The organism is Roseateles toxinivorans (assembly GCF_004362525.1).
Classification (GTDB): Bacteria; Pseudomonadota; Gammaproteobacteria; order Burkholderiales; family Burkholderiaceae_C; genus Paucibacter; species Paucibacter toxinivorans.
This window is the reverse complement of sequence record NZ_SNXS01000003.1, coordinates 681030-794527: the sequence shown is the minus strand read 5'-3', so window position 1 is coordinate 794527 and position 113498 is coordinate 681030. Positions and strand designations below refer to the sequence as shown.

Here is a 113498-nt window from a genome sequence, read left to right as displayed (position 1 = left end):
CCGGCTTTTAATCGCTGTCGGCAGAAAAGCCCGCGACGCCGGTGTCACTCTTGATTTACATTTAGCTATGTACTTCAGCATAGACACTTGATCGCGGTGCGTCAATGAGCCTGTCCACAACAAGTTTGAGAAGCCCGCGCGTGGTCGTGATCGGCGCGGGTGTCGGGGGCCTGGCGGCCGCCGCCCTGCTGGCCCGGCAGGGCCTGGACGTGCGCGTGATCGAGCGCGGTCAGCAGCCGGGCGGCAAGCTGAGCCAGTTGGCCGTTGGCCCGAGCCTGCTTGACGCCGGGCCGACGGTGCTGACGATGCGCTGGGTGTTCGACGCGCTGTTCGAGCGCCTGGGCCAATCGCTGGACGAGCAGCTGAGCCTGCGGCCCTGCGCCGTGCTCGCACGCCATGCCTGGGGCCCCGAGGAGCGGCTGGACCTGCTGGCGGACTTGGAGGCCAGCGTCACCGCGATGGCCGACTTCGCCGGCCCGGCTCAAGGCCAGCGCTACCTCGCCTTCTGCGAGCGGGCGAAAGAGATCTACGACACGCTTGAGCAGCCCTTTCTGCGCAGCCAGCGGCCCACGCCCTGGTCGCTGGCCTGGCGCGTGGGCATGAGCCGGCTGCCGCAGCTGGCCCGCATCTCGCCGTTTCGCACCCTGTGGCAGGAGCTGGGCCGCTATTTCCCTGATCCGCGGCTGCGCCAGCTGTTCGGCCGCTATGCCACCTACTGCGGTTCTTCACCATTCGACGCCCCGGCCACCTTGATGCTGGTGGCCCATGTGGAGCGCGAGGCGGTGTGGCAAATCGAGGGCGGCATGCACCGGCTGGCCCAGTCGCTGGCGGCGCTGTGCCAGCGGCAAGGGGTACAGATCAGCTATGGCCGGGAGGCGCGGGAGATCCTGCTGCGCCAGGGCCGCGTCTGTGGCGTGGCGCTGGACCAGGACGCGCCGCTGCAGGCCGATGCGGTACTGTTCAACGGCGATGTCGATGCCCTGCGGCAGGGCCTGCTGGGCCAGCCGTTGCGACAGGCAATGGGGGGCCGGCCGCTGACGTCGGCACGGCGCTCGCTGTCCGCCGTGACCTGGCATCTGCAGGCCGAGGTGGGCGGCTTCCCGCTGTCGCACCACAACGTGTTCTTCAGCGACCCGGCCGACGAGGGCTACCGCCGGGAGTTCGCCGACATCGCTGCGGGCCGGCTGCCGGCCGCGCCCAGCGTCTATGTCTGCGCCCAGGACCGCACGGGTGACCCCATGCCACGCCACAGCGGCCAGGCCGAACGGCTGATGTGCCTGGTCAACGCCCCCGCCACCGCCGACGCCCGCCCGCTGACCGAAGAGGAGCTGTTGCTATGCCAAGCGCAGATGTTTGCCCGCCTGACGCAAGCCGGGCTGAAGATCAGCCCCAGCGTGCACCCGCTACAGCGAACCTCGCCGCAGGACTTCGCCCGGCGCTTCCCGGCCACCGGCGGGGCGCTGTACGGCCAGGCGAGCCGGGGCTGGCGCGCGAGCTTCCAGCGCCCGGCCAGCACGACGCGGGTGCCGGGCCTGTATCTGGCTGGGGGCTCGGTGCACCCGGGGCCGGGCCTGCCGATGGCGGCCTTGTCGGGCCAGTTGGCGGCCGAGCAGATCTGCGCGGCACTGCGTTCGACACGCCGCTGGCAGCCGGTGGCTATGCCTGGTGGTATGTCGATGCGCTGAGCGATGCGCAGGCCGATGGCAGCGCCTACGCGCTGACCGCCATTGCCTTCGTCGGCAGCGTGTTCTCCCCCTACTATGCGATGGCGCGGCGCCGCCATGGCGGCGCCAAGGTGCCGGCCGAGCAGCACTGCGCGCTGAACCTGTCGCTGTACCGCCGCGCACCGGGCGCCGCGAGCTACCAACGCCTGTGGGCGATGACCGAGCGCGGCGCCGGCCAGTTGCAGCGCAGCGCGACCCGGCTGGCGATAGGCCCCAGCCAGCTGCGATGGGCGGCGGACGGCCTGCACATCGACGTCGACGAATGGACGGTGCCCTGGCCGCAGCGCCTGCGCGGCCACATCCATCTGCAGCCCGGTGCCCGGCCCGGTCCGGCCTTCAAGCTGGATGGCGCCGGCCGCCACATCTGGCAGGCGATCAGCCCCCTGGCCCGCGTGTCGGTGAGCTTCCAGGCCCCGGCCCTGCGCTGGGAGGGCGAGGCCTATCTGGACTGCAACCAGGGCAGCCGCCCGCTGGAGCGCGACTTCGACCACTGGCACTGGTCGCGCGAGCGCCAGCCCGATGGCCGGTGTCGCGTGCTGTACGACCTGTGCACGCTCGACGGGCAACACTCTGCCATGGATCTGCAACTGCAGAAAGACGGGCAATGCCGCGCGTTAGCGCCCGATCCGCCATGCCCGCTGCCCTCCACCGCCTGGGGCATCCAGCGAAGCAGCCGCGCCCCAGCCGATGCCACCCCCCGCGTCACGGCCACCCTGGAGAGCGGGCCCTTCTATGCCCGCTCGCTGCTGGTCAACGGGAACGGCGGGCTGGCGGTGCACGAAAGCCTGTCGCTGCGCCGCTTCGCCAGCCCCTTGGTGCAGGCAATGCTGCCGTTTCGTATGCCCCGCCGGGCAGGTGCTCGCTGATGGCACGCGTGTTCATGCTCGGTGCCACCGGCACCATCGGACAGGCCACCTTGCGCGCGCTGCTGCGGCGCGGCTACGAGGTCGTGTGCTGGGTGCGCCCGCGTGCCGGCGTCGGCGGCCGGCTGAAGCAGGCCGAGATCGAGCGGCTGCTGGCCGGCGCCACGCTGCGCTTCGGTGCGGTGACCGACGCCGAGGCGCTGCGGCGCGACGGCTTTCGCGGCGAGCACTTCGATGCCCTCGTCTCCTGCCTGGCCTCGCGCACCGGCGCGCCTCGCGATGCCTGGGCCATCGACCACGACGCACATGTCCATGCGCTGGCCGCGGCCCGAGAGGCGGGCGTCACGCAGATGGTGCTGCTCTCGGCGATCTGCGTGCAAAAGCCCCGCCTGGCCTTCCAGCAGGCCAAGCAGGCCTTCGAACAGAAGTTGGTGGCGTCCGGCCTGGACTATTCCATAGTGCGGCCCACCGCCTTCTTCAAGTCGCTGTCGGGCCAGATCGAGCGGGTGGCCCGCGGCAACAAGCCCTTTATGCTGTTCGGCGATGGCGGCCTGACCGCCTGCAAGCCGATCAGCGACGACGACCTGGGCGACTATCTGGCCGACTGCCTGCACCTGCCCGAGCGCCGCAACCGCATCCTGCCCATCGGCGGGCCCGGCGAGGCGATCACGCCGCGCCAGCAGGGCGAGCTGCTGTTTGCCGTGCTTGGACGCGAGCCGCGTTTCCGCCAGGTGCCGGTGGCCCTGCTCGATCTGATCATCGCGGTGCTGGCCACCCTGGGGCGGCTGGTGCCTTCACTGGCCGACAAGGCCGAGCTGGCCCGCATCGGTCGCTACTACGCGACCGAGTCGATGCTGGTGCTCGATACCGCGACCGGCCGCTACGACGCCGCGGCCACGCCGTCCACCGGCACACAGACCTTGACGGCCTTCTACGCCGGGCTGGCTGCCGGTTCAGCAGCAGCGCCGGAGCGCGGGGACCATGCGGTGTTTTGAATCAGCGCTCACGGTCGTCCTGGTCGCACTTGCTGCGTTTGCTGCGCCAGCGCCGCCACTCCAGCCACTGCCAGATCGCCCAGACCATGATCACGCCAAAGACCAGCAGCAACTCGATCAGGCCGTAGAGGTTGCGGTCAGACATCAATGCCGGCGATGCGAGTCGGGCCGCAGGAACATGCGCTGCACCGAGTCCATCCAGTGCTGGTGCGCCTCGCCGGCACTGCTGTGCAGCTCGGCCAAGGCGCCGTGCAGCAGCTTGCGGGTCAGCGCATTGGACAGCGCCTCCATCACCGCATCGACATCCTGGCCGCGGGCCAGCGCGCGGCGGGCCTTGGCGAGTTCGGCCTCGCGCCAGTCATCGGTGCGGCGCTGCAATGCTTGTATCAGCGGCACGCTGGCCCGTTGTTCCAGCCAGTGGGAGAAGCCGTGCACACCGGCGGCGACGATCTGCTCGGCCTGCAGCACGGCGGCCTGGCGGCGCTCGCCATTGACTTGCACCTGCAGCGCCAGGTCATCGACGGTGTAGAGATAGATGTCGTCCAGCTCGCCCACCTCGGGCTCGATGTCGCGCGGCACGGCCAGATCCAGCATCAGCATCGGGCGGCGGCGGCGGGCCTTCAAGGCGCGCTCGACCGCACCCAGGCCAATCAGCGGCAGGCTGCTGGCGGTGCAGCTGACGACCACATCGAAGTCCTGCAGCCGCGTGCCCAGCTCGGCCAGGGCCAGCGGCTGCGCGCCCAGGCGCTCGCACAAGACCTGACCCCGCTCCCGGCCGCGGTTGGCGATGGTCAGCGACATCGGCTCGTGAGCGGCAAAGTGCGTGGCCACCAGTTCAATCATCTCGCCCGCGCCGACGAACAGCACCCGCGTCTGCGACAGCTCGCCGAACAGCTGGGTGGCCAGGCGCACCGCCGCTGCGGCCATGCTGACCGCGTGGGCGCCGATCTCGGTGCTGCTGCGCACCTCCTTGGCAACGGCAAAGCTGCGCTGGAACAACTGATGCAAGGTGGTGCCCAGCGCACCGGCCCCCTCGGCCTCGCGCACCGCCTGCTTCATCTGGCCGAGGATCTGCGGCTCGCCCAGCACCATCGAGTCCAGGCCCGAGGCGACGCGAAAGGCATGCCGGGCCGCCTCGGCTCCGTGCAGAAAGTAGCTGTGGCCGCGCAGGCTGTCGGCACTGGTGCCGCCCTGCCGCGCCAGCCACTCGATGCTGGGCTCGACCAGCTCGATCGCATGCCGCGGGCAGGCGCTGGGCGGCAGGCCCACGTACAGCTCGGTGCGGTTGCAGGTGGACAGGATCGCCACCTCCGGTGCCGCGCGCGCCAGATGGTTGCGCAGGCCCTGCACGCTGCGGCCCAGGGCCTCCAGCGGAATGGCGAAGCGGCCGCGCAGATCGAGCGGCGCGCTGCCGTGGTTCAGGCCCAATGCCAAAACACTCATGCTGCGCTCCCGCCCCAGCGATCCTGGCGCTCCAGCCGATCGAACAGGTCGATGACGAAATCGATCCGCCGAGTCGCGCCAGCCGGTGCCGGCGTGGCCGCGACCGCCGCCAGCAGCGGCAGATTGGCCGCCAGCGGCGGCTCCTGCAGCCGCGCAGGGTCCGGCCACAGGCTCAGACCGGCCTGCAGCAGCAGATAGCTCTTGCGCCGGCCGGGCACGACGGCGCGGCGAGTGACCGAATCCCCGCCCGCCCGGGCCACCTGATGGCCGATCTCGGCATACAGCAGCCGCGCGGCATTGATGCCGGGCCGGCAGGCCAGCGGCAGCCGTGCCACGCCGGCACCGGCCCTTGCGTACAGGTCATCGGCGGCGGCCAGCAGCAGCCGCATCACGCTCGCCAATGCGGCGTCATGGCGCGGTGCGGCCAGCCAGGCGGCAGGATTGATGCCGGCTTCGCGCAGCCACTGCCGGGGCAGATAGAGCCGGCCCATGCACGCGTCCTCGCCCACATCGCGGGCGATATTGGACAGCTGCATCGCCACGCCCAGATCGCAGGCCCGGGCCAGCGCGTCGCTGTCGCGCACGCCCATCAGCAGGCACATCATCGCGCCCACCGTGCCGGCCACGCGGGCGGCGTAGTCCTGCAGGTCCGCCAGCGTCTCGTAGTCGCGGCCCTCGACATCCCAGGCCAGGCCCTCGACCAGCAGCTCGGGCAGCGCCCGCGGAATCGCGTAGCGCGCCACCACGGCCGCCAGCGCGCGGTCGGCGGCCTGCGGCTGCGGCCGGCCGGCATAGACGCGCTCCAGGCGCTCGCGCAGCCGCGCAATCGCTTCCAGCCGGCCGCCCTCGACATCGACCGCGTCGTCGGCCAGCCGGCAAAAGCCGTAGAGCACGGTGGCCGGGGCGCGCACGCCGGGCGGCAGCAGCAACGAGGCGGCGTGGAAGGTCTTGGAATTGGCCGCCAGACTGGCGCGGCACTGGGCCAGATCGGCGGCCAGCAGCGGCGGGCAGGCCGGTTCAGGCAATGAGGCCGGGCGTGGGTCTGACATGGTGGGGTCCTTCTTCATCAGGGGCCGGATGAGCGCGGCGGGGCAGTTCGCGCCCGTGCGGCACGATCGCATCGAGCACGCGGGCGGACGACAGCACGCCGGGCAGGCCGGCGCCGGGGTGGGTGCCGGCGCCAACGAGGTAGAGCCGCTCGACCTCCTCGCTGCGGTTGTGGGGCCGGAACCAGGCGCTTTGCGTCAGCACCGGCTCCAGCGCAAAGGCCGCGCCCTTGTAGGAGCTGAGCCGGTCCTGGAAGTCCTGCGGCGTGAGCAGCAGCGAGCTGACGATCTCCTGCTCCAGCCCCGGCAGCAGGGTCTCGGACAGCCGCCTGGCCAGCGCCGCGCGATAGGGCTCGGCCCGCTCGCGCCAGTCCACGCCAGCGTCCAGATGCGGCACCGGCGCGAGCACGTAGAAGGTGTCGCAGCCGGCAGGCGCCAGACTCGGATCGGTGGCGGTCGGCCGGTGCAGGTAGAGGCTGAAGTCGTCGGCCAGATGCTTGTGCGTGAAGATGTCGTCCAGCAGGCCCCGATAGCGCGGGCCCAGCGCAATCGTGTGATGGGCCACATCGGGGTACTGGCGGCGGGTGCCGAAGTACCAGACGAACAGGCTCATCGAATAGCGCGCCTTGGCAATGCGCTTGTCGGTCCAGCGGCGGCGGTAGCGGGCCGGCAGCAGGTGCTTGTAGGTCCAGGCCGAGTCGGCGTTGGAGACCACCACATCGGCCGCCAGCCGTTCGCCGGTGGCCAGGCGCACGCCACAGGCCGCACCGTCCTCGACCAGGATCTCCTCAACGCCCCGGCCGCACAGCACCCGCCCGCCCTGCCCCTCGATCAGCCCGACCAGGCCACGCACCAGGCTGCCGGTGCCGCCCATCGCGAAGTGCACGCCGAAGCGCCGCTCCAGGAAGGCGATCAGGCAGTAGACCGAGGTGGTGCTGAACGGGTTGCCGCCGACCAGCAGCGATTGAAAGGTCAGCACCACGCGCAGTTTTTCATCGCGCACATGCTTGCAGGCGAGGCCGTAGACGGTGCGGTAGCCCTCCAGCTTCAGCAGGTCGGGCAGCACGCGGGCCATATCGGTCCAGCGTTCGAACGACACATGGCCCAGCTGCTCGAAGCCGACCTTGTAGATCGCCTCGCTGGCAGCCAGAAAACGCTCGTAGCCGGCCACATCATCGGGCGCCAGCTTGGCCACCTCGGCACGCATCGCGGCGGCATCGCCGCTGTAGTCGAACACCGTGCCGTCGTCGAAGCGCACGCGGTAGAACGGCGCCACCGGGCGCAGGTCCACATCATCGGCCAGGCGCCGGCCGCACAGGGCCCACAGCTCCTCGAACAGGAACGGCGCAGTGATGACGGTCGGGCCGGCGTCGAAGGTGAAGCCGTCCTGCCGGTGCACATAGGCCCGGCCGCCGGGCGCGTCGAGCTTCTCAAGTACGGTGACGCGGTAGCCTCGGGCGCCGAGGCGCACCGCAGCGGCCAGGCCGCCGAAACCGCTGCCTATGACCAGCGCATGAGGGCTGGTGGGCGCAAGGTCTGCCGTTGCTGTCAACATGGGTTGATAATATGCATGTCTAGTTTAGTTGACAACAGGGTTTGCAATGAAAGATGACACGCCGGGCCTCGTCGAGCTGCGGGCAGGCGGCCTGCGCTGGCGGCTGCGGCGTGCCGGCCAGGGGCCCAAGGTGCTGCTGCTGCACGGCACCGGCTCATCGCTGCAGTCCTGGGACGCCTGCCTGCCGGGCTTGACGCCCCACTTCAGCCTGCTGATACCGGACCTGCCCGGCCATGGCGGCACCGAGGCCTTCGACGACCGCCGTGCCAGCCTGCCCCGCATGGCCGGCGCGCTGGCCGACTTGCTCGCCGCGCTCGGTTGGCAGCCCGAGCTGGTGGCCGGGCATTCCGCCGGCGCGGCGGTGATGTTGCAGCTGGCGCTGGACGGCCACCTGCCGCAGACGCGTGGGCTGCTGGCCGTCAACGGCGCGCTGCAGCCGCTGCCCGGCTTGATGCGCGTGGTGGCGCCGGCCGTCGCCAGGCTCGCCGCCCGCAGCGCCTGGCTGCCGGCCTGGGTGACGCGCCACGCGGCTCAGCCCCGGGCCCTGAAGAACCTGATCGCCTCCACCGGCTCACGCCTGGACGAGGCCGGCCTGCAGCACTACCGCGCCCTGCTGACGCAGCCCGCGCATGTGCGCGGCGTGCTGGACATGCTGGCCAGCTGGCGGTTGGACGAACTGCAGGCCCGCCTGCCCGCGCTGCGCACCCCCCTGTGGCTGGCTGCCGGTCTGGCGGACCGCACGGTCGCGCCGGCGCAGGCGCTGGAACTCGCGCGCCGGCTGCCCTGTGCCCGCTTTCACCCGCTGGAAGGCTTGGGGCATCTGGCGCATGAGGAGGCGCCGGAGAGTATCAATGAGCTGCTGCTGGCGCTGCGGGATGAGGCACGGGACCGGGCGACGAACCCGCCCTGCACTGCGAAGTCTTGACCGGCGCGGCGCAGGAATTGCCTCGCCGAAGAAGGCGCGCTCTAGGACGCCGAAGCGACGGGGGACTGGGGCTCAGCCACGCTCGTCATCCTGGAACAAGCTCATCACCTTGGTGGTGATGATGTCCACCGCCGGACCGTTGGCACCGTGCGGCAGGATCACGTCGGCGTTGCGCTTTGTCGGCTCAATGAACTGCTTGTGCATCGGGCGCACGGTTTCCAGGTACTGGTGCACCACCGACTCGGTGCTGCGGCCACGCTCCGAAATATCGCGCTGCAGCCGCCGGATGAACCGCACGTCCGAGGCCGTGTCCACATAAATCTTCAGCGACATCATGTTGCGCAGCTTGGTGTCGTACAAGGCGAACAGGCCCTCGACCACGATCACCGGTGCGGGCTTCACGGTAATGGTTTCGCTGGAGCGGTTGTCGGCCGAGAAGTCATACACCGGCATCGCTATCGCCTCGCCCTTGCGCAGCGCGGCCAGATGCTGCGTCATCAGCGGCCAGTCAAAGGCATCGGGATGGTCGTAGTTCTGCTTGCGCCGGTCCTCCGGCGGCATGTGGGACTGATCCCGGTAGTAGTCATCCTGCATCACCACCGCCACCTTCTCCGGCCCGATGGCGGCCAACACCTGGCGCGTCACCGTCGATTTGCCGCTGCCGCTGCCCCCTGCGACACCGATGACGAAAGGCTTTTGAGGGTTTTTTGGCATGAGGAAGTGGTGCGTGCTTGGGCGATGCCTGGAAATGTACAAGCTGGCGAGCAGATGCTGAGCGGCCTCGGGGTCCGCTTCAGGCTGGACCTTGACCTTCGCCAACGTCGTCAAGCAAATGGGAGTCCGCGACAGCGGACGTTCACGCGCGAAAAGCCAAAATCTGGATTGGTGTGCCGGATATCGTCGACGCGCAACATGCGCTGCAGCGCCGACCGCGGCCAAGCGCCGTGGCGAGTGGCCGTCCCATCACTGGCCGCCCCGCGCCGGATCGCCGCTGGCGCCCCTACCCCCGTTGAATGCAGGTGCTATGAATCCCCTACCCGCACTGCGAATGCGCCGCACTTCATCAAGGGCGTCGTCAATCTGCGCGGCGTGATCGTGCCCATCGTCGACCAGCGTCTGACGCCTGCCTGCGAGAGTGCCGCGTATACCGATTTCAAGGTGGTAATCGTGTTGAACGTTGAAAAGCGAGCAATCGGTGTGGTGGTCGACTCCGTATCTGGCGTACTGGCGCTGGACACGGACAGCATCAAACCAGCCATGAATACATCCTCGCGGAGGGCGTGACGCTTGTCTCGACCCCCGATCTGAAGAGACGCATCACCTATGCAATCCTTCGTTCGTCGAGGTCAGCGACTATGGCCGCGAAGAATTGCTCGGCCAGCAGCTTGATCTCGCTCGCGTTGAGCGCGACCACGTGAGCGGCGATCCAGCAGGGGTCGAGCAAGAGCCCCCATCGGCGCGCACGACACGCCGCACTGCGGTCACGCCTGGATGCACTTCGGCACGAGGCCGCCGTGCTACTGCAGGTGATGTGCACGGGCTAGTGGAACTGCCTGCCAACTCGACCCCGTTTCCCCACATCGCCGCACCTGGGCGCCCCATAGAATGCACATACTCCATTTGGCTTCCGAGGGTTTTCGTGTCCCCATCGTCCCTATCGGCCTCGCCAGACGCACACGGGTTGGCGTTCAGAGAGGTGTGGCTGGCACGCTATGGGTCGACAAGCACGGCTGCAGCCTTGATACAGCAGCACCTTACCGATGCGGCGGGCAATGAGCGCCTGACTCTGCGGATGCTGCTCGTGCAACAGCGACTGGGTTCGCTAACCCCGGGCGCTGCCCAGCCTTACAAAGCGCTGGCGGAGCGTATGTCGGCATTGGGCGATGTCCCCGGCAGCCTGATCGCGAAGAGCATGGCCCTGGGGGCAGAGAACTTCGGAGGCGACGTGGCTTCAGCCCTCACCGCCTACGAGCAGCTCAGCGCCGACATCAATAGCATGCAAGACCGGCTGGAGCAGCACGCGGCGATCGGCCCGTCGCTTCTGCTTTACCAAGCTGCAGGCAATCTGGTGGGCTATATGCAACAGGCCTGTCGGATGCTCCAGCTGGCGCAAGAGATCGACCACAGCGGTATGCTGTCGGCAGCGCGCAGCAACCTCGGCATTGCGTTCTTCCTGGCGGGCGATGAATTTCAAGCCCGCCACCACCTGGAGCAAGCCGTCGCCAGCAATGAGTTGGGCGGTTGGGTTCGCTTCAGTGCGGTGGCCCTCCTCGCCGAAATCTATGCCTCGGCCGGTGATGTCGACAAGGCGATCCCGCTGCTGCGCATCTGGTCCTTTCCTGAAAAGGCCGCGGAACTGGACGGGCAGACCCTGGTGCATTTCCACGTGCTGGGCGCGGAGATCTTTGCCCAGCTGGGGCAGCTTGAAGAAGCCCGCGCGTATCTGGACTTTCTTGAGGCCAGGCCCTCAGATCAACTCAGCCATGACATCCGGTGCCTGCTCGCGATGGCGCACGCTTTGTACCACCAAGCCGAAGGCCGCAGTGCCGAGGCCGCGGCCATGGCGGCTGAAGCCATGGCTCTCGTGCAAGCCATGCCCAGGAGCGAGCGGACTCTGGCGCCGCGTTTCTGGTGTCGTGCCGCCGATCTGGCGAGCGCACAGGGTCAATGGGAGCAGGCATACCGGCTGCTGGAGCGTTATCGAGGGCTGGAGCAGGAGAAGAAGCGAGACATTGTGGCCGTACGTCGGGTCGCTGCGCAATTCCAGACCGATGCCAGCGCACGCGCGATCGAGGCCGCGCAACGCGACCGTCTGACCGGGCTGGGCAATCGCGAGCGCCTGATCGCCGCGGGCGACGGCTGGATTGCACGGGGGCTATCGCCGAGAGTCGCCATGCTGAATGTGCGCCGATTCAACGCAATCAACGAGGCGCTCGGGCAGGAAGTTGGTGACGCCGTGCTGCAGGCCGTCGCCGACCGCCTCAGCCAGGCCTGCATCCGTTTCGACCACGCACTGGCTGGCCGCGTTTACGCGGATCGATTCGTCCTCGTGCTGGCCGGAGGCCAAGGCGACGATGTCAGTCTGATCGAGGCTCTTGCTGCGGAGATGTTCGCTACACCGCTGGATGTGGCTGGGCAGTGGGTGGACATCAGCGCGGCCTGGGGCCTGTCCCACTGCCCCGCGCATGGCACTTCGATGCACCGGCTCATGAGCCATGCCGAGATCGCACTGCACGAGGGCCAGCGCAACGATGCCGGATGGACGATCTACGAGGCCGGCCTCGTCCGAGCGGATCCTCTGCAGCTCTCGCTGATCTCCGAGCTCAAGCGTGCGGCCCAGGACGACGAGTTTACGCTGCTGGTGCAACCCAAATTCCGGCTGTCCGACAACGCAGTCGCCAGCTTCGAATCCTTGATCCGCTGGAACCACCCCAGCCGCGGCCTGGTGCCGCCGGCAGCCTTCATTCCTTTCGCCGAGAACACCGGCAACATCCGTGGCATCACCGAGTGGGTCTTGCGCCGGTCGATGCGGCTGTCCGCCCAGCTTCGCAGCACCGGGCTGGTGTCGCAGATCGCCGTGAATGTGTCCGTGCATGATGTCGGCTCCGCCGCTTTCCCGGGCCTCCTGGCCAGTCTCCTGCAGGCGACGGGCGCACGCGCGCAGGACATCCGCCTGGAATTGACCGAAGGCGCCGTGATGAAAGACCCGGCCACCGTGATCGACCGCATGCGGGAGATCAACGCGCAGGGTTTTGAATGGTCGGTCGACGACTTCGGCACGGGGCAGTCATCCCTGGCCTATCTGCACATGCTGCCTGTCTCGGAGCTGAAGATCGACCGCTGCTTTGTCCGGGGCGCCGCGAGCGCCAGAACCACCCTGACCCTGCTCAAGGCCGCCATCGATCTGGGTCGCAACCTCGGGCTGTCCACCGTCGGCGAAGGCGCCGAGACGGAAGAGGAATGGGACTTGCTGCGACAGCTGGGCTGCGACATGGCACAAGGTTGGTTTGGTGCTCGCCCGATGCCCGAACAGGCGCTGATTCCCTGGTTGCGCAACGGTGGGCGGCTGGAACGCAGCTGAACGTTGCGTCGTCGGGGGGCCCCTGCGTATCAACGCAAACCTCGTCATTCAGCGCCCAGTTTCTGGGCCAGCTTGACCAAGGCTGAGCTCGTCCAATGAGTTCCTCGTAAATCGCCGGTTTGCGCTGAAAATATGGTCACTCGATCAGTCTACAGAGAAATGCCGCGCGGCCACATGTCAGGTCAGCCGGTATCCGTTGAGGCCAAGGTCGCTGACCGCTTCAGTCGCGAGAGCGGCTGCTCCAGCCCGTAGACCGGTCACTCACACTCTGTGCCAACTTGCGCCCCTATGACGGAACGAGCCCATCATCGGGCACACGATGAGCGGCGCTGACCGACCGAATCGCTGCTGAGCCGCCATCCTGCCTCCCTCACCGCCGCCCCGCCACCGCCGCATGCACATCGGCCGCCTGACCCTGCGGCAGCGGCACATAGCGTGCCGCCATCGCCTGGGCCAAGGCCATGGCCTGGGGCTGCGGGCGCGGCGAGGTGTCGATCAGCACGCTGCGCAGGCCCTGCGCCCGCAGGCGAGCGGCGGCGGCCAGCGCATCCTGCATCGCCAGCGCGCGGCCGGGGCTGCCGTCGCTGGCGATATTGGCGCGGGCATCTGTCAGGAACACCAGCAGGGCCTGCGCCCCGTCGCGGGCCTGCACGCTTTGGCCCAGTGCGCATGCCGCGTCGATGCCGGCCGCCAGCGGCGTGCCGCCGCCGCCTGGCAGCGCCGACAGCGAGCGCCGCGCGCGCACCAGCGAGCGGGTCGGCGCCAGCAGGGTCTGCGCCGATTCGCCCCGAAAGGCGATCAGCGCCACCCGGTCGCGCCGCACATAGCAATCGGCCAGCAGCAGTTCGACCGCGCCCTTGGCCTCGGCCAGCCGGGTCAGGGCCTGGGAGCCCGAGGCATCGACGGCGAAGATGGTGGTGCTTTCGCGCGGGCGCCGATAGCGCTTGATGTGGAAGTCGTCGCGGCGCAGCAGCAGCTTTGCCGGTGACGGGCCCAGGCCGGCCCGCTCGCGCTCTTGCAGACGCAGACGCTGCCAGGGAATGGCCGCGCGCAGCGTGGCCAGCAGATCCAGCCGCGCGCCGGCCCGCAGGCTGCCGCGCCGCGAGCTCAGCGGCCGGCCGCTGCGCGCGGGCCGCGAGGCGGCGCCGCTGCGGCCCGTGCCGCCGCCCGTCGCACGCTGGGCCGCCGTTTGCCCATCGCTCAGCCAGGCCAGCAGGCCCGGCGGAATGGCCGCCTTCGCCGCTTCAATCACCTGCTCCTGCAGATCGGGGCTGCGTTGTTCGGACTCGCCCGCATCCGACGTTGACGCCTCGGCCTTCGGCGCCTGTGCCGATTCGGGGGGTGAAGCTTGTTCGGCCTCGGCCGGCTCCTCGGTTTCGGGCAGCGCCCGCGCACGGGGCGCCAGCACCAGGCGGGCGGCCAGTTCCGCATCTTCCTGGGCGACCCGCACGCGCCCGCCCAGCGCCGCGGCGGCGCAGGCGGCTCGCCAGGCCTGCCAGGGCGCACGCAGCGAGTGCAGGCCCAGCGCGGCGGCGGTGGCGCAGAAGGCCTGCACACAGTCTTCGTCGTAGGGTATCTGCGCCAGGCGCCGGCGCGCGGCGGCCAGATCGAAGGGCGGCGCCGGATCGGTTTGTTCCACTGCATGCGAGCAGCTGACGATCAGCGCCAGCCGCTCCGTCAAGCTGGCCGGTGGCCGCTCCTGCTCGCCCTGCCCCTCGTCCAGCGCGATGCAGCAAAACCCGCTGCTCTCTCGGTCCAGCGCCAGTGCCAGCCGGCCGGCCAATTCGGTACCGAGTCGCTCGGCCATGGGCAGCATCAGCACGCCGCCGGCCACCTCGGCCAGCAGGCCGGCATGCGCCACCGGCCGGCCTGCCGCGAGGCTCAGCCCGAGGTCAAGTCCGCCGAGCAGACGTTCGTCATCGATCTGCGCCGGCAGGCGCCGCCAGGGGGCGCCTTCCGGCAGGGCGGCGCGCAGTTGCGCCAGCACCGCATCGCGCGCCGGGCCTGGCGGGCCCCTCAGGCACAGGCCGCCCAATCCCTGCGGGTCGATGGCGAGCAGCCAGGCGGCCTGCAGGGCCGGATTGGCAGCGTCCACGCCTCAAGCCCAGAGTTCGGCCACTGCGCGTGCGATGCGTTCGCTGGAGCCGGTGTCGTCGAGCGGATTGCGGCGCAGGCGGTGGCGCAGCGCGGGCGCGGCGATCTGGCGCAGGTGTGCGTCGTCCACCGCCTCGGCGCCTTGCAGCGCGGCCAGCGCCCGGGCGGCGCGCATCAGGGTCAGTTCGCCACGCAGGCCATCGCTGCCGACGGCCATGCACAGTTCGGACGCGCGGTACAGGGCGGCATCGCCCACCGCCACCGTGGTCAGGCGCTCGCGGGCCTGCAGGATCTGGCGCCGCACCTTGGCGTCCGGCTTGGCCCATTGCGCGGCAAAGGCTTCGGGGTCGCGCTCGAAGGCATCGCGTCGGCGCACCACCTCGACGCGCTGCGCGATCTCGGTCGGCGTCCGCACCTCGACCGACAGGCCGAAGCGGTCCAGCAGCTGCGGCCGCAGCTCGCCCTCTTCCGGATTGCCGCTGCCCACCAGCACGAAGCGGGCCGGATGACGCACGCTCAGACCCTCGCGCTCGACCACGTTCTCGCCCGAGGCGGCCACGTCAATCAGCAGGTCGACCAGATGGTCTTCCAGCAGATTGACCTCGTCGATGTACAGAAAGCCGCGGTGCGCACGGGCCAGCAGCCCGGGCTCGAAGACCTTGATGCCCTGGGACAGCGCGCGCTCCAGATCGAGCGCACCGACCACCCGGTCCTCGCTGGCGCCCAGCGGCAGATCGACCACCGGCACCGGCCGGGTCTCGGTCTTGACGCGGCGACCGCTGTGCAAGCGCTGGCAGTCCTCACAGGCGCCGGCCGGGTCGCAGTGGTAGCGGCAGCCCTGCACCGCGCGCATCGGCGGCAGCAGCGCCGCCAGCGCGCGCACGGCAGTGGACTTGCCGGTGCCCCGATCACCCAGCACCAGCACGCCGCCAATGGCCGGCTCGACGGCGGCGATCAGTATTGCCAGCTTCATCTCGTCCTGGCCGACGATGGCGGAGAACGGAAACGGTGCGCCCATGTGCGGCGTTCAGGGCTTCTTGACGAAGGCGCTGCACCAGCCCTTGGCTGTCACCTGCTTGCCCGGGAACAGCGCGCAGGGCCCCGCGGCTGCACCGGCCTTGCCCTGGTACAGCTGGCAAGCGCTGCAGGCCTGGCCCGCCGCGTATTTGGGGTATTTGGCCTTGTCCGCCTTGGCCGCATCGGCCGCATAGCCCAGCGACGCGGCCTGTGCGTCCTTCTCATCGACCATGGCCTGCGACCAGGCCGTGCCACTGGCCAGCAGGCCTGTTCCGGCCACCGGAATCAAGCGGATGAACTCGCGACGTGTACTCATGATGACCTTTCGTGCCCCGTCATGGGGCTGGAGGGAAGAGACAGGGAATTCGCGCCAGCAGCGCACCAGCGCGCCCGCAGATCGAGCAGATGGGCCACGCCGGCCGCAGCCAGACACAGCGCGACCCAGGGCAGCGCGGCGCCGGACAGGCCGAGGCGCAGCCCCAGCATCAACGCCAGGCCGGCCAGCAGGTTGACGAGCAGCGGCCGCCGGGCCAGGTGGGGGGCCGAGCGGCGCAGCATCAACCAGGCCAGTTCCAGCAGGCTGACGGCCAGCACCAGATCGACCAGATGCAGCAGCAGTTCAGACTCGGTCATCAGACTCTCGCCAGGCCGAGCAGGTGGGCCATGTCCTTGAAGAAGATGCGCATATGGGCCATAGGCTTGGCGCGTACCAGGCGCTTGTTCATATAGGCATCGAAGGTCAGCTGCTGCACATCGCGGTCGCGGCAGATGCTGACGAAGCGCTCGCGGCGCTTGTCGCTGCTGTACCAGAAGCGCTGCATCATGCCCAGCACCCAGAACACGCGGCCATGCTCGCGCATGAAGCGCCGTCGCGCCCGCGCCAGGCAGCGCGCATCGCCGGTCTGCAGCATCTCCTGCACCGCCTCGGCGGCCAGCCGGCCGCCGAGCATGGCGTAGTAGATGCCCTCGCCGGAGGCCGGGGCAACCACGCCGGCGGCATCGCCGGCCAGCACGACGTCACGGCCGTTGTCCCAGCGTGGCAGCGGCTTCATCGGTATCGGCGCACCCTCGCGGCGCAGCGTGCGGGCCTGCGTCAGGCCGGCCATCGCACGCAGCTGCTTGACGCCCTGGCGCAGCGAGAAGCCCTTGTCGGCGCTGCCGGTGCCCACGCTGACGCTGGTCCCGTGCGGGAACACCCAGCCATAGAAATCGGGCGACAGCGCACCGCAGTAATGGACCTCGCAGCGGCTGGCCTGAAACTCGGCCGGCGGCTGCTCGGGCACCCAGATCACCTCATGATAGGCGAACACGAAGCGGCCCTTGTCGGCACCTGGCACCGCCTGCTGAGCCACCTTCGAGCGAGCACCATCGGCGCCGATCACCGCGCGTGTTCTCAGTTCAAACCTGACCCCATCGTCGCCCAGGCAATGCACGATGCGGCCGCCTTCGGCATCGAGGCTCAGCCGCTCGAAACTGGCGCTGAGGCGCTGCGCGCCATGCTGGGCCGCCCGATCGCGCAGCCATTCGTCGAAGCGCTCGCGGTCAACCATGCCGACAAAGCCGCCCTCGATCGGGATGTCCACCTTGACGGCCTGCGGCGAGATCATGCGCGCCGAGGTGGCACGCGCGACCAGCAGCTCGTCGGGGATGGCGAAGTCCTGGATCAGCCGCGGCGGGATCGCACCGCCGCAGGGCTTGATGCGGCCGGCGCGGTCCAGCAGCAAGACCCTGTGTCCCTGGCTCGCCAGGTCATCGGCCGCGGTGGCGCCCGCCGGGCCGCCACCGACCACCACCACATCAAAAGACTCGGTCTGATCCATGGTCCTGCCTCATGTTGTGGCGGCGCGCAGCGCAAAGGCGCTGAGCAGCATGCCCAGCACATACAGGGTCACGCCATTGGCGCTGTACCAGGTGGCGCGCTCCCGCGGCAGGGCCAGAAAGCGCTTCATCAGCAGCAGCTGCACCAGCAGCAGGCCGGCCACGCCCAGGCCATGCCAGCCCTGGCCCCAGTGCCACAGCAGCAGGGCCACCACCACCTGCGGGGCGACCATCACGATGCAGGCCACCCAGGCGGCACCGGAGACGCCCAGCATCACCGGCAGCGAGTCGATGCCCATCTGGCGGTCGCCTTCGATGGACTTGAAGTCGTTCAGCGTCATGATGCCGTGGGCACCGAGGCTGTAAGCCAGGGCCAGGGCCACCGAGCGGCCATCGGGCCATTGGCCCATGGCCATCACGGCGGCACCGGTGATCCAGGCCAGACCTTCGTAGCACAGGCCGCAGGCGGCATTGCCCCACCAGCCGTTGCGCTTCAGGCGCAGCGGCGGCGCGCTGTAGGCCCAGGCAAGCAACAGGCCGAACACGGCAGCCAGAAAGCCCGCCCGGCCCAGCTGCCAGGCCAGCAGCAGCGACAGCAGGGTCCAGATCACCGCGATGTAGAGGCCCCACTGGCCCGGCATGCGGCCCGACGGTATTGGCCGCTGCGGCTCGTTGATGGCATCGACATGGCGGTCAAACCAGTCATTGACCGCCTGGCTGGTCGCGCAGACGAAGGGCCCGGCCAACAGCACGCCGGCAATGATCAGTGGCCAGCGCCCCTCGGCCGGCAGGCCCGAGGCCACCACACCGCAGCCAAAGGCCCACATCGGCGGAAACCAGGTGATCGGTTTGAGCAGTTCGGCGACGGCGGAGAAGGCAGGGCGCTGCATGCCTTCATTCTGGCCTGACGATTCAATATGTCAAGACAGATTTACACCCAATCCTGATCGTCTCAGTCGTTGGGCTCGGCGCCCATGTCCTGGATGCCGTAGCGGCGCAGCTTCACGTACAGGCTTTGCCGGGACAGGCCCAGCATCTCGGCGGCCGAGGCGCGGTTGTCGCGGGTCAGCTCCAGCGCTGCCTCGATGCACAGGCGCTCGATCAGGTCGGTGGTCTCGCCGACGATGTCCTTCAGCGGCAGGCGCCCGACCAGGCCAGTCAGTTGGTCGGCCGAGCGTGGCAGCTGGCGGCTGGCGCGGTTGTCGGCGGGCAGGCGGCGCGTCACGTCGCGGATCGAGAAACCCAGGCAGGGGCGCGGACCGTCCGGCACCGACACGGCCGAGATCTCGATCGCGCCCGGCTCACCGTAGCCGCTGCGCAGCGTGGTGGGGAACAGCCGCAGCACGCCATGCTGGCGCAAATTGCTGATCAGCACGTTCAGGTCCACCGACGAGCGGCCCAGCCAGCGGTCCAGCGACTGGCCGACCACCGACTCGTTGCCCGGCAGCTGCAGCATCTCGACGAAGGCCGGGTTGGCGCTGAGGATGCGGCCCTGCATATCGGTCAGCACAAAGGCGTCGGGCATGGCGCTGACGACGCTGAGCAGCGATGGCGCCTCGGCCGCCGCCGTCGCGCCCTGGCTCGTCGCCGGGCCCTGCTGCAACAGGCGCAGCAGCAGCAGCGAGGTGCTGTCCTGCTTGAACAGCGAGGCCGCCAGCTTGAGCTCGGTGCCGCCGTTGATCAGCTGCACCGACAACTCATCGGCGCGGCCGGCGCTGCGGGCCTGCGAGAACATGGCATAGGCACCGGCCTGGCTCTCGACGGTCAGAAACTCGATCACCGAGCGGCCCAGGATGCGTTTGCTGGGCTCACCCAGCAGGCGCGCCGCCGCCGCGTTGTACTCGAACACGGTCAGCGAGACCGCGTCCACGACCAGCAGCGATTCATCCACCGCCTCGAACAGCAGCCGGTACCGCGCCTCGGTGTGGCGCAGGCGCAGGTAGTCGCGCTCCATCGATTGCTGTGCATCGACCAGACGCTGCTGCACCGCCGCCACCGCGCTCAGATTGCGGCCCAGCGCCAGCAAACGCCCCTGGTGGCCCATGGGCACGAGGCTGTAGCTCACCGGCAATTCCTGACCCCCGGCCAGCGGATGGTTGACCTGGCGTTCGACGCGACCTGCCGGCGTCCCACCTTCGGCCGCGGCGCCGGCCAGCATGGAGCTGATCTTGGGACGGGACTCGACCGTCACCGTATCGATCCAGCGACGGCCGACCCAGCTGCGCAGATCGCCCAGCTCATGGGCCTGCCCGCTGCTCAGCGAGAGGTCGCGAATCACGCCCTGACTGTCCAGCACCAGTGCCAGATCGGCCGCAGCCGCCACGACCGAGGCCATGACCTGGGCATCCAGATCAGCAAAGTACAGCTGTGGGGTTTCAAAAAGCTGATCGGTCGATGTACCGAGGTTCTGCATCGAGCGCCCTGAATCGCAAACGGCAGCAGGAGCTGCCGCTCAACACGTTGAAGAATGAGCGTCAAGCATCGTGTTCATTCTTGACGTCAAGCTTGCTTACACGGCGCGCCGATCCAGAGATTTGCAGCTTCTATTGCTGCATTCGCCTCAATGGCCATCGCATCCGCGCCGCAGAGCGCCGACAAATCCGGCAGCAGCGCCGCCAAGGGCCCGCCCACCATCACGAAAATCCTCGGATTGACCGAGGCTTGACGCAGGCTGAGGATAGCAGAGGCCACTTGCGGGATGGACTGTGGCGTGCTGATTGACAGCCCCAACATGTCAAACCATTCGGACGAAAGCGCGGCGCGCATGTCCTGCCAGCTCGGCTTGGGCTCGCACAACACATCCCAGCCGGCGCGGGCAAAGAACTCCGCCACCATCGCCACGCCAAAGGTGTGCTGTGTGCCCGGCACCGCCGCCAGCAGCGCACGATGGCGTGGGCCTTTGCCGCCGCTGCACAGCTTGAAGCGGCTGCCCTGCTCGAACAACACCTGCTGCAGCCGCCACAAACCCATGGTGACCTGGGAGAAGTCGTAGACATCATCGTCCCACTTCGCCCCCAGGCCCTGCGCACAGGGGGCCAGCAGTTCGAGGAACACCTGGTCCAGCGCAGCGCCGGCGTCCAGCAGCGCACGCACAAAGCGCGAGCAACTGTCGGCATCGCCCTCAACGGCCAGCTTGCCCAGGGTCTCGACATGCAGCGGAGTGATCAGAAACGCCTGTACCGGCGCCCGCATCTGCCCGGGTGCCGCGCTGTGCATCAGCATCAGGCGCGGAATGATCTCCAGCTCGACGATGCGCGACAGTTGCAAGTCTGCCGCTTCGTTGACCGAGACCAGGTGCGGTACACCGGGTGGCGGTCTGGCCATCCCATCATCCGCTTGATAGGAATCGCCCTGTCCAATCAGGCGCTTGTGCTGGTCGTTTGCCAGCCGGTTCGTCGTCCATCCAGCCACCACGTGTCTCCTCGTGGGTGGAATCGCAGCAGCTTTCCATCTGCGTGCCGGAGATCATCGGCTCCAGCCATCAGCGCCTTGCGGCCCTAGCAATCACCGCCGTTCATCATTCGCATGCATCTTCAAGAAATTCGTTTGTTCTTTATGTACTGACATGGGCAGTCAACTCGCATTGACATGACCGCCACGCCTAAATGTCGGCTTCGGCTTGAGGCCCGTCAAGCCGTCTGACCTATCGAAAACCCGCGATCGCTGGAATGTCCAAGTAAATTTACGTCAATCTAGATTGACACAACGCTGGCACCGTCCTAGATTCAGGTCCATGGTGACCGCAGCAGCTTCCCTTTCCTCGCAGAAAGCCCACCCGGCCCGACGCGCACCGCTCTACACCCCAGAGGAGCGCCGGCGCCGTGATGCCAGCGCCTGGACCCTGGTGCAGGGCCTGCTGGCCCCGTTGCAGTTCCTGGTATTCCTGGTCAGCCTGGCCCTGGTGCTGCGCTTTCTGCTGACCGGTGCGGGCGAGCAGATCGCCGCGATCTCGGTGCTGATCAAGACGCTGACGCTCTACACCATCATGGTGACCGGCTGCATCTGGGAGAAGGTGGTCTTCGACCGCTGGCTGTTCGCCCCCGCCTTCTTCTGGGAAGACGTGTTCAGCATGCTGGTGCTTGCCCTGCACACGGCCTACGTGCTGGCCTGGTTCCTCGGCTGGCTGACGCCGCGCGAGCAGATGCTGCTGGCGCTCGCCGCCTATGCCAGCTACGCGATCAACGCGACCCAGTTCCTGCTCAAGTTGCGCGCAGCCAGGCTGGACCATGCCGCCAGCCTCGCTGCGGGAGCTTCAGCATGAGCGCGCCGGGCCGCTCCCAAGCGCTCATACCGAAGCGCGCAGCGCGGAGGGTAGTCCAGTGAGCGCGGTGATCCCCATCCACGCCGGCAGCGGCTGCAGCGATGCGCCGGTGCTCAAGGAGCGCGGCCAGCGCGAGGTGTTCTGCGGCCTCACCGGCATCATCTGGCTGCACCGCAAGATGCAGGACGCCTTCTTCCTGGTCGTCGGTTCGCGCACCTGTGCGCACCTGATCCAGTCGGCGGCCGGGGTGATGATTTTTGCCGAGCCGCGTTTCGCCACGGCCATACTCGATGAGCGCGACCTGGCCGGTCTGGCCGACGCACAAGACGAACTCGACCGCGTGGTCAAGCGTCTGCTGGAGCGCCGGCCCGATATCCGCCTGCTGTTCCTGGTCGGCTCCTGCCCGTCGGAGGTGATCAAGCTCGACCTCTCCCGCGCCGCGAGCCGGCTGAGCCAGCAGTTCATGCCCCAGGTGCGGGTGCTGAACTACTCGGGCAGCGGCATCGAAACCACCTTCACCCAGGGCGAGGACGCCTGCTTGGCGGCGCTGGTGCCGGTGCTGCCCGTGTCAATGCAGCAGCAGGCACCCGAGCTGCTGATCGTCGGCGCGCTGGCCGATGTGGTCGAGGACCAGTTCAGCAGGCTGTTCAATGCGATGGGCCTGAAGCAGTTCGCCTTCTTCCCCTCGCGCAGCTCGACCGCCCTGCCCGCCATCGGCCCGCAGACGCGCTTTCTGCTGGCCCAGCCCTTTCTCGGTGACACCGCCAAGGCGCTGGAAGCGCGGGGTGCACGGCGGGTGGCCAGCCCCTTCCCGCTGGGCGCCGAGGGCACGACGGCCTGGATGCAGGCGGCAGGCGCGGCCGTGGGCTTGAGCGCAGCAACGGTCGATCAGGCCATCACCCCGGCCCGCCAGCGCGCAGAGCTGGCGTTGGCCGCCCATCGCGAGCAGCTGCAGGGCAAGAGCATCTTCTTCTTCCCCGACTCGCAGCTGGAGCTGCCGCTGGCGCGCTTTCTGTCGCGTGAACTGGGCATGACGTTGACCGAGGTCGGCACACCCTATCTTCACCGCCAGCACCTGGCCGAGGAGCTGGCCTGGCTGCCGGCCGGCACCCTGCTGTCCGAAGGCCAGGATGTGGAGAAGCAGCTGGACCGTTGCCGCGCCGCGCGACCCGATGTGGTGGTCTGCGGCCTGGGCCTGGCCAACCCGCTTGAAGCCGAAGGCTTCACGACCAAGTGGTCTATCGAGCTGGTGTTCACGCCCATCCAGGGCTTCGAGCAGGCCGGCGATCTGGCCGGGCTGTTCACCCGCCCCTTGACCCGTCGCCAGTTGCTGGCCGCCTGAGCAGGAAACAGCGCCATGCAACTCACCCTCTGGACTTACGAAGGCCCGCCGCACGTCGGCGCGATGCGCATTGCCACCGCGATGCGCGAGGTCCACTACGTGCTGCATGCCCCCCAGGGCGACACCTATGCCGACCTGCTGTTCACGATGATTGAGCGCCAGGCCAAGCGCCCGCCGGTGACCTACACCACCTTCCAGGCCCGCGACCTGGGCGGCGACACCGCCGACCTGTTCAAGAACGCCACCCGCGAGGCCTTCGAGCGCTTCAGACCGCAGGCGATGCTGGTCGGCGCCTCCTGCACGGCCGAGCTGATACAGGACGATCCCGGCGGCCTGGCCCAGGCACTGGCCCTGCCCATCCCGGTCATACCGCTGGAGCTGCCGGCCTACCAGCGCAAGGAGAACTGGGGGGCGGCCGAGACCTTCTATCAGCTGGTGCGCACGCTGGCTGTGAAGCCGACGCAGCCGCGCGAAAAAGGCGGTCAGCCACGCTGCAACATCCTGGGCCCCACGTCGCTGGGCTTCCGCCACCGCGACGATGTGCGCGAGATCCGCCAGCTGCTCGAACAGATCGGCCTGGCCGTCAATGTGGTCGCGCCGCTGGGCGCCTCGCCGCAAGACCTGGCACGGCTGGCCGATGCCGACTTCAATGTTGTGCTCTACCCCGAGACTGCGCACCAGGCCGCCAGCTGGCTGACGCGCAATCTGGGTCAGCCGGCGACGAAGACGATACCGATAGGCGTGGCCGCCACGCGGGCCTTTGTTCGAGAGGTCGCACAGCTGGCGGGGCTGGACCCGGATGCGGCGGCGACCGAAGCGCAGGCCCGCTCGGCCTGGTATGCGAAGTCGGTCGATTCCAACTACCTGACCGGCAAGCGCGTGTTCGTGTTCGGCGACGCCACGCACGCGATTGCTGCCGCCCGCGTGGCCGCCCGCGAGCTGGGCTTCAAGGTCGTCGGCCTGGGCAGCTACAGCCGCGAATTCGCCCGCGATGTGCGCGAGGCAGCGGCGCAGTACGGCGTCGAGGCCCTGATCAGCGATGACTATCTGGAGGTCGAGGCCGCGATCACGGCCGCAGGCCCGGAGTTGGTGCTGGGCACGCAGATGGAGCGCCACATCGCCAAGCGCCTGGGCCTGCCCTGCGCGGTGATCTCGGCGCCGGTCCATGTGCAGGACTTCCCGGCCCGCTACTCGCCGCAGATGGGTTTCGAGGGTGCCAATGTGCTGTTCGACAGCTGGGTCCATCCGCTGATGATGGGACTGGAGGAACATCTGATCGGCATGTTCCGCGGCGACTTCGAGTTCCATGAAGACGCCGCGCCCTCGCACCTCGGCGGCGCCGCCAAGCCAGTCCCCATCGCGCTGCCCGCGCCAGAACCCGACAAGCAAGAAGGTCCAGCCGCCGCGATCCCGGCAGCCTGGGCCCCTGATGCCGAGAAGGAGCTTCGCAAGATCCCCTTCTTCGTGCGCGGCAAGGCCCGCCGCAACACCGAAGCGTATGCCCTGAGCAAAGCCGTACCGGTGATCACCATCGAGACACTCTATGACGCCAAAGCGCACTTTAGCCGCTAGGGAAGATGCAATGAACGTGGTCATCGTGACCATGGACAGCCACCTGGCCAGCGCCACCGAACGCGCGAATGCCACGCTCTCAAGAGCGATGCCCGGCCTGCGCCTCACCGTCCACGCCGCCGCCGAGTGGGGCGACAACCCGGCAGCGCTGGCGCGCTGCAAGGCCGATATCGCGAGGGGCGACATCATCATCGCCTCGATGCTCTTCCTCGAAGACCACTTTCTGCCCATCCTGCCCGACCTGCAGGCGCGGCGCGGGCAATGCGATGCGATGGTCTGCGCCATGTCGGCCGCCGAGGTGACCAAGCTCACCCGCATGGGCAAGTTCGACATGTCGGCACCGGCCACCGGCGCGATGGCCTTTCTGAAGCGCTTGCGCGGCAAGCCGCCGGGCAAGGACGACGGCAATAAAGGAACAGCGGGAGCGCAACAGATGAAGACCCTGCGCATGCTGCCCAAGCTGCTGCGCTTCATCCCCGGCACGGCCCAGGACGTGCGGGCCTACTTCCTGACCCTGCAATACTGGCTGGCCGGCTCGCAGGACAATATCGCGAACATGGTGAGGCTGCTGGTCGAGCGCTATGCCGAGGGCCCGCGCAAGCCCTTGCGCCTCACCGCCAGGCCACAGCAGCCGATCGAGTACCCGGAGATCGGCCTTTACCACCCGCGCATGAGCCACCCGGCCGGCGTCGGCCTGATGGCACGCACGCTGGAGGCGCTCCCCAAGGTGGCGACCACCGGCAGCCGCGGCACGGTGGGCCTGCTGCTGATGCGCTCCTACATCCTGGCCGGCAATGCCGACCACTACAACGGCGTGATCACCGCGCTGGAGGCGCGCGGCCTTCGTGTGATCCCGGCCTTTGCCACCGGCCTGGACCAGCGCCCCGCCATCGACGCCTTCTTCCACACCGAAGACGGTCGCACCCGCATCGACGCGCTGGTCTCGCTGACCGGCTTCTCGCTGGTCGGCGGCCCGGCCTACAACGACGCCAAGGCGGCCGAGGACATCCTGGCCCGGCTGGACGTGCCCTATCTGGCCGTACACCCGATCGAGTTCCAGACCCTGGATCAATGGGGCGGCTCGTCGCGCGGCCTGCTGCCGGTGGAGTCCACCATCATGGTGGCCATTCCCGAACTCGACGGCGCAACGGGCGCGATGGTCTTCGGCGGCCGGGCCAATGCCGCGCACATCGCCTGCACCGGCTGCAGCCATGCCTGCCGCTTCGAGAACGTCGTCGACGCGCACGACATGCACAGCTGCATCGAGCGGGCCGATACGCTGGCCGCGCGGGTCGGCAAGCTGGTCGACCTGCGCCGCTCCGAACGGGCCGAGCGCCGGGTCGCCGCGGTCGTCTTCAACTTCCCGCCGAACGCCGGCGCCACCGGCACGGCCGCCTTTCTGTCGGTGTTCGAGTCGCTCTACAACACGATGGCGGCGCTGCAGCGCGAGGGCTATCAGGTCGAGTTGCCGGACAGCGTCGATGCGCTGCGCGAGCGCATCATCACCGGCAACGCGGCGCGCTTCGGCGCGATGGCCAATGTGCATCACCGCATCCCCGCCAACGAGCATCTGCGGCGCGAGAAGTACCTGGGTGAGATCGAAGCCCAGTGGGGCCCGTCGCCGGGCAAGCAGCAGAGCGACGGCAGCCACATCTTTGTGCTGGGCGAGCGCTTCGGCAATGTCTTCGTCGGCATACAGCCGGCCTTCGGCTACGAGGGCGATCCGATGCGCCTGCTGTTCGAGAAAGGCTTTGCGCCCACCCATGCCTTCTCGGCCTTCTACCGCTGGCTGCGCGAGGACTTCGCCGCCCACGCGGTGCTGCACTTCGGCACCCACGGCGCGCTGGAGTTCATGCCCGGCAAGCAGGCCGGCATGTCGGGCAGCTGCTGGCCCGACCGGCTGATCGGCGACCTGCCGAACCTCTACCTCTACGCCTCGAACAACCCGTCCGAGGGCACGATCGCCAAGCGCCGTGCGGCCGCCACCCTGATCAGCTACCTGACGCCACCGGTCGCCGAGGCCGGACTCTACAAGGGCCTGGTCGATCTGAAGGACGCCCTGGAGCGTTACCGCAGCCTGGAGCCAGAGGCTAAAGGAGAGCGCGACGAGCTGAGCCTGATGATCCAGGCCCAGGCCGCCGAGCTGGACCTGGCACCGGCCGAGCCGCTATGGGCGGCGGATGCCGAGGCGCGCATCGCCAGGCTCAGCGAGCAGGTGCTGGAGCTCGAGTACACCCTGATTCCCCACGGCCTTCATGTCGTCGGCCAGCCGCCCAGCGAGGCCGAGCGGGTGGACCTGCTGCTGTCCTGCGCCGAGGCCTCGCATGGCGTGAAACCCGAGCGCGCGGTGATCGAGGCCCTGGTTGCCAACGGCATGCCGGCCAGCGACACGGACCTGCAAGACCTGGCCCTGCTTCAGAAGCTCAGCGAGATGGACCAGCTGATGGCCGAGGACCACGAGATCAACGGCATCCTGCATGCGCTGGACGGCCGCTTCCTGCGGCCCGCCCCCGGCGGCGACCTGCTGCGCACGCCGGCCATCCTGCCCACCGGCCGCAATCTGCACGGCTTCGACCCCTTCCGCATCCCCAGCGCCTACGCGGTCAAGGACGGTGCGCGCCAGGCCGAGCGCCTGCTGGCCAAGCACATGGGCGTCGGCAACCCGCTGCCCGAGTCCATCGCCATGGTCCTGTGGGGCACCGACAACCTGAAGAGCGAGGGCGGCCCGATCGCCCAGGTGCTGGCCCTGATGGGTGCCAGGCCCCGCTTCGACAGCTATGGCCGGCTGGCCGGCGCCGAGCTGATCGCGCTGGCCGAGCTGGGCCGGCCGCGCATCGACGTGGTGATCACGCTGTCGGGCATCTTCCGCGACCTGCTGCCGCTGCAGATCAAGCTGCTGGCCGAGGCCGCGTTCCTCGCCGCGCAGGCCGACGAGCCGCCGGAGCAGAATTTCATCCGCAAGCATGCGCTGGCCTTCCAGGCCCAGCATGGCGGCGATCTGGAGACCGCAGCGCTGCGCGTGTTCGGCAACGCCGAAGGTGCCTACGGGTCGAACATCAACAGCCTGATCGACAACAGCCGCTGGGAAGACGGTGATGAGCTGGCCGAGACCTACAGCCGTCGCAAGGGCTTTGCCTACGGCCGGGCCGGGCGGCCGGTGCAGCAGGCGGCGCTGCTGCAAAGCGTGCTGGCCGATGTGCAGCTGGCCTACCAGAACCTTGATTCGGTCGAGCTGGGCATCACCACGGTGGACACCTATTTCGACACGCTGGGCGGCGTCAGCCGGGCGATCAAGCGGGCCAAGGTGCGCAAGGACGGCGACGATGCGCAGATGGCCCCGGTCTATATCGGTGACCAGACCCGCGACAGCTTTGGCGGCGGCACGGTGCGCACGCTGTCCGAGCAGGTGGCGCTGGAAACCCGCACCCGCATGCTCAACCCGAAGTGGTTTGAAGCCATGCTCAAGCATGGCTACGAGGGTGTGCGCCAGATCGAGGTGCATGTCACCAACACGATGGGCTGGTCGGCCACCACCGGCCAGGTCCAGCCCTGGGTCTACGAGCAGCTGAGCGCCACCTTCATCCTCGACCCCGAGATGCGTGAGCGCCTGGCCCGGCTGAACCCGACCGCCTCGGCGCGGGTCGCCAACCGCCTGCTCGAAGCGTACGAACGGCAGTACTGGCAGCCCGATGCCAGCATGCTGGAAGCCCTGCGCCAGGCCGGCGACGAACTCGAAGACCGCCTCGAAGGCGTGTTTGAAAAGGCGGCAGCATGAACACCACCCTGGCATTTCCCGTCAGTGACATCAAGCGCCGGCCCGATGGCGTGGGCAGCGTGCAGGTGCAGATGGATCCCGACGTCAGCATAGGCACGGCCAAGTGCTTTGCCATCTACGGCAAGGGCGGCATCGGCAAGAGCACCACGTCAAGCAACCTCTCGGCCGCCTTCTCCAAGCTCGGCAAAAGGGTGCTGCAGATCGGCTGCGACCCCAAGCACGACTCGACCTTCACCTTGACCAAGAAGATGCTGCCCACCGTCATCGACGTGCTGGAAACGGTCAACTTCCATGCCGAGGAGTTGCGCGTCGAGGACTTCGTCTTCGAGGGCTATAACGGCGTGATGTGCGTCGAGGCCGGCGGCCCGCCGGCCGGCACCGGCTGCGGCGGCTATGTGGTCGGCCAGACCGTCAAGCTGCTGAAGGAACACCATCTGCTGGAAGACACCGATGTGGTGATCTTCGATGTGCTCGGTGACGTGGTCTGCGGCGGCTTTGCCGCGCCGCTGCAACATGCCGACCGCGCGCTGATCGTCACCGCCAATGACTTCGACTCGATCTTCGCGATGAACCGCATCGTGCAGGCGATCGGTGCCAAGGCGAAGAACTACAAGGTGCGGCTGGGCGGCGTGATCGCCAACCGCAGCGCCGCCACCGACCAGATCGACAAATACAACGACCGCATCGGCCTGAAGCTGGCGGCCCACTTCCCCGATCTCGACGTGATACGCCGCAGCCGACTGAAGAAATCGACGCTGTTCGAGATGGAGCCCTCGCCCGAGCTGGAGCGGGTGCAAAAGGAATACATGCGCCTGGCCGCCGCGCTGTGGCTGGGCAGCGAGCCCTACAACTGCGTGCCGATGAAGGACCGCGACATCTTTGATCTGCTGGGGTTTGATTGATGGCTGCTGACCACTACCTCCAACGCCGCGACGAGATCGAGACCTATTTCGACCGCACCGCCGTGCAGGCCTGGGCGCGGCTGACCTCGGACGCGCCGGTGGGCCGCATCCGCGCCACCGTGCGCGCCGGCCGCGACCAGATGCGCGGCACCCTGCTGTCCTGGCTGCCCGACGATCTGCGCGGCCTGCGCCTGCTCGATGCCGGCTGCGGCACCGGCGCGCTGGCGGTGGCGGCGGCCCAGCGCGGCGCCTCGGTGCTGGCGATCGATCTGTCGCCAACCCTGGTCGAGCTGGCCCGCGAGCGCCAGCCATCATTCGACAGCGGCGGCGCCATCGACTTCCGCTCGGGCGACATGCTGGCACCGGCACTCGGCGAGTTCGATTATGTGGTCGGCATGGACTCGCTGATCCACTACGACGCCGGCGATGCGGTCGATGTGCTGGCCGGCCTGGCCCAGCGCACGCGCCGCGCGATGCTGTTCACCTTCGCGCCCAGCAACCCGGCGCTGGAGCTGTTCAAGGCGGTGGGCAAGCTGTTTCCGCGCGGTGACCGCTCGCCGTCCATCGTGCCGGTGGCCGAGCGCCATCTGCATCGCAAGCTGGCCGAACACCGCCATCTGCAGGGCTGGGCGCGGGGGCGCACGCAGCGCATTTCCAGCGGCTTCTACACCTCGCAGGCACTGGAGCTGGTGCAGCCATGAGCGCCGTCAAGCCTGTCACCGCCGCCAGGCAGCTGAACGACAGGCTGGCCTTGAAGTGGACGCGCCTGGGCACGCAGTTCCTGCCCTTTGCCGATGTGGCGACCAAGGAATTGCCGCTGCCGCGGCTGATGCGGCTGGCCCTGTTCCAGGTCTCGGTCGGCATGGCCTATGCGCTGCTGGTCGGCACCCTGAACCGGGTGATGATCGTCGAGCTGGGCGTTGCTACCTGGCTCGTGGCACTGATGGTGGCGCTGCCGCTGCTGGCCGCGCCGTTTCGCGCCTTGATCGGCTACCGCTCCGACATCCATCTGTCGGCGCTGGGCTGGCGGCGGGTGCCCTATCTCTGGTTCGGCTCGCTCTTGCAGTTCGGCGGCCTGGCCATCATGCCGTTTGCGCTGATACTGCTGACCCCGGGCGCCGACACCCAGCCGGGCGGCGCCGTCATCGGCCATATCGCGGCGTGCCTGGCCTTTGTGATGGTCGGTGCCGGCATGCAGACCACCCAGACTGCCGGCCTGGCCCTGGCCACTGATCAGGCCACGCCGGAGACCCGGCCGCGCGTCGTCGCACTGATGTATGTGATGCTGCTGGTCGGCATGGCGATGTCCAGCCTGCTGTTCAGCCTGGTGCTGCAAGACTTCAGTGCCACCCGCCTGGCCGGTGTGGTGCAAGGCGCGGCGATGCTGACCATGCTGTTCAACACCATCGCGCTCTGGAAGCAGGAGGCCCGCGGCAGCGTCAGCCGCCGGGCCGACGCGGCACCGCAGCCATCGTTCCGCGAAGTCTGGCGGCGCTTTGCCGGGCAGCGGAAGACGCGCCGCTTCCTGCTCGCCGTAGCACTGGGCACGGCCGCCTTCAATATGCAGGACATCGTGCTGGAGCCCTATGGCGGCGCGATCCTGGGGCTGTCGGTGGGCGCCACAAGTTTGCTGACGGCCGGCATGGCCCTGGGCTCGGTGCTGGCCTTCGCCATCGCCGCCCGGTTGCTGCAGCGCGGCTTCGACGCCCATCGCCTGGCCGCCATCGGTGTGCTGGTCGGCGTCTGCGCCTTCTCGGCGGTGATCTTCGCCGCCCCGCTCGATTCGAGCCTGCTGTTCCGCTTCGGCAATTTCCTGATCGGCCTGGGCGGCGGACTGTTCGCCGTCAGCACCCTGTTCGTGGCCATGAGCCTGGAGCGCGAAGGCCTGGCCGGCCTGGCCCTGGGCGCCTGGGGCGCGATGCAGGCCACGGCCGGCGGCATGGCGGTGGCCCTGGGCGGCGCGCTGCGCGACGGTTTCGAGACGCTGGCTGCTACTGGCTGGCTCGGCACCGCGATGTCGGAGCCGCAGGTCGCCTACAGCGTCGTCTATCACCTGGAGATCGCGCTGCTGTTCGGCACGCTGATCGCCATCGGTCCCCTGGTGCGCCCGGCAGGCGCGCCCCGTCCGTCAGGTCAGCGCTTCGGGCTGGCCGAGTTTCCTGGCTAGGAGCTACACATGCAAACCGGTGCCATCACAGGCTATATCGACGTGGCGCAACTCGCGCTCTACGCCTTCTGGATCTTCTTCGCGGGGCTGATCTACTACCTGCACCGAGAGAACAAGCGCGAGGGCTATCCGCTGGAGTCCGACCGCTCGGAGCACATCACGGTGCAGGGCTGGCCCGCCGTGCCGACACCCAAGACCTACAAGCTGGCCAACGGCGACACCGTGCAGGCGCCCAACAACAAGGCCGCCAACCAGCCGCCGCTGCACGAGGGCGTGTGGCGCGGCGCGCCGCTGCAGCCCAGCGGCAACTTGCTGCTGGCCGGCGTGGGGCCGGGCTCCTGGAACGACCGTGCGGACGTGGCCGACCTGACCTTCGAGGGCCTGCCCAAGATCGTGCCGCTGCGGGTGGCCGGCGGCTTCGGTGTCGCCAAACAGGACATCGATCCGCGCGGCCTGCCGGTGATAGGTGCCGATGGCGAGACCGGCGGTCGGATTGTCGATCTGTGGGTCGACCGTTCGGAGATGCTGTTCCGCTACCTGGAGCTTGAAACCACCGGCGGCCGCCGCGTGCTGCTGCCGATGAACTTCGCCCGCGTGCAGCAGCGCCGCATCGGCGTCAATTCCATCCTCGGTGCGCAGTTCGCCAACGTGCCGTCCACCAGGCACGCCGAGCAGGTGACCCTGCTGGAAGAGGAAAAGATCATGGCCTACTACGGCGCCGGCACCCTGTACGCCACGCCGTCGCGCCAGGAGCCGCTGCTGTGAAGGCCGTCAATCTGCTGACACCCGAACACGAGCACGAGTTCGAGGCCGTCCACGGCCTGCCCGAGACCCTGCCGGCCGGCGAGACCCTGCTCTGGCAGGGCAGTCCGGAGCCGCTGCAGATGGCCCGGCAGGCCCTGCATCTGGACGGGCTGCTGGTCTACTTCGGCCTGCTGCTGGGCTGGCGCGGCGTCAGCAGCTGGTACGACGGCGCAAGCGCCTGGCAGACGCTGACGGCGATGGCCGGCATGCTGCCGCTGATCGCATTGGCGCTGGCGCTGCTGGGCACGATCGCCTGGCTGATCGCCCGCACCAGCGTCTACACCATCACCAACCGCCGCATCGTGATGCGCCTGGGCGTGGTCCTGAGCATCACCTTCAACCTGCCGTTCGCGCAGATCGGCGCGGTGGCCCTGCGCCGACGCGGCAACGGCGGCGGCGGCATCGTGCTGAGCCTGACGGGCAGCGACCGCATCGCCTACCTGCATCTGTGGCCCCATGTGCGGCCCTGGCAGCTCAAGCGCACCCAGCCGATGCTGCGCGCGCTGCCCGATGCCCAGGCCGTCGCCCAGACCCTGGCCCAGGCGCTGCAACGCGACCAAGCCACCCGCGCCGAGCGTACGGTCGCTTTGCCGCTGCGCGCTGTTCCCGAGCAAGAAGCCACACCTCAGCACTCGCTGAGCCCGGCCTGATCAGGAGTTGCCATGAACCCCAGCCTGAATTCCAACCTGCCCAAGCTGCCGCTGGCCGCCATGGCCGCGCTGGTGCTGGTCAGCCTGGTCAGCGTCAGCGCCGTGCGTCTGGGCGGCCTCAGTGCCGTCCAGCAGGCCGATGCCGCGACGGTCAGCACCCTGTCCCTGCGCTTTCAGGACCATGACGATGGCAGCATCGCCGTGCTCGATGCCGCCAGCGGCGCCGTGCTGGACACCGTGGCCCCTGGCACCAACGGCTTTCTGCGCAGCACCATGCGCGGCCTGGTGCGCGAGCGCAAGCGCCAGGGCCTGGGGCCCGAGACCCCGTTCCAGCTGCTCGGCCGGGCCGATGGCCGGCTGACCCTGCAGGACCCCGGCACCGGCCGCCGCATCGATCTCGAATCATTCGGCCCCAGCAACTCGGCGGTGTTCGCCAAGTTGATGCAGCCCCATACGCAAAACCAGGCAGGAGTCAGCCATGAACAGCCCCGCTGAGTTGCAAAGCCCTGAAGACGCTGCCCGCCTGGCCAAGGCCGAGACGGTGCTGACGCCGCGCTTTTACACCACCGACTACGCGGCCATGGACAAGCTGGATGTCAGCTCGATACGCGCCGAATGGGACGCCATGCTGGCCGAGTACGAGGGCGACAACAACCACGACCACTTCCAGCGCACGGCGGAGTTCACGGCCGAGGCGACGGCACTGGCCGCCCAGTGGTCGCCGCAGCTGCGGCGCGACTTCCAGGAGTTCCTGGTCAGCTCGCTGACCAGCGAATACTCCGGCTGCGTGCTCTACAACGAGATCCAGAAGAACGTCAGCAACCCCGACATCAAGCGGCTGATGCGCTATATGACGCGCGACGAATCGCGCCACGCCGGCTTCATCAACCAGTCGCTGAAGGACTTCGGCCTGGGCGTGGACCTGGTCAATCTGAAGCGCACCAAGGCGTATACCTACTTCAAGCCCAAGTACATCTTCTACGCGACCTATCTGTCCGAAAAGATCGGCTATGCCCGCTACATCACCATCTACCGCCAGCTGGAGCGCCACCCGGAGCTGCGCTTCCATCCGATCTTTCGCTGGTTCGAGCGCTGGTGCAATGACGAATTCCGCCACGGTGAATCGTTCGCGCTGATCATGCGCGCCCAGCCCGAGCTGCTGCGCGGGGCCAATGTGCTGTGGATACGCTTCTTCCTGCTCGCCGTGTACGCCACCATGTATGTGCGCGACCACACGCGGCCCTGGCTGTCCGAGGCGCTGGGCATGGATCCGACCGACTACGACTACAAGGTCTTCGACATCACCACCGAGATCTCGCGCCAGGTCTTCCCGATCAGCCTGGACACCGACCATCCGGTGTTCCGCGCCGGCATGGAGCGGCTGTGCCACTGGCAGGCCGCCGCGAACGCCGCCAAGGCACGCGGCGGGCTGATCGGTCGGCTGCAGCAGGCGCGCTGCGCGGTCGGCGCGGCCCTGACCTTCGGCCGCCTCTATCTGCTGCCGGTGCGCCAGCACGCGCTGCCGGCGCAGATGCGCGTGGCGCCGAGCTGGTAGCCAGGCTACGGAGCACGCGATGCGCCACGGCTGGCCCCTTCTCTACACGGTGTTGCTGTGGTGGTTCAGCACCGGCGTGATCATGTACCTCAACGGCATGCCGCGCGCCACCCACAAATGGCAGATGCTGGCCGCCACGGTGCTGCTTGGGGTAGCTCTGTGCGGCGTGGCCGCCAGCGCGGACGACACCCGGGTCAGCGGCGCCTATTTCGCCTTCACCGCCGCGCTGATGGTCTGGGCCTGGCAGGAGCTGGGCTTTCTGCTCGGCTATGTGACCGGCCCCAGGCGCAGCGCCTGCCCGCCCGGCGCGCGCGGCTGGGCCCGCGCCGGCCATGCGGTGATGGCCATCCTGTACCACGAGCTGGCCCTGCTGGTGCTGGCCGCCGCCCTGCTGGCGCTGACCTGGCAGCAGCCGAACCAGGTGGCGCTATGGACATTTGCCGCACTGTGGCTGATGCGCCTGTCGGCCAAGCTGAATGTGTTTCTGGGCGTGCGCAATCTCAACGAACAATTTCTGCCCGAGCACCTGCGTTATATGCACAGCTACTTCCGCCAACGGCCCAGCAATGCGCTGTTCCCGGTGGCGGTGATCGGCTCCACCCTGTTGGCGGCCAGCGTGTGGCAGGCCGCGCTGAACATCGATGCCACCGCCTTCGAGGCCACCGCCGCCAGCCTGGTGGCTGCGATGCTCAGCCTGGCCGTGCTGGAGCACTGGTTCATGGTGCTGCCGCTGCCGTCGGAGCGGCTGTGGAACTGGAGCCTGCGCGCATCGTCGCGGCACTCCAAGCCCTGAGGCTGGGGTCGAAGCGAACACTGAGCCCGAAAGTCCTCCGCAAACGCAAAATGGGTCAGAAGCTTTCACTTCTGACCCATTCACTTTTTGGTGCGGCTGGCAGGAATCGAACCCACGACCCCTTGGTTCGTAGCCAAGTACTCTATCCAGCTGAGCTACAGCCGCGAAGCCTGCGACTATAGCATGACTTTTTGGTGAATCACGAGAATTTCGCGAAATTCAGGCGTTGGCGGCGGCCTCGTAACAGCGGGCGCGGCGTTCCACATCGTCATCACGCTCGGCCATGCGGGCCAGGGTCAGCCAGCTGCGGCGGCGAACGCTGGCGGGCAGATCGCGGTCCTCGCCGGCCTGCTCCAGCATCAGCCGGGCCTTGCCCCAGAGCTGGCGTTCGGCCAGGGCATGGCCCAGGGCAAAGGCGATCGAGGCGTCCCGCGGGAAGGCATGGGCTGCCGCCTCCAGGCGCGGCAGCCACTCCGGCCCCATGCCGGGCACCGCATGGGCGAACGCCTCGCTCAGCGAAGAGCGCTCGTCGGCACCCAGCTCGCCGACCTTCTCCCAGAACGGGCGCAGCCAGCCGCGACCGTCCTCGGGCGCGCCCAGACGCGCCGCGCACTGGGCGGCACGGGCTGCCACGAACACATCACGTCGGTCGGCCGAGTCGAGCTGCTGCCAGATCACCCGCAGCTGGTCCACGTCGCGCGCCGTCTCCAGCGCCTCGAAGGCCAGCGAGCGCAGCAGGCCCTGCGCCGCCACCCGCGAGAAGCCCTGGTGCTTGGCAAGCAGCCGCGCCGTGCGCAGCGCCTCCAGCGGCTGGCTGGACAGGCGGGTGGCCTGCAGCTTCAGGCGCAGGGCCTGGGTGCGGCGGGCCACGCCCGGCGGCAGATCGGCCAGCAGGGCCAGCGCGCGGGTGGCGTCGCGGTCCTCCAGCGCCCATTCCGAGGCCAGCAGGCGGGCACCCTCTTCCGCCGAGCGCGCGGCCGGATAACGCTGGCCCAGATCCAGTGCCATCTGCAGCTGTTCATCGCGGCCCTTGCGGTCCTGCAGGCGGTGGGCGCTGCCGGCGGCCAGCACATGGCCCAGGGCCATGAAGGCCGGATCGGGGGCCAGCTCGGGCGTCTGCGCCTGGATGGCCAGGGCGCGCAGGGCCGATTTCTGCGCACGGCTGTAGCGCGCACCGAAAAACTCCGACAGCGAATCGCGCAAGGCCGCCTGGGCGCTGCGCTCACGCTGGCCCAGGCGCCACTCGCGCGCCCGCCGCGGCAGGCCGGTCAGCCGGTCCATCGCCTGTATCACGGTGACCAGGGCAAAGCAGCTGCCGATCAGCACCAGCAGGAACAGGTTCAGCGACACGTCGAGCCGCCAGCCGCTCCAGTAGATGGTCACCAGACCGTCATTGCTGCCCAGGGTCAGCGCGGCCACCACGGCCACAGCGAACAACAGCACCAACCAGATCACCGCGCGCATGCTGTGGGCTCCGCTCAGCGGCCCGCGGCCGCAGCCGACAGGGCGGCCAGGGTGTCGTCGGGGCGGGTCACATTGACCTGGCGGGCCTGGCCTGCCACCTGGCGCAGCAGCTCATTGGCGGCCAGCACCTTGCGCGAGTTGCGCTCGAAATAGCGCTCAAGTCCGCTTTGCGCATCGCGCAGATCGGCCTGGGCGGTATCAAACTGGCGGCTCAGCAGGGCCAGGCGGGCATTGAGCAGGCGCAGCTTCAGGTTCTCGCGCAGGAAAAAGGCCTGCTCCGGCGCCAGCAGCATGGCCTCGGGGTTGTCGATGCGGGTCACGCGCAGCAAGGTGCGGGCCTCGCCCCAGACCTTGCCGGCCAGCCCCGTCCACTGCGCCTGCAGCTCGGGCCACCAGCCGGTTTCGGCCGCGGCGGGCACCGGGCGCTTCTTGGCCGGCGCGCGGTCACTGGCGATGGCCTCGTCGGTCTCGGCCTTGCCACGCTGCGCCACCGACAGCAGCGGCAACTCGTCAATCAGGCGCACCGCCTCGTCAAGCTTGATCGTCAGCGAAGACACATCGACCACATTGATCGCCTTGACGCGATCCAGATCACGCGCCACGGCACGACGCACACCTTCCAGGCGCGGCTGCTTGTAGCGGGCCAGGCGCTCATCGGCCTGGCGCAGGGTGGCGACCAGGGGCTCGGCGCTGCCGGTGATCGCCGACTGCTGCAGCGCCACGCGAATCGAGGCCTCGATATCCACCAGCACGTTCTCGTCACGCGAGCGGGACAGCGACTGGATCAACTCCTCCAGCTGGCTGCGCTGCAGTGCCACCTCGGACAGCCGCGCCTCGACCAGGGCCAGCTTGGCGGCACTGTCGCGCGACACATCCTGGGCCTGGCGCGCCAGGGCCCGGGCCTCGCTGGACTCAGCCTGGGTGCTTTGCTGACGGCGCACCAGCTCCTGCTCGAGTTGCTGCACGCGCTCATGCGCCTGCCATGACAGGCCCAGTGCCAGCAGGGTCAGCAAGACCAGCAGGCCGATGGCCGCTGGCGGCACCCCGCCGTGGCGCGAGGACTTGACAGCGGGCGCAGCAACGCCACTGGCTGCAGCCTCGGTCTGAGGTCCGGATGTAGCGCCGGCCGCAGGGTCGGCAGAGGGCGTGCTGGAGGGGTTGGAAGAGGTATCGCTCACGGTTCGGCCGATTGTATAGAGCGTTAGCCGAGGGCCCGAGCCGCCGCCGCCACCTCATGCAGCTTGGGTAGCGCCAGCACAACACGGCCAAAACCCTGGGCCCCGGCGGCCTCGGCAATGCGTTCGTGCGTGGCCACCGCCCGCGCCTGCGACCAATCGGCACCGGGCGGCGCCAGGGCCGCAAGATTGCCTATCGCCTCGGCGCTGCTGAGCAACCAGACATGAGCCAGCGGTGCCGCCAGCGCCTCATCGAGCAGTCGCTGCTGCCCGGCGTCCAGCACCGGCAGCACGCGGCTGTAGCTCTGCACCGCCTCGACCACGGCGCCGCGCTCTCGCAGGCGCTCGCCCAGCCACTCGCGGCCACCATCGCCACGCACCAGCAGCACGCGCGCGCCCTGCCAGTCCAGCGGCGACAGTACCTGCCACAGGGCCTCGGAGTCGAAACTGGGCGCATCGGCGGCGGGCTCGCGCACCAGCTCGGCCGGAACCCCGGCCTCGCGTAGCGCACGGGCGCTGCCAGGGCCAACGGTGGCGGCCAGGGTCTGCGCCGGCCAGACCTGGCCCTCGGGGCGATGGGCAAAGAACTGCTGCACCGCATTCGGGCTGACGAAGACCAGCATCCGGCTCAGGGCCAGGTCTCGCCAGGCCTGGTCCAGCGCGGCCTGCTTGCTGCCGGCGCTGATGGCAATCAGCGGCAGGGCCACGGCATCCAGCCCTTCAGCCTTCAAACCCGCCACCCACTCATCGGCCTGCGCGGCCGGCCGCGTCACCAGCAGTCGCGCCAGGCCAGGGTTCAAGCGGCACTCAGATAGTCGGCGGCACCGGCGGCGCGCAGCTGGTCGGCGGCCTGCGTGCCCATGGCACGGGCGGCCTGCTCGTCGGCAATCACGGCGGCGACATTGGCGCGCAGCAAGGGCTTGTCCGTCTGCTCAGGATGACCCAGCGCGGTGCTCAGCATCAGCGTCTGCCCCTGCCAAACGGCATGGGCCGCCAGCGGCACGCTGCAGCTGCCACCCAGCGCTCTTGACACGGCGCGCTCGGCCTGCGTGGCCAGCCAGGTGGGCTTGTCGATTAGCGTCGCCAGCTTGGCGCGCAGATCAGCCGCATCGCTGCGGATCTCGATGCCCAGGGCGCCCTGGCCGGCGCAGGGAATCATCTGCTGCACATCGAAGCGGGCGCGGATGCGCCCGGCCAGGCCCAGGCGCATCAGGCCGGCGGCGGCCAGCACGATGGCGTCGTAGCCGCCCTCGTCGAGCTTGCGCAGGCGGGTGTCCAGATTGCCCCGCAGCGGCTCAATCCGCAGGTCCGGCCTCAGGGCCTTCAGCTGCACCACACGGCGCAGGCTGGAGGTGCCGACCAGGGCGCCCTGCGGCAGCTCGTCCAGCGAGGCGTAGCGGTTCGAGACAAAGGCATCGCGCGGGTCCTCGCGCTCCAGGATGGCCACCAGATCGAAGCCGGGTGGCAGATCCATCGGCACGTCCTTCAGCGAGTGCACGGCGAGATGAGCACGGCCTTCTTCGAGCGCCGTCTCCAGCTCCTTGACGAACAGGCCCTTGCCGCCGACCTTGGACAGGGTGCGGTCCAGGATCTGGTCGCCCCGGGTGGTCATGCCCAGCAAATCGACGTCCAGGCCCATCGCCTGCAGCAGGCTGCGCACATGCTCGGCCTGCCAAAGTGCCAGCCGGCTTTCGCGTGTGGCGATCAGAGTTTTTTCTTGCATGGACGAATGCTAGCAGCCCGCCGAAGACTGGCTTGCTGCAATCCAGAATGCTGCAGGCTCTGTTACTGATACAGTTGAATGTCGGTAACAAAGTTACATTACCAGCAGATCCTGCCTTCGCTTTCTCGCCCTCCGCCACCTTCAAGAGGCCCGCATGCCACGCAAGACCGCCGCTCCCGCCCGTTCCACGCCCGCCGCCAAATCGAGCACGACCCGCAGTCGCAGTGCCCAGGCCGATGCGGCCGAGAAGAACAAACCACTGGTCGACGACATCCGGCTGCTGGGCCGCATCCTCGGCGAGGTGATACGCGAGCAGGAGGGCCGCGAGGCCTATGAGCTGGTCGAGCAGATCCGCCAGCTGTCGGTGGCCTACCGGCTGAAGCAGGACGCCTCGGCCGGCAAGGCCTTGGACCGGCTGTTGAAGAATCTGTCGGGCGACCAGGCGGTGAGCGTGATTCGCGCCTTCAGCTATTTCTCGCACCTGGCCAATCTGGCCGAGGACCGCCACCATGTGCGCCGCCGCGAGCACCACGAGCGCCAGGGCAACCGCCAGGAGGGCTCGCTGGCGATGTGCTTCGAGCGCCTGGAGGCCGCGGGCCATCGCGCCCATGACATCGCCCACACCCTGCAGCATGCCTATATCGCGCCGGTGCTGACCGCCCACCCGACCGAGGTGCAGCGCAAGAGCATCCTCGACGCCGAGCGCGCCATCGCCACGCTGGTGGAGCAGCGCGACAGCCTGCAGACCGCCCGCGAGCTGGCGCTGAACGAGGCGCTGGTGCGTGCCCGCGTCACCCAGCTGTGGCAGACACGGATGCTGCGCAATGCCAAGCTGCGCGTGGCCGACGAGATCGACAACGCGCTGTCCTACTACCCCAGCACCTTTCTGCGCGAGATCCCCAAGCTCTACGAGGAGCTGGAGCAGGCCCTGCCCGGCCAGTCGGTGGCCAGCTTCTTCCGCATGGGCCACTGGATCGGCGGCGACCGCGACGGCAACCCCAATGTCAGCGCCGACACGATGCGCATGGCACTCTCCCGCCAGAGCGAGACCGTGCTGCGCCACTACCTGACCGAGGTGCACGAGCTGGGCGCCGAGCTGTCGATCTCGGCCATGCTGGCCCCGGTCACGCCCGAGATGCAGCTGCTCGCCGAGCGCTCGCCGGACCACAACGAGCACCGCATCGACGAGCCCTACCGCCGTGCGCTGATCGGCATGTATGCCAAGTTGGCCGCGTCACTGCACGCGCTGACCGGCACCGAGGCGCTGCGCCATGCGGTGGCGCCGCAGGACCCGTACGAGAACGCCCAGCAGTTCCTGGCCGATCTGCGCACCATCGAAGCCTCGCTGCGCAGCCACCATGCGCAGGCGCTGATAGGGCCACGTCTGAAGCCGCTGATGCGCGCCGTGCAGGTGTTCGGCTTCCATCTGGCCACGCTCGATCTGCGCCAGAGCTCGGACCAGCACGAGGCCGTGGTCGCCGAGCTGCTGCGCACCGCGCGGGTCGAGGCCGACTACAGCGCGCTGGACGAAACCGCGCGTCGCGCGCTACTGCTGCAGCAGCTGAACGACGCCCGCCCGCTGCGTGTGCATGGCGTGGCTTACAGCGCCCTGGCCCAGGGCGAGCTGGCGATTTTCGAGACGGCGGTGGAGATGCGCCAGCGCTATGGCTTCGATGCACTGCGCCACTACATCATCTCGCACACCGAGGACGTCAGTGACCTGCTGGAGGTGCTGCTGCTGTTCAAGGAAGTGGGCCTGCTGCGCGGCACGCTGGACGCCGAGGCCACCGCCGATCTGATCGTCGTGCCGCTGTTCGAGACGATTGCCGACCTGCGCCTGGCCGCGCCCATCATGCGGGCCTTCTACGCCCTGCCCGGCATCACCGGGATGCTGAAACGCTCCGGCGCCGAGCAGGACATCATGCTGGGCTACAGCGACAGCAACAAGGACGGCGGCGTTTTCACCAGCAACTGGGAGCTCTACCGCGCCGAGACCGAGCTGGTCGAGCTGTTCAGCCAGCTGCGCGCCGAGCACGGCGTCACCCTGCGCCTGTTCCATGGTCGCGGCGGCACGGTCGGCCGCGGCGGCGGCCCCAGCTACCAGGCCATCCTGGCCCAGCCCCCGGGCACCGTCAACGGCCAGATCCGCCTGACCGAGCAGGGCGAGGTGATCGCTTCCAAGTACTCGAACCCCGAAATCGGCCGGCGCAACCTCGAAACCCTGGTGGCGGCCACTTTGGAAGCGACACTGCTGCACCCGACCAAGAGCGCACCGGCAAGCTTTCTGGGCGCGGCGCAGGCACTGTCCGACGCCAGCTTCGGCGCCTACCGCAAGCTGGTCTACGAGACCCCCGGCTTTGCCGAATACTTCTTCGCCGCCACGCCGATACGCGAGATCGCCGAGTTGAACATTGGCTCGCGCCCGGCCTCGCGCAAGGCCACCCGCGCGATCGAGGATCTGCGCGCCATCCCCTGGGGCTTCAGCTGGGGCCAGTGCCGCGTCGCCCTGCCCGGCTGGTGCGGCTTCGGCTCGGCCGTGCTCAGCTATCTGGGCAAGGAAGACGGCGCCGAGCACAAGACCCGCCTGGCCCTGCTCAAGCGCATGTACAAGCAGTGGCCCTTCTTCCGCACCCTGCTGTCCAATCTGGACATGGTGCTGGCCAAGAGTGATCTGGCGATTGCCGCGCGCTATGTCGAGCTGGTAGAAGACAAGAAGCAGGGCAGGAAGATCTTCGCCGCCATCCAGGCCGAATGGCAGCGCACCCAGCAAGCCCTGACCCTGATCACCGGCGAGAGCGACCGCCTGGCCTCGAACCCGGCCCTGGCCCGCTCGATCGCCCACCGCTTCCCCTATCTGGACCCGCTGAACCACCTGCAGGTCGAGCTGCTGCGCCGCTACCGCAACCGCGGCCCGGCCGACACCGACCTCGAGCGCGTACAGCGCGGCATCCATATCTCGATCAACGGAGTGGCGGCGGGGCTGCGCAATACCGGTTAACGCTGCGCCCGAAGTACGGTTCTTTTCGGGGGATCTCCCCCATTCGTGGGACCTTGTCACCCCTGCCTGCATCGGTGACACTGCTGTCCGAATCGGTGGCCCGGGACCCAGATCCTGGCGCCGATCACAACGATAAAACCGATACTTCAGGGAGAAGTTCATGACCACCCTCACGGCCGGCATCAGCCCGGTCCGGGCGCCCGCGTTCGCGCACAGCGTCCTGCCCGACCTTGCCACCACCCGCTTCAAGCGCCGGCTGGACATCGAGTTCAGCGGCTCCGGCAGCGAGTACTTCCGCATCTGGATCGTCAACCTGCTGCTCACCGTGGTCACGCTGGGCCTCTACCTGCCCTTTGCCAAGGCCCGGCGCCTGAGCTACTTCTACGCCAACACATTGATCGACGGCCAGGCGCTGGCCTTTCACGGCAACCCCTGGCGCATGTTCCGCGGCTTTCTGCTGCTGGCCCTGCTGATGCTGGCCTACGGCGTCGCCGGCCGCTTCTCGCCGGTGGCCGGGCTGATCGCCTTCGGTCTGCTGTGCGCGGTCTGGCCGGCGCTGTGGCGGGCGGGCCTGCAGTTCCGCCTGTCCAACACCAGCTGGCGCGGCCTTCCCTTCAGCTTTCGCGGTGATCTGGCCGGGGCCTATCGCTGCATGCTGCCGACTTATCTGCCGGCCATGTTGATGGTGGTCTGCCAGTTCCTGTGGGCGCCTGCGCCCGGTGCACAGCCGGAGGACCCCGCCTTCTACGCCCTCATCACCTTCGGCCCGCTGCTGCTGCTGTTCGGGCTGTTGCCCTGGGGGCTGGCCTTGATCAAGCGCTACCAGCACGGCGGCTATGTCTATGCCGATCAACAAGCCACCCTGAGCGCCTCGATCGGCAGCTTCTACAGTCTGGCAATGAAAGGCCTGCTGGTGACCCTGGTGCCGGTGGCGCTGGCCGGCGTCGGGGCCGCCGTGCTGATCCCACTGATCAAGTCCGGCGCCCTGGGCCAGACCGCCGCCATCATGCTGCTGGCCGGCCTGGGCCTGCTGGCCTATCTGCTGCTCCTTGTCATCATGATGTCCTATTTCAGCGCCCGCATGCAGAACCTGGTCTGGTGCAAGACCGGCAGCGCCGCGCTGCAGTTCGACAGCCAGCTCAGCGCCCGGTCCCTGGGCTGGCTGAACCTGAAGAACTGGGTGCTGACCGCCATCACGCTGGGCCTTTACCGCCCCTTTGCCGCCATCAACACGACGCAGCTGCGGCTCTCGGCAATGAAGGTCACCGTCGATGCCGATATGGACGAATGGGTGACCCAGGCCGGCGCTGCGCAGCAGGACGCCGCCGGTGAAGCGGCCGGCGACTTCTTCGGCATCGACATGGGCCTGTGAGCGAGGCCATGGACGCGCCCCGACTGCAGCTCGACTATTTCGACGGCCGCAGCGCCCGGCCACAGGCGGCCGAGATCTGGCTCAGCGATGGTCATCTGCACCTTAGCGCCGGTGCCGAGGCGCAGTACGCGGCCCGCGATGTGCGCTGGCCCGAGCGCCAACGCCATGGCCAGCGCCAGGCCCAGCTGCCCGACGGGGGCCTGCTCAGCTGCGCCGACGCCGCCGCCTGGGACAGCTGGGCCCAGGGCTCGGGCCTGCGCGACACGGTGACCGTGCGCTGGATGCAGAGCTGGCGCCGCGTCCTGCTGGCCATGGCGCTGCTGCTGGCCTTCCTGTTCGCCTGCTGGCGCTGGGGCGCACCGCTGGCCGCCGACCTGATTGTCCGTGCGTTGCCCGCCTCGGCCGCGCAGCAGATCGGCAGCCAGTCGCTGGACTATCTGGACCAGCACTGGCTCAAGCCCAGCACCGTCGATACGGCCCGACGCGAACACATCGCCCGGCGCTTCGAGCGGCTTGTCGCGGCCAGCCCGGCCGACGCACCCCTTCGCTATCAATTGCACTTCCGCGCCGGCGACAAGCTGCTGGGGCCCAATGCCTTCGCCCTTCCGGGAGGCGAGATCGTGCTGACGGACGCCCTGGTCGAACTGCTGCACGACAGCCCCGATGCGCTGCAGGGCGTGCTGGCCCACGAACTGGGCCATGTGCAGCACCAGCACGGCCTGCGCATGGCCTTGCAGGCCGGCCTGGTCGGCGCGCTGGCCGGCCTGGTGGTGGGTGACTTCTCGGCCCTGCTGGCCGGCCTGCCCGCCCTGCTCGCCCAGCAGGCCTACTCACGCGACTTCGAGCGCGAGGCCGATGCCCAGGCCCACCGGATGCTGCGCCGCGCCGGCCTGTCGCCGCGCGTGATGCTGCAGTTCTTCGAGCGCATCGCCGCGATCGAAGCGCGTCAGACCGGCGTGCCCGCCCTGCTGTCCAGCCATCCGGCCACGCCGGAGCGCATCGCCTTCTTCAGCCAGTAGCTCTACGGCAGTTGCCCAGGCGCGCCCATGCCTGTAAGCTGGGCCCGGCAGCACCCTGCCATGGAGTGGGCATGCGCATAGAAACTCCGTATTCCAAGATCGAGGCCCTGGTCGTTGACGACATGGCCACCCAGCAGACCACGCTGCGAGGCCAGCTCGGCATGCTGGGCATCGCTAAGATCGACGCCGCCGGCTCGGCCGATGATGCGCTGCGCCATATCCGCTCCAAGCACTACAGCCTGATACTGTGCGACTACAACCTGAACCACAAGACCGACGGCCAGCAGCTGTTCGAGTTCCTGCGCGAGCAGCAGCTCCTGCCGGCCGACTGCCTGTTCTTCATGGTCACGGCCGAGAGCAACTACAACTCGGTTGCCGCTGCAAGCGAACACCTGCCCGACGCCTATCTGCTCAAACCCATCACCGCCGGTGACATCGAGGAGCGGCTCAAGGCCCAGCTCGAAAAGCGCCAGGCCCTGCTGGCCATCAACCAACAGCTGAGCAAGCACGACCTGGCCGCCGCGGCCGCCGCGTGCGATGCCGTGCTGGCCCGCAAGGATCGCTGGTATATGCACGCACTGCAGCTCAAGGGTCAGATCGAGCTCGACCTGGGCCGCGTTGACGAAGCCCGCAACATCTACCTGAGCGCGCTGGAGCTGCGCGCCGGCCTGATGTGGGCCCAGATCGGCCTGGCCCGCGCGCACAAGGCGGCCGGCCAGTTCGACCAGGCCAAGCAGCTGGCGCTGGACATCATCGAGTCGCGCGAGGGGCAGAAGGTACTGGCCGCCTATGACGTGCTGGCCCAATCGCTGGAAGCCCAGGGCAACCCGGCCGGGGCGCTGGAGGTGCTGAAGGACTCGGCCAACGTCGTGCCCTCGGCGCGCCGCCAGCGCCTGGTGGCCGAGGGGGCCTACCGTAACGGTGACCTGGCGCTGGCCAAGGCCAGCTACGCCAAGGCCTGGAAGTCCAGCGCCGGCTCCATCACCGCCCAGCCCCAGGACCAGCTGGCCCTGGCCCAGACCCAGCTCGACCTGGGCGAGGCCAAGGAGGCGCTGGCCACCCTGGACACCCCGGCCGCCGGCAAACCCAACCGCAGCGCCGAGTTCGACACCGTCATGCTGGCCCTGCGCGCCCAGGCCCACACACTGACCGGCGACACCGAGCGCGCCGAACAGGAAGTGGCCCAGGCGCTGGCCGCCACCCGCCACAGCAAGGCGGACTTCGCCACCATCGCCGTGGCCAAGGCAGCGCTGATGGCCGGCCAGGTCGAGGCGGGGCTCAAGCTGCTGCTGCAGGCCGTCAGCGCCGATCACGAAAACACCCGCATCCAGCAGCTCGTTACAAAGGCCCTGCTCGACGCCGGCCAGGGCGGGCAGATCGAGCGGGTCGTCGGCGCCGCCACCAAGGGACTGAAGACACGTTTGCACGAGGCCAAGCTGCTGTTCCGCAATGGTCAGCTGATGGAAGCGCTGGAGGCGATCGAGGCCGAGCTGCGCGCCTACCCCGAGAACACCACCGTGCTGCTCGAGGCGGCGCAGATGAACTGCATGTCCTTGCGCCTGGGCAAGCAGCTCAATCCGATCAAGGTGGACGAGGTGCGCGGCTACCTGGCCCGCCTCGACAAGCTGCTGCCGATGAACGACCGCGTGGCCCAGATGCGACGCTACTTCCGCGACACCCAGGCCGCCCTGCAGGCCAAGGCCGGCACCGCGGTGGCAAGTCAGAAAACCGGCGCATGAACCACGAGCTGCTGGCCCTGCTGGTGCACGATCTGAAGAACCAGCTGGGCGTGCTGGAGGCCGAGCTGAGCCTGCTGGAGGCCAAACCCGACCGCCTCAAGGCCCACCGCGCCCACCAGCACTGCGCCCAGCTGCGCCAGCGCCTGGTCGCCTACCTGACGCTGTACGGCTCACCCGAGGGCCAGTTGGTCGCCCATGCCAGCGACGAATCGCCTCGCGACTTTCTCGCCAGCCTGCTGAGCGTGGCCTCGCGGCCCGACGGTGCGCCGCTGCGCCTGGGCCCCTGTGCCGGCGCCCCGCCCTTCTGGTACTTCGACCCGCGCCTGACCCGCCTGGCCCTGGAAGCCGCCCTGCACAACGCCTGGCGCTTCGCCCGCTCCGAGGTGCTGCTCGACGCCGCGCAGCGCGACGGCTTTCTGGTCTTCACCGTCCACGACGACGGACCCGGCCTGGGCGCCAGCGACCCCTCGGCCCAGTCCTCCACCGGTCTCGGCCTGGAACTTTGCGCCGCCGTCGCCCGCGCCCACCGCATGCCGGACCGAGAGGGCCGGGTGTTGCTGCACAGAAGGGAGCCGGGGGGGACGGACTTTGAGATCTGGCTGCCTTGAGGTGGGACTGACAGGGCGCAAATTCACTGTCCGGCGCAATCCAGGGGCGCTTGTGCGCTGTTGGCCTTGGCGATTTGGGGCGACGGCCGGGTGTGGGGCAGGCCAAACACTATTGCCAGTGGCCTCCAGGTGCGGCAGCAGGGCGGACGACCCTTCAAGGCTGATAGGCGCCGTTCGAACCGGAGAGGCCACCGGATGGCTGCAATCTCCAAGAGTCGGCATTCAAGGATGTCCGCAGCCCTTGTCGGCGACCACCCCGACCCGGGCCCTTGACGACGATCGCCGGGCCTCCAGGCAAAATGCAGATGATCGGGGCGAGCCTGGCATCAGACCTGCCGGGAAGCCCACCTTGAAGAATGGAGCAGCATCAATGGCACTGACGAAGAAGGGCGAGTTCTGGTACGGGACGACGTCCGGCGACACCCAAGCCGAGCTGCGCAGCTACAGCGTTGCGAATCGCCATGAGGCCGTCCGGTTTGCCGCGTCCAAATGCGTTTGCGGGTGCCGGACCTTCGCGCTGCAGACTGATGAAGAAGCCGGAGTGGCGATCCGCACCTGCACCGACTGCGGGCAGGAACACCTGATGGGCGACAGCGCGGACTACGTTGAAGAAGCCGCGCCCGAGGCGCACGAGTGCGTGTGCGAGAACGAGGTGTTTGAGCTGATGTCCGGCGTTTCCGTCTACGAGGGCACACATGACGTGCGCTGGTACTACATCGCTTGCCACTGCGTGGAATGCAATCTGGTCGGGGTCTTCGCAGACTGGAAGTGTGAAGCGGGTGATGCGGCGGCCTTCCTCGCCAAGGTATGAGAGGCCGAACCCTGGCGGACTTCAGCATCAGGCTGGAAGCGGACGTTTGATTGCTGCAATCACTACCATTGCATTCAAGGGGGACCATGTCATGCCAAAGCTGCCGCCACGAGTCGGTGTCGTCAACGATAAGAACTTCTTGGGATTCGTTCCTCACAAGGACGTGGACTTCAACTTCATCGGCTACCTCCTAGCTTGCCACCTCGTCATCGAGCACTATCTCGACGAGTTCCTTTTGAGCCGAGCACCGGACTTGATGTGGGAAAAGCCTCGTCTCACGTTCGCTCAGAAGGCCGACCTCTTTCCGCATGCGATGTTCCCAAACGGCGACGAAGTCATCGCCGGCATTCGACACATCAACGCGTTGCGGAACAAGCTCGCCCACAAGCTGGAGACCAAGCCGGAGGAGTTCGAATACCTGCCCTTCACGCGATTTTTGGAGAAGTCCAACTGCGAGAGTGTGCCTACGACGCCGCTGGAGCTCCTCGAGGCGTTCGTGAACACATTGAGCGCCTACTTCATGGGATGGCTGGCGAGTGATGCGTACCGCACTCGCTGGCGGCAGAACATGCAGCAGGCGGAGAGTTGAAGCTGCTAGCAGATCGTGCTTTGGGACCGGGTGTGCGGCCGATGGGCTTCCTTAGAACCATCATCGACGACGGACTCTTTATAGCCGATGCCAATCTGTTGGGAAGATTGGCTCGAAGGTCTGCTGCCGCTGCAAAGCAGCCACCCTCCTCAACGCCCACACGTACTGCACACCGCCCCACCTCTCGGTCATTGACGCGCAATATGAGGTTGTGGCCCGCCCAGCTCACCGGCGTTCGCGCTCTGGCTGGAGCAAACCCAAGGCCCCTCTCTTCAGCCCGCCGCCGCCCGCAAGGCCTCGCGCACCGCCGCCACCTGCCGTCTTGACACGGCCAGCCACTCATCGACCGGCGCCACGCGCACGGCCCAGGTCTCGCTGCTTCTCTCCTGACCCTTGTCGGCCATGGGCTCCGGGGCCAGCGCCTGCCACTGGCTGGCGGCGGCATCGTCCTCGGACTCGTCGGCCATCTGGCGGCGCTCCAGCTCCCGCACCGCCCGCTTGGCCACCAGCGCATTGCGGTGCACCCGCAGGAAGCGCTCGCCCAGGCGCTGCTCCAGGTCGGACAGCGCGCCGTCCATGACGAAGCTCTGCGTGGCCGTGCGCAGGGTCAGGTACTTCAGCTCGGCCTTGAAATACAGCACCTCGCCGATCGGCACGCGCACCAGGCGGCCGCGGTCGTTGATGACGATCACGCCGGCCTCGGCGGCCTCGGCGGGGGTCTGGCGCTGCGACTCGGCGGCGGCCCGCTCGGTCTGACGCTGGGCGACGCGAGCCAGGGCGGCGGCCAGGCGCTCGCGGCGCACCGGCTTGGTCAGGTAGTCGATGGCGTCGAGCTCGAAGGCGCGCAGCGCATGCTCGGCATGGGCGGTGACGAAGACCACCGCCGGCGCGTTCGGGCGCTGACGCATCGCGTCGGCCAGGGCCATGCCGTCGGGGCCGGGCATCTGCACGTCCAGCAGCACCAGGTCGCAGGCATGGGTGCTGAGCCAGTGCTGGGCCTGCGAAGCCGATCCAGCCTCGGCCACCACCTCGCAGGGCGGCTCCTTGCAGTCCTCCAGCAGGCCGCGCAGGCGCAGGCGGGCCATCGGTTCGTCATCAACAATCAGCACTCGCAAAGCAGGGTTGGCCATGGGAAGTAACTCAGCGGGGAATGACCAGATGCACGCGGAACTCGTCGCCCTCGCGGCGGGCCTCGAAACGTGCCGTCACATCATGCATCAGGCGCAGGCGCTCGCGCACATTGCGCAGGGCCATGCCATGGCCGGGCGTGGAGGCAAGGCCTGACACCGTGTTGGTGATGGTCAGATCGACCTCGCTGCCTCGCACTTGCGTGCGCACCAGCAGGTCACCGCCGCCCTCGTTCGGCTCGACGCCGTGGCGCACCGCGTTCTCGACCAGCGGCTGCAGCAGCAGCGGCGGCACGCGGGCCTGGTTGGCGGCGGGGTCGAGCTCCCAGCGCACGCGCAGGCGCTCGCCGAAGCGGATCTGCTCGATCGCCAGATAGCGCCGCGCAAGCTCGATCTCCTGCTCCAGCGAGACCGCCTCACCGCCCTCCATCAGGGCGACGCGGAAGACCTCGGCCAGATCCTCCAGCACCTCCTCGGCGCGGTGCGGATCGACGCGCACCAGGGCGATCGCGGTGTTCAGCGTGTTGAACAGAAAGTGCGGGCGTATGCGTGATTGCAGCTCGACCAGCCTCGCCGTCGCATGGGCGGGGCGCTGCATGCGCTCGCGCTGGCGCAGCCAGTAGAACAGGCTGGCCGCCATGGCCGCGCCGGTCAGCATGACGATGCTCTGGCGGAACAGATTGTCCGATTCGGGGCTCACCAGCATCAGCAGCTGCCAACCCAGGCCGGCGCTGAGCGCTCCCAGGCCCATCAGCGCCAGCCATTGCCAGGTCCGCCCCAGGCGGGCCAGCAGGCGTTGCAGCGCGCAGACGCTGATCAACCACAGCAGCAGCGCTGTCAGCGAAACCACCGTGCCGCTGGCCGTCAGCAGCGCCCATTGCCCCGGGTTGGCCGCCGCCAGGCCCATGCCCAGCGCCAGGCCGGCCTGGGTGGCGAGCAGCGCGCGCAGCACGACGCCGACGTGGCAGACGTCGAACACACGCTTGGGGTCGAACAGCGGCGGCAGGCCCTGCGGCTCGGGCTCGGTGGCCGGGAAGCTGCTGGAATTCAGACCTGCCCCCAGGTCGGCGGCGCCGGTATCGGCAACAGGTGAGCGGGGGCTGGTGGGCATGCCGCGATATTAGCCGCGGCGCCCGCATGGAGGACGCTCGATAGAATGGGCGCCACTCCCCGCTTCCCTTTACCGCTGGCCACAACGGCCACGCGGCACCCGAACCGCCATGTCCGACAACCAACTCGACAAGAAGTCCCAAGCCTGGTCCGCGCTGTTTTCCGAGCCGATGAGCGAGCTGGTGAAACGCTACACGGCCAGCGTGTTCTTCGACCAGCGCCTTTGGCGCGCCGACATCAGCGGCAGCCTCGCCCACGCCGAGATGCTGGCCGCGCAGGGCATCCTGAGCGCCGAGGACCTGACTTCCATCGAAAAAGGCATGACGCAGATCACCGAAGACATCGAGGCCGGCCGCTTCGAATGGAAGCTGGATCTGGAAGACGTGCACCTGAACATCGAGGCGCGCCTGACTCAGCTGGTCGGCGACGCCGGCAAGCGCCTGCACACCGGCCGCTCGCGCAATGACCAGGTGGCCACCGATGTGCGGCTGTGGCTGCGCGACGAGATCGACGCGATCCAGGGCCTGCTGCAGGCGCTGCAACTGGCTCTGGTGGACGTGGCCGAGAAGAACGCCGAGGTCATACTGCCCGGCTTCACCCATTTGCAGGTCGCCCAGCCGGTCAGCTTCGGCCACCATCTGCTGGCCTATGTCGAGATGTTCAGCCGTGACGCCGAGCGCCTGGCCGATGTGCGCAAGCGGGTCAACCGCCTGCCGCTGGGCGCCGCCGCGCTGGCCGGCACCAGCTATCCGCTGGACCGCGAGCGCGTGGCCCTGACGCTGGCCATGGACGGCGTCTGCCAGAACAGCCTGGACGCCGTCAGCGACCGCGATTTCGCGATCGAATTCACGGCTGCTGCCAGCCTCGTGATGATCCACATCTCGCGCTTGAGCGAGGAGCTGATACTGTGGATGAGCCAGAGCTTTGGCTTCATCGACCTGGCGGACCGCTTCTGCACCGGCTCATCGATCATGCCGCAGAAGAAGAACCCCGACGTGCCCGAGCTGGCCCGCGGCAAGACCGGCCGCGTGGTCGGCCATCTGATGGGCCTGATCACCCTGATGAAGGGCCAGCCCCTGGCCTACAACAAGGACAACCAGGAAGACAAGGAGCCGCTGTTCGACACGGTGGACACCTTGAAGGACACGCTGCGCATCTTCGCCGAGCTGGCCGGCGGCATCACCGTCAAGCCCGAGGCGATGGAGCGGGCGGCGCTGAAGGGCTATGCCACCGCCACCGATCTTGCCGACTACCTGACCAAGAAAGGCCTGCCCTTCCGCGACGCCCACGAGGTGGTGGCCCATGCGGTGAAGACGGCCATTGGCAAGGGCGTGGACCTGTCGCAGCTGAGCCTGCCCGAGCTGCAGGCCTTCAACCCGGCCATCGAGGCCGATGTGTTCGAGGTGCTGTCGCTGCGCGGCTCGCTGAATGCCCGCAACATCCTGGGCGGCACGGCGCCGGCCCAGGTTCGGGCGCAGGTGGCACGGCACCGGGCGCGCCTGGCCGGCTGAAGCCCGCTCTCTGGAGCCCCCCCTGGATAGGGGGCCCTTCGTACAGCTTCCGGTCTGGTCAAGGCCGGGGCATGGGGCTATCGTCCAGTCATCAGACTGAGGAGACTTCCATGCGCTTTGCCCTGCTGCCGGCCGCCCTGCTCGCCACCACGCTGTCCATGCCGGCCCTGGCCGACACGCTGGCCTTCCCGGACGGCATCTGCTCCGGCTCCGTCGATGGCTCAGGGGCCATGACCGCCTGCGGCAACTACTCGCGCATCAACCAGGCCCATGGCGATGTGGCCGGCATGCTGGACGTCAGCTACACCAGCGTGAGCAACAATGTGCCGGCCAGCCTGTACTTCTGGGGACCCGGCTACAACAACCTGCCCAGCGCCGTGTTCGCCGACGGCGGCGACGGCGCCTCGTTTGCCCGCATCACGCTGACGCCAGCCGCGGGCCAGATGGTGTCGCTGCTTGGCTTCGATCTGGGCGCCTACCCCAACACCAGCCGCGGCACCCACGTGCGCGTGTTCGCCCTGGGCGGCAACAACTTCAGCTACGACGGCACGGTGGGCTCGCCCGGCGGCAACGCCACGCACTTTGTCTTCGGCAACCTGCACTCCGGCGCCGGCATCGTCATCGAGTGGGAGAACTCCGCCTGGAACGTGGGCATGAACAATATCGAATACAGCCTGGCGCCGGTGCCCGAGCCCGAAAGCTATGCGCTGATGCTGGCCGGCCTGGCCGCGCTTGGCTTCATGGCGAAGCGCCGCCAGGGCTGAAGCCCTCAGGGCTTGGCGCAGTCGCAGGGCAGTGCCTCGCCCCGGTCATAGAGCACCCGCCAGACGCCTGGCGACTCGAGGCGCCAGACGGTGTTGAAGCGCGAGATCAGCTTGCCGTCCGGCCCCCAGACCGGGCCGGTGCTGTAGGCGAACTGGCCGCCCGGGGCCAGCTCCACCTGATCAGGGGCCCAGGAGAACGGTGCCTGGGCGCCGTCGAAGAAGCGCTTCCAGGCCGCCACCACCTCGGCCCGCCCCTTCTGGGTCTTGCGGCCGGCAAAGAACAAGGCGTCCTCCGACACGAACTGTGCAAACGCGGCGAGATCGCGCTGCGCCATGGTGCGGGCAAAGGCCCGCTCGGCCTCGGCCACCTGAAGCGTCAGCGGATCACGGTCGAGCGCCTGTAGCGGGGCGGCGGGCTGGGCCGATGCCGGCATGACCATCATGACGCCAAGCACCGCGGCCGCTGCGGCCGTGGCATGGTTGGCAAGCTTCATCGTCGATCTCCTCAATGTGGTGGCGCCGCAAGCTTGGCATCACCGCCTACCCGCCGGGGGGCAATGCGACGAAGGCGGTCAGCACCGGTACGAAGACCCCGATCAAGGCCCCAGCTGCTCCAGCGCCTCCTGCCCCATCAGCTGGCCCAGCGGCCCAGGCTGGAAACGGCCCAGCACCCGAGGCGTGAGCGCAAAGTCGCGCTGGTTGGTGTAGTTCGCCACGCCTATGGTCGGCAGCGAACCGGCCAGCCGCGGGCCCTTGCTGCCCAGCAAGGGATAGATGCGCAGCCGGGCCACCAGCATCAGGGCTTCGGGGTCGGAGAACACCGAGGTCTCCAGGATCTGGTTGCAGCCGCTGGACACCGCCTGGGCCAGCAGCAGGCGCTGATTGCGCTGGATGTCGGTGGCCTCCACCGGCAGCACCAGGGGTACCGCGCGGCGGCCGCCGGCCTGCAGCGCCAGCGCCACCTGCTGGTTGAAGCTCAGATTGAAACCATCCCACAGCTGGTTGCGCTGTGGCTGGTCGGGCTCGAAATTGCGGCCATGACCGAACACCAGCACGCAGGGGCTGGCCGATTCCTGCGCCTGGGCGGCGTTGCACAGCAGGTACAGGCCCATCAGCAGGATTGAAGCAGCAGCACGCATCGATTGGGGTGACGGAAAGAGGACAGACGGCAGTGTAGGCAAAGCCGGTGCCATCGCAGCCACAATGCAGCATGGCCGCAACGCTGAACGCTCCACCCCCACCACCGGGACGCCTGATCGCGCACCTGGACATGGACGCTTTCTATGCGTCGGTGGAGCTGCTGCGCTACCCCGACCTGAAGGGCCAGCCGGTGGTCATCGGTGGCGGGCGGCGCCATGAACCGGTGCTGCGCGAGGACGGCAGCCGCGAGTACGCCCGGCTGCGCGACTACACCGGCCGCGGCGTCACCACCACCGCCACCTACGAGGCGCGCGATCTGGGCGTGCACTCGGGCATGGGCCTGATGAAGGCGGCGGTGCGCGCGCCCGACGCCATCCTGCTGCCGATGGATTTCGACGCCTACCGGATGTACTCCCGCCGCTTCAAGGCGGCGGTGGCCGAGCTGGCCCCGGTGATCGAGGATCGCGGCATAGACGAGATCTATATCGATCTCGGCGATGTGCCGGGCGCACGCGACGCCGTCGGCCACGACCCGCTGGGCGGGGTGCGCGCCCTGGCCCAGGAGATCAAGAACAATGTGCGGCGCGCCACGGCCTTAAGCTGCTCGATCGGCATCACGCCCAACAAGCTGCTGTCCAAGATCGCCTCCGAGCTGGACAAGCCCGACGGGCTGACGATTCTGACCCTGGACGACATCCCGTCCCGCATTTGGCCGATGAGCCCGCGCAAGATCAATGGCATCGGCCCAAAGGCCGCGGCCAGGCTGGCGACGCTGGGCATTCACACCGTCGGCGAGGTGGCCGCGGCCGACCCGGCCTGGCTGATCGAGCAGTTCGGCCGCAGCTTCGGTGCCTGGCTGCACGAGGCCTCGCACGGCCGCGACGAGCGACCGGTGGTGACGCACAGCGAGCCGGTGTCGATCAGCCGCGAGACCACCTTCGAGCGCGACCTGCATGCCAGGCACGACCGCGCCGAACTGGGCGAGATCTTCACCCGGCTGTGCGTGCAACTGGCGGGTGATTTGCAGCGCAAGGGCTATCTGGGCCGCACGGTGGGCATCAAGCTGCGCTTTGAGGGTTTTCGCACGGTGACCCGCGACCTCACCCTGGATCTGCCGGTGCAGGACGCCGAGGCGATACGCGCCGCCGCTGGCGCCTGCCTGAAGCGGGTGGACCTGAGCCAGCGCCTGCGCCTGCTGGGCGTGCGCATGGGTGGCCTGTGCCGGCCCGGCGATGTGCAGGCCCGGCGCCGCACACCCCGCCCCGCCCGGGCGGTGGCCGAGCCGCTGCCCCAGAATCTGACACTGTTTTGAGGCCGCACGCCCGCCGGGCGGCGCGCTTGGGTATGCTTGGACGCGCCCATATTCGTTGGCGGTCCGCCGGTCAGGAGGCAGGCATGCAGCAAAGCGCAAGCGATACCCAACCAGGCCGGGCAGCCGCGCTGCTGGCCCGGTTGGAGGCCCTCGCCCTGGCCCATCCGATGCTGGCGCTGAAGCCCTATGAACGCCTCGAGCAGCAATGCACGGAGAGCCGGCCGGCCGTGGCCCTGGTGGCGCTGTACGGCCAGTTCTTCGTGCTGGAACGCCGCGGCCGTGCCATTGAGCTGCTGGAGCGGCTGGGGGCCGGACTGGAGCTGGCCAGGGCCCGCCATCTGCCCGCCCATGCGGCACTGCTGCATGAGGCGCTGGGCCGCATCCGCTACCAACGCGGCGAGTATGGCGAGGCCACGCTGCACTGGTCCAGCGCCGTGGACCTGGCCGGCCTGGTGGGCCATGTGCGCATCGGCGTGGCCGCACGCATCGGACTGGGCCAGCTGCACTATGCGCTGAACGACTGGGAGACCGGCCAGCGCTTTCACGCCAACGCCGACGAGATGCTGAGCGAGGTTGGCGACGACTATCTGCAGAGCAAGCTGTGCATCAACCTGGGCGTCGGGCTGTTCAACCGCAACCAGTTCGCTGCCGCCGAGCTGCAGTTCCGCAAGGGCCAGGCCGCGGCACAGCGCGCCCGCCACCGCGACTACCAGGCCGAGGCCCTCTGGCACCTGTCGCGCTGCGCCGAGGCCCTGGGCCTGCATGAGCAGGCCAGGCTCGATTGCCGTCAGGCGCTGGCGATGGCGGTGCGCTGCGGCTACACCTGGCTGCAGGCAGTGGCCAGCGCCACGCTGGCCGAGCTGGCCAGCACCGACGCCGACCATCAGCAGGCGATAGCGGTGGCCGAGCACAGTCTGCAGCTGGCCAAGACGCTGGGCGCCCGGCGCCTGCAGAGCTCGGCCCACAAGGCGCTGGCCCGCCTCTATCAGGCGAGTCAACAGTTGCCCCAGGCGCTGGACCATCTATGGCAGCACCAGGCCGTGGAGGCCGAGCTCTACCGGCTGAGCCTGCCCGAGCGTCTGGGGGCCCTGGCCCGCTTTGATCTGGGCCACCAGAGTGCGGAGGAGCGCCTGCTGAACCTGTCCAATCGCCACTGGGCGGTGGACTCGCCCGCCGATCTGCTGAGCGCCGCCGACGAGATCCGCGAGCAGGTGCTGGCGCTGATGCGGGTCGACCGGCTGCTGTTCTGGTGGGACGTCGACGGCACCGGCCGCTTCAGCAGCGCCGATGCGCCCGGCCAGTGGCTGAGCCCTGACAGCTGCCCCGGCTACCTGGCCCTGCTCGAGCGCACGGACGGGCCGCTGACCCTCACCGACCTGCGCCTGCACCCCTGCCACGCCGAGCTGCAGGCGCTGAGCCCGGGCGCGAAGTCGCGCGCCGAGCTGGTGATCTACCAGCAGCAGCGGCCGCGCGCCGTGCTGTGGCTGGAGCACGGCCACCAGGCCCGCAGCTGGGCCCGAACCGATGTGCTCAACGCCAGCCACGTGGCCAAGATCTACGAACGCCTGCTGCTGAGCCTGGATCTGGCGCAGGCCAAGCAGGCCAAGGCCGAGATGGAGCGCGAGAAGATCGCCTCGCTGGGCCGGCTCGTGGCGGGCATCGCGCATGACGTCAACACCCCCATAGGCGTGGCCATCACGGCCGCTTCCTGCCTGGGCGACGCCGCCCGGCGCATGGCCACGCTGATCGCCTCGGGCCGGGTCAGCCGCAGCGAGCTGCTGTCGCTGTCGGAGCAGATGGGGGCCAGCGGCGAGCTGGTGGAGCGCAATCTGCAGCGCGCCGCCGCGCTGGTCGGCGACTTCAAACGCATCGCCGTGGACCAGAACACCGAGGAGCGGCAGACCTTCGAGCTCGGCGAGTACCTGCGCTCGGTGGTGGCGGTGCACGGCCCGGCCCTGCGCAAGAGTGGCGCGCGGGTCGAGCTGGAGGTCGAGGCCGGCCTGCGCATGACCCTCCCCCCGGGCCTGTTGACCCAGGTGTTCTCGAACCTGATCATGAACAGCCTCACCCACGCCTTCCCGCAGGGTCAGGGCGGCTGCATCCACATCTCGGCCGAGCGCTTGGGCGGCGAGGCGCGGCTGCATTACCGCGACGATGGCGTCGGCGTCTCGGCCGAGGTGCGGGCACGGATGTTCGAGGCCTTCTTCACCACCCGCCGCGGCCAGGGTGGCTCCGGTCTGGGCATGTATATGGTGCAAAACATCGTCAAGCGCCTGGGTGGCGGCGTCGAGCTGCTGCCCAGCGAGCGCGGGCTGTGCCTGGCGCTGAGCCTGCCTCTGAGCGATGGCCCGACGCCCATACTCGCCTGAGCGCTACAGTGCTAGGCATGCCAGACCTCAGCGCCGCCGACACCCGTTTTCCCTCGATCGAGGGCCTGCGCGCCTTCGAGGCTGCGGCCCGGCTGGGCAGCCTGGAGCGTGCGGCCGAGGCCCTGCACATCGGCGCCAGCGCCGTCAGCAAGCGCATCAGCACGCTGGAGGAACTGCTGGGCGCCGCCCTGCTGGACCGCACGCTCAAGCCGCTGGCCCTGACGGCCACAGGCAAGGAGTATCTGGAGCAGGTACGCGCCGCCCTGGCCCTGCTGGCCGCCACACCGCTGCACCACCGCAGCGCCCAGCGACTGCAGCGCTTGCGCATCACCGCACCACCCACCTTCGCCCGGCAGATCCTGGTGCCGGCCCTGCCCGGCTTCACCGAGGCCCATCCCGAGCTGGAGCTGGAGCTGCTGCTGAGCACGCCCTATCTGGACGAGGTCGGCCCGGCCGCCGATCTGGAGATACGCAATGGCGAGATCGACGCCATCGGCGAGCAGGGCCAGGTCTTGATGCAGGACTGGGTCACGCCGATGGCCGCGCCGGCCCTGCTGCAGCGCCTGCCCGCCCTGCGCCGCCCGGCCGACCTGGCCCAGGCACCGCTGCTGCGCACGCCGCTGGAGCCCTGGACGCCCTGGCTGCGCGCCGCCGGCCTGGACTGGCCGGAGCCGGCCCGGGGCACGCGCTTCGTCGATCTGGGCCTGACCCTGGAGGCGGCCGTCTGCGGCCAGGGCGTGGCCCTGGGCCGGCCCAGCCTGGCCGCCCCCTATCTGCGCAGCGGCGCGCTGCGGCGGCTGTTCGATCTGCAGGTGCCTGCCGCCAAGTCCTACTACCTGCTGACCCATCAGGCCAGCCCCGGCGCGCAGCGGTTCGCGCAATGGCTGGGCCGGCACTGCGCGGGCCTGGCGGAGGATTGTTCAGCCAAGACCTGAATATCTTTCTGGCCGCTGCTGCCGGTCTGACCTAGCATGACGCTGGTTGCAATCAGAACTAGAGACAGACCATGCCCGTGATCACCTGCATCGAAGACCTGCGCGTCCTGGCCAAAAAGCGCGTGCCGCGCATGTTCTACGACTATGCCGACGCCGGCTCCTGGACCGAGGGCACCTACCGGGCCAACGAGAGCGATTTCCAGGCCATCAAGCTGCGCCAGCGCGTGGCCGTGAACATGGAGAACCGCAGCACCCGTACGACCATGGTCGGCCAGCCGGTGGCCATGCCGGTGGCCATCGCCCCGACCGGGCTGACCGGCATGCAGCATGCCGATGGCGAGATCCTCGCCGCCCGCGCGGCCAAGGCCTTTGGCGTGCCGTTCACGCTGTCGACGATGAGCATCTGCTCGATCGAGGATGTGGCCGAGGCAACGAAGGCGCCGTTCTGGTTCCAGCTCTATGTGATGCGCGACCGCGACTTCATCGAGCGGCTGATCGATAGAGCCAAGGCCGCCAATTGCTCGGCCCTGCAGCTGACCCTGGACCTGCAGATCCTCGGCCAGCGCCACAAGGACATCAAGAACGGCCTGTCCACGCCCCCCAAGCCGACGCTGGCCAACATCCTCAACCTGATGACCAAGCCGCGCTGGTGCTTGGGGATGGCGGGAACGAAGCGCCACAGCTTCGGCAATATCGTCGGCCATGCCAAGGGCGTGGGCGATCTGTCCTCGCTGTCGGCCTGGACGGCCGAGCAGTTCGACCCGGCCTTAAGCTGGGCCGATGTCGAATGGATCAAGAAGCGCTGGGGCGGCAAGCTGATACTGAAGGGCATCATGGATGTCGAGGACGCCCGCCTGGCCGTCAACAGCGGCGCCGATGCGCTGATCGTCTCCAACCATGGCGGCCGCCAGCTGGACGGCGCCCCGTCATCGATCCAGGCTTTGCCTTCGATCGCCGAGGCCGTGGGCAAGGACATCGAGGTCTGGATGGACGGCGGCATACGCTCGGGCCAGGACGTGCTCAAGGCCTGGGCGCTGGGCGCCCGCGGCACGCTGATAGGCCGCAGCTTCCTCTACGGCCTGGGCGCGCTGGGCGAGGCGGGCGTGACCCGCTGCCTGGAGATCATCCACAAGGAGCTGGACCTGACGATGGCCTTCTGCGGCCACACGCAGATCCAGAATTTGGGGCGCGACATCCTGCTGCCGGGCACGTTGCCGCGGGCCCTGTAGCCCGGATGGCTGCGACGCGGCCGAGGTGAGCACCTGCGTGCTCACCGACGCGCGACACAGCGCCTTGACCTTGGAAGGGCAAGGCAATCCGGGGTTCACTTGCGCCACTTGCCTTCCGAGGCCTCCATCACCATCCGCGCGGCCAGGTAAAGCCGCGGCTCGATCGAGCCGATCAGCACGAACTCGGCATCGGTGGTGTGGGCGCCAAAGCCCTGCAGGCCGAAGCGCTCGACCACAGCGGCCTTGGTTGCCAGCGAGGCAAAGGCGGCGTCGGTGCCGCCGCCGCCAGCGCTGCTGGACACCTGCAGCGTCAAGCCCAACTCGGCATAGACGCCCTGGGCGTGGGAGGCAAAGGCCTTGGAGGCGGCCGTGCTCTCCAACGGCGGACGGCGACGCTCGAACACCAGCTCGACCTGCGAGCCCGGCAGCAGCTTGTTCTGGATGCGCTCGCGCAGCTTCTTCTCGACGCCGTCGTAGTCGGCCACGCGCAGCACCCGCACATCGGCCGAGGCGGTGGCAAACGGCGGGATCATATTGCGCGTGATGCCGGCATTGGCCATGGTCCAGTTGACCTTGACGCCATGGGCGGGGTCGGACAGATCACGCATCTGCAGCAGTTGGTGCGACAGCTCGTACAGCGCATTGACACCCAGCTCGGGCGAGGACCCGGCGTGCGAGGCGCGCCCCTTGACCGTCAGGTTGACCGAGGCAATGCCGGCCGTGGCCAGCGACAAGCCGTCGTTGCGCACGCCGGCCCCCTCGAAGGACATCACCACATCGTGCTCGCCGCCCAGGCGTGTGAGCATGGCGCGTGAGCCGGGCGAGCTGATCTCCTCGTCGCCATTGATCAACACCGTCAGGCGCCCGAACTTGTCGTAGTTCAGCGACTTCAGCATCGCCACCGTATGCAGGATCACGGCCACGCCGGCCTTGTCATCGGCGATGCCCAGTCCATAGGCCTTGTCGTCGCGGATCTCGAAGGGCTGCTTGGCCAGCATGCCCGCCGGATAGACGGTGTCCATATGGGCGATCAGCAGGATCCTGGCCGTGCCCGTGCCATTGAAGGTGGCGCGCACCGCCTTGCCGACCTTCTCCGGCGTGTCTTCCATCCGGTAGACCTCGACATTGGTGTCCACCAGCTCGACCTTGCCGCCCAGGCTGCGCAGCCGGTCGGCTATCAGCTTGGCCGCCTGCTCCAGGCCTTGAAGTTCACGGCTGCCGGACTCGATGGCCACCAGCTGGCGAAGGGTGTCCAGCAGTAGCGGCTTCTCGCGCTGGGCCGCCTCGAGCACGGGCTCCAGCGGTGCCGCCCCCGCCAGGCTGGCGCAGCACAACAGGGCCAGGCAGCTCAGTCGCCACAGGCGGAGCGGCAAAGAGGATCGCTTCATCATGTCTCCAGCGCGTTTTTCGTGAGCCTGCAGCTTAGTCCGGGTCCGCCGAATCAGCCGCCCGGGTCGCACGTCAATCGCACAGCGACCAAATTCATCTGGCCTAGGGATTCCATCTCTTACGCGAAACTGACATCATTCGTGCTGGCTACCGGATTCACAGGAGGCCGTCATGACACTGCAGCAGTTCGCCCAGATCAAGAATTGGCTGGTGATGCACAGGCGCAATCATCCGGTGGAGTCCCAGGCATGGGACGTGGTCGTCACCTGCTGGGTGCTGGGATGGGTGGGTGTGCCCGGCTCGCTGCTGACTGACAACCCCGGTTACCTGCCACTATGCCTGCTGGGCTATCTGCTGCCCTCGCTGTACGGCCAGGTGAGACAGTACCTGCACCGCAGCGGCCGACTGCGTTGCGATTGGCTGACGGCGTTGTGACACGGCATGCTGCAACGCAGCACCCCTAAACAGAGGGGGTTCGGCAAATCGGGTTATCGGGTAGAGTCGATCGCCAGGGAGAGACAAGAGCTGTCTCTTGATTGACCACAGAGCTTGGAGAAGCCACCATGAAGTACGCCCCCATTCTCAGCGCGCTGGTCTTAAGCGCCACATTGACACCCGCCTTCGCGCAGAACGTCAACAAAGCCGTCAACCTGACAACCAGCGAACTCGCCTCCACCGAGTACAAGACCAACAAGACGGCGTTCACCGACACCTACACCTTCACCGTCGCCAGCGCCTCCGACCTGTATTTGTCCCTGTCCGAGCTGATTCTGGCAACACAGAAGCAGATCGACTGGAACGACACCGAAGCCTTCAAGCTGACGGGCTCGTTTGGCTCAATGATCTGGGGCGAGACCGATCCGCAGCAGCAGCTGAGCGTCGAAGCGCTGAACTTCACCGGCGTCGCCACGCTGGTCCTCAAGGGCACGGCCACCGGCACCGGCAAATTCGTCGCCGACGTCGGCACCGTCTATGGCCAGTACCAGATCCAGGCCAATGCGATAGCGGCCATTCCCGAGCCCGAGACCTATGCGCTGTTGCTGGCAGGTCTGGGCTTTGTGGGCTATGTGGCCCGCCGCCGCAAGCAGGACTGAATCCCGGCTCGCTCGAACGGCCCGCTCAAACAAAAGGCTCCTCACGGAGCCTTTTTTTCGTCTGTATTGCGTCTGTGCTCAGGTTTTTGGCAGCGTCACGCCCACCTGGCCCTGGTACTTGCCACCACGGTCCTTGTAGCTGGTCTCGCAGACCTCGTCGCTTTCGAAGAACAGCACCTGGGCGCAGCCCTCGCCGGCATAGATCTTGGCCGGCAGCGGCGTGGTGTTGCTGAACTCCAGGGTCACATAGCCCTCCCACTCGGGTTCGAACGGGGTGACGTTGACGATGATGCCGCAGCGGGCGTAGGTGCTCTTGCCCAGGCAGATCGTCAGCACATTGCGCGGAATGCGGAAGTACTCCATCGTGCGTGCCAGCGCAAAGCTGTTGGGCGGGATGATGCAGACGTCGGAGTTGATATCGACAAAGCTCTTCTCGTCGAAATTCTTCGGGTCCACCACGGTGCTGTAAATATTGGTGAAGACTTTGAACTCGGGGGCGCAGCGTATGTCGTAGCCATAACTGCTGGTGCCGTAGCTGACGATCTTCTGGCCGTCGGCCGACTGGCGCACCTGGCCGGGCTCGAACGGCTCGATCATGCCGTGCTCCTGCGCCATGCGGCGTATCCACTTGTCACTCTTGATGGTCATGGGCTGGTCCTGGTTGGTGCCGCCCTGTGTCGCAGCGGCAATGTCGCTATTTTGACAGCCGCGCATGCTTGTGCTGCACTAGCATCTATTGACCTATAACATCAGCAGACAGTGCTTCAGGAGACAGTCATGCGCCAAGCCACCGAATTGCTGAGCCAGTACGCCCAGTACCACCGCGACCGCCGCAACATCGTCACCCATTTCATCGGCATACCGATGATCGTGTTCGCCGTCGGCGTGCTGCTCTCAAGGCCTGGCTTCGAGCTGGCCGGCTGGCATCTGACGCCGGCCTGGCTGGTATTCGCTCCGCTGGCCCTGTGGTACGTGACCCGGGGCCAGTTCATGCTGGGCCTGGCGGTCAGCGCCGGCACCGCGCTGATGCTGGTGCTGGCCCAGCAGTTCACCGCTGCCAGCAGCACCGCCGCCTGGCTGGGCTGGGGCGTGGGCATCTTCGTCGTCGGCTGGGTGTTCCAGTTCGTCGGCCACTACTACGAGGGCCGCAAGCCGGCCTTTGTCGATGACATCATCGGCCTGGCCGTCGGCCCGATGTTCGTCGTCGCCGAGTGGATGTTCGCCATCGGCTGGAACAAGCCGCTGCTGCACGAGATCGAGCGCGTCGCCGGCCCCACGCTGCTGCGCGACCTGGCGCACCCTGCCAGGAGTTAAGCAGGTATTTCTGCCAGCACGCGGGCCGGTTCCGGCTCGCTGTCGAAGCGGGCCAGGCCGCTGTAGCAGATGAAGTGCCGGTGCTTGGCGCGGCCGATCAGGGTCAGGCCCAGTTGCATCGCCAGCGCATGACCCATCTGAGTAATACCGTTGCGCGACACGACGATGGGCACGCCCATCTGCGCCGCCTTCATGACCATCTCGCTGGTCAGCCGGCCGGTGGTGTAAAAGCTCTTGTCGCCACCCACCACCCCGTTCATCCACATCCAGCCGGCGATGGTGTCGATGGCGTTGTGGCGGCCGACATCCTCGAAGTGCACCTGCATCTCGCCACCGCGGAACAGTGCGCAGCCATGGACCGAGCCGGCCTTCTTGTAGACGCTGTCCTGGCGGCGCATCTGGTCGAGCATCGCGTACAGGGTACTTTGGCGCAGGCGGGCTTCGGTGGCGCCGGGTAGATCGACGCTCTCGACATCGGCCATCAGGCTGCCGAACACCGTGCCCTGGCCACAGCCGGTGGTCACCACCCGGTGGGCGGTCTTTTCCTCGATAGCGTCAATGCCGGAGCGGGTGCGCACGGCGGCGGCACCGACCTCCCAATCAACGGTAATCGATTCGATCTCATCGACCGAGGCCACCAGGCGCTGGTTGCGCAGATAGCCGAGCACCAGCAGTTCGGGCGCCAGGCCCAGCGTCATCAGGGTGACCAGCTCCCGCTTGTCCACGAACACGGTCAGCGGCCGTTCAGCCGGGATGCTCATGCGGCGGCGCTGGCCGAATTCGTCCAGCACCTCTATGTCATGGGTCAACGGCGCCTGGGCCTGGGTCAGCCTGGGCAGCTTGGCAATCGGCATCATGGCGCCCATCATGACAGCAGCGGGGTGGCCCGCCTCGGGATGCGGCTTCTCAAGTCTTCTTGGCCGGTGTTGGTGCCGCAGCGGGCGCGGCCGCCGCGGCAGGCGCGCTGGCCGGTGCCGGCGGGACATAGGCAAAGGGGCCGGGATCGGCGCAGGCGGGCACACCGCTGGCCGGCTTGGCTGCCGGGGCCGCCGCCTTCTTCTGCTGGGCCATATAGGCGCCGGCCACCTTGTCCTGCGACTTGCAGAGCTGGAAATCGGCGACCTTGTTGCTCCAGGCCGTCTTGGCGGCGGCCTCGGCAGCCTTGGCTTTGGCCTCGTCGCTGGGCGCCGGCAGCTTGGCCAGCACCAGGCCGCTGCACAGGGCCAAGCCCAGGGGAATCAGAACTTTGCTCGCAAACATGGCTTGCTCCGGAAAAGCGGTCGAGGATGATCAAGAGGCCCGCGGGCTGCCGGCCGGTGCCGCGGACGATGCCGAGGCGCTGCGCTGCGCCGGGATGCGCCCGGCCTTGACATCGTCATACCAGTACTCGTGGTGCTCCTTGGCCCAGCTCTCGTCCACCTGGCCGTCGCGCATCGCGGCGTAGGCACCCTTGACACCCAGCGTGCCCATATAGATATGCCCGAGGAACATGGTCATCATCAGCACTCCGGCCGTGGCATGCAGCAGGTGGGCGATCTGCATATTGCGGCGGGTGAATTCGATGCCGGGGAACAGATGGTCCAGCGCCAGACCGCTGAGCGAGACCAGGAGGCCCAGGCCCAGCACGCCGGTCCAGAAAAGAATCTTCTCGCCGGCATTGAAGCGGTGCGAGGGCACATGGGACTTCGAGAACAGGCCACCAAAGCTGCGCAACCATTGCAGGTCGTAGGCCTTGGGCAGGTTGTCCTTGATGAAGATGACAATGAGCAGTACCAAGCCAACGCTGAACAGCGGGCCGACGAAGTTGTGCAGCGTCTTCAGCGCGTAGCTGAGCCAGCCCAGCAGGCTACCGCCTATCACCGGCAGCAGCACAAACTTGCCGAACATCATCACCAGGCCGGAGATGGCGAGAATCGAGAAGCTGATCGCCACCGTCCAGTGCGCCGAGCGCTCCAGCGCGGTGAAGCGTTCGACCATGCGACCGGTCGGCGGCGCGTGCGTCTCCAGCGGGCCCTTGCGCCAGTAGAACAGCGCAATCGCCAACACCATGATCAGGACCAGGGAGCCGCCGTAGGGGATCAGCCAGCGGTTGCGCACCTGGCGCCAGGCCTCGCCGGCCGTCGTATAGCTCGAACCCGGGTACTGGACAAAGGACTGGATCAAGATGCCCGACTCGGCCGCCGGAAGGCTGCTGTAACCCTGGGTGTTGCCGGACTCGCGTACCGCCCGCCACATCGGCGCGTTATTGCCCGGCTGGCTCTTGGCGCGCTGGGCGTTGGTGTCGTCGGGTTTGGGCTCCGGCGCCGCAGCCACCGCAGGTGCAGATGCCGCAGGGTCGGCGGCCTGCGCCGATCCGAGCAAACCCCAGCTCAGCAGCAGGGGAAGAATGAGACCCGCGATAGTGCGCATGGCGTGCTCCTGGTCCGCAGGCTCAGCGGCTGTAGTCGTTCTGCTTCTGGCCGCGGGCGCGCAGCTGCTGTTCCCAGCTGGTCTTGTCGCCTGCCGTCCAGCCGCTGACCATATAGACCTTGGCCGCGCCGCTATAGGCCGTGGCATCGGGCTTCTTGCTCTGGGTCAGGTTCTGCGGGCTTTCGCCGCAGGCGGCGAGCAGGCCCGTCAGGCTCAACATCACAAAGGCGGCGCTGCGCATCATGTCTTGCTCCCCTCGGGCGGGGTGGGCGAAGGTGCGCCCTGCGTAGGCTTGCCGTAAGCGGTGCCCCAGCCCCAGACCTCGCTGCCCTTGCCACGATTGATGACACGGGTGCGGAAGATGTCGGCCACCACATCGCCGTCGCCGCCGAGCAGGGCCTTGGTCGAGCACATCTCGGCACAGGCCGGCAGCTTGCCCTCGGCCAGACGGTTGCGGCCGTACTTCTCATACTCTGCCTGGCTGCCGTTGTCTTCCGGGCCGCCGGCGCAGAAGGTGCACTTGTCCATCTTGCCGCGCAGGCCAAAGGTGCCGTTGCTGGGGAACTGCGGTGCGCCGAAGGGGCAGGCATAGGAGCAGTAGCCGCAGCCTATGCAGATGTCCTTGTCGTGCAGCACCACGCCCTCGTCGGTGCGATAGAAGCAGTCCACCGGGCAGACCGACATGCAGGGTGCGTCGGAGCAGTGCATGCAGGCCACCGAAATGGACTTCTCGCCCGGCACGCCGTCATTCAGCGTGACGACGCGGCGGCGGTTCACGCCCCAGGGCACGTCATGCTCGGCCTTGCAGGCGGTGACGCAGCCGTTGCACTCGATGCAACGCTCGGCGTCGCAGATGAATTTCATTCGGGCCATGAAGGTCTCCTGAAGTCAAAGGCTGCGGCTCAGGCCGCTTTTTCGATCTGGCACAGCGTGGTCTTGGTCTCTTGCATCATCGTCACGCTGTCATAGCCATAGGTGGTGGCGGTGTTGACGGCCTCGCCCCGCACCACAGGCTTGGCGCCATCCGGGTAGTACTGGGCCATGTCCGCCCCCTGCCAGTGGCCGGAGTAGTGGAAGGGCAGGAACACCGTCTCGCGGTCGACCCGCTCGGTGATCAGGGCCATGACCTTGATCTTGGCGCCGGTGGGCGTCTTGACCCAGACCTGCTCACCGTTGCGTATGCCGCGGTCATTCGCTGCCGCCGGATTGATCTCGACAAACATGTCCTGCTGCAGCTCGGCCAGCCAGGGGTTGGAGCGGGTTTCCTCACCGCCGCCCTCGTACTCGACCAGACGGCCGCTGGTCATGATCAGCGGGAAGGTCTTGCCGATGTCCTTGTTCGCGTCCTGCACCGACTTGAACAGCGTAGGCAGGCGCCAGAAGGCCTTCTTGTCGTCGTGCGTCGGGTATTTGGCGATCATGTCCGGCCGGTTCGAATACAGCGGCTCGCGGTGCTGCGGGATCGGATCGGGGAAGTTCCAGACCACGGCCCGCGCCTTGGCGTTGCCGAACGGGTGGCAACCATGGTTCTTCATCGTCACACGGATGATGCCGCCCGACGAGTCGGTCTTCCAGTTCTTGCCCTCGGCGGCGGCCTTCTCGGCATCGGTCAACTCATCCCACCAGCCCAGCTTCTTCAGCAGCAGGTGGTCGAACTCGGGGTAGCCGGTGGTCAGGTCCGCGCCCTTGGAGTGCGAGCCATCCTCGGCCAGCAGATTGACGCCCTCGCGCTCGACACCGAAATTGGCGCGGAAGTTGCCTCCACCATCCATCACATGCTTGGAGGTGTCGTACAGATTCGGCGAGCCCGGATGCTTGAATTCCGGTGTGCCCCAGCAGGGCCAGGGCAGACCGAAATAGTCGCCGTCCAGCGAATAGCCGGTTTCCTTGTCCACCCCGCCCTTGGCACGCAGGGTCTTCACGTCGAACACATGCATATTGCGCATGTGAGCCTTCAGCCGCTCCGGGCTCTGGCCCGAGTAGCCAATCGTCCAGACGCACTTGTTGATCTCGCGCAGCATAGACTCGGGCTCGGGCTCCATCATCCCGCCCTTGGCCGCCACCATCTTCAGGTTCTTCACCAGCTCCTTGCCGAAGCCCAGTTTCTCGGCCAACTGGTACATGATCATGTGGTCGGTCCGCGACTCGAACAGCGGGTCTATGACCTTCTCGCGCCACTGGATCGAACGGTTCGAGGCGGTGCAGGAGCCGGAAGTCTCGAACTGCGTGCACGCCGGCAGCAGATAGACCGCCCGCTTGGCATTCAGATCTTCCGCCTTGCCGGGCATGGCGGCCATCGCCGCCGTGGCCGACGGGAACGGGTCGACGACGACCAGCAGGTCCAGCTTGTCCATGGCCTTCTTCATTTCCAGGCCACGGGTCTGCGAGTTCGGCGCATGGCCCCAGAAGAACAGGCCGCGCAGATTGCTTTCCTGGTCGATCAGCTCGTTCTTCTCGAGCACGCCGTCGATCCAGCGCGACACCGTCATGCCGCTCTTGCCCATCATGCCGGGCGCGTACTGCTTCTTGATCCAGTCGAACTCGACGCCCCAGGTCTTGGCGAAGTGCTTCCAGGAGCCATCGGCCAGGCCGTAGTAGCCCGGCAGCGAATCCGGGTTCGGGCCCACGTCGGTGGCGCCCTGCACATTGTCGTGGCCTCGGAAGATATTGGCCCCACCGCCGGTGACGCCGATATTGCCCAGCGCCAGCTGCAGGATGCAGGAGGCGCGGACGATGGCATTGCCGATCGAGTGCTGGGTCTGGCCCATGCACCAGACAATCGTGCCCGGCCGGTTGTCGGCCAGCATCTTGGCGATCTTGAAGCAGGTGGCCTCGTCAACGCCGCAGGCCTCCTGCACCTTGTCGGGAGTCCACTTGGTCAGCACGTCCTCGCGCACCTTGTCCATGCCATAGACGCGGTCGGCCAGGTACTTCTTGTCTTCCCAGCCGTTCTTGAAGATGTGGTGCAAGAGGCCGAACAGGAAGGGAATGTCGGTGCCGGAGCGGATGCGCACATACTCGTCGGCCTTGGCCGCCGTGCGCGTGAAACGCGGATCGACGACGATCATCTTGCAGCCGGTTTCCTTGGCATGCAGCATGTGCAGCATCGACACCGGATGGGCCTCGGCCGCATTCGAGCCGATATACATCGCCACCTTGGCGTTCTGCATATCGTTGTACGAATTGGTCATCGCGCCATAGCCCCAGGTATTGGCCACACCGGCCACCGTGGTCGAGTGGCAGATGCGCGCCTGGTGGTCGCAGTTGTTGGTGCCCCAGAACGACGCCCATTTGCGCAGCAGATAGGCCTGTTCGTTGTTGTGCTTGCTGGAGCCGACGAAGAAGATCGAGTCCGGCCCGCTGGCCTTCTTCAGCTCCAGCATCTTGGCGCTGATCTCGGTCAGCGCCACATCCCAGCTGATGCGCTGGTACTTGCCGTCCACCAGCTTCATCGGGTACTTGAGGCGATACTCGCCGTGGCCGTGCTCGCGCAGTGCCGCGCCCTTGGCGCAGTGGGCGCCGAGGTTGATAGGCGAATCGAACACCGGCTCCTGGCGCACCCAGACGCCGTTTTCCACCACCGCATCGACGGCGCAGCCGACCGAGCAGTGGCCGCAGACGGTTCGCTTGACCTCCACCTTGCCCGAGCCGTCGGACTTGACCGCATCGGCCGCCTGGGCCTTGCGCACCAGGGTCAGCTGCGAGCCGGCAAGCCCTGCCCCCACGCCCAGACCGGAGCGGCGCAGAAAGGCGCGACGGTCCATCGTCGGGATGGCGCGGGAGACGCCGCGCTCCAGGCGCGAGACCAGCCCGGAGGCCTGCTGGGCGGCGGATGCCGGGGTCGATGATTTGCGGGTGAGCAACATATTCGCTCCTCAGTGGGATGGGGGCTGCACACGCGGTCAAGCGGCGTAGCTGTCAACCTGCCGGTCGGGGCCGGCGCCTCAGCCAAATGGCTTGTATCGCCAATTGGCCTTCGCCAGGAACAAGCCCCTTTCGGGCCTTGTATCCGGGCTCAGACCTTGGCGGTTTGGTAATAGCGTTTGACGTGTTCGCTGAGCCGGTAGCCCGCGCTGGTGTCGGGCGCCGCGGCGGTCTGCACCGGTTCGGCTTGCGACTTCAGCACCTGGGGCAGCACCGCCGCCGCAGCGGCCAGGGTACCCACCGTGCCTGCACCAGCCACCCAGTGGCGGCGCGACAACTTGTTGTTCGATTCGGACATGTCTGTCTCCTGAATGACGGCGGAATAGCCGTCTCCAACGCAGGCCCAGTATTGCGGCAGCCGGCAAATACTGCAAGTGTGAATACCCAGAGAACGAAGCCGCCGGGCCTGACTGTGCGGGTCACGCACAGCCAACTCACTCCAGCATGTCGAAGGCCTGGGTTTCTACTGCCATGAAGGCCTGGGTGAACAGCGCCACCTGGCGGTAGAGACCGGCTCCGGGGTGCTGTGCCAGTGTCTCGCAGAAGCGCTCCACCCAGGGCTGGACGTGGGCGCGGAAGAACTGGCGCTGCCGCTCCAGATTGCAGACCGCGAGGTCGTCACCGGCGATCAGATAGCGCATCACCTCGAACACATAAGCCACATGATCCTCGGTCTCCTGCATCGCCGCGTCACGTGCCAGACCCAGCTCGCCCAGGCTGCTGCGCAGCTTGACCAGCGGCGTCTCGTGCAGATAGCCGGCCATGTAGAACGAGCCATACAGAAAGACCTCGGGCTTGCCCACGCCCATGAACAGGGCTTCGTACTCGGCCGCCGCTTGGGGCTCATCGCTCGCGCGTGCCGCCGCGACCAGGTCTTGCCAGGGCCGCTCCAGAAAACCGCCCGGCTCGGGTGCCTCGGTCACGGCGACCTGGAACTGGCCCAGCAGCTCGGCCGAGGGCGGAGCAAAGAACAGGCTGGACAGCAGGCCGTAGATCTCGGCGCGGGCGAGTTCCTCGCCGGCGTCGGGCGCACTCATCACAATCGGTTGGGCGATGCTCATAGGTCGGTGATCCGGACTTCGCTGGTGCTGGAATGCAGGTCGATGACACGGCAGTCGCTGCACATCTTCAGCCGCTCGGCCGCAGCGCCCTGGAAGGCCGGGTGGCCGGCCAGCTTGCCCAGCATGTTCTCGATCGCCTTCAGGGTGCCGAAGGGCTTGCTGCAGCGTATGCAGCGGAACGGGGCCTGTTCGTTCAGCACCCGCGCCGATTTGCGCGCCTTGCCGCCGTCGGCCAGCCAGAGACGCGGCGCCAATTTAATAGCCTGCTCCGGGCAGGTCGATTCGCACAGACCGCACTGCACGCAGTTCTTCTCGATGAAGCGCAGCTGCGGCGCGTCAGGATTGTCGGCCAGCGCCGCCGATGGGCAGGCGCCGACGCAGCTGAGGCACAGCGTGCATTTGGTGGTGTCCACGACGACGGTGCCGAATGGGCTGCCGGCGGCGGGCAGGGTGATCAGCTCGGGCACCGTCGGCGCCTGCGCCATCAGGTGGTCCAGTGCGAGCTCCAGATTGCTGCGCTTGTCGGCCTGCATCGCGAAGGCGGCCGCCTGCTTCAGCGCGGGAGCAACAGGCGACTTGAGGCCACCGTCCAGCGCCGTGACATCTTCGGCCTGCAGCAAGCGCAGCCGCTCGGCACCCAGGCCCAGTCCGGCCAGCAGCGCATTGCCGATGGCGATCTGTTCTGTCAACGCCGCGTGGTATTCGGGCGCCTCCTCGTCGGTCATGAGCACCGTGACGCCGCTGGCGCCATAGGCAATCGCGCCCAGCCAGGCATCCAGCCCGAGGCTGGCGGTGTGGTGAACGGCCAGCGGAAGCACATGGGCCGCCAGCCCCTGCACCGTGCGGCTGGTGCGCGCCGCGCGACCCAGCGCCTCGATCATGGTCTTGCCCGCGCCCTGGCTGTGCAGCAGCAGCACCGCATCGCGGCCGCCGGCCGCCTTGTAGCTGCTCAGCAGCGTGCGCATCGTCAGCCCTTGCTGAGCGAGGCCCGGCGTGGCATAGCTCAGCGCACCGCTGGGGCAGACCGTCGTGCAGGCGCCGCAGCCGACGCACAGGTACGGCTCGACGATGATGCCGCCCGCGCCCTTGATATCGCTGCGTATCGCATCGGCCGAGCAGACCTCGACGCAGGCATTGCAGCCGACCTGCTTGTTGCGGCTGTGGGCGCAGAGCTTGGACTTGTAATTGAAGAACTTGGGTTTCTCGAACTCGCCGACCAGATCGCGCAGTTTCAGCACCGCCTGCATCAGCTTGTCACTGTCACGGCCGGCATGGAAATAGCCCTGCGGTGGCTGGTGCTGGCCCAGCAACGGCACGGGCGACAGGTCCAGCACCAGGTCGAAGCGCTCGCTGAACGACTGCGGCGCGCGGGCAAAGTCGATCGCCCCGGCAGCGTCGCAGACCTTGACGCAATCGCGATGGCTGGTGCAGCGGGACAGATCGATCTGGTAGCTGAAATCGATTGCGCCCTCGGGGCAGGCATCGACGCAGGCATTGCAGCGGGTGCACAGGTCCAGGTCGATCGGGTTGCTGCTCTCCCAGCTCAGCTCGAACTGGCCCAGCCAGCCGGTCAGCGCGGTGACACGACCGGCGCTGACGGCCTGCTCATGGGCCTGCGCCAATGCGCCGCCGCCCTGCCCTCCTTGTGTCAGCAACAGGGTCACATCCAGCTTGTCAGCCAGCAGGTCGGCGGCGGCCTGGGCCGCACCGGCCGGGCCGATAACGACGCAGCGGCCGGCCGACTGGTAGCTGACGGTGGACACCGGCTCGGCCTCGGGCAGCTGAGCGGCAGCAATCAGCGCCGCCAGCTTCGGCATGGATCTGGCCGCGTCCTTGGACCAACCACCGGTTTCGCGGATATTGACGAAGCGTATCGGCCGCTGCTGGACCGAGGGCGCCCCCTCGGTCTGCTCGTTCAGCTCCAGGAACAGCGCGCTTTCCTGGGTGCATGCGACCAGCAACTCCTCGCCGCTCTTGGCTGCGCGCTGGAAGGCGCCGGCCTCGCGGCGGCACAGCAGGGTGTGGACAGTATCAGCGCCGCTGGCTTTCAGCGCCGCCGCATCCAGTGGCATCGTCTGGTTGCAATTGCAGATCAGGGTCTTCATCAGTCGGTGCCTGGGTATCCGTTGGGGTGCCTGGGGTAGCAAGTGGGGCCTCGTCTGCCGACTGTGACAGCTCGGACGGCGCTGCGACAGCGGGTGTGCCCGTATCGACACCGTCCTCGGTGCGCTTCTCGGACGGCTCGCGCTCCTCGTCGCCGAACAGGCCCAGCGCCCAGGACTGGTTCATCTGGCGCAACATGCCTGGCGGAAGCGGGTCGGGCTTGCCGTAGTCGTCGATATAGATGTCGAGCCCGTCCATCACATTGAACTGCGGCTCGGCGAACAGCTTCTTCAAGGCCGCGCGTTTGACATCGGCGTCGACGCCGCTGGCCATGAAGCGCGAGTAGCTGGCGTCCTGGCCCAGGGCGGCGACATCGGCCAGCGTGGGCAGTGGTTCGGCAGGCGCTGGCGGCTTTTCTTCGAGCGCCGGCTCGGGCGCGGGAACTGCCGCAACGGGAGTCGGCGGCACCACCGGCGGCAACGGCTGCACCTCGTCCACCGGCAGCCCCTGGCGCACCTCGGCCTTGCGCCGTGCCCAGCGCGACAGAAAACCGCTGCCCTCGCGATCACTCACGGTGCGCCCCGCTCGCCCGGCGCACGGAAGGACTGCGGGCGCCGGCGCTGCTTGGCCTCGGGCGTGTAGTTCGCCTCGGTGTAGGCTGCCAGCCAGGCGCGAACGTCTTCCGGCAAGGGCACGTTGTCGACCCGCTCCTGGGCATCCAGCCAGCGCCCGGCCTCGTTGTACGACAGGCTGACGTTCTGCGGCGTGGCGACGGACGGATCCTCGTCATCGATGCGCCACATCACGAAAAACACCGGTGCGCCCGAGGTCAGGTTCAGGTGGTAGCCCTCGCCCTCGTCGCGGAACAGCTCGACCTTGAAGCCCGGGTGCAGAAAGCGCGCCACGCCGCCCTCCTCGTGCAGCAGCCGCGGCGCGCTGCCGAACAGCGGCTCGTCGACCACCACCTCGGCCAGCGCATGGCGCCAGTTCTCCCAGCGATTGGGCTGGCGCTCGCGCCGCATCACCACGGCGAGCTGTAGCGATGGGCGGGGGTCCATCAGGTTCCCGCGAGCTGTTTCGACACCAAGGGAAATGCCGCCGGGTCGCGGATCGATGCCACCGCCAGATCCACATCCAGCTGCGGCCAGTACAGATGATCCGCGGTCGGCCACTGGACGTCGGAGAGCTGCTCTATGGTCGCCTGCCTGAACCAGGGGAATTGCTCGAACGGAACCAGCAATTCCTCGTCGTCAAGCAAGAGCCAGAAGCCATGACGGGACACATGGGTAACCTCAGCCGCCGAAGTGGTATTGCCAGGCATGAGCAATCTCCTGAAGGTGGGATTCAACGACCGTCTGCGCCTCGCGCAACTGCCTGGCAGACAAGCCCGTGTGATTGGCCAAGGTCACCTGCGGCGTCAGCCAGAACTTTGCCTCGCCATCCGGATGGGCCACATGCACATGAATGCGCGGCTCCTCTCGTGAAAAGAAGAACAGGCGAAACGGCCCATCACGAACAACGGTCGGCGACATGGTTGCACAGTATCCGCTGAACCCGTACTTCAGCTGTTCTTCGAGATCGTGATAGTCGGGAACTTGGACGAATAGTCCTTGGCCGCCTTGGCGATCTTCACCGCCACCTGGCGGGCGACGGTCTTGTAGATGGCGGCGATCTCGCCATCGGGCTCGCTGACCACGGTCGGTCGGCCGGCGTCGGCCTGCTCGCGGATCGACAGATTCAGCGGCAGGGCGCCCAGATAGTCCACGTTGTAGTCGGCGGCCATCTTCTTGCCACCATCGGCGCCGAAGATGTGCTCGACATGGCCGCAGTTGCTGCACACGTGCACGGCCATGTTCTCGACGATGCCCAGGATGGGCACGCCGACCTTCTCGAACATCTTCAGGCCCTTGCGGGCGTCGAGCAGCGCAATGTCCTGCGGCGTGGTGACGATCACCGCGCCGGTCAGTGGCACGCGCTGGCTCAGTGTCAGCTGGATGTCGCCGGTGCCCGGCGGCATGTCGACAATCAGATAGTCCAGCTCGCGCCAGTTGGTCTGGCGCAGCAGTTGATCCAGAGCCTGTGTGGCCATGGGGCCGCGCCAGATCATCGGGTTGTCGGCATCGACCAGAAAGCCTATCGACATCACCTGCACGCCGTAGTTCTCCAAGGGCTCCATCGTCGAGCCGTCCTCGCTCTCGGGCCGGCCCTCGATGCCCATCATCGTCGGCTGACTGGGGCCGTAGATGTCGGCATCCAGAATGCCGACGGCCGCACCCTCGGCAGCCAGGGCCAGGGCCAGGTTGACGGCGGTGGTGGACTTGCCGACACCGCCCTTGCCCGAGGCCACGGCAACGATGTTCTTGATCTTTGGCAGCAGCTGCACGCCACGCTGCACCGCGTGGGCCACGATCTTGGTGTACAGGTTCACGCTGACATTGCCGGCGCCGGGCACGGTGCGCACGGCGGCGATCAGCTCGCGGCGCAGGGCGGCAATCTGGCTCTTGGCCGGGTAGCCCAGCTCGATGTCGAAGGCCACGTCGGCGCCATCGACGCGCAGATTCTTGATCTGCTTGGCCGACACGAAATCGCTGCCGGTATTGGGATCGACGACGGTCTTGATCGCGTCCAGCAGAGCCTGCTCGGTAACACTCATGGTGGGATAGAAATCCAGTGGGGGAATGCGAACCAGTCTAGCCTAGAGGCGAAGCCCCTTGCGGCGCCTAGAATCAAGGGTTTCCGCCAGTTTCACCGCTACCCAAGGCCAGCCCGATGACCCGCAAGCTCTTCGTCACCACCGCCCTTCCCTATGCCAATGCCGGGTTCCACATTGGCCACATGATGGAATACATCCAGGCCGACACCTGGGTACGGGCGCAGCGCATGAAGGGCGCCGAGGTCAATTTCGTCTGTGCGGATGACGCCCACGGCGCGCCCATCATGATTGCCGCCGAGAAGGCCGGCAAGACGCCGCAGCAGTTCGTCGCCGAAGTGGCGGCAGGCCGGCCGGCCTATCTGAACGGTTTTCATATCCAGTTCGACAACTGGCACTCGACAGACGGCCCCGAGAACCACGAGCTGGCCCGCGAGATCTACCTGGCCCTGCGCAAGAACGAGCTGATCGACGTGCGCACGATCGAGCAGTTCTTCGACCCGGTCAAGGGCATGTTCCTGCCGGACCGCTACATCAAGGGCGAGTGCCCCAAGTGCGGCACCCTGGACCAATACGGCGACAACTGCGAGAACTGTGGCGCCGTCTACGCCCCGACCGAGCTGAAGAACCCCTACTCGGCGCTGTCGGGCACGACGCCGGTGCTGAAGACCAGCGACCACTATTTCTTCCGCCTGTCCGACCCGCGCTGCGCCGAGTTCCTGGAGCAGTGGACGCAGGACGGCAAGCTGCAGCCCGAGATGGCCAACAAGGTCAAGGAATGGCTGAGCAAGGAAGAAGACGGCACCGGCGGCCTGGTCGACTGGGACATCAGCCGCGATGCCCCCTACTTCGGCATCGAGATCCCCGACGCCCCGGGCAAGTATTTCTATGTCTGGCTGGATGCGCCGGTCGGCTATCTGGCCTCGCTGAAGAATCTGTTCGCCAAGCGCGGCCAGGATTACGACGCGTACATGGCCGACCCGGCAGTCGAACAGGTGCACTTCATCGGCAAGGACATCGTGCGCTTTCACCTGCTGTTCTGGCCGGCGATGCTGCAGTTCTCGGGCCGCAAGACGCCCAACAACGTCTATGTTCACGGCTTCATCACCGTCAACAACGGCGAGAAGATGAGCAAGAGCCGAGGCACCGGCATCTCGCCGCTGAAGTACTTGGAGCTGGGCCTGAACGCCGAATGGCTGCGCTATTACATCGCCGCCAAGCTGAACAGCCGCGTCGAAGACATCGACTTCAACCCCGATGACTTCGTCGCCCGGGTCAACAGCGACCTGATAGGCAAGTACATCAATATCGCCAGCCGCGCGGCCGGCTTCCTGAGCAAGCGCTTCGGCGGCCAGTTGTCGGGCGACGTCGGCGTCGAGGGCAATGCGCTGCTGGAGGGCCTGCGCGTGCACCGCGCCGAGATCGAGCGCCTGTACGAGGAGCGTGACTTCGGCAAGGTCCTGCGCGAAACCATGCTGCTGGCCGACCGCGTCAACGAGTATGTGGACCAGAACAAGCCCTGGGAGCTGGCCAAGAAGGAAGGCGCCGACGCGGTGCTGCAGGACGTCTGCTCGGTCTGCATCGAGGCCTTCCGCCTGCTGACGATCTATCTGAAGCCGGTGCTGCCGGCGCTGGCCGCCCAGGTCGAGGCCTTCCTGAAGGTCGCGCCGTTCAGCTTCGAGGATGCTTCGGCGTCTCTCGGCGCCCACACCATCGGCGAGTACAAGCACCTGATGCAGCGCGTCGATCCGGTCTTGTTGGACAAGCTGTTCGAAGCCCCGGCCGCACCCAAGGTCTCGCCCGGCGGTGAAGACCTGGCCCCCGAGATCAAGATCGACGACTTCACCAAGGTCGATCTGCGCATTGCGAAGATCGTCAACTGCGAGCATGTCGAGGGCTCGGACAAGCTCCTTCGCCTGACCCTGGACGTTGGCGAGGAGAAGACCCGCAATGTCTTCAGCGGCATCAAGAGCGCGTACAAGCCCGAGGACCTGATAGGCAAGCTGACGGTGATGGTGGCCAATCTGGCGCCGCGCAAGATGAAGTTCGGCCTCAGCGAGGGCATGGTGCTGGCCGCCAGCCATGCGGACGAGAAGGCGAATCCGGGCATCTTCGTGCTGGAGCCCTTCCCTGGCGCCCTGCCCGGCATGCGCGTACGCTGACACGCACCCAATGACAGCACAGTTCCTGCGCCGACTGACTGGGCGGGAACGCACGTTGCAGGCCAACCGGCAGCTTGGCGCGGTGCTTGCCTTTGTGGCCGGTGCCATCAATGCCGGTGGCTTTTTGGCCGTGCAGCGCTACACCTCGCACATGACCGGTGTCGTCTCGGCCATTGCCGATGACCTGGTGCTGGGCCAGCTCTTGCTGGCCGCCGCGGGTCTGATGTCGCTGGCCTTCTTCATGGCCGGGGCGATGACCACCGCCATACTGACCAACTGGGCGCGGCGCCGCGCCATGCACAGCGAATACGCGCTGTCACTGCTGCTGGAGGCGGTCTTGCTGCTGCTGTTCGGCCTTGTCGGTGCGAACCTGCACTTCTGGACCGAGTTCCTGCTGCCCAGCACGGTGCTGCTGCTGTGCTTTTTGATGGGGCTGCAGAACGCGGTGGTGACCAAGATTTCGCGCGCCGAGATACGCACCACCCATATGACCGGCGTGATCACCGACCTGGGCATCGAGCTGGGCCGCCTGATCTACTGGAACCGCGGCGGCGCCGGCGCGCACGGCCTCGTGCGGGCCGATCGCCCGCGCCTGCGACTGCTGGCCGGCATTCTGAGCCTGTTCTTTGCCGGCGGCATCGTCGGCGCGCTGGCCTTCAAGAATTTCGGCTTCAGCGCCACGGTGCCGGTCGCGCTCTTGCTGATTGTCATGGCCGCGCTGCCGCTGATGGACGATATTTCCGAGCATGTGCGTTGATACACGCCCCGCCGCCGCATGAAGCTGCACCCGTTCCGCCCCCGCCTCGTCGATGCGCTGAAGGGCTATTCGAAGCGCCAGTTCGCCGCCGACCTGGGCGCCGGCCTGACCGTGGGCATCGTCGCCCTGCCGCTGGCCCTGGCATTTGCGATCGCCTCCGGGGTCAAGCCTGAACAGGGCCTGTTCACGGCCATCATTGCCGGCTTCCTGATCTCGGCGCTGGGCGGCTCCAGCGTGCAGATCGGCGGGCCGGCGGGTGCCTTCATCGTCATCGTCTATGGCATCGTCGAGCGCTATGGCCTGGCCAATCTGCTGATCGCCACCTCGCTGGCCGGCGTGCTCTTGATGCTGATGGGCCTGCTGCGCCTGGGCGCGCTGGTGCGCTATATACCGGTCAGCATCGTCATCGGCTTCACCAATGGCATTGCGGTGCTGATCGGCCTGTCGCAGCTGAAAGACCTGCTGGGCCTGCGCATAGACAAGCTGCCGGCCGACTTCTTCACCCAGATCGGCGTGCTGGCCCAGCACCTCTACACCTTCAATCCCTGGGCCCTGCTGATGGGCACGGCCTGCCTGGCCCTGGTGGTGCTGTGGCCCAAAAGCTATGTGATGCCCACGGCGCCGGTCACGGCCCGGGACAAGGCGCGCCGGCTGATGTCCCATCTGCCCGGTACCATCGTCGCCCTGGCCCTGGCCACCCTGGCCACCGCCCTGCTGGACCTGCCGCTGGAGACCATAGGCTCCAAGTTCGGCGGCATACCGCAGGCTCTGCCGGCCTTGGCCCTGCCCGAGTTCAGCTGGGAGGGGGCCAAGCATCTGTTCATCCCGACGCTGACGATCGCGCTGCTGGGCGCGATCGAATCGCTGCTGTGCGCCCGTGTGGCCGACAACCTCAGCCCCCAGCCGCGGCACGACCCGAACCAGGAGCTGATGGCCCAGGGCGCGGCCAACTTCATCACCCCCTTCTTCGGCGGCATACCGGCCACCGGCACCATTGCCCGCACCGTCACCAATGTGCGGGCCGGCGCCACCAGCCCGGTGGCCGGCCTGGTCCATGCGTTGACGATTCTGCTGGTGGTGCTGGTGGCCGCTCCGCTGGCCGAGCATGTGCCGCTGGCCGCGCTGGCCGGCATCCTGCTGTTCGTGGCCTGGAATATGGGCGAGTGGCGCGAGTTCGTGCGCCTGCGCCGCTTCAACCTGCCCTACCGCACCATCCTGCTGGGCACCTTCTTCATGACGGTCGTGTTCGATCTGACGGTGGCCATGGAGGTGGGCCTGGTGTTGGCCTGCGTATTCTTCATCTACCGGATGAGCAGCCTGTTCAGCGTCGAGGCCGTCACCGTGCTGACCGCGCCGCCCGGGGTGCGCGTATTCCGGCTCTACGGCACGCTGTTCTTTGCGGCCGTGGCCAAGATCGAGACCCTGGCCGAGCAGCTTCCCGCTGAGGTCGAGACCGTGCTGCTGGATGCCCACCTGATGGTCTCGATGGACAGCTCGGGCCTGGATGCGCTCGAACAATTGCATCGCACCTTGCAGCGCCGGCACATCCGGCTGCTGATCTGCAACCTGAACGAGCAGCCCCGCGGGCTGATGCAGCGCGGCGGCTTCGACCTCCATATCGGTCCCGAGAACCTGCCCGCCAGTCTTGAAGAGGGCCTCGCCCTGGCCGGCACGGTAAAATCCGGCCTCAAACCCGATTGAGCCCCACCATGCCCCTGTTCTGGAAGCACTACAAGTCCGAAGTCAGCTCCTTCATCGACGAGCTCAAGGCCAAGAAACCCACGCTGGAAGCCGAGCAACGCGCCGGCCGCGCCCTGCTGTGGGACAAGCCGGTGGACCGCCAGGCCCAGGCCGACTATCGCGAAGCCAAGGTCGAGCAGCAGCCCTACGTCTACCAGACCAAGGCGCACTGAGCCCGGCCGAGTCCTGAACCGGCGTGGACATCCAGCCGCAAGCGGCCGACCCAATGGGTCCCGCACCCAGCGAACTGCTGCCGCCCGAGTCGATGACACAGGCGCCGGTGTCGCCGTTGGCGGTTGACCATGTGGCCGTCGCACGCCTCTACGGCGAGCCGCTGTTCCAGCTGCCCCATGACCTCTACATCCCGCCCGATGCGCTGGAGGTCTTTCTCGAGGCCTTCCAGGGCCCGCTGGACCTGCTGCTGTACCTGATACGCCGGCAGAACTTCAACATCCTCGACATACCGCTGGCCGATGTGACGCGCCAGTACCTCAGCTATGTGGACCAGCTGCGCAAACACAATCTGGAGCTGGCCAGCGAGTACCTGCTGATGGCGGCGATGCTGATCGAGATCAAGTCGCGCATGCTCTTGCCGCCGAAGAAGACCGACGACGGCAGCGAGCCCGAGGACCCGCGCGCCGAGCTGGTGCGCCGCCTGCTGGAGTACGAGCAAATGAAGCTGGCCGCAGCCGGCATCGACCGTCTGCCGCAGCTGGGCCGCGACTTTCTGCGCGCCCAGGTGACCATAGAGCAGTCGCTGACCCTGCGCTTCCCCGACGTCGAGGCGGTCGATCTGCGCGACGCCTGGCTGGACATCCTCAAGCGCGCCAAGCTCGTGCAGCACCACCGCATCACCCGCGAGCAGCTGTCGGTGCGCGAGCACATGAGCATCGTGCTGCGCCGCCTGCAGGGCCGACGCTTCGTCGAGTTCCACGAGCTGTTCGAGGTCGAACGGGGCCACCAGGTGCTGGTCGTGACCTTCATCGCGATGCTGGAGCTGGCCAAGGAACGCCTGCTGCAGATCACGCAGGCGGAGGCGTTTGCGCCGATCTACGTCAGGCTGGCCTACCAACCGAGCTGAGTCTTCGTAGCCCGTCATGCAGGCCGAAGGCCGGAATGCGGGGTTCTCGGCGGCTAACGCGCAGGACCCGGATTACATCCGGGCTACCGGTCAGGACCGCATGCCGAGCTTGAACGCGATCATCGCGCGCAGCTTGTTGGGTACGACTGGTTTGATCAGCACATGGAAGTCGTGCGCCTGGGCGTCCAGCTCGTGGCCGGTCATGGTGCTGCCGGTGACCATGATGGCCGGTATCGGCGTGCCGTCGATGCCGGCATAGACGGCGCGCACGGCCAGCAGCGCGTCGATGCCGGTCGCGCCTTCGGGCAGGCGGTAGTCCACCAGCAGCAGATCGGGCCGCTGACCGGGGTTGGCCTGGGCCCAGGCGCGCACCGAGGGCACCGAGTCGAAGGCCAGCGCCTCGGCGCCCCAGGCCTGAAGCAAGACCACCAGGCCCTCGCTGACGGCGGGCTCGTCCTCGACGATGACGATCAGCCGGCCGTCCAGCGTCAGGCCCAGCGGGGCGCGGCCCAGCTCCAGTGAGCCCATGGCCTGCGGCTCCAATCGGCCCGCCGGCACGGTCAAACCGAACACCGTGCCATGGCCGACCCGCGAGTTCACCGTCAGCGGCGTCTGCAGCAGCTCGGCCAGGCGCTTGACGATGGACAGGCCCAGGCCCAGGCCCTTGCGGTGATGCGGCTCCAGCGGGCGCTGGCTCTGCACCTGGTAGAACTCGTCGAAGATGCGGGTCAGCGCCGGCGGGGCAATGCCGATGCCGCTGTCCCAGACCTGCAGCAAGAGCTGGCCCTGGCGGCGCCGGCAGCTGACCAGCACGCCGCCGTCCTCGGTGTAGCGCAGCGCGTTGGAGACCAGATTGCGCAGGATGCGCTCGACGATGGTCGGGTCGGTGTGCAGCACATGCTGCTCGCCATGGAAGCTCAGCATCAGGCCCTTCTCGAAGGCCACCGGCTCGAACTGCAGGCGCAGCCGCGCGAACAGCTCGCGCACCGGCACCGCCTTGGGATTGACGTCAACGGCGCCGGTGTCGATGCGGGTGATGTCCAGCAGCTCGCCGAACAGGCCCTCCAGCGCATCGACCGACTCGTTGATGCTGTTGATCAGCTTGGCCGCCTCGGGGTCGTGGGTGCGCTGGCGCAGCGCCTCGGCGAACAGGCCCAGCGCATGCAGCGGCTGGCGCAGGTCATGGCTGGCGGCGGCGAAGAACTGGGTCTTGGCGCGGCTGGCGGCCTCGGCCGCGCGGCGGTTCTCGTCGGCCAGCGCTTTCTCCACGCGCAGCTGCTCGGCCAGCCGGTCGGCATGCACCTTGAGCGCGATCGCATTGCGCAAGGTGTGGTGGTAGGTGCGGCCCATCACCAGGGCGATCACATAGAGCACGCACAGCACGCCGGCCAGCTCCAGGCTGTAGGGCCGGCCGTCATCCATGGCCATATTGATGACCAGGGACAGCAGCACCAGGCTCAGGAAGACGCCCAGATCGCGCGGCACCAGGGTCAGCAGGTGGATGGCGGCCAGGCAGTAGCAATAGGTCAGCACCACCATGGTGATCAGCTGGAAGTGCCCGCCCGCGCCGTAGAACATCCAGATGCCCAGCGCCCAGGCCAGGGCCTGGCCGTGCAGCAGGAGGCGCCAGCTGCGGCTCCAGTCGAGTATCTGAGCGTCGCCAGCCTCGGGATGACGGGCAAAGCGCAGATAGTGCTGCAGGCGGCCGAAGGTCAGCAGCAGGATCCATCCGGCCCAGACGGCCAGCACCGGCAGCGACACATGGCGCCAGTAGACCAGCACGAAGATCAGCAGGCCCAGCGTATTGCCCATCAGCGAGGGCAGCATCTGGCTGAACAGGCTGCGATAGCGGTCGGCGACCAGGGCGCTGTCGGCCAGCGGCGCCCACAGGCCGGTCGGCGGCCGCGACGAGACGTCCGTCACGATTGGCTGCTTCGGAAGGTGCTGAAGCCGCCGCCGGGTTGCTGCTGGCTCATCTGGCCGACCGCCAGCACGGCCTGGGTGCGGGAATTGACGCCCAGCGCCTTCAGCACCGCGGCCACATGGTCCTTGACGGTTTCGACCGAGACGCCCAGCTCGCGCGCGATGACCTTGTTCGGCTTGCCCTGCAACAGCAGGGCAAGCACATCGGTCTGGCGCGGCGTCAGCGACAGGCCTTCCAGCGCCGTCACCTTCTGGAAGCCCGAGGCCTGGGCGGCGTCGCCGATCGCCTGCACCGGCGAGGCCGCGGCCGGCGCCGGAGCATTGCTCATGCCGGAACCGAGTGACATCGAGGGCACGAAGATGCCGCCGGCCATCACCAGGCGCAGCGCCTGGGCCAGCATCTCCTTGCCGGTGCGCTTGGGCACGAAACCCATCGCGCCGAGGTCGATCGCGCGTATCACGTCGCTGGCGCGGTCCGAGGCCGAGACCACCACCACCGGCAGGGCCGGATAGGCGGCGCGGAACTCGGTCAGCACATCGAAGCCATCGGCATCGCCCAGCTGCAGGTCCAGCAGCACCAGGTCGAAGTCCTGGCCGGCCTTCAGCGTGGCCCGCGCCTGGCCGGCACTGTCCACGCCGACGACCTTGACGTTGTCGCCCAGGCCTTCGATCACCGTCTGCAGCGCGGACAGTATCAGCGGGTGGTCGTCAATCAACAGCACCTTCATGGCCGGGCCTCCTTGCATCTTCGAATCTTGTCGAGTGGGCGCGATGTTAGCGGCGACTGCGTTGTCAAGGGGCCGGGCCCCCCATAGGGGTGGATTGCAGCTCAGGCGAACATGCGGCTCACCGACTGGGCCACGCAGACCGGCTTGTCAGATCCCTTGCGCTCCATCGTCACGTCCATCGTCAGCTGGGCGCCGCCGGCGATGGGCTCGAAGCCCACCAGCACAAAACGCCCGCGCAGCCGGCTGTTCACCGGCACCGGCGCCGGAAAGCGCACCTTGTTCAGGCCGTAGTTGACGCCCATGCGTACGTCGGCCACCGTGAAGGCGCCGGCACTCAGCAGGGGCAGCAGGCTCAGGGTCAGATAGCCATGGGCGACCGTACTACCAAAGGGTCCGGCGGCGGCGCGTTCGGCGTCCAGATGTATCCATTGATGGTCGCCGGTGGCGTCGGCAAACAGCTGGATGCGGGCCTGGTCGATCAGCACCCAGTCGCTGAGACCGACCTCCTGGCCGACCAGGGCGCCGAGGTCCTGCAGATGTTCATATCGCTTCATGCATGCTTTCATTCAGTGTTCCAGCCAGCTCAGCAGCGGCTGCCATTGTTCGAGATCCCGCTCCACCCGGCTGGGCGCCACGTCCCACAGCGTCAGCCCGCGGGCGGCGAGCTGCACATAGTTCTGCGTGTCGCGCAGCTGGCCCAGCACCGGCACCTTCAGCGTCTGCAGAAAGTGCTGCAGCTGCTCGACCGACAAGGTGCCCTCCTTGGCGCGCATCGCCACCACCGCGACCTTGATGTGCTTGGCCAGCGCGCGCTCGTTCAGCTCCTGCACAAAGGCATAGGTGGCGTCGATGTCGAACAGACTGGGCTGCAGCGGCACGAGCAGCTTGTCGGCAATCTTCAGCAACTCGTCCAGGCGCTTGCCATGCAGGCCGGCCGGGGTGTCCAGCACCACGTGGCTGACGCCCTTGGGCGGCCGCACCAGATGGTCTTTGTGCACATCCCAGCCCCGTATCGTCGGCAGGCTCGCCGGACGCAGCGCCAGCCAGCGGCGCGCGCTCTGCTGCCGGTCCACATCGCCCAGCATCACGGCATGGCCCTGGCGGGCCAGATAGCCGGCGATATTGGTGGACAGGGTGGACTTGCCGACTCCGCCCTTGGGGTTGGCGACGACGATCACGGGCATGTGTGTCTCCTCGGGCTGCGGCTGATTTCGTTGTATGGTAGCCGCCAACTCCAGCTCGGGCCTACGGCCACCCACCATGGCAGACATTGTTGTCGTTGGCGCCCATCCGCACATCGGGCAATCCCGCATCACTCGCCGGCTGCTGCGTGCCGCGCGCCTGGCCAGCGCCGAGCGGCCCGAAGCGATCGAGGTCTGCGACCTGTACGCGCTCTATCCCGACTACTGCATCGACATCGCCGCCGAGCAGGCACGCATCGGTGCGGCCCGGCTCATCGTCTGGCTGCACCCCATCCACTGGTACAGCATGCCGCCGCTGATGAAGCTGTGGGTGGACGAGGTGCTGGCCTTCGGCTGGGCCTATGGCCCCGAGGGCAAGGCCTTGAGCACCAAGGATCTGTGGCTGGCCTGCTCGACCGGTGGCACCGAGGCCGCCTACCGGCCCGATGGCCACAACCGCTACTTCTTCGATGCCTTTCTGCACCCCTACGAGCAGACGGCTGCGCTGTGCGGCATGCGCTTTCTGCCGCCGCTGGTGCTGCATGGCGCCCATCGCGTCAGCGAGGCAGCGGTTGAAGAGCATGCCGAGATCTTCACGCAGCGCCTGCTGAGCTACCCCGACTGGCCCGAGCTGGACGAACTGCCCGAAAGCCTGGAATGTGCCGTGCCGGCCGATGACCGGCCTTCCCTCACAACGATCTGAGCCTCATGGAACATTCCTCCTGGCTGACCAGCCCGCTGATCTACCTGGCCGCCGCCGTGCTGGCCGTGCCCCTGGCCCGCTATCTGGGCCTGGGCTCGATCCTCGGCTACCTGGCCGCCGGCATCGTCATCGGTCCCAGCGTGCTGGGCCTGGTGACCGACACCCACGCGATCCTGGAGTTTGCCGAGTTCGGCGTCGTGCTGATGATGTTCCTGGTCGGCCTGGAGCTGGAGCCTCGCCGGCTGTGGGCGATGCGTCGGCCCATCTTCGGCTGGGGCACGGTGCAGTTGCTCGGCTCGGCGGCGCTGATGACGGCCGTGGCCATCGCCTTCGGCGTGCCCTGGCGCATGGCCCTGGTGGCCTCGCTGGGCCTGGCGATGTCGTCCACCGCGGTGGCCATGGCCGTGCTGGCCGAGCGCAATCTGGCGCCCACCAGTGCCGGCCAGGGCATTCTGAGCGTGGCCCTGCTGCAGGACATTGCCGCGATTCCGCTGCTGGCGCTGGTGCCCCTGCTGGCGATCGGAGGCGAGGCGCGGCCCGAGGCGAACGGCTGGATGGACGCCGCCAAGGCCGTTGGCGTGATCGCCGCGATCGTGCTCGGCGGCCGCCTGCTCCTGCGCCCGGCCCTGCGCTGGATCGCGCGCAGCAAGACACCGGAGATCTTCACCGCCGCCGCCCTGCTGCTGGTCGTGGCCACCGCCTCGCTGATGCAGGCGGTGGGCCTGTCAATGGCGCTGGGCGCCTTTCTGGCCGGCGTGCTGCTGGCCGAGAGCGAATACCGTCACGAGCTGGAAACCGATATCGAGCCCTTCAAGGGCCTGCTGCTGGGCCTGTTCTTCATTGCCGTCGGCATGGGCATCGAGCTGGCCGTGCTGCGCGACCAGCCCTGGCTGATCGCCGGCCTGGTGATCGGCCTGCTGCTGATCAAGGGCCTGGTGCTGACCTTGATGGCACGCTTCATGCCCCTGCCGCTGCAGGAGCGACCGGTGTTCGTGATCCTGCTGGCCCAGGGCGGCGAGTTCGGCTTCGTCGTCTTCCAGGCCGCGGTGCAGGCCGGACTGATCACCGCCGGCCAGTCCTCGACCCTGGTGGCGGCGGTGGCGATTTCGCTGCTCTGCTCACCGGCCCTGCTGCTGGCCAGCGACCGCTGGTTCGAGCCCTGGCTGGCCGTGCGCTGCAATGCAAGACCGAAGCTCAAGGAGATCAGCGAGAACCAGCATGCGCCCATCATCATTGCCGGCTTCGGCCGCTACGGCCAGATCGTCGGCCGCATGCTGTTCGCCAACGGCCTGCCGGCCACCGTGCTGGAGCATGACGCCGAGATGATCGAAACGGTGCGCAAGTTCGGCTGGACACCTTTCTATGGCGACGCGACGAGGCTGGACCTGCTGCGCACCGCCGGTGCAGCCAAGGCCCGGGTGCTGGTGCTGGCCATCGACGACATGGCGCAAAGCCTGGAGGTGGCGGCGCTGGCCCGCGAGCACTTCCCGCAGCTGCAGGTGGTGGCCCGGGCGCGCAATGTGCAGCACTACTACGGCCTGCGCGATCTGGGCGTGACCCTGATCGAGCGCGAGACGCTGGACGCCGCGCTGATGAGCGCCCGCTCGGTGCTGGAGCTGATGGGCTTCGAGCCCCATGAGGCGCGCACCCTGGCGATGCGCTTTCGCAATCACAACGTCAGCCAGGTCGAAAAGCTGTTCCCCCACCATCGCGACGAGGCCCAGCTGATCGCGATGACCAAGCAGGGCCGTCAGCAGCTGGAGGAGCAGTTCGCCCAGGAGCGGCTGATGGCGCAGCAGCACAAGGGCAAGGGCTGGTCGCGCAGCGACGAGGCTAGCTGAGACCGCGCCAGATCAACACCACGCCGGTCAGCGTCATGCCTATCGTCACGAGGCGGTAGAACAGCTGCTGCGAAACCCGCCGCATCAGCTTCAACCCGGTCCACACGCCGATGGGCGCCAGCGGCAGCAGCACCAGCGAGGTGCTCATATTGCGCAGATCGATCAGGCCCAGGAAGGCATAGGGAATCCACTTCGACAGATTGATGGCGGTGAAGAACACCGCCATCGTCGCGCTGAAGGTCAGCGGCGGCAGGCGCAGCGGCAGCACATAGGCCATGATGGGCGGGCCGCCGGCATGAGAGACGAAGCTGGTGAAGCCCGAGGCCAGGCCCAGCAGGGCGCCCAGCCAGCGCGGCGGCTGCACGGCCGCAGGGCTCGGCGGCCAGATCAGGCGCTGGGCCACGAACAACAAGGTCAGCACTCCCACCACGGCGGCCACCGTACCGGCCGACAGCACCGAGAACAGCGCCGTGCCCAATAGTGTGCCCAGCAGCCCGGCCGGCAGCAGCAGTTTCAGCAGCGCGCGGTCGGCGTCGCGGAACAGCGCGGTCACGCCCAGGCCGTCCATCACCGCCAGCAGCGGCAGCATGATGGCCGCGGCCTGCGGCACTGGAATGGCCAGCGACATTAAGGGCACGGCCAACGCACCAAAGCCGGCACCGAAGCCGCTCTTGGACATGCCCATCATCAGCACGGCGGGCACGGCCACCGCATAGAACAGTGGTTCGGTGATCACAGCAGCGTGCAAGCCTGCTCAAAGCTGAGGCGCGGGTTCCGCGGATGCAGCTTGGTCACATCGCCCTGCCCCAGGCAGCAGACGAAATTGCTGCGCACGGGGGTGCCGGCGAAGAACTCGGCATCGACGCGGGCATTGTCGAAGCCGCTCATCGGCCCGCAGTCCAGGCCCAGTGCCCGCGCCGCCAGTATCAGATAGCCGCCCTGCAGCGTGCTGTTGCGAAACGCAGTGTCGGCAATCTTCTGAGCCTTGCCCTCGAACCAGACCCGGGCATTGGTGTGCGGAAACAGCAGCGGCAGCTGCTCGTAGAAAGCCATGTCCATGCCGATGATCACGGTCACCGGCGCCTGGTGCACCTTCTCGACATTGCCGGCGTCCATGCAGGCCATCAACCGCTGCTTCGCCTCGGCCGAGCGCACAAAGGCAAAGCGGGCCGGCGAGCTGTTGGCCGAGGTCGGGCCCCATTTCAGCAAGTCATACAGCTGGCGCAGGGTGGCGTCGCTGACCGGCCTGTCCAGATAGCCGGTCTGGGTGCGGGCCTCGGTGAACAGCTGTTCGGTAGTGGTTTGCATCGGGTTGCGAGCGAGAAGAAGCTGGGAAGGCGACAATTGTCGGATGTATGCCCCATCCCAAAACGACGTCCGTGCCTTTTTTTGCGACACCTATGCCAAGCAGCTCGAACGCCTGCCGCTGACGCCGATGGAAGCGCTGGCCGCGCAATGGATAGACGAGCACCCCGAGTACCACGCCGAGCTGGCTGACAAGGCGGCCGCGCTTGCCGCCGTCTACACCGTCGAGGACGGCCGCACCAATCCCTTCCTGCACCTGTCCATGCACCTGAGCATCAGCGAGCAGGTGGCTATCGACCAGCCGCACGGCGTGCGCCAGGCGGTGGAGTTGCTCGCGGTCAAGCGCAATTCGCTGCATGAAGCCCACCATGTGGCGATGGACGCTTTGGGCGAGATGATCTGGGCTTCGCAGCGCAGTGGTCTGCCGCCCGACGGCCATGCCTATCTGGAGCGCATCCGCAGCCGCGCCACCCGATAAACAAAAAAGCCACGCAGTGCGTGGCTCTTGATGTGGAGTTGGAACTGGCTCAGGCGCGTATCACGCCCCCGCGCGGAGCACGTTCGGCCGTGCCTCGGGAGGAATAGACACCGGTCTTCTCGTCGGGCATCAGCACATCGATGGCGCGGTCCAGTGCGGCGGTGGCGCGGGCCAGCGATTCACGCTGGGCCGCGACCTGGCCGCTGGCGGTCGCCAGGCGGTTGCGCAGCACCGGCGGCACGGCGCCGCTGCGGGCAGCTTCGGAGAAACGTTCGACGGCGCTGGCCAGCGCGCGATGCAGATCGCTGGCATGCAGTTCGATGGCATTGCCATCACGCTGACGCAGCGCTTCGCCCAGATCGGCCAGGCAGTGCTCCACTTCCAGCAGCGGCGCTTCGAGTTCCGTGCCCAGTGCGACGGCGGGAGCAGCGGTGGGCAATGGCTGGGAGGGCATGCGGGTGACCTGGTTGAAGGCTGTGAGGCCGGAGGCTGTCAGTGCGAAGACACCTTGCCCAGCACTTCCTGGGCATTGGTGATCAGCTTGTCGGCTATCGCCTCGGCGTTGACGGTGAACTTGCCTTCCGAGATCGCTTGGGAGATGCGCTCGACCTTTTGAGCGTCAAAGTCGCCGTCACCGGCGGCGCCAACGCCATCCAGCAGTTTGGAGGCGGAACTCGACAGCTCCACCTGGGCGCTGGCTTCGACCGCCTGTGCGCCTGATGCCTTGGCGCCCGCCGCCGTGCGGTTGGCGTCGCCGGAAGCGACCCGCTCGGTGCTGGTCGGGGCGACCTTTTCGGGGCTGTTACCAATTTTCATGCTGATCTCCAAAGGCGGGACACGGAGCCCTACCAATCCATATGGACGGTATTTCGACCCGTGCAGCCGGGACTTTAGGACTTTCCGAGAACATTTTGCCGTCTGAAGTGGTCAGTGCACCACAGGGTTGAAGCGGATTCATAACTGCAACTCCACTTTTCTCTCCCCTGTCGCCCGGCCGGTCACAACACGCCCGCTTTCGAAGCGCACGCGGACTTCCTGTCCTTCTGTGCCCGGCCCCTGGGCCTGACCTTCACCCTCAACGGCATAACCCTGCCCAATGGCCAGCACCTTTACAGTTTCACCAGCGGCGAACCACTGGCGTTGTTTGAGAAAACTGCTGCGAACTGCTTCACCGGCATTGACGGAACGCACCAGGGTGCGTCCGACCAAACCTTTAGCCTCAGTAAACACGGCGCCACCATCGGCAGCTATGTCTATTTCGGCCTCGTGCAGATCGGCTTGAGACAAAATCACCCCCCCAGGCAGGGGGGACTTGGCCACCAGCGCCCGTGCAAACACCTGCACGGTCAACGGCAGCGTGACATTCCATTTCGATGTGCCCTGCACACATCGCAGCCCGATTCGGGTGCGGCCCCACATCTTCATGCCGTTGGGCAGATAGGGCTGAACCTGCTGGCAGGGGGCCAGGCGCAGGCGCGGGTCCAGTTCACCCAGCTGTATCTCGACCCGGGCCTTGGCCGGCAAACCGGCCCGGGCGCCCTGCTCGGCCAACTGTTGCAGCTCACGCGCCAGCGGCTCACCCAGCGCCAGCTGGGCCGAGGCCGGGCAGGCAAGCGCCAACAGCAACGCTGATAGCAGGATGGGGCGCAGGGTGCGGGACATGTCAGCACTTTAGAAGCGCCGGCCCTCCGCTCAGGGTCCGAAATGAGGGCCAATGGCCTTGCTATTCCCGCTAATGTTTTGGCCGGTGCTGTCCACAATCCCTTCTCATCACCGCATGGGTCTTCCCGTCGGTGACTTTGGGGACCGCCATGATCAAGCAACTGACCGACACGCTGAATTTCCAGACCCAAGCGCTGGTGCTGCGCTCCGAGCGTCAGCGCCTGATCGCCAGCAATATTGCGAACGCCGACACGCCGGGCTACAAGGCCCGCGACATGGACTTTTCCCGGGCGCTGAAGGAGGCCACCGGCAGCCTCGGCGCAAACAGCGGCATGGCCGCCACCCGGGCCGGCCACATCAGCCCGCCGGCAGGCGCGCGCAGCGATGCGCAAATGCTCTACGGCGCCCCCTCCCAGACCAATCTGGACAACAACTCGGTCGATATGGACCGCGAACGCGCCAGCTTCGCCGACAACTCGATCAAGTACGAGGCCACGTTACGCTTCATCAACGGCAGCGTGCGCACGATGCTGGACTCGATGAAGTCGCACAACGCTTCCTGATCACGCCGAAACAGGAGCCGCTCATGTCCATGTTCCAGATCTTCAAGGTTTCAGGCAGCGCCGTCAGCGCGCAGAGCCAGCGCCTCAATGTGGTGGCCAGCAATCTGGCGAATGTGGACACGGTGGCGGGCCCCGACGGCCAGGCCTACAAGGCACGCCAGGTGATGTTCCAGACCGAGATGATGGGCGCCACCGGAGCGCCCGGCGACCCGGCCGCGGCCGGCGTGCGCGTCTCCACCATCACCGAAGATCAGACCCCGGGCCGGCGCATCCACGACCCGAAGAATCCGCAGGCCGATGCCGAGGGCTATGTCACCTACAGCAACGTCAACGCGGTCGAGGAGATGGTCAACATGATCTCGGCCTCGCGCTCGTACCAGAACAACATCGAAGTCATGAACACGGCCAAGAGCCTGCTGCTCAAGACCTTGCAAATGGGCCAGGGCTGAAGGCCTTCTGACCCGGCATCAACACCCTAGGACACCATCATGGCAGTAGGCACCGTAGGCGACACCAGCACCGACTTCAGCAGCACGCCCAAGCTGACCAAGAATCAGGCGGACACGCAGGACCGATTCCTGAAGCTGCTGGTCACGCAGATGCAGAACCAGGATCCGATGAACCCGATGGACAACGCCCAGGTGACCAGCCAGATGGCGCAGATCCAGACGGTCAGCGGCATCGAAACGCTGAATGGCTCGGTCCAGTCGCTGACCAGCCAGTTCGCCAATATGCAGGCACTGCAGAGCGTGGCCATGGTCGGCCACAACGTCTTGATCCCGGGCGACCGCCTGGCCATCAACGAGGGCAAGGGTGTGGGCGCCTACGAGCTTGATGCCACCGCGCGCGCCGTCAAGCTGGAGGTGCTGAACGCCGCCGGCGTGGTGCTCGACACCCAGCAGCTCGGCGACCAGACCGCCGGCCGCCACAGCTTCAGCGTCGATGCCAGCAAGTACGCCGACCAGAGCGGCCTGAAGTTCCGCATCACCGCCACCACCAGCACCGGCACCGTGGGCAGCACCACCCTGGCCCAGGACAAGGTGATGGCCATCAGCACCTCGGACAACAAGCTGCAGCTCGAACTGCAAAACGCGGGCCTCGTCTACTACTCGAGCGTCAAGTCTTTCAACTGAACCGGCAGCGTCTAGCACGGCCCCACTGAACAAGGAATCATCATGAGCTTCCAGCAAGGTCTTTCAGGCTTGAACTCCACCAGCCGCAACCTCGAGGTCATCGGCAACAACATCGCCAATGCCAACACCTATGGCGCCAAGTCCTCGCGGGCCGAGTTCGCCGATGTGTTCGCCACCGCGCTAAACGGCGCCGGCGGCAGCAATATCGGCATCGGCGTGAGCCTGTCGACGGTGGCTCAGCAGTTCACCCAGGGCAATATTACGGTGACCGAAAACCCGATGGACCTGTCGATGAACGGCGCCGGCTTCTTCCAGGTCAGCGACGGCAAGAACCCGACCATGTACACCCGCAACGGTCAGTTCAAGCTGGACCGCACCGGCTTCATCGTCAACAACCAGGGCCTGAAGCTGATGGGCTATCCGGCCGACGGCACCGGCGTGATCCAGCCCGGCACCGCCAGCCCCTTGCAACTGCCCACGGCCGGCATCAAGCCGGCGGTGACCAGCAAGATGGATGTCGAGCTGAACCTGGACTCGCGTGCCAAGAGCACGGTGCCGGCCGCAGGCGCGCCCATCGTCTTCAACGACCCTGCCACCTACAACAATGCCACCTCGCTGACGGTGTTCGACGAAAAGGGTCAGGACGTGGCCCTGACCTACTACTTCCAGAAGGGTGCCACCGACCCGACCACCAACGAGACGACCTGGAACATCTTCCTGACCGCCAGCGGCGTGCCCTTCCCCAACGACGGCGCTGTCCCCCCGCTGCCCACCGCCCCGACGGTGACGATGGTGTTCCCGGCCAACGGCAGCGCACCGACCTCGATCAACGGCATCACGCCGGCTGCGGCGGTTGCGGTTGACGTGCCCGCCTCCACCAATGCCCAGGGCGCACCGACACTGGCGATTCCGGGCGTGATGCTGGACCTCAGCACCGCCACCCAGTACGGCGCCGCCTTCGGCGTGACCAATGTGTTCCAGGACGGCTATGCGCCGGGCCAGTTGTCGGGCATCTCGGTGGCCAACAACGGCGTCGTCACCGCACGCTACTCGAACGGCCAGTCCAAGCCGGCCGGCCAGATCGAGGTCGCCAACTTCCGCAACCCGCAGGGCCTGATGCAGACCGGTGGCAACACCTGGAACCGATCCTTCGCCTCGGGTGAGCCCATCGTCGGCGTGCCCGGCGACGGCAACCTGGGCAAGCTGCAGTCCGGCGCGCTGGAGGAATCGAACGTGGATCTGACCGCCGAGCTGGTGAATATGGTGACGGCGCAACGCTCCTACCAGGCCAATGCGCAAACCATCAAGACGATGGACCAGGTGCTGCAGACGTTGGTCAATCTGCGCTGACCCTTTTGTTCACTGACACCTCCGGAGCCACGCCATGGACCGCATGATCTACCTGTCGATGGCGGGCGCCAAGGCCAGCCTGCACCGCCAGGACGTGTTGGCCAACAACCTGGCCAATGTGTCCACCGGTGGCTTCCGCGCCGAGATGGCGGCGTTTCGCGCCGTGCCGGTGCGTGGCGACGGCGCCAGCACCCGCGTCTATGCGCTGGAGACGACCACCGGCTACAACGGCGACCCCGGCGTGGTGCACACCACCGGCAACAACCTCGACGTGGCGATGAAGGGCAATGCCTGGCTGGCCGTGCAGGGGCTGGATGGCACCGAGGCCTATACCCGGGCCGGCGCGCTGGATGTCAACCCTGAGGGCCTGCTGACCACCAAGGCCGGTCTGACCGTGCTCGGTGACGGCGGGCCGATCACCGTGCCCGAGAACAGCGAGGTGGCGATCGGCAGCGACGGCACCATCAGCGCCAAGACCGGCAATGGCCGCACGACCACGATAGGCCGGCTGAAGCTGGTCACGCCCGAGGCCGCGCTGACCCGGGGCACCGACGGCCTGTTCCGCGCCGCCGATGGCGATCTGCCGGCCGACGCCAACGCGCGTCTGCAGGACGGCGCGCTGGAAGGCTCCAACGTCAGCCCGGTCGAGACCATGGTCGCGATGATTTCCGCCGCACGGCAGTTCGAGCACCAGATGAAGCTCTTGCAGACCGCACAGGGCAATGAGCAGGCCGCGGCCAAGCTGCTCTCCAATTGATTGGGGTCAGACCTTGACGTACCCGGCAAGCTCTGACCTCAACTGACTAAAGGAACCACCATGATCCGCTCCCTATGGATTGCCAAGACCGGCATGGAGGCCCAGCAGACCCAGCTGGACACCATCTCGAACAACCTCGCGAATGTGGGCACCAATGGCTACAAGCGCGCCCATGTGGTGTTCGAGGACCTGATGTACCAGAACCTGCGCCAGGCCGGTGCCAACAACACCGAGCAGACGCAGGTGCCCACCGGCCTGCAGGTCGGCCTGGGCGTGCGGCCGGTGGCGACCTCGCGCAACTTCAGCCAGGGCAGCCTGCAGCAGACCACCAACACGCTGGATGTGGCGATCAAGGGCCATGGCTTCTTCCAGATCACCCTGCCCGACGGCACCACCGGCTACTCCCGCGATGGCGCCTTCCAGGTGGACCAGAACGGCCAGATGGTCACCAATAACGGTCTGGTGCTGCAACCCGGCATCACGATCCCGCCCACCGCGCAGAGCGTGACCATAGGCCAGGACGGCACGGTCAGCATCACCCTGCAGGGCCAGACGGCCCCGCAGACGGTGGGCCAAATCCAGCTCGCCAACTTCGTCAATCCGGCCGGCCTGGAGCCGCGTGGCCAGAATCTCTACGGCGAGACCGTCGCCTCGGGCACTCCAACCGCCGGTGCGGCCGGCACCAATGGCCTGGGTGTGCTGAGCCAGGGCTATGTGGAAACCTCCAACGTCAATGTGGTGGAGGAACTGGTGTCCATGATCCAGACCCAGCGCGCCTACGAGCTGAACTCCAAGGCCATCCAGACCTCCGACCAGATGCTGCAAAAGCTCGGCCAGCTTTGATTGGGCACGCCATCATGAAGTACACCGCTGTTTACCTGGCCCTCGCCTCGCTGACCCTGGGCGCCTGCACCACGCCGCTGCCACCACCCAAGGTGGATGTGCAGGGCCCGCTGCATGTGATGCCCGACGCCACGCCGCTGCCCATCGCACGCAACGGAGCGATCTACCAGCAGGCCAGCTACCGGCCGATCTTCGAGGATCACCGCGCCCGCATCGCCGGCGACACCTTGACGGTGAATATCGTCGAGAAGGTCAGCGCCAGCCAGAAGTCCAACAGCACCATCAACAAGACCGGCGGCATCAACGCCGGCATCACCGCCCTGCCCGGCATCGCGCCCAACTCCTTTGGCCGCGCCGCGGCCACCGGCAGCTCGGCCAATACCTTCGCCGGCAAGGGCGAAACCGAGAACACCAATGACTTCGCCGGCACCATCACCGCCATCGTCACCGGCGTGCTGCCCAACGGCCACCTGATGATTGCCGGCGAGAAGCAGATCGGCGTCAATCACAACGTCGATGTGCTGCGCTTCTCGGGCCAGGTGGACCCGCGTGCCATCCAGACCGGCAATACCGTCGCCTCGGCCAATATCGCCAATGTGCGCATCGAGCACCGCGGGCGCGGCCAGCAGGCCGAAGCGCAGGGAATAGGCTGGCTGTCACGGTTCTTTTTGAACGTTCTACCCATTTAAGTTTGCCCAGAATCGGTTGCTAGGAGTACCGGCAACCATCATGCAAACCCCCACCGACAAGCTGCTGCGATTTTCCATAGCGGTCGCCCTGTTCGCCGCCAGCGCCGCCCTTTGGTGGCCCGCCCAGGCCGCGCGCCTGAAGGAAGTGGCGAATGTGCAGGGTGTGCGCAGCAATCCGCTGACCGGCTATGGCCTGGTCGTGGGCCTTGACGGCACCGGCGACCAGACCACCCAGGCCCCGTTCACCGGCCAGAGCGTCAACGCGATGCTGCAGCAGTTTGGCATCACCCTGCCGCCAGGTGCCAGCATGCAGCTGAAGAACGTGGCCGCGGTGATGGTCACCGCCCAGCTGCCGCCGTTCGCCCAGCCGGGCCAGCCGCTGGACATCAATGTCTCCTCGCTGGGCAATGCCAAGAGCCTGCGCGGCGGCACGCTGATCACCACGCCGCTGCGGGGTGCCGACGGCCAGGTCTATGCGCTGGCCCAGGGCAACCTGATCGTTGGCGGCGCCGGCGCCTCGGCCGGTGGCTCCAAGGTGCAGATCAACCATCTGAGCGCGGGCCGCATACCGGCCGGCGCCACCGTCGAGCGCGCCGTGCCCACGCCGCTGCAGGACGGCGAGTTCATCCAGCTCGACCTGAACTCGGCCGACTACAACACCGCCCGCGACGTCGCCGGCGCAATCAACCGCGCCAAGGGCGCCGGCATTGCCCAGGCCCAGGACGGCCGCGTCGTGCGCGTCAAGGTGCCCAAGGACCCCGGCGAGCGCGTCGCCTTCCTGGCCGATCTGGAAAATCTCTCGCTGGACCTGGCCTCCCCTGCCGCCCGCATCGTCATCAACGCCCGCACCGGCTCGGTGGTGATGAACCAGGCGGTGACCCTGGCCGCCTGTGCCGTGGCCCATGGCAATCTGTCGGTGACGATCAGCTCGACGCCGGTGATCAGCCAGCCCGGGCCGCTGTCGCAGGGCCAGACGGTGGTCACCGAAAAGACCGATATCTCGATCAAGCAGGAGCCCGGCGCGCTGATACAGCTGCCGGCCGGCGCCAAGCTGGCCGATGTGGTGAAGGCGCTCAATGCGATGGGCGCCACGCCACAGGACCTGCTGGCCATTCTTCAGGCGATGAAGGTGGCCGGCGCTCTCAACGCCGAGTTGGAGGTGATCTGACATGGCCGGTTCGCCCTTCATCAGCGCTACCAGCACCGTCGGCATGGCCAACCAGGGCCTGGCCAGCGATGGTCGCTCGATCAACGGCCTGCGCGCCGCCGCCGCCCGCGACCCCAAGGCGGCGATCAAGGAGACGGCCAAGCAATTCGAGACCCTGTTCATGCAGGAGGTGATGAAGAGCATGCGGGCCTCGACAATGAGCACCGGCATGCTGGACAACTCGGCCACCCAGCTGGGCACCGAGATGCTGGACACGCAGTACTCGTCCAAGCTCAGCGGCATGCGCGGCGGTCTGGCCGACGCCATCGCCAAGCACCTGGAACGTCAGCTGGGCCAGATGGATGGCGGCAGCAAGCCGCCCACGGCCAAGGCGGCCAGTGCAGCACTGCCGGCCCTGGCGCAAAAGAACGTACCGACCAAGGTGTCGCAATTCATCCAGCAGCATGACAGCGCGGCCAAGGCAGTGGCGGCACAGACCGGCATTCCGGCCAGCTTCATGATTGCCCAGGCGGCCCACGAGTCGGGCTGGGGCAAGCGCGAGATCACCCACAAGGACGGCACCAGCGCCAACAATCTGTTCGGCATCAAGGCCGGGGCCAACTGGAAGGGCCCTGTCGCCGAGGTGCAGACCACCGAGTACATCGACGGCAAGCCGCAGAAGGTGATGGCCAAGTTCCGCGCCTATGCGAGCACCGAAGAGGGCTTCCGCGACTACGCCAATCTGCTCACAGGCAATGAGCGCTACAAGAATGTGGTGGCCAATGCGGCCACCCCCGAGAGCTTTGCGCGTGGCCTGCAAAAGGCCGGCTACGCCACCGACCCCGCCTACGCGGACAAGCTCACCAAGGTCATCAACACCACCTTGCGCCTGCAGCGCCAGATGGTGGCCTGATGGCGCACTGAACAAGGCACGCCATGGGCACCTCCGCACTGATCTCGCTGGGCACGCGCGCGATGTTCGCCAACTACGCGGCCCTGCAGACCGTCGGCCAGAACATCGCCAATGCCAACACGGCGGGCTATTCGCGCCAGAGCGTGGAGCTGTCCAACTCGACCGGCCAGTACACCGGTGCCGGCTTCTTCGGCAAGGGTGTGGATGTGACCACGGTGACGCGCTCGCACGACGCCTTCCTGACCCGCGAGGCCGCCACCGCCCGCGCGGTCTCCTCGATGGACGCGGCGCGCAGCAGCAAGCTCAGCCAGCTGGAGAAGGTATTCGGCACCGGCGCCGAGGGTCTGGGCCATGCCGCCAGCCAGCTGCTGAACTCGATGGTGGACGTCAGCACCCATCCGGCCGACCCGTCGGCACGCCAGTCCGCTTTGGCGCGAGCCCAGGAGGCGGCGGCTCGCTTCAACGATGCCGGCAAGCAGCTCGATGCGCTGCAGGATGGCGTGGCCATGGACATGCGCACCACGGTGGCCACGGTGAACCAGATCGCCAAGCAGATCGTCGAGGCCAACAACAAGATCGCCGCCGTGCAGGGTGGCGGCCACACCCCCAATGACCTGCTGGATCAGCGCGACCAGCTGGTCTCCGAGCTGAGCCAGTACGTACAGGTCTCGACCATGATCGCCACCGACGGCACCATGGGTGTCTTCGTCGGCGGCGGCCAGCGCCTGGTGCTGGGCGGCGCCTCGCAAGACCTGGTCGTGCTGCAGAACGAGTACGACCCGGCGCGTGTGCAGCTCGGTATCACCGAGGCCAACGGCACCCGCATGCTGGACGAGAACTCGCTCGGCGGCGGCTCCATCGCCGGCATCCTGCAGTACCAGAACGTCGATCTGCAGACCGCGCGCAATCTGGTCGGTCAGCTGGCTGTGTCCTTCGCCAGCGAAATCAACAAGCAGCAGGCCCTGGGCCTGGACCTGACCAGCGCCGCCGGCTCGCCGGGCGCGCCGCTGTTCAGCGTCGGTGCACCGCTGGCGCTGGCCGCTGCAAGCAATGCACGCGACCCCGGTGGCTCGTTCACCTCGGTGATAGGTCTGAGCATCACCGATGCCAACCAACTCAAGGCCAGCAGCTACGAGCTCGTCGCCGACCCCGCCGGCACGCCGGGCAGCTACCAGCTGACGCGACTGAGCGACGGCAACAAGCAGCTGGTGGTCGACGGCGACACCGTCGATGGCTTCAAGATCAGCTTCGGCGCCGTACCGCCCGGTGCCACCGACCGCTTTCTGCTGCAGCCGGTGACCCGCGCCGCCAATGAGATGCAGCGCATCATGGACAAGCCCAACGGCCTGGCCGCCGCTTCGCCGGTGACCGGCACCACGGGCGCCAACAACAAGGGCACAGGCACCATCGCCGGCGTGTCCGCCGTGCTGCCCAGCACCGACCCCGCCGTCACGCCCGATGTGCGGGTCAACATCACCTTCACCTCGGACACTGGCGACTACAGCTACGACTTCGTCGACCGTGTCAGCGGTGCCGTCGTCAACAGCGGCACCGGTACCTGGGTGCCCGGCCAGCCGATCACGCTCAACGGCTTCCAGCTCAAGCTCAATGGCGTGCCCAAGGGCCCGGTGGGCGGCGGCACGGGCGACACCTTCACCGTCGACAAGACCACCCTGCCCGGCACCAACAATGGCAATGCGCTGGCCTTCCTGGCCTTGCGCGACAAGACCATGGTGGGCAAGCAGCTGCAGCCCGACGGCAGCATCACCGGCGGCGCCACGCTGACCGATGCCTATGCCTCGGCGATGTCGGACATCGGCGTGCGCGTGCAGGGTGCGGCCACCAAGGCCAATATCTCCAGCAGCGTGGCCGCCACCGCCGAGCAGGAGCGCAGCAGCAAGGCCGGCGTCAACCTCGACGAGGAGGCGGCGCGGCTGATGCAGTTTCAACAGAGCTACCAGGCTGCGGCCAAGGTCCTGCAAGTGGCCCAGTCGGTGTTCGACACCCTGCTCGAAGTGGCCGGCAGGTAAACCCGTTCGGAGTCAAGCACCATGCGCGTCAGCACCAACAATTCCTTTGCCTCCGGGGTCAGCAGCCTGCAAGGCCGCCAGAACGAGCTTCAGGAGGCGCAGCAGCGCCTCACCTCGGGCAAGCGCATCCAGCGCGCCAGCGACGATCCCACCGGCGCCGCCCAGGCCGAGCGCGCGCTGGCCAATATCAACCGCATCGACGCCACCCAGCGTTCGCTGGAGTCCAGCCGCAATGCGATGCAGGTCTCCGAGGGCGCGATGGGTGACGCGGTCGAGCTGATGCAGCAGATCCGCGAGACCCTGGTCTCGGCCGGGAATGGCAGCTACAAGGACACCGACCGCGCCGTACTGGCCAATCGTCTGGTCGGCCTGCGCGAGTCGCTGCTGGCCGTGGCCAACCGGCCCGATGGCACCGGTGGCTATCTGTTCGGCGGCCAGGGTGCGGCCAGCCCCCCGTTCCTGGACACCGCCGGCGGCGTGGCCTACAAGGGTACGGCCGGCGCGATCCGCGGCAGCCAGGATGAGAACATGCCGCTCAGCGTCGACGGCGCCGCCGCCTGGCTGCAGGCCCCCACCGGCAACGGCATCTTCGAGACCCGCAACACCAACAGCACGACCGCCTGGATAGGCCCGGGCACGGTCACCGACCCCAGCCAGCTGGCGCTGACCACGGGCACCGTCTACAGCGTGCAGTTCAGCGGCTCGGGGGCGACCAGCACCTATGCGGTGCTCAAGGACGGAGCCCCCACCGCCGCCGCCGGGCCGTTCAAGCCCGGCCAGTCCATCGAGGTGGACGGCATGGCCTTCAACATCATGGGGGCACCGGCCGACGGCGACAGCTTCGAGATCGTGCCATCCAGCGACTCGCTGTCCATCTTCGCCTCGCTGGACAGCACGATTGCCGACCTGCAATCGCTGGGCCGCTCGATGGGCGAGGTGTCGCAGACCGTCACCACCGGCCTGCGCGACCTGGATGCCTCGCTGGCCCGCATGTTGTCGGTGCGCAGCGAGCTGGGCGAAGCAATGAACGGATTGGACGGCACCGAGTCGCGTTTTGCGTCGCAGAAGTTGTACAGTCAGACCGAGCAATCGAACGCGGAGGATCTGGACATGGTGCAGGGGATCTCGGATTTCCAGAACCAGCAGACCGGCTATGACGCCGCGCTCAAGGCCTATTCCATGGTGCAGCGACTGACGCTGTTCCAGTATCTGAACGGTTGACCGCAACACCCAAATGACCAGCAATCACCCCATCCTGGACCAGGTCGTTCTCGGCTATTCGCCGATGATAGACCGCAACCGCATGGTCATGGCCACGCGCCTGACGGTGTTTCCGATCCGGCCCGATGCGAGCGTCGCCGCCGCGCCGCTGCTGGCCGCGGTGAACGAGGTCTGGCCGGCCGAGGGCGGCCTGGTGTCGCTGAACGTGGTCAGCGAAAGCCTCTTGCACGACCTGATGGAGGCCAAGCCCAGCGCCAATCTGATGATAGAGGTGCCCGCCTTCATCGCCTGCAACCCGGCCCATGCCGAGGCGCTGCTGTCCCTGCGTGTCAACGGCAACACGCTGCTGATCAAGGGGCGGCCGCTGTCCGAGCTGCCGCGCGACGTGCTGCCCTGCTTCAAGTACTCGATCATCGATCTTGAGGACGACCGCCGCCTCGGTGACACCCCGCCGGCCGCGGGCGTGACACGCAGCATCGAGCATGTGCAGTCGAGCGTGCATACCTTGGAAGATATGGAGGCGAGCTTCCGCCGCGGCGCCGTCGCCGTGCTGGGCTGGCCGATGGAACACAGCGCCGTGCCGGCCGGTGGCAAGCGCGAGGTGCAGGCCGATCTGCAGGTCATCATCGAGCTGATGGCACGCGTTGACGCGGCCGAGCCGATCGAGAAGATGGAAGCCACGCTGCGCCGCGACCCTTCGCTGGCCTTCAAGCTGATGCGCTACCTGAACTCGGCCGCGTTTGGTCTGACGGTGGAGGTCAGCTCCTTCCGCCACGCCATCATGCTGCTGGGCTACTCAAGACTGAAGCGCTGGCTGGCCCTGCTGCTGACGACGGCCAGCAAGGACGCCAATATGCGGCCGGTGATGTTTGCGGCCGTGCGCCGCGGCCTGCTGATGGAAGAGCTGGCCGGTGCCAATGCCGAGTCCGAGGTACGCGACGAGATGTTCATCTGCGGCATGTTCTCGTTGCTGGACCGCATGCTGCATCAGCCCTTCGACCAGTTGCTGAAGACCGTGCCGGTGCCCGAGCGCGTCAGCCAGGCGCTGGCCAAGCACAGCGGCCCCTACCATCCCTATATGGAGCTGGCCCGCGCCATCGAGGCCGAGTCGCTGTTCGATTTCCGCGCCGCCGCCGATACCTTGATGCTCAGCGCCGAGGAAATCAACCACGCCGTGCTGCGCGCATTGGGCAAGGCCAAGCAGCTCGATTGACGCGCGGGTGCTGTGCGAAGGCCGGCCACTGACCCCATGGCCGGTGCGTACACTGCCCGGCACGCCAGCTTGCCCTCAACAATGCCCTCACAGCTCTCCCTGCTACCCCAGGACATGACCGCCTTGCGCGGCATCCTGGGCGTGCTCAGCGATCCGGTGCTGCTGCTCGACCGGCGCTTGCAGATCAGCGAGCTCAACCCCGCCGCGCGCCAACTGCTGGGCGTCGAGCCCGGCAGCACGGAAGCTCTGCGCTGCAGCAATGGCAGTGCCCTGCTGGCCTGGTTGACCAAGGCCAGCACGGCACTGAACACCAAACGCCTGCCACCGCCGGCACCGCAGCTGGCGCTGCCCGATGGCCGCATGGGAACCCTGACCCTGGTGCGGCTGCAGGCCGGGCATCTGGACGATGCGCGCTGGATGCTGCAGGTGCGGGTCGGCGATGCGGCCGGCATCTTGCCCGCCCCGCCAGTCACAGCCACATCAGGCACCATCGCAGCCGCCGAGCCCACCGCCGATTGGCAGGCCGAACATGCCGCCCGCGAGCATGCCGAGCGCTGGCTGCACGAGCTGGAACAGTGGCTGGACCTGAGCCCCATGGGCATGGCCCTGTTTGACGAAACCGGCCTGCTCTTGCGCAGCAATGCCAATTTCGCCGCGCTGTCGCTGGAGCTGCCGGCCACCCTGCACGAGGCGCCGCCCGCGCTGCAGCAGCTGCTGGGCTGGCATGAGGGCCGCCCGCGCGCAGACCTGCAGCCCGGGGCGCGCCAGGTCGAGACCCAGTGCACCCTGCTCGATCCTCAGGGCCGCACGCGCTGGCTGCGTTCGCTGGTGCGCTGCCATGCCACCCAGTCCGGCCATCGCCGCTATATGGCGGTGATCGAGGACCGCAGCCTCGAAGAAGAACGCGACCTCGCCCACCAGCAGATCGATGCGCTGATGGACACCGCCGGGGTCGGTCTGGCCACCTTCCAGCAGGACGCCGGCTGGCTGCGCCCGCGCAGCAGCAAGGCCACCACCAGTGGCGCCGCACCGCACAGCCTGGCCAGCCTGCAAGGCGTGGGCCGCGACATCGTCGAGCCCGGCTCACTGCCCGAATTCGAGCGCCTGCAGCAGGCGCTGAAGAAGGGCGACAAGGTCGAGGTGCGCTACGCGGTGCGCCACCCGGAGCTGGGCCTGCGCTGGCTGCTCACCCGGGTCGAGCCCGGCCGCCTGGCTTCGGGCCAGCGCACCACCTCGGTCGTGACCCTGGACGTGACGGCGCAGCAGCAGGCCCAGGCGCGCAATGCCCAGTTGCTGCATGAGCTGACCACCATCATCGACAGCACCAGCGTCGGCATCGCCTATCTGCGCGGCCACCACCTGGTGCGCTGCAACCAGCGCTTCGAGCAGATGCTGAGCCTGCCCGCGCACATGCCGGCCGGCACCACGGTGACCCAGCTGTTCGCTGCCCAGGCCGAGCTGCTGCCGCAGATCACCACCGCCCTGCTGGCGCTGGATGCCATCACCACCTTCGAGGCCGAGTTCGTGCAACCGGCCACGGCCGAGCGCACGCAACGCTGGCTGTCGCTGTCGCTGCGCCGCGTGCTGGGCGCCAACGCCCCGGGTCACGCCCCCCCCCTGGCCACCGCTCCGCGGCGTCCGCCCCCCGAGGGGGGTGAGGAAACTTCGGGCGGCCGTGCGTTTCCTCAGGACCAGGACGAGGCGATCGCCGTCGTCACCGACATCACCCGGCTGAAGGTGCAGCAGGCCGAGCTGCAGGCCCTTGCCCACGACCGCGAGCTGATGTTCAGCCTGTCGGATGTGGGCATCGCCATCCTGCGCCACGGCCGCATCGAGCGCGCCAACGGCGCCCTGGCCATGCTCAGCGGCTACCGCATCACCGAGCTGATCGGGCTGGAGCATGCCCGCCTGTTCGAGAGCGCGGAAGACTACCGCCATCAGACCCTGGGCCGGGAGGACGGCCTGCGCCGGCAGGGCCGCTGGAGTGGCGAACGCCGCCTCAAGCGCCAGGACGGCAGCAGCTTCTGGGTCCAGGTCAGCAAGCGGCTGATGCATGACGGCGACCCCAGCGGCGGCGTGATCGCCTCCTATGTCAGCGTCGACGAGCGCTGGCGCGCCCAGCAATCGCTGCTGCTGCAGACCGAGCGCACCCGTGCCATCCTGGATTCGGTGCTGGTGGGCATCGTCACCGTGGGCCGCGGCGGCATCGAGTGGATGAACCGCTCGGCGCGGCGCATGTTCGGCGGCGACCTGGCCGAATTCGTCGGCCAGCCCATGAGCTGCGTGGCAACACCCGATCCCGACCACCCGCTGCGCCAGACCCACTATCTGGACGAGCTGACCGAGGGCCAGGCCGAAACCTTCGAGTGCCGGCTGCGCGGTCGCGACGGCCGCGAGTTCTGGGTCGTCGGCAATGCGGTGGTGACTGGCCTGGAGGCCAGTGGCCGCCAGCTGACCTATGCGCTGCTGGACATCGAACGCCGCCGCCAGGCCGAGGCACTGACCCTGCAGGCCCAGGCCTCACTGCAGCGCATCATCGAGACCGCGCCGCTTGCCATCAGCCTGCATGACGCCACCAGCCTGCGTGTCGAGCGGCTGAACCAGGTCGCCGCCGCGCTGGCCGGGCGGCCAGCCGAGCAGGTGCTGGGGCTGACGCCGGAGCAGATGTTCGGGTCGGACAAGGGCCTGGAGATTGCCGAAGACATGCGCGCCGCCCTGCACACCAGCGAGGTCACGCAGCGCGAGTACCGGCTCAGCGTTGACGGCCAGCCTCGCGTCTGGGACGCCCGCTACCTGCCCCTGGTCGATGTCTCCGAGGGCGCGACGCAGAACGGACCGGACCAGTTGCTGCTGGTAGCCAGCGACGTCACCGATCAGCGCGCCGCCGAGGAAGCGAGGCTGCAGGCGGCCATCGCCCAGCGCGAGTTGCTGGTCAAGGAAGTGCACCACCGCATCAAGAACAATCTGCAAGGAGTGGCCGGCCTGCTGCAGCAGATCGCCCAGCGCCGGCCCGAGGTCAGGGCGGTCATCACCGAGGCGGTGGGCCAGGTGCAGGCCATCGCCCAGGTCTATGGTCTGCAGGTCGGTGCGGCCGGACCGCTGCGCCTGCGCAACGTGGTCGAGGCCATCACCGGGTCGGTGCAACGCATGTTCGGGCGCAGCATCGCCTTCAGCGTCGAAGGCCACGAGGTCCATCGATGGGCGCTGCCCGAGGCCGAGTCAATCCCGATCGCGCTGTCGCTGAACGAGCTGCTGACCAACGCCATCAAGCACAGCGACGGTCCGGAATCAGGCCAGGGCCAGGTCTCCTGCCGTCTGGTCTGCGGCGAGGGCCAGGTGCTGGTGCAGATCAGCAACAGCGGTCACCTGCCCGAGGGGTTTTCCCTGGCCAAGGTGCATGGCGGCGTGTCGGGCCTGGGCCTGGTGCGCGCCCTACTGCCCCGCCGCAGCGCCAAGTTCACCATGGTCCAGCAGGGCGACGAGGTCCTGTGCAGCGTGGAACTGAAGCCACCCGGCGTCACTCTATTGGAACCACTGTGAGCCAGACAGCCTGTTTGAGAGACAATCAGCCTTGGCTGATGGTTCAGAACCGGACCCAGGCCTGCAGCGCCGGAGAACAAGGCACGTGAGCAACAAAGGGAAGATCCTCGTCGTTGATGATGACAGGCTGGTGCTGGCCACGCTGACCCATGGTCTGGCGCAGGCCGGCTATGAGGTGATAGACGCCGACAACGGCGACGACGCCATCCTGCTGGCCCGCGAGCACCGCCCCGAGCTGGCCCTGCTGGATATCCGCATGGAAGGCATGAGCGGCTTCGACGTCGCCGCCTATCTGCGCGAGTATCTGCAGATTCCCTTCATGTTCCTGTCCGCCTTCGCCGACGAAGACACCGTCACCCAGGTCAAGGCCCTGGGCGCGGTGGCCTATCTGGTCAAGCCGCTGGACATCCACCAGATCGTGCCGGCCGTCGAGGCCGCCTTTGCGCAGACGCGCGAGCGCCAGCCGCGCGCCGCCGAGGAGCCGGCGGCGATGGCCTCGACGCCGGAGTTGCAGCTGGTGTCGGTCGCCGTCGGCGTGCTGATGCATCGCTACTCGCTGCCACGCGGCGAGGCCCTGGCCCGCTTGCAGCAGATGGCAGAAGGTGGTTCGCTGGAACAGCAGGCGCAGCGTCTGGTCGAGGCGGTGGAACTGCTGGCTTTGCCGGGCGCGGTGCGCTGAAGATCCCGGATTGCATCCGGGCTACGGATGCCAGGTAGCCCGGATGCAATCCGGGGCCAAGCCCCTCAACGCATAGGCAAGGTGAAGTAGAAGCTGGCGCCCTTGCCCACTTCCGACTCCGCCCAGATGTCGCCGCCATGGCGGCGGATGATGCGCCGCACCGAGGCCAGGCCGACGCCGGTGCCCTGGAAGTCGCTGGCGCTGTGCAGGCGCTGGAAAACGCCGAACAGGCGGTCCGCAAAGCGCATGTCGAAACCGGCGCCGTTGTCGCGCACCAGATAGACCTGGCGGCCCTCATGCTGGCCATGTTCGAAGCTGATGCGCGAGAGCTCGCACTTGGCGCTGTATTTCCAGGCATTGCCGAGCAGATTCTCCAGTGCCACGCGCAGCAGGGTCGGGTCGCCATGAACCTGCATGTCCGGCGCCACCTGCACCTCGACCCTGCGCTCCGGTGCATTGCGCTGCAGGTCGTCGAAGATGTAGCGGGCCAGCTGGCTCAGATTGACCGGCTGGCGTGCCAGGGGCTGGGTCGACAGCTGGGCCAGGGCCAGCAGCGCGTCGATCATGCTGTTCATGCGCGCGGCCGCACCCATCACCCGGTCCAGATGGTCGTTGCCGATGCGGTCCAGCAGCCGGCCATAGTCCTCTTTCAGGATGCGGGTGAAGCCCTCAACGACCCGTATCGGCGCGCGCAGATCGTGGGACACGGTGTAGCTGAAGGATTCGTGATCGCTGAGCGTCTGCGGCTGCTGCTCACCCGTGGGCGCCCCGGCCACGACCGTCTGTGGCCACAGCGAGACCAGCAGCTGCCGGCCCTCGCTGTCCTGCGACAGCGTTGTGCGGCACAACACCCAGGCGCCGCAGGGCGCCGGCTCGCCGTCGGCCACCGCGGCCAGCGCCTCGCGCACCTGCCCCGGCAGCAACTCGCGGCACTGCGTCCAGCTCAGGCCAGGCAGTTCATCGGCGCGGCGGCCCAGCAGGATGGCCGCGGCCTGGTTGACATTGAGCAATTCGAGCGCGCCGGTCTTCAGCTCCAGCAGCAGCAGTGCCGGCCCTGGCAGGGCCTGCAGCCACTGGCGCTGATCGGCTGCGACCTGCGCCGCGGCCAGACCGGGCGTCAGCGCATGGGCAGTGCCCTGATAACCGCTGAAACGGCCGCTGGCATCGAAACAGGGCAGGCCGCGCAAGCGCCAGCTGCCCGAAAATTGCGCCGCCGCGCCCTGCTCCACATGGGCCTGCACAACCACATCCTGCAGCGGCACGCGCTCGTCCATGCGCAGCTGCAGCCGACTGACCGGTGCGGTCGAGTCAAGATCTGGCCCCACCAGCACGAAACGCTCCCAGAGGGTCTGCGTAGCGGCCGCGCCGATCCAGCTCGATGCTGGCAAGCCCTGCGGCGCCTGCCAGCGCACCAGATGGTGCTCCGCATCGGTCTGCCACTGCCAGTCCGGCTGCAGCTGCGCCAGGTTCTGCAACTGCACGCGGGCCTCGCGCAGCGGCTCCTGCATGCGCTGGCGCGTCATTCGCACACCCATATGCCAGCCCAGCGCGGCGAACAGCAGCAGGAGCACGCCGCACATCAGGCTCAACGGCAGCACCAGCATCCAGGGCGGCGCAGTCACGGCGACGGTCGCGGCCAGGCCGTCCCGCAGGCCCAGGGCCAGCAGCACTGTCGCCAGCAATGCCAGCAGGAGAACCGCCCCCCACCAGGGGCGGCGGCTACCGCTCTCACGCCGTTCACTCACACGATCCACCATGCGGCGCATTGTAAGGACGTAAATCATGTGACCTGTGCCACACCGCCGGCATCTTTGCACGCGCGCAAGGCCGGCCACCCCCCATCGGCGGTCAAGTTTGATCCCGTTCAGACGATGAGACCCGAACAACGGGAGACTGCCGACACCCTGGGTGCCGCAGAGCAAAGTACAAGAAGACAGGGATGAAACCAATCATTGATGCCTACCGCCTGATGTTTGCCCGTAATCAGCTGCAGCATGGGTCTCTGCGCCCGAGGCCGGCGATGGCTCGGGCGCAGCCTGCGGCCGGTGCCGGGCTGTCCGACGTGCTGCATGGCATGAAGGTGCTATGGGACGGCCTGCCGGGCGCCCTGCTGGTCTTCGATCTGGACCAGGGCGATCTGCTGCATCTGAACCTCGCCGCCGAGCGCCTGCTCGGCGCTGGCGCGCCCGGGACAGCGCTGGATCCGGTGCTCTCGGCCTGGTGGTCACGGCAGCTGTTGCAGGACTGGAGCGAGCAGGGCTCCGCCCCGGAAGAGCTCCGCCTGGACCAGGACCGGGCCGAGCGTTGGCTGCAGTTGCAGCGCCAGGCCCTGTGCCTGGCCGATCCGCCGATGACGCTGGGCCTGGTCAGCCTGGTCGACGTGACGCAGCGCCGCCAGCTGGAGCGCGCGCTGCAGGAGAGCGACACCCGCTTTCGCGAGGTCACCGAGGCGATGCGCGAAAGCCTGTTCGTCACCAATCTGGGCTGGGACACGCTGTACTTCAGCTCGCCACTGCTGCTGGAGATCCTCGGCCTGCAGGTGTCGGAGCTGCGCCAAGGCCCTGCCGTCATCCGCAGCCGCGTGCACCCCGACGACCTCAAGCTCTACGACCAGCGGCTCGCACAGCAAAGCAGCGAGGCCCAGCATAAGCCGGTGGACATCGTCATTCGCATCATGCACCCGGCCAAGGGCCAGCGCTGGATGCGGCTGCGCACCCGCATCCAGCCCCACGGCGCCCCGGGCCAATCGAGGATCTACGGCATGGTCGGTGACGTCACCGAAGCCCACGAGCGGCAGCGCGAACTGCAACGTGCCCGTGACCTGGCCGAGGCGGCCAGCCTGGCCAAGAGCGAGTTCATGGCCAATATGAGCCACGAGATCCGCACGCCGATGAACGGCATCCTCGGCATGAGCGAGCTCTTGATCGGCACGACGCTGAGCGCCCAGCAGTCGCGCTATGCCAAGGCGGTGCACCGTTCGGGCGAGACGCTGCTGCGCATCATCAATGACATCCTGGACCTGTCGCGGGTCGAGGCCGGCAAACTGGAGCTGGAGCATGCCGATTTCGAGCTCCGTGCCGTGGTCGAAGACACCCTGGAGATGCTGGCCCCACGCGCCTATGAGAAAGGCCTGGAGCTGAACTTCCGCGAGCGCCCGGGCCTGCCCGAGCTGGTGCACGGCGATGCGCTGCGTCTGCGCCAGGTGCTGATCAACCTGATCGCCAACGCGATCAAGTTCACCGACAGCGGTGAGGTGCTGATACAGCTGGACGGCTTCGAGGGCGAATCAGGCCACTGGATGCTGGAGTTCCAGGTCATAGACACCGGCATCGGTATCGCCCCGGACGTGCAGCCCCGGCTGTTCACCGCCTTCACCCAGGCCAATGGCAGCCTGTCGCGCCGCTACGGTGGCACCGGCCTGGGCCTGGCCATCTCCCGTCAGCTGGTCGAGTTGATGGGCGGGCAGATCTCGGTGCACAGCCGCCCCGGCCAGGGCTCGCAGTTCGTCTTCAGCCTGGCCGTGCGCTCGGCGGAGCCGCGAACCGGATTGCCAATCCGGCCGACGATCCGGCTGGGCGCTGCCGGCCACGCCCTGATCGTGCATGCGCACGACAGCAGCGGCCAGATCCTGAAGGGGCAACTGGAGCAATGGGGTTATCAGGTCAGCCTGGGCGCAGACGCCGAAGCCGCTGTGCGCCTGCTGCAGGACAGGGAGCGCAGCTTCGAACTCGCCCTGCTCGATCTGGGTGCCTCGGACAGCCTGGACTTGATGCAGACCGTCCGCACGCAAGGCCTGCTCGGCACCACCCGCTGGCTGCTGCTGTCGACACAGGCCGACGGCATACTGCAGCACCGAGCACTGGCCGCCGGCTACCACCGGGTGCTGGGCAAGCCGCTGCGCCGGGAGGAGCTGCGCCTGGCCCTGCTGGGTCAGCAGCCGATGGCTGCCGCCATCACCCAGCTGCGGGGAAATCTGAATTTCCGCGTGCTGGTAATCGAGGACAATCCGGTCAATCAGGAAGTCATCAGCCAAATGCTTGCCCAACTCGGTTGCCAGGTGGAACTGAGTTCAGACGCACTGAGCGGTCTGAAGGCCCTGTGTGAGCATGAGTTCGATCTGGTGATGATGGACATACAAATGCCCGGCATGGACGGCATCGAGGCCTTGGGCTGGTTCAGGCGCGGTCCGAGTACGCGCTTTCCCTTCCGCACCCCGCCCCAGACCAAGGTGGCAGCAGTGACCGCCAACGCCCTGGGCGGCGACGAGACGCGGCTGCGCGGTCTGGGTTTTGACGACTATCTGTCCAAGCCCTTTCGCCAGCGGCAGCTGCAAGACCTGTTGGCACGTTGCCTGCTTGCCTCGGGCCTCAGCGCCGATGCCGACGTCGCGGCCGCGGAATCAAGTACCCTGAGTGATGGACTGTTTGCCATGAACGCACCCCATTCCCTGACCGCCAGCGCCATCACCCTGGACGCCCATGCGCTGGACCGCCTGCGCGAGCTCGACCCCAGCGGCAACAACCGCCTGCTGGCCCGGGTGGCCACGGCCTTTCTGGGTTCGCTCGACCGGCTGATGCCCGATTTGCAGGCGGCCCGCACCGAAGTACCCAATTTAGCGGCCATACGTCACGTCGCTCATACATTAAAGTCGTCCTCGGCGAGCATCGGCGCCCTGGATTTGTCCAGGCGCTGTGCTGAAATAGAGCAGCTGGCGCGTGACGGTCAGGTCGAGGGCCTGGAGGCGTTGCTGGACGGCATGCAGTCGGATGTGGCGCGTGTGCGCCTTGCACTGCAGGCCCTTTTGTCGGAAACCCAATGAGTGCACGTGACGATATGGATGAGGAAGGCACAGAACAGCCCCGGGTGCTGCTTGTCGATGACGACGAGGTGAACCTGTTGCTGACGGCGATCGCCCTGCGCGAGCGCGGCTTCCACATCACCGAAGCGTCCAGTGGCGAGCAGGCACTGACCATGATCAGTGAGTGGTCGCCCGACATCATCGTGCTCGACGCCATGATGCCCGAGCCCGACGGCTTCCAGACCTGCATGCGCCTGCGCGACATGCCCGGCTTCGAGTCGATCCCGGTGCTGATGCTGACCGGCCTGGACGACGACACCTCGATCAACCGCGCCTACCAGGTGGGCGCCACCGACTTCTTCGTCAAATCCAACCAATGGAGTCTGCTGGCCGGGCGCCTGCGCTATCTGCTGCGCTCCTCGCGCACCCGCATCGAGCTGGAGCGCAGCAAGGCGCGGCTGGCGCGCGCGCAAGACCTGGCCCGCATGGGCAGCTTCGAATGGCGGCGCGGTGGCACAGCCGGCTTCCAGATGGCGGCCGAAGCGGTGCGCGTGTTCGGCCATGGGCCCGGCGACTCGCTGGACTTCATCGGCGTGATGCGCATGGTCGGCCGCGACGACCGTGCGCTCTTCCTGCGCCTACTGCGCGACGTGATAGCGCACAACTCGGTGCTGGTCACCGACCTGGCCGTGACCCTGCTGGACGGGCGCTCGCGCATCATCCACATCGAGGCCGAGCCC

103 protein-coding genes, 1 tRNA gene and 2 pseudogenes (1 of these 106 only partly in view) are annotated in these 113498 nt (G+C 67.5%); 58 read left to right on the top strand and 48 right to left on the bottom strand.

Going from position 1 to position 113498, the window contains the following annotated elements; genetic code table 11:
* The first annotated feature begins 104 nt into the window (after positions 1-104).
* Genes crtD through DES47_RS14950 form a run of 3 tightly spaced genes read left to right on the top strand, consistent with a single transcriptional unit; the run spans position 105 to position 3582 of the window.
* On the top strand, positions 105-1685 hold the full coding sequence (crtD, locus tag DES47_RS14960) for a 1-hydroxycarotenoid 3,4-desaturase CrtD (protein WP_243748311.1): 1581 nt from the start codon (positions 105-107) through the stop codon (positions 1683-1685).
* A gap of 59 nt (positions 1686-1744) precedes the next feature.
* On the top strand, positions 1745-2590 hold the full coding sequence (locus DES47_RS14955; RefSeq protein WP_208115005.1) for a carotenoid 1,2-hydratase: 846 nt from the start codon (positions 1745-1747) through the stop codon (positions 2588-2590).
* Positions 2590-3582 carry an NAD(P)H-binding protein gene (locus DES47_RS14950; protein ID WP_208115004.1) on the top strand — a complete coding sequence of 331 codons (993 nt, stop codon included), beginning with the start codon at positions 2590-2592 and terminating at the stop codon, positions 3580-3582. Before DES47_RS14955 ends, DES47_RS14950 begins: the two co-directional genes overlap by 1 nt.
* A 1-nt stretch (position 3583) precedes the next feature.
* On the opposite strand, the gene DES47_RS28740 is transcribed toward DES47_RS14950, so the two are convergent.
* Genes DES47_RS28740 through DES47_RS14935 form a run of 4 tightly spaced genes read right to left on the bottom strand, consistent with a single transcriptional unit; the run spans position 3584 to position 7626 of the window.
* A complete protein-coding gene (locus DES47_RS28740) occupies positions 3584-3727 on the bottom strand; it encodes a hypothetical protein (protein WP_166652007.1) in 144 nt (47 codons plus the stop codon).
* A complete protein-coding gene (gene hemA, locus DES47_RS14945; RefSeq protein ID WP_133701495.1) occupies positions 3727-5025 on the bottom strand; it encodes a glutamyl-tRNA reductase in 1299 nt (432 codons plus the stop codon). Before hemA ends, DES47_RS28740 begins: the two co-directional genes overlap by 1 nt.
* Positions 5022-6074 (bottom strand): phytoene/squalene synthase family protein, encoded by a 1053-nt coding sequence (locus tag DES47_RS14940; RefSeq protein ID WP_208115003.1) that lies wholly within the window; start codon positions 6072-6074, stop codon positions 5022-5024. The genes hemA and DES47_RS14940 overlap by 4 nt, the downstream gene beginning before the upstream one ends.
* Positions 6043-7626, bottom strand: coding sequence for a phytoene desaturase (locus DES47_RS14935; RefSeq protein ID WP_133701493.1), 1584 nt, complete (start codon positions 7624-7626; stop codon positions 6043-6045). The genes DES47_RS14940 and DES47_RS14935 overlap by 32 nt, the downstream gene beginning before the upstream one ends.
* A gap of 46 nt (positions 7627-7672) precedes the next feature.
* Between DES47_RS14935 and bchO the strand changes: the two genes are divergently transcribed.
* Entirely contained in the window at positions 7673-8551 is an 879-nt protein-coding gene (gene bchO, locus DES47_RS14930) for an alpha/beta fold hydrolase BchO (RefSeq protein ID WP_133701492.1), read from the top strand.
* A gap of 72 nt (positions 8552-8623) precedes the next feature.
* Here the strand turns inward: bchO and udk are convergent, their stop codons facing one another.
* Positions 8624-9379, bottom strand: coding sequence for a uridine kinase (gene udk / locus DES47_RS14925; protein WP_243748310.1), 756 nt, complete (start codon positions 9377-9379; stop codon positions 8624-8626).
* A 183-nt stretch (positions 9380-9562) separates the two neighbouring features.
* On the opposite strand from udk, the pseudogene DES47_RS14920 reads away from it, so the two are divergent.
* Both DES47_RS14920 and DES47_RS14915 read left to right on the top strand, forming a co-directional pair.
* Positions 9563-9823 (top strand): annotated as a pseudogene (locus DES47_RS14920) (chemotaxis protein CheW); the annotation flags it as partial.
* A 466-nt stretch (positions 9824-10289) separates the two neighbouring features.
* On the top strand, positions 10290-12632 hold the full coding sequence (locus DES47_RS14915; RefSeq protein ID WP_133701490.1) for a putative bifunctional diguanylate cyclase/phosphodiesterase: 2343 nt from the start codon (positions 10290-10292) through the stop codon (positions 12630-12632).
* Between the two features lie 370 nt (positions 12633-13002).
* Here the strand turns inward: DES47_RS14915 and DES47_RS14910 are convergent, their stop codons facing one another.
* From DES47_RS14910 to DES47_RS14875, 8 genes are all read right to left on the bottom strand, one after another.
* Positions 13003-14727: a magnesium chelatase subunit D gene (locus DES47_RS14910; RefSeq protein ID WP_133701489.1), complete on the bottom strand. Its 1725-nt coding sequence runs from the start codon at positions 14725-14727 to the stop codon at positions 13003-13005.
* Positions 14728-14730: 3 nt separating this feature from the next.
* Complete coding sequence (gene bchI / locus DES47_RS14905) at positions 14731-15744, bottom strand: magnesium chelatase ATPase subunit I (protein ID WP_133701488.1); 1014 nt, start codon at positions 15742-15744, stop codon at positions 14731-14733.
* A gap of 9 nt (positions 15745-15753) precedes the next feature.
* Entirely contained in the window at positions 15754-16059 is a 306-nt protein-coding gene (locus DES47_RS14900; protein WP_133701487.1) for a high-potential iron-sulfur protein, read from the bottom strand.
* A complete protein-coding gene (locus DES47_RS14895) occupies positions 16056-16376 on the bottom strand; it encodes a hypothetical protein (RefSeq protein WP_133701486.1) in 321 nt (106 codons plus the stop codon). Before DES47_RS14895 ends, DES47_RS14900 begins: the two co-directional genes overlap by 4 nt.
* Positions 16376-17563, bottom strand: coding sequence for a geranylgeranyl diphosphate reductase (locus tag DES47_RS14890; protein ID WP_133701485.1), 1188 nt, complete (start codon positions 17561-17563; stop codon positions 16376-16378). The genes DES47_RS14895 and DES47_RS14890 overlap by 1 nt, the downstream gene beginning before the upstream one ends.
* 9 nt (positions 17564-17572) lie before the next feature.
* Positions 17573-18451: a chlorophyll synthase ChlG gene (gene chlG / locus DES47_RS14885; RefSeq protein ID WP_133701484.1), complete on the bottom strand. Its 879-nt coding sequence runs from the start codon at positions 18449-18451 to the stop codon at positions 17573-17575.
* Positions 18452-18513: 62 nt separating this feature from the next.
* Entirely contained in the window at positions 18514-19974 is a 1461-nt protein-coding gene (gene ppsR, locus DES47_RS14880; protein ID WP_166652005.1) for a transcriptional regulator PpsR, read from the bottom strand.
* 86 nt (positions 19975-20060) lie between these two features.
* On the bottom strand, positions 20061-20885 hold the full coding sequence (locus DES47_RS14875) for a cobalamin B12-binding domain-containing protein (protein WP_133701483.1): 825 nt from the start codon (positions 20883-20885) through the stop codon (positions 20061-20063).
* Positions 20886-21294: 409 nt separating this feature from the next.
* On the opposite strand from DES47_RS14875, the gene bchF reads away from it, so the two are divergent.
* From bchF to puhE, 12 genes are read left to right on the top strand one after another with little or no spacing between them, the layout of a single operon-like run.
* The gene (gene bchF, locus DES47_RS14870; protein ID WP_133701482.1) at positions 21295-21822 is read left to right on the top strand and encodes a 2-vinyl bacteriochlorophyllide hydratase; all 528 of its coding nucleotides are present in this window, start codon (positions 21295-21297) and stop codon (positions 21820-21822) included.
* A 58-nt stretch (positions 21823-21880) separates the two neighbouring features.
* Positions 21881-23164 (top strand): ferredoxin:protochlorophyllide reductase (ATP-dependent) subunit N, encoded by a 1284-nt coding sequence (locus DES47_RS14865; RefSeq protein WP_243748309.1) that lies wholly within the window; start codon positions 21881-21883, stop codon positions 23162-23164.
* Between the two features lie 15 nt (positions 23165-23179).
* Positions 23180-24736, top strand: coding sequence for a ferredoxin:protochlorophyllide reductase (ATP-dependent) subunit B (bchB, locus tag DES47_RS14860; RefSeq protein ID WP_133701480.1), 1557 nt, complete (start codon positions 23180-23182; stop codon positions 24734-24736).
* A 10-nt stretch (positions 24737-24746) separates the two neighbouring features.
* The gene (locus DES47_RS14855) at positions 24747-28511 is read left to right on the top strand and encodes a magnesium chelatase subunit H (RefSeq protein ID WP_243748308.1); all 3765 of its coding nucleotides are present in this window, start codon (positions 24747-24749) and stop codon (positions 28509-28511) included.
* On the top strand, positions 28508-29413 hold the full coding sequence (gene bchL / locus DES47_RS14850) for a ferredoxin:protochlorophyllide reductase (ATP-dependent) iron-sulfur ATP-binding protein (RefSeq protein ID WP_133701478.1): 906 nt from the start codon (positions 28508-28510) through the stop codon (positions 29411-29413). Before DES47_RS14855 ends, bchL begins: the two co-directional genes overlap by 4 nt.
* Positions 29413-30114, top strand: a complete 702-nt coding sequence (gene bchM, locus DES47_RS14845) for a magnesium protoporphyrin IX methyltransferase (protein ID WP_133701477.1) — start codon at positions 29413-29415, stop codon at positions 30112-30114. The genes bchL and bchM overlap by 1 nt, the downstream gene beginning before the upstream one ends.
* Positions 30111-31580, top strand: coding sequence for a BCD family MFS transporter (locus tag DES47_RS14840; protein ID WP_133701476.1), 1470 nt, complete (start codon positions 30111-30113; stop codon positions 31578-31580). The genes bchM and DES47_RS14840 overlap by 4 nt, the downstream gene beginning before the upstream one ends.
* A gap of 9 nt (positions 31581-31589) precedes the next feature.
* Positions 31590-32345 carry a photosynthetic reaction center subunit H gene (gene puhA / locus DES47_RS14835; RefSeq protein WP_133701475.1) on the top strand — a complete coding sequence of 252 codons (756 nt, stop codon included), beginning with the start codon at positions 31590-31592 and terminating at the stop codon, positions 32343-32345.
* Complete coding sequence (gene puhB, locus DES47_RS14830) at positions 32342-33034, top strand: photosynthetic complex putative assembly protein PuhB (protein WP_133701474.1); 693 nt, start codon at positions 32342-32344, stop codon at positions 33032-33034. Before puhA ends, puhB begins: the two co-directional genes overlap by 4 nt.
* A gap of 12 nt (positions 33035-33046) precedes the next feature.
* Positions 33047-33529, top strand: a complete 483-nt coding sequence (gene puhC / locus DES47_RS14825) for a photosynthetic complex assembly protein PuhC (RefSeq protein WP_133701473.1) — start codon at positions 33047-33049, stop codon at positions 33527-33529.
* The gene (acsF, locus tag DES47_RS14820; RefSeq protein ID WP_133701472.1) at positions 33513-34589 is read left to right on the top strand and encodes a magnesium-protoporphyrin IX monomethyl ester (oxidative) cyclase; all 1077 of its coding nucleotides are present in this window, start codon (positions 33513-33515) and stop codon (positions 34587-34589) included. The genes puhC and acsF overlap by 17 nt, the downstream gene beginning before the upstream one ends.
* 19 nt (positions 34590-34608) lie before the next feature.
* On the top strand, positions 34609-35382 hold the full coding sequence (gene puhE, locus DES47_RS14815) for a putative photosynthetic complex assembly protein PuhE (RefSeq protein WP_133701471.1): 774 nt from the start codon (positions 34609-34611) through the stop codon (positions 35380-35382).
* An 88-nt stretch (positions 35383-35470) separates the two neighbouring features.
* Here the strand turns inward: puhE and DES47_RS14810 are convergent.
* The 5 genes from DES47_RS14810 to hemC form a co-directional block, all read right to left on the bottom strand.
* Positions 35471-35547 (bottom strand) — tRNA-Arg (locus tag DES47_RS14810).
* 54 nt (positions 35548-35601) lie between these two features.
* On the bottom strand, positions 35602-36846 hold the full coding sequence (locus DES47_RS14805; protein WP_133701470.1) for a heme biosynthesis HemY N-terminal domain-containing protein: 1245 nt from the start codon (positions 36844-36846) through the stop codon (positions 35602-35604).
* 14 nt (positions 36847-36860) lie between these two features.
* Positions 36861-38024: a uroporphyrinogen-III C-methyltransferase gene (locus DES47_RS14800; protein WP_243748307.1), complete on the bottom strand. Its 1164-nt coding sequence runs from the start codon at positions 38022-38024 to the stop codon at positions 36861-36863.
* Between the two features lie 23 nt (positions 38025-38047).
* Positions 38048-38821, bottom strand: a complete 774-nt coding sequence (locus DES47_RS14795) for a uroporphyrinogen-III synthase (protein ID WP_133701468.1) — start codon at positions 38819-38821, stop codon at positions 38048-38050.
* Positions 38818-39744 carry a hydroxymethylbilane synthase gene (hemC, locus tag DES47_RS14790; protein ID WP_133701467.1) on the bottom strand — a complete coding sequence of 309 codons (927 nt, stop codon included), beginning with the start codon at positions 39742-39744 and terminating at the stop codon, positions 38818-38820. Before hemC ends, DES47_RS14795 begins: the two co-directional genes overlap by 4 nt.
* A gap of 154 nt (positions 39745-39898) precedes the next feature.
* Here hemC and ppc point away from each other — a divergent pair, with 154 nt between their 5' ends.
* From ppc to DES47_RS14755, 7 genes are all read left to right on the top strand, one after another.
* The gene (gene ppc / locus DES47_RS14785) at positions 39899-42742 is read left to right on the top strand and encodes a phosphoenolpyruvate carboxylase (RefSeq protein WP_133701466.1); all 2844 of its coding nucleotides are present in this window, start codon (positions 39899-39901) and stop codon (positions 42740-42742) included.
* A gap of 160 nt (positions 42743-42902) precedes the next feature.
* Positions 42903-44114 carry a YjgN family protein gene (locus DES47_RS14780; protein WP_133701465.1) on the top strand — a complete coding sequence of 404 codons (1212 nt, stop codon included), beginning with the start codon at positions 42903-42905 and terminating at the stop codon, positions 44112-44114.
* An 8-nt stretch (positions 44115-44122) separates the two neighbouring features.
* Positions 44123-45133: a M48 family metallopeptidase gene (locus DES47_RS14775; RefSeq protein ID WP_133701464.1), complete on the top strand. Its 1011-nt coding sequence runs from the start codon at positions 44123-44125 to the stop codon at positions 45131-45133.
* A 71-nt stretch (positions 45134-45204) separates the two neighbouring features.
* A complete protein-coding gene (locus DES47_RS14770; protein WP_133701463.1) occupies positions 45205-46872 on the top strand; it encodes a tetratricopeptide repeat-containing response regulator in 1668 nt (555 codons plus the stop codon).
* The gene (locus DES47_RS14765) at positions 46869-47480 is read left to right on the top strand and encodes a sensor histidine kinase (RefSeq protein ID WP_133701462.1); all 612 of its coding nucleotides are present in this window, start codon (positions 46869-46871) and stop codon (positions 47478-47480) included. Before DES47_RS14770 ends, DES47_RS14765 begins: the two co-directional genes overlap by 4 nt.
* 370 nt (positions 47481-47850) lie before the next feature.
* Positions 47851-48291, top strand: coding sequence for a hypothetical protein (locus DES47_RS14760; protein WP_133701461.1), 441 nt, complete (start codon positions 47851-47853; stop codon positions 48289-48291).
* Positions 48292-48382: 91 nt separating this feature from the next.
* A complete protein-coding gene (locus tag DES47_RS14755) occupies positions 48383-48880 on the top strand; it encodes a hypothetical protein (protein WP_133701460.1) in 498 nt (165 codons plus the stop codon).
* Positions 48881-49152: 272 nt separating this feature from the next.
* Here the strand turns inward: DES47_RS14755 and DES47_RS14750 are convergent, their stop codons facing one another.
* On the bottom strand, positions 49153-50010 hold the full coding sequence (locus DES47_RS14750) for a LytR/AlgR family response regulator transcription factor (RefSeq protein ID WP_133701459.1): 858 nt from the start codon (positions 50008-50010) through the stop codon (positions 49153-49155).
* A gap of 10 nt (positions 50011-50020) precedes the next feature.
* On the bottom strand, positions 50021-51118 hold the full coding sequence (locus tag DES47_RS14745) for a sensor histidine kinase (RefSeq protein ID WP_133701458.1): 1098 nt from the start codon (positions 51116-51118) through the stop codon (positions 50021-50023).
* Between the two features lie 109 nt (positions 51119-51227).
* Between DES47_RS14745 and argH the strand changes: the two genes are divergently transcribed.
* Together argH and DES47_RS14735 are read left to right on the top strand one after the other, a co-directional pair.
* Positions 51228-52628, top strand: coding sequence for an argininosuccinate lyase (gene argH, locus DES47_RS14740; protein ID WP_133701457.1), 1401 nt, complete (start codon positions 51228-51230; stop codon positions 52626-52628).
* 110 nt (positions 52629-52738) lie between these two features.
* Positions 52739-53392, top strand: coding sequence for a PEP-CTERM sorting domain-containing protein (locus tag DES47_RS14735; RefSeq protein WP_133701456.1), 654 nt, complete (start codon positions 52739-52741; stop codon positions 53390-53392).
* A gap of 5 nt (positions 53393-53397) precedes the next feature.
* Here DES47_RS14735 and DES47_RS14730 read toward each other — a convergent pair whose 3' ends face one another.
* Positions 53398-53886: a YybH family protein gene (locus tag DES47_RS14730; RefSeq protein WP_133701455.1), complete on the bottom strand. Its 489-nt coding sequence runs from the start codon at positions 53884-53886 to the stop codon at positions 53398-53400.
* 102 nt (positions 53887-53988) lie between these two features.
* Complete coding sequence (locus tag DES47_RS14725) at positions 53989-54531, bottom strand: hypothetical protein (protein WP_133701454.1); 543 nt, start codon at positions 54529-54531, stop codon at positions 53989-53991.
* Positions 54532-54662: 131 nt separating this feature from the next.
* On the opposite strand from DES47_RS14725, the gene DES47_RS14720 reads away from it, so the two are divergent.
* The 4 genes from DES47_RS14720 to DES47_RS14705 all read left to right on the top strand — a co-directional run bounded on the left by DES47_RS14720 (position 54663) and on the right by DES47_RS14705 (position 60377).
* Positions 54663-55844 carry a Y-family DNA polymerase gene (locus DES47_RS14720; protein ID WP_133701453.1) on the top strand — a complete coding sequence of 394 codons (1182 nt, stop codon included), beginning with the start codon at positions 54663-54665 and terminating at the stop codon, positions 55842-55844.
* Between the two features lie 83 nt (positions 55845-55927).
* On the top strand, positions 55928-58213 hold the full coding sequence (locus DES47_RS14715; protein ID WP_133701452.1) for a GAF domain-containing sensor histidine kinase: 2286 nt from the start codon (positions 55928-55930) through the stop codon (positions 58211-58213).
* Positions 58214-58230: 17 nt separating this feature from the next.
* Positions 58231-59148, top strand: coding sequence for a LysR substrate-binding domain-containing protein (locus DES47_RS14710; RefSeq protein ID WP_133701451.1), 918 nt, complete (start codon positions 58231-58233; stop codon positions 59146-59148).
* A 71-nt stretch (positions 59149-59219) separates the two neighbouring features.
* Positions 59220-60377 carry an alpha-hydroxy acid oxidase gene (locus tag DES47_RS14705; RefSeq protein WP_133701450.1) on the top strand — a complete coding sequence of 386 codons (1158 nt, stop codon included), beginning with the start codon at positions 59220-59222 and terminating at the stop codon, positions 60375-60377.
* Positions 60378-60472: 95 nt separating this feature from the next.
* On the opposite strand, the gene DES47_RS14700 is transcribed toward DES47_RS14705, so the two are convergent.
* Positions 60473-61765 carry a M20/M25/M40 family metallo-hydrolase gene (locus DES47_RS14700; RefSeq protein ID WP_133701449.1) on the bottom strand — a complete coding sequence of 431 codons (1293 nt, stop codon included), beginning with the start codon at positions 61763-61765 and terminating at the stop codon, positions 60473-60475.
* A 172-nt stretch (positions 61766-61937) separates the two neighbouring features.
* Here DES47_RS14700 and DES47_RS14695 point away from each other — a divergent pair, with 172 nt between their 5' ends.
* Positions 61938-62201: a hypothetical protein gene (locus DES47_RS14695; protein ID WP_133701448.1), complete on the top strand. Its 264-nt coding sequence runs from the start codon at positions 61938-61940 to the stop codon at positions 62199-62201.
* 167 nt (positions 62202-62368) lie between these two features.
* Positions 62369-62860, top strand: a pseudogene (locus DES47_RS28995) (FxDxF family PEP-CTERM protein); the annotation flags it as partial.
* Between the two features lie 78 nt (positions 62861-62938).
* Here DES47_RS28995 and dcd read toward each other — a convergent pair.
* A complete protein-coding gene (gene dcd, locus DES47_RS14685; protein WP_133701447.1) occupies positions 62939-63508 on the bottom strand; it encodes a dCTP deaminase in 570 nt (189 codons plus the stop codon).
* Positions 63509-63637: 129 nt separating this feature from the next.
* On the opposite strand from dcd, the gene DES47_RS14680 reads away from it, so the two are divergent.
* On the top strand, positions 63638-64174 hold the full coding sequence (locus tag DES47_RS14680; protein WP_133701446.1) for an Mpo1 family 2-hydroxy fatty acid dioxygenase: 537 nt from the start codon (positions 63638-63640) through the stop codon (positions 64172-64174).
* On the opposite strand, the gene DES47_RS14675 is transcribed toward DES47_RS14680, so the two are convergent.
* The 14 genes from DES47_RS14675 to apbC form a co-directional block, all read right to left on the bottom strand.
* Positions 64171-65031 (bottom strand): formate dehydrogenase accessory sulfurtransferase FdhD, encoded by an 861-nt coding sequence (locus DES47_RS14675; protein ID WP_243748306.1) that lies wholly within the window; start codon positions 65029-65031, stop codon positions 64171-64173. The two genes, DES47_RS14680 and DES47_RS14675, sit on opposite strands and share 4 nt — an antisense overlap.
* 49 nt (positions 65032-65080) lie before the next feature.
* The gene (locus DES47_RS14670) at positions 65081-65434 is read right to left on the bottom strand and encodes a hypothetical protein (protein ID WP_133701444.1); all 354 of its coding nucleotides are present in this window, start codon (positions 65432-65434) and stop codon (positions 65081-65083) included.
* Between the two features lie 30 nt (positions 65435-65464).
* Positions 65465-66583: a formate dehydrogenase subunit gamma gene (locus DES47_RS14665; protein WP_133701443.1), complete on the bottom strand. Its 1119-nt coding sequence runs from the start codon at positions 66581-66583 to the stop codon at positions 65465-65467.
* Positions 66584-66605: 22 nt separating this feature from the next.
* On the bottom strand, positions 66606-66827 hold the full coding sequence (locus DES47_RS14660; RefSeq protein WP_133701442.1) for a hypothetical protein: 222 nt from the start codon (positions 66825-66827) through the stop codon (positions 66606-66608).
* On the bottom strand, positions 66824-67456 hold the full coding sequence (gene fdh3B, locus DES47_RS14655; protein ID WP_133701441.1) for a formate dehydrogenase FDH3 subunit beta: 633 nt from the start codon (positions 67454-67456) through the stop codon (positions 66824-66826). Before fdh3B ends, DES47_RS14660 begins: the two co-directional genes overlap by 4 nt.
* Before the next feature lie 29 nt (positions 67457-67485).
* Positions 67486-70449, bottom strand: coding sequence for a formate dehydrogenase subunit alpha (locus DES47_RS14650; RefSeq protein WP_133701440.1), 2964 nt, complete (start codon positions 70447-70449; stop codon positions 67486-67488).
* A 149-nt stretch (positions 70450-70598) separates the two neighbouring features.
* A complete protein-coding gene (locus DES47_RS14645) occupies positions 70599-70805 on the bottom strand; it encodes a formate dehydrogenase (RefSeq protein WP_133701439.1) in 207 nt (68 codons plus the stop codon).
* 136 nt (positions 70806-70941) lie between these two features.
* Complete coding sequence (locus tag DES47_RS14640) at positions 70942-71568, bottom strand: TorD/DmsD family molecular chaperone (protein WP_133701438.1); 627 nt, start codon at positions 71566-71568, stop codon at positions 70942-70944.
* Positions 71565-73673, bottom strand: a complete 2109-nt coding sequence (locus tag DES47_RS14635) for a 4Fe-4S binding protein (RefSeq protein WP_243748305.1) — start codon at positions 73671-73673, stop codon at positions 71565-71567. Before DES47_RS14635 ends, DES47_RS14640 begins: the two co-directional genes overlap by 4 nt.
* Positions 73600-74244, bottom strand: a complete 645-nt coding sequence (locus DES47_RS14630; RefSeq protein ID WP_133701437.1) for a DUF3306 domain-containing protein — start codon at positions 74242-74244, stop codon at positions 73600-73602. Before DES47_RS14630 ends, DES47_RS14635 begins: the two co-directional genes overlap by 74 nt.
* Positions 74241-74729: a DUF3305 domain-containing protein gene (locus DES47_RS14625; RefSeq protein WP_133701436.1), complete on the bottom strand. Its 489-nt coding sequence runs from the start codon at positions 74727-74729 to the stop codon at positions 74241-74243. Before DES47_RS14625 ends, DES47_RS14630 begins: the two co-directional genes overlap by 4 nt.
* Entirely contained in the window at positions 74729-74992 is a 264-nt protein-coding gene (locus tag DES47_RS14620) for a DUF2442 domain-containing protein (protein ID WP_133701435.1), read from the bottom strand. The genes DES47_RS14625 and DES47_RS14620 overlap by 1 nt, the downstream gene beginning before the upstream one ends.
* The gene (locus tag DES47_RS14615) at positions 74964-75203 is read right to left on the bottom strand and encodes a DUF4160 domain-containing protein (RefSeq protein WP_133701434.1); all 240 of its coding nucleotides are present in this window, start codon (positions 75201-75203) and stop codon (positions 74964-74966) included. Before DES47_RS14615 ends, DES47_RS14620 begins: the two co-directional genes overlap by 29 nt.
* A gap of 29 nt (positions 75204-75232) precedes the next feature.
* Entirely contained in the window at positions 75233-76324 is a 1092-nt protein-coding gene (gene apbC, locus DES47_RS14610) for an iron-sulfur cluster carrier protein ApbC (protein ID WP_133701433.1), read from the bottom strand.
* A 116-nt stretch (positions 76325-76440) separates the two neighbouring features.
* On the opposite strand from apbC, the gene metG reads away from it, so the two are divergent.
* The 5 genes from metG to DES47_RS14585 are packed head-to-tail and all read left to right on the top strand — an operon-like array spanning position 76441 to position 82061.
* Positions 76441-78483, top strand: coding sequence for a methionine--tRNA ligase (metG, locus tag DES47_RS14605; protein ID WP_133701432.1), 2043 nt, complete (start codon positions 76441-76443; stop codon positions 78481-78483).
* Between the two features lie 10 nt (positions 78484-78493).
* Positions 78494-79240 carry a YoaK family protein gene (locus DES47_RS14600; RefSeq protein ID WP_133701431.1) on the top strand — a complete coding sequence of 249 codons (747 nt, stop codon included), beginning with the start codon at positions 78494-78496 and terminating at the stop codon, positions 79238-79240.
* Positions 79241-79258: 18 nt separating this feature from the next.
* The gene (locus DES47_RS14595) at positions 79259-80941 is read left to right on the top strand and encodes a SulP family inorganic anion transporter (protein ID WP_133701430.1); all 1683 of its coding nucleotides are present in this window, start codon (positions 79259-79261) and stop codon (positions 80939-80941) included.
* An 8-nt stretch (positions 80942-80949) separates the two neighbouring features.
* Positions 80950-81153 (top strand): DUF3460 family protein, encoded by a 204-nt coding sequence (locus tag DES47_RS14590; RefSeq protein WP_133701429.1) that lies wholly within the window; start codon positions 80950-80952, stop codon positions 81151-81153.
* A 53-nt stretch (positions 81154-81206) separates the two neighbouring features.
* Entirely contained in the window at positions 81207-82061 is an 855-nt protein-coding gene (locus tag DES47_RS14585; protein WP_133701428.1) for a segregation and condensation protein A, read from the top strand.
* Positions 82062-82151: 90 nt separating this feature from the next.
* Here DES47_RS14585 and DES47_RS14580 read toward each other — a convergent pair whose 3' ends face one another.
* From DES47_RS14580 to DES47_RS14565, 4 genes are all read right to left on the bottom strand, one after another.
* The gene (locus DES47_RS14580; protein WP_243748304.1) at positions 82152-83984 is read right to left on the bottom strand and encodes a hybrid sensor histidine kinase/response regulator; all 1833 of its coding nucleotides are present in this window, start codon (positions 83982-83984) and stop codon (positions 82152-82154) included.
* Positions 83981-84712, bottom strand: a complete 732-nt coding sequence (locus tag DES47_RS14575) for a response regulator (protein WP_133701427.1) — start codon at positions 84710-84712, stop codon at positions 83981-83983. The genes DES47_RS14580 and DES47_RS14575 overlap by 4 nt, the downstream gene beginning before the upstream one ends.
* A gap of 101 nt (positions 84713-84813) precedes the next feature.
* Complete coding sequence (locus DES47_RS14570; protein WP_133701426.1) at positions 84814-85266, bottom strand: MaoC family dehydratase; 453 nt, start codon at positions 85264-85266, stop codon at positions 84814-84816.
* A 12-nt stretch (positions 85267-85278) separates the two neighbouring features.
* The gene (locus DES47_RS14565) at positions 85279-85896 is read right to left on the bottom strand and encodes a ParA family protein (RefSeq protein ID WP_133701425.1); all 618 of its coding nucleotides are present in this window, start codon (positions 85894-85896) and stop codon (positions 85279-85281) included.
* 76 nt (positions 85897-85972) lie between these two features.
* Between DES47_RS14565 and kefF the strand changes: the two genes are divergently transcribed.
* Together kefF and kefC are read left to right on the top strand one after the other, a co-directional pair.
* The gene (gene kefF, locus DES47_RS14560) at positions 85973-86596 is read left to right on the top strand and encodes a glutathione-regulated potassium-efflux system oxidoreductase KefF (protein ID WP_133701424.1); all 624 of its coding nucleotides are present in this window, start codon (positions 85973-85975) and stop codon (positions 86594-86596) included.
* A gap of 5 nt (positions 86597-86601) precedes the next feature.
* Positions 86602-88437, top strand: a complete 1836-nt coding sequence (gene kefC, locus DES47_RS14555) for a glutathione-regulated potassium-efflux system protein KefC (protein ID WP_133701423.1) — start codon at positions 86602-86604, stop codon at positions 88435-88437.
* Here the strand turns inward: kefC and DES47_RS14550 are convergent.
* Positions 88430-89125, bottom strand: coding sequence for a sulfite exporter TauE/SafE family protein (locus tag DES47_RS14550; RefSeq protein ID WP_425057446.1), 696 nt, complete (start codon positions 89123-89125; stop codon positions 88430-88432). The two genes, kefC and DES47_RS14550, sit on opposite strands and share 8 nt — an antisense overlap.
* A gap of 44 nt (positions 89126-89169) precedes the next feature.
* A complete protein-coding gene (locus tag DES47_RS14545; RefSeq protein ID WP_133701421.1) occupies positions 89170-89745 on the bottom strand; it encodes a malonic semialdehyde reductase in 576 nt (191 codons plus the stop codon).
* Between the two features lie 43 nt (positions 89746-89788).
* On the opposite strand from DES47_RS14545, the gene DES47_RS14540 reads away from it, so the two are divergent.
* Entirely contained in the window at positions 89789-90220 is a 432-nt protein-coding gene (locus DES47_RS14540; RefSeq protein WP_133701420.1) for a DUF1841 family protein, read from the top strand.
* Positions 90221-90269: 49 nt separating this feature from the next.
* Here the strand turns inward: DES47_RS14540 and DES47_RS14535 are convergent, their stop codons facing one another.
* From DES47_RS14535 to flgA, 3 genes are all read right to left on the bottom strand, one after another.
* Complete coding sequence (locus tag DES47_RS14535) at positions 90270-90674, bottom strand: hypothetical protein (protein WP_133701419.1); 405 nt, start codon at positions 90672-90674, stop codon at positions 90270-90272.
* Positions 90675-90712: 38 nt separating this feature from the next.
* The gene (gene flgM / locus DES47_RS14530; protein ID WP_133701418.1) at positions 90713-91036 is read right to left on the bottom strand and encodes a flagellar biosynthesis anti-sigma factor FlgM; all 324 of its coding nucleotides are present in this window, start codon (positions 91034-91036) and stop codon (positions 90713-90715) included.
* 138 nt (positions 91037-91174) lie between these two features.
* Positions 91175-91882 carry a flagellar basal body P-ring formation chaperone FlgA gene (gene flgA / locus DES47_RS14525; RefSeq protein ID WP_133701417.1) on the bottom strand — a complete coding sequence of 236 codons (708 nt, stop codon included), beginning with the start codon at positions 91880-91882 and terminating at the stop codon, positions 91175-91177.
* Between the two features lie 149 nt (positions 91883-92031).
* Here flgA and flgB point away from each other — a divergent pair, with 149 nt between their 5' ends.
* From flgB to DES47_RS14455, 14 genes are all read left to right on the top strand, one after another.
* Complete coding sequence (gene flgB, locus DES47_RS14520; RefSeq protein WP_133701416.1) at positions 92032-92445, top strand: flagellar basal body rod protein FlgB; 414 nt, start codon at positions 92032-92034, stop codon at positions 92443-92445.
* Between the two features lie 23 nt (positions 92446-92468).
* Positions 92469-92894: a flagellar basal body rod protein FlgC gene (gene flgC / locus DES47_RS14515; RefSeq protein ID WP_133701415.1), complete on the top strand. Its 426-nt coding sequence runs from the start codon at positions 92469-92471 to the stop codon at positions 92892-92894.
* A 39-nt stretch (positions 92895-92933) separates the two neighbouring features.
* The gene (locus tag DES47_RS14510) at positions 92934-93578 is read left to right on the top strand and encodes a flagellar hook assembly protein FlgD (RefSeq protein WP_133701414.1); all 645 of its coding nucleotides are present in this window, start codon (positions 92934-92936) and stop codon (positions 93576-93578) included.
* Positions 93579-93620: 42 nt separating this feature from the next.
* Positions 93621-94928, top strand: a complete 1308-nt coding sequence (flgE, locus tag DES47_RS14505) for a flagellar hook protein FlgE (protein WP_133701413.1) — start codon at positions 93621-93623, stop codon at positions 94926-94928.
* Positions 94929-94962: 34 nt separating this feature from the next.
* Positions 94963-95685: a flagellar basal-body rod protein FlgF gene (gene flgF, locus DES47_RS14500; RefSeq protein WP_133701412.1), complete on the top strand. Its 723-nt coding sequence runs from the start codon at positions 94963-94965 to the stop codon at positions 95683-95685.
* Positions 95686-95745: 60 nt separating this feature from the next.
* Positions 95746-96528, top strand: coding sequence for a flagellar basal-body rod protein FlgG (gene flgG / locus DES47_RS14495; protein WP_133701411.1), 783 nt, complete (start codon positions 95746-95748; stop codon positions 96526-96528).
* A 14-nt stretch (positions 96529-96542) separates the two neighbouring features.
* Positions 96543-97217: a flagellar basal body L-ring protein FlgH gene (locus DES47_RS14490; protein WP_133701410.1), complete on the top strand. Its 675-nt coding sequence runs from the start codon at positions 96543-96545 to the stop codon at positions 97215-97217.
* 40 nt (positions 97218-97257) lie between these two features.
* Positions 97258-98385, top strand: a complete 1128-nt coding sequence (locus DES47_RS14485; RefSeq protein WP_133701409.1) for a flagellar basal body P-ring protein FlgI — start codon at positions 97258-97260, stop codon at positions 98383-98385.
* 1 nt (position 98386) lies between these two features.
* Positions 98387-99277: a flagellar assembly peptidoglycan hydrolase FlgJ gene (flgJ, locus tag DES47_RS14480; protein ID WP_243748303.1), complete on the top strand. Its 891-nt coding sequence runs from the start codon at positions 98387-98389 to the stop codon at positions 99275-99277.
* Positions 99278-99300: 23 nt separating this feature from the next.
* Positions 99301-101307 carry a flagellar hook-associated protein FlgK gene (flgK, locus tag DES47_RS14475; RefSeq protein WP_133701408.1) on the top strand — a complete coding sequence of 669 codons (2007 nt, stop codon included), beginning with the start codon at positions 99301-99303 and terminating at the stop codon, positions 101305-101307.
* Positions 101308-101328: 21 nt separating this feature from the next.
* Complete coding sequence (gene flgL, locus DES47_RS14470; RefSeq protein ID WP_133701407.1) at positions 101329-102528, top strand: flagellar hook-associated protein FlgL; 1200 nt, start codon at positions 101329-101331, stop codon at positions 102526-102528.
* 13 nt (positions 102529-102541) lie between these two features.
* Positions 102542-103741, top strand: a complete 1200-nt coding sequence (locus DES47_RS14465; protein WP_133701406.1) for an EAL and HDOD domain-containing protein — start codon at positions 102542-102544, stop codon at positions 103739-103741.
* 114 nt (positions 103742-103855) lie between these two features.
* Positions 103856-107281 (top strand): PAS domain S-box protein, encoded by a 3426-nt coding sequence (locus DES47_RS14460; RefSeq protein ID WP_166652003.1) that lies wholly within the window; start codon positions 103856-103858, stop codon positions 107279-107281.
* 85 nt (positions 107282-107366) lie between these two features.
* The gene (locus DES47_RS14455; protein ID WP_166652002.1) at positions 107367-107960 is read left to right on the top strand and encodes an ANTAR domain-containing response regulator; all 594 of its coding nucleotides are present in this window, start codon (positions 107367-107369) and stop codon (positions 107958-107960) included.
* Between the two features lie 65 nt (positions 107961-108025).
* On the opposite strand, the gene DES47_RS14450 is transcribed toward DES47_RS14455, so the two are convergent.
* Entirely contained in the window at positions 108026-109705 is a 1680-nt protein-coding gene (locus DES47_RS14450) for a sensor histidine kinase (RefSeq protein ID WP_133701404.1), read from the bottom strand.
* 194 nt (positions 109706-109899) lie between these two features.
* Between DES47_RS14450 and DES47_RS14445 the strand changes: the two genes are divergently transcribed.
* Positions 109900-112779 (top strand): PAS domain-containing hybrid sensor histidine kinase/response regulator, encoded by a 2880-nt coding sequence (locus DES47_RS14445; protein ID WP_133701403.1) that lies wholly within the window; start codon positions 109900-109902, stop codon positions 112777-112779.
* A protein-coding gene (locus DES47_RS14440; protein ID WP_133701402.1) for a putative bifunctional diguanylate cyclase/phosphodiesterase crosses the window boundary here: on the top strand, positions 112776-113498 show its beginning. 1521 nt of this gene lie beyond the right edge of the window; the window shows 723 of its 2244 coding nt (coding positions 1-723); the start codon lies at positions 112776-112778; its stop codon lies beyond the right edge, outside the window. Before DES47_RS14445 ends, DES47_RS14440 begins: the two co-directional genes overlap by 4 nt.

Excerpts from the sequence above, each read along its gene's own strand:
- flgK (WP_133701408.1), top strand. The coding sequence starts at position 99,301 with ATGGGCACCTCCGCACTGATCTCGCTGGGCACGCGCGCGATGTTCGCC.
- DES47_RS14550 (WP_425057446.1), bottom strand. The coding sequence starts at position 89,125 with ATGATGGGCATGTCCAAGAGCGGCTTCGGTGCCGGCTTTGGTGCGTTG.
- DES47_RS14730 (WP_133701455.1), bottom strand. The coding sequence starts at position 53,886 with ATGAAGCTTGCCAACCATGCCACGGCCGCAGCGGCCGCGGTGCTTGGC.
- flgC (WP_133701415.1), top strand. The coding sequence starts at position 92,469 with ATGTCCATGTTCCAGATCTTCAAGGTTTCAGGCAGCGCCGTCAGCGCG.
- DES47_RS14460 (WP_166652003.1), top strand. The coding sequence starts at position 103,856 with ATGACCGCCTTGCGCGGCATCCTGGGCGTGCTCAGCGATCCGGTGCTG.
- DES47_RS28740 (WP_166652007.1), bottom strand. The coding sequence starts at position 3,727 with ATGTCTGACCGCAACCTCTACGGCCTGATCGAGTTGCTGCTGGTCTTT.
- DES47_RS14855 (WP_243748308.1), top strand. The coding sequence starts at position 24,747 with ATGAACGTGGTCATCGTGACCATGGACAGCCACCTGGCCAGCGCCACC.
- DES47_RS14675 (WP_243748306.1), bottom strand. The coding sequence starts at position 65,031 with ATGATGCCGATTGCCAAGCTGCCCAGGCTGACCCAGGCCCAGGCGCCG.
- DES47_RS14635 (WP_243748305.1), bottom strand. The coding sequence starts at position 73,673 with ATGAAGACCCTGATCTGCAATTGCAACCAGACGATGCCACTGGATGCG.
- DES47_RS14875 (WP_133701483.1), bottom strand. The coding sequence starts at position 20,885 with ATGGCCAGACCGCCACCCGGTGTACCGCACCTGGTCTCGGTCAACGAA.
- DES47_RS14735 (WP_133701456.1), top strand. The coding sequence starts at position 52,739 with ATGCGCTTTGCCCTGCTGCCGGCCGCCCTGCTCGCCACCACGCTGTCC.
- DES47_RS14720 (WP_133701453.1), top strand. The coding sequence starts at position 54,663 with ATGGACGCTTTCTATGCGTCGGTGGAGCTGCTGCGCTACCCCGACCTG.
- DES47_RS14465 (WP_133701406.1), top strand. The coding sequence starts at position 102,542 with ATGACCAGCAATCACCCCATCCTGGACCAGGTCGTTCTCGGCTATTCG.
- DES47_RS14650 (WP_133701440.1), bottom strand. The coding sequence starts at position 70,449 with ATGTTGCTCACCCGCAAATCATCGACCCCGGCATCCGCCGCCCAGCAG.
- DES47_RS14750 (WP_133701459.1), bottom strand. The coding sequence starts at position 50,010 with ATGGCCAACCCTGCTTTGCGAGTGCTGATTGTTGATGACGAACCGATG.
- bchL (WP_133701478.1), top strand. The coding sequence starts at position 28,508 with ATGAACACCACCCTGGCATTTCCCGTCAGTGACATCAAGCGCCGGCCC.
- hemA (WP_133701495.1), bottom strand. The coding sequence starts at position 5,025 with ATGAGTGTTTTGGCATTGGGCCTGAACCACGGCAGCGCGCCGCTCGAT.
- DES47_RS14705 (WP_133701450.1), top strand. The coding sequence starts at position 59,220 with ATGCCCGTGATCACCTGCATCGAAGACCTGCGCGTCCTGGCCAAAAAG.
- DES47_RS14575 (WP_133701427.1), bottom strand. The coding sequence starts at position 84,712 with ATGAAGGTGCTGTTGATTGACGACCACCCGCTGATACTGTCCGCGCTG.
- metG (WP_133701432.1), top strand. The coding sequence starts at position 76,441 with ATGACCCGCAAGCTCTTCGTCACCACCGCCCTTCCCTATGCCAATGCC.
- DES47_RS14680 (WP_133701446.1), top strand. The coding sequence starts at position 63,638 with ATGCGCCAAGCCACCGAATTGCTGAGCCAGTACGCCCAGTACCACCGC.
- bchI (WP_133701488.1), bottom strand. The coding sequence starts at position 15,744 with ATGGGCGCACCGTTTCCGTTCTCCGCCATCGTCGGCCAGGACGAGATG.
- hemC (WP_133701467.1), bottom strand. The coding sequence starts at position 39,744 with ATGCAAGAAAAAACTCTGATCGCCACACGCGAAAGCCGGCTGGCACTT.
- DES47_RS14780 (WP_133701465.1), top strand. The coding sequence starts at position 42,903 with ATGACCACCCTCACGGCCGGCATCAGCCCGGTCCGGGCGCCCGCGTTC.
- ppc (WP_133701466.1), top strand. The coding sequence starts at position 39,899 with ATGCCACGCAAGACCGCCGCTCCCGCCCGTTCCACGCCCGCCGCCAAA.
- kefF (WP_133701424.1), top strand. The coding sequence starts at position 85,973 with ATGGCAGACATTGTTGTCGTTGGCGCCCATCCGCACATCGGGCAATCC.
- chlG (WP_133701484.1), bottom strand. The coding sequence starts at position 18,451 with ATGCAGCGCCCTGCCTTCTCCGCCGTCGCCGAACTGCTCAAACCGATC.
- DES47_RS14590 (WP_133701429.1), top strand. The coding sequence starts at position 80,950 with ATGCCCCTGTTCTGGAAGCACTACAAGTCCGAAGTCAGCTCCTTCATC.
- flgG (WP_133701411.1), top strand. The coding sequence starts at position 95,746 with ATGATCCGCTCCCTATGGATTGCCAAGACCGGCATGGAGGCCCAGCAG.
- puhE (WP_133701471.1), top strand. The coding sequence starts at position 34,609 with ATGCGCCACGGCTGGCCCCTTCTCTACACGGTGTTGCTGTGGTGGTTC.
- ppsR (WP_166652005.1), bottom strand. The coding sequence starts at position 19,974 with ATGCAGAACCTCGGTACATCGACCGATCAGCTTTTTGAAACCCCACAG.
- DES47_RS14765 (WP_133701462.1), top strand. The coding sequence starts at position 46,869 with ATGAACCACGAGCTGCTGGCCCTGCTGGTGCACGATCTGAAGAACCAG.
- flgB (WP_133701416.1), top strand. The coding sequence starts at position 92,032 with ATGATCAAGCAACTGACCGACACGCTGAATTTCCAGACCCAAGCGCTG.
- DES47_RS14760 (WP_133701461.1), top strand. The coding sequence starts at position 47,851 with ATGGCACTGACGAAGAAGGGCGAGTTCTGGTACGGGACGACGTCCGGC.
- DES47_RS14895 (WP_133701486.1), bottom strand. The coding sequence starts at position 16,376 with ATGACCGAGTCTGAACTGCTGCTGCATCTGGTCGATCTGGTGCTGGCC.
- argH (WP_133701457.1), top strand. The coding sequence starts at position 51,228 with ATGTCCGACAACCAACTCGACAAGAAGTCCCAAGCCTGGTCCGCGCTG.
- DES47_RS14640 (WP_133701438.1), bottom strand. The coding sequence starts at position 71,568 with ATGAGCATCGCCCAACCGATTGTGATGAGTGCGCCCGACGCCGGCGAG.
- apbC (WP_133701433.1), bottom strand. The coding sequence starts at position 76,324 with ATGAGTGTTACCGAGCAGGCTCTGCTGGACGCGATCAAGACCGTCGTC.
- crtD (WP_243748311.1), top strand. The coding sequence starts at position 105 with ATGAGCCTGTCCACAACAAGTTTGAGAAGCCCGCGCGTGGTCGTGATC.
- DES47_RS14625 (WP_133701436.1), bottom strand. The coding sequence starts at position 74,729 with ATGGACCCCCGCCCATCGCTACAGCTCGCCGTGGTGATGCGGCGCGAG.
- DES47_RS14570 (WP_133701426.1), bottom strand. The coding sequence starts at position 85,266 with ATGAAGCGATATGAACATCTGCAGGACCTCGGCGCCCTGGTCGGCCAG.
- DES47_RS14665 (WP_133701443.1), bottom strand. The coding sequence starts at position 66,583 with ATGCGCACTATCGCGGGTCTCATTCTTCCCCTGCTGCTGAGCTGGGGT.
- DES47_RS14510 (WP_133701414.1), top strand. The coding sequence starts at position 92,934 with ATGGCAGTAGGCACCGTAGGCGACACCAGCACCGACTTCAGCAGCACG.
- bchM (WP_133701477.1), top strand. The coding sequence starts at position 29,413 with ATGGCTGCTGACCACTACCTCCAACGCCGCGACGAGATCGAGACCTAT.
- DES47_RS14535 (WP_133701419.1), bottom strand. The coding sequence starts at position 90,674 with ATGCCCTCCCAGCCATTGCCCACCGCTGCTCCCGCCGTCGCACTGGGC.
- DES47_RS14600 (WP_133701431.1), top strand. The coding sequence starts at position 78,494 with ATGACAGCACAGTTCCTGCGCCGACTGACTGGGCGGGAACGCACGTTG.
- DES47_RS14490 (WP_133701410.1), top strand. The coding sequence starts at position 96,543 with ATGAAGTACACCGCTGTTTACCTGGCCCTCGCCTCGCTGACCCTGGGC.
- DES47_RS14900 (WP_133701487.1), bottom strand. The coding sequence starts at position 16,059 with ATGAGTACACGTCGCGAGTTCATCCGCTTGATTCCGGTGGCCGGAACA.
- bchF (WP_133701482.1), top strand. The coding sequence starts at position 21,295 with ATGGTGACCGCAGCAGCTTCCCTTTCCTCGCAGAAAGCCCACCCGGCC.
- DES47_RS14940 (WP_208115003.1), bottom strand. The coding sequence starts at position 6,074 with ATGTCAGACCCACGCCCGGCCTCATTGCCTGAACCGGCCTGCCCGCCG.
- DES47_RS14745 (WP_133701458.1), bottom strand. The coding sequence starts at position 51,118 with ATGCCCACCAGCCCCCGCTCACCTGTTGCCGATACCGGCGCCGCCGAC.
- DES47_RS14445 (WP_133701403.1), top strand. The coding sequence starts at position 109,900 with ATGAAACCAATCATTGATGCCTACCGCCTGATGTTTGCCCGTAATCAG.
- flgE (WP_133701413.1), top strand. The coding sequence starts at position 93,621 with ATGAGCTTCCAGCAAGGTCTTTCAGGCTTGAACTCCACCAGCCGCAAC.
- DES47_RS14540 (WP_133701420.1), top strand. The coding sequence starts at position 89,789 with ATGTATGCCCCATCCCAAAACGACGTCCGTGCCTTTTTTTGCGACACC.
- DES47_RS14670 (WP_133701444.1), bottom strand. The coding sequence starts at position 65,434 with ATGTTTGCGAGCAAAGTTCTGATTCCCCTGGGCTTGGCCCTGTGCAGC.
- flgL (WP_133701407.1), top strand. The coding sequence starts at position 101,329 with ATGCGCGTCAGCACCAACAATTCCTTTGCCTCCGGGGTCAGCAGCCTG.
- DES47_RS14485 (WP_133701409.1), top strand. The coding sequence starts at position 97,258 with ATGCAAACCCCCACCGACAAGCTGCTGCGATTTTCCATAGCGGTCGCC.
- DES47_RS14710 (WP_133701451.1), top strand. The coding sequence starts at position 58,231 with ATGCCAGACCTCAGCGCCGCCGACACCCGTTTTCCCTCGATCGAGGGC.
- fdh3B (WP_133701441.1), bottom strand. The coding sequence starts at position 67,456 with ATGGCCCGAATGAAATTCATCTGCGACGCCGAGCGTTGCATCGAGTGC.
- DES47_RS14770 (WP_133701463.1), top strand. The coding sequence starts at position 45,205 with ATGCGCATAGAAACTCCGTATTCCAAGATCGAGGCCCTGGTCGTTGAC.
- kefC (WP_133701423.1), top strand. The coding sequence starts at position 86,602 with ATGGAACATTCCTCCTGGCTGACCAGCCCGCTGATCTACCTGGCCGCC.
- DES47_RS14585 (WP_133701428.1), top strand. The coding sequence starts at position 81,207 with ATGGGTCCCGCACCCAGCGAACTGCTGCCGCCCGAGTCGATGACACAG.
- flgF (WP_133701412.1), top strand. The coding sequence starts at position 94,963 with ATGGACCGCATGATCTACCTGTCGATGGCGGGCGCCAAGGCCAGCCTG.
- flgM (WP_133701418.1), bottom strand. The coding sequence starts at position 91,036 with ATGAAAATTGGTAACAGCCCCGAAAAGGTCGCCCCGACCAGCACCGAG.
- DES47_RS14700 (WP_133701449.1), bottom strand. The coding sequence starts at position 61,765 with ATGAAGCGATCCTCTTTGCCGCTCCGCCTGTGGCGACTGAGCTGCCTG.
- bchB (WP_133701480.1), top strand. The coding sequence starts at position 23,180 with ATGCAACTCACCCTCTGGACTTACGAAGGCCCGCCGCACGTCGGCGCG.
- DES47_RS14840 (WP_133701476.1), top strand. The coding sequence starts at position 30,111 with ATGAGCGCCGTCAAGCCTGTCACCGCCGCCAGGCAGCTGAACGACAGG.
- DES47_RS14805 (WP_133701470.1), bottom strand. The coding sequence starts at position 36,846 with ATGCGCGCGGTGATCTGGTTGGTGCTGTTGTTCGCTGTGGCCGTGGTG.
- flgA (WP_133701417.1), bottom strand. The coding sequence starts at position 91,882 with ATGTCCCGCACCCTGCGCCCCATCCTGCTATCAGCGTTGCTGTTGGCG.
- DES47_RS14660 (WP_133701442.1), bottom strand. The coding sequence starts at position 66,827 with ATGATGCGCAGCGCCGCCTTTGTGATGTTGAGCCTGACGGGCCTGCTC.
- flgJ (WP_243748303.1), top strand. The coding sequence starts at position 98,387 with ATGGCCGGTTCGCCCTTCATCAGCGCTACCAGCACCGTCGGCATGGCC.
- DES47_RS14545 (WP_133701421.1), bottom strand. The coding sequence starts at position 89,745 with ATGCAAACCACTACCGAACAGCTGTTCACCGAGGCCCGCACCCAGACC.
- DES47_RS14645 (WP_133701439.1), bottom strand. The coding sequence starts at position 70,805 with ATGTCCGAATCGAACAACAAGTTGTCGCGCCGCCACTGGGTGGCTGGT.
- DES47_RS14950 (WP_208115004.1), top strand. The coding sequence starts at position 2,590 with ATGGCACGCGTGTTCATGCTCGGTGCCACCGGCACCATCGGACAGGCC.
- DES47_RS14775 (WP_133701464.1), top strand. The coding sequence starts at position 44,123 with ATGGACGCGCCCCGACTGCAGCTCGACTATTTCGACGGCCGCAGCGCC.
- bchO (WP_133701492.1), top strand. The coding sequence starts at position 7,673 with ATGAAAGATGACACGCCGGGCCTCGTCGAGCTGCGGGCAGGCGGCCTG.
- DES47_RS14725 (WP_133701454.1), bottom strand. The coding sequence starts at position 54,531 with ATGCGTGCTGCTGCTTCAATCCTGCTGATGGGCCTGTACCTGCTGTGC.
- DES47_RS14595 (WP_133701430.1), top strand. The coding sequence starts at position 79,259 with ATGAAGCTGCACCCGTTCCGCCCCCGCCTCGTCGATGCGCTGAAGGGC.
- DES47_RS14695 (WP_133701448.1), top strand. The coding sequence starts at position 61,938 with ATGACACTGCAGCAGTTCGCCCAGATCAAGAATTGGCTGGTGATGCAC.
- acsF (WP_133701472.1), top strand. The coding sequence starts at position 33,513 with ATGAACAGCCCCGCTGAGTTGCAAAGCCCTGAAGACGCTGCCCGCCTG.
- puhC (WP_133701473.1), top strand. The coding sequence starts at position 33,047 with ATGAACCCCAGCCTGAATTCCAACCTGCCCAAGCTGCCGCTGGCCGCC.
- DES47_RS14755 (WP_133701460.1), top strand. The coding sequence starts at position 48,383 with ATGCCAAAGCTGCCGCCACGAGTCGGTGTCGTCAACGATAAGAACTTC.
- DES47_RS14615 (WP_133701434.1), bottom strand. The coding sequence starts at position 75,203 with ATGTCGCCGACCGTTGTTCGTGATGGGCCGTTTCGCCTGTTCTTCTTT.
- puhA (WP_133701475.1), top strand. The coding sequence starts at position 31,590 with ATGCAAACCGGTGCCATCACAGGCTATATCGACGTGGCGCAACTCGCG.
- DES47_RS14565 (WP_133701425.1), bottom strand. The coding sequence starts at position 85,896 with ATGCCCGTGATCGTCGTCGCCAACCCCAAGGGCGGAGTCGGCAAGTCC.
- DES47_RS14620 (WP_133701435.1), bottom strand. The coding sequence starts at position 74,992 with ATGCCTGGCAATACCACTTCGGCGGCTGAGGTTACCCATGTGTCCCGT.
- DES47_RS14715 (WP_133701452.1), top strand. The coding sequence starts at position 55,928 with ATGCAGCAAAGCGCAAGCGATACCCAACCAGGCCGGGCAGCCGCGCTG.
- DES47_RS14890 (WP_133701485.1), bottom strand. The coding sequence starts at position 17,563 with ATGGATCAGACCGAGTCTTTTGATGTGGTGGTGGTCGGTGGCGGCCCG.
- dcd (WP_133701447.1), bottom strand. The coding sequence starts at position 63,508 with ATGACCATCAAGAGTGACAAGTGGATACGCCGCATGGCGCAGGAGCAC.
- DES47_RS14935 (WP_133701493.1), bottom strand. The coding sequence starts at position 7,626 with ATGTTGACAGCAACGGCAGACCTTGCGCCCACCAGCCCTCATGCGCTG.